At 68.9% G+C, this 94,198-nt stretch carries 87 protein-coding genes; 47 read left to right on the top strand and 40 right to left on the bottom strand.

Going from position 1 to position 94,198, the window contains the following annotated elements:
• Nucleotides 1-113: 113 nt before the first annotated feature.
• Nucleotides 114-1,130, bottom strand: a complete 1,017-nt coding sequence (locus B1991_RS00145) for a class 1 fructose-bisphosphatase (RefSeq protein WP_136256675.1) — start codon at nucleotides 1,128-1,130, stop codon at nucleotides 114-116.
• A gap of 131 nt (nucleotides 1,131-1,261) precedes the next feature.
• On the opposite strand from B1991_RS00145, the gene B1991_RS00150 reads away from it, so the two are divergent.
• From B1991_RS00150 to B1991_RS00190, 9 genes are all read left to right on the top strand, one after another.
• Nucleotides 1,262-1,870 (top strand): DJ-1/PfpI family protein, encoded by a 609-nt coding sequence (locus B1991_RS00150; RefSeq protein WP_136256676.1) that lies wholly within the window; start codon nucleotides 1,262-1,264, stop codon nucleotides 1,868-1,870.
• Nucleotides 1,871-1,878: 8 nt separating this feature from the next.
• Entirely contained in the window at nucleotides 1,879-2,064 is a 186-nt protein-coding gene (locus tag B1991_RS00155) for a hypothetical protein (protein WP_136256677.1), read from the top strand.
• Nucleotides 2,064-2,468, top strand: a complete 405-nt coding sequence (locus B1991_RS00160) for a GFA family protein (RefSeq protein WP_136256678.1) — start codon at nucleotides 2,064-2,066, stop codon at nucleotides 2,466-2,468. Before B1991_RS00155 ends, B1991_RS00160 begins: the two co-directional genes overlap by 1 nt.
• A 31-nt stretch (nucleotides 2,469-2,499) precedes the next feature.
• A complete protein-coding gene (locus tag B1991_RS00165; protein WP_210772062.1) occupies nucleotides 2,500-3,129 on the top strand; it encodes a glutathione S-transferase family protein in 630 nt (209 codons plus the stop codon).
• A 92-nt stretch (nucleotides 3,130-3,221) separates the two neighbouring features.
• On the top strand, nucleotides 3,222-3,926 hold the full coding sequence (locus tag B1991_RS00170; RefSeq protein WP_136256680.1) for a helix-turn-helix transcriptional regulator: 705 nt from the start codon (nucleotides 3,222-3,224) through the stop codon (nucleotides 3,924-3,926).
• A 108-nt stretch (nucleotides 3,927-4,034) separates the two neighbouring features.
• On the top strand, nucleotides 4,035-5,840 hold the full coding sequence (locus B1991_RS00175) for a DUF885 domain-containing protein (RefSeq protein ID WP_136256754.1): 1,806 nt from the start codon (nucleotides 4,035-4,037) through the stop codon (nucleotides 5,838-5,840).
• A 79-nt stretch (nucleotides 5,841-5,919) separates the two neighbouring features.
• Nucleotides 5,920-6,324: an MbcA/ParS/Xre antitoxin family protein gene (locus tag B1991_RS00180; protein WP_136256681.1), complete on the top strand. Its 405-nt coding sequence runs from the start codon at nucleotides 5,920-5,922 to the stop codon at nucleotides 6,322-6,324.
• 146 nt (nucleotides 6,325-6,470) lie between these two features.
• Nucleotides 6,471-7,205 carry an RES family NAD+ phosphorylase gene (locus tag B1991_RS00185; protein WP_136256682.1) on the top strand — a complete coding sequence of 245 codons (735 nt, stop codon included), beginning with the start codon at nucleotides 6,471-6,473 and terminating at the stop codon, nucleotides 7,203-7,205.
• Nucleotides 7,202-7,894 carry an SGNH/GDSL hydrolase family protein gene (locus tag B1991_RS00190; protein ID WP_136256683.1) on the top strand — a complete coding sequence of 231 codons (693 nt, stop codon included), beginning with the start codon at nucleotides 7,202-7,204 and terminating at the stop codon, nucleotides 7,892-7,894. The genes B1991_RS00185 and B1991_RS00190 overlap by 4 nt, the downstream gene beginning before the upstream one ends.
• A 9-nt stretch (nucleotides 7,895-7,903) precedes the next feature.
• On the opposite strand, the gene phhA is transcribed toward B1991_RS00190, so the two are convergent.
• Nucleotides 7,904-8,797 carry a phenylalanine 4-monooxygenase gene (gene phhA / locus B1991_RS00195; protein ID WP_136256684.1) on the bottom strand — a complete coding sequence of 298 codons (894 nt, stop codon included), beginning with the start codon at nucleotides 8,795-8,797 and terminating at the stop codon, nucleotides 7,904-7,906.
• A 137-nt stretch (nucleotides 8,798-8,934) separates the two neighbouring features.
• Here phhA and B1991_RS00200 point away from each other — a divergent pair, with 137 nt between their 5' ends.
• The 4 genes from B1991_RS00200 to B1991_RS00215 all read left to right on the top strand — a co-directional run bounded on the left by B1991_RS00200 (nucleotide 8,935) and on the right by B1991_RS00215 (nucleotide 14,694).
• Nucleotides 8,935-9,411 carry an Lrp/AsnC family transcriptional regulator gene (locus B1991_RS00200; protein ID WP_136256685.1) on the top strand — a complete coding sequence of 159 codons (477 nt, stop codon included), beginning with the start codon at nucleotides 8,935-8,937 and terminating at the stop codon, nucleotides 9,409-9,411.
• A 69-nt stretch (nucleotides 9,412-9,480) separates the two neighbouring features.
• Entirely contained in the window at nucleotides 9,481-10,281 is an 801-nt protein-coding gene (locus tag B1991_RS00205; protein WP_136256686.1) for a lysophospholipid acyltransferase family protein, read from the top strand.
• Nucleotides 10,278-11,297: a YheT family hydrolase gene (locus tag B1991_RS00210; protein ID WP_136256687.1), complete on the top strand. Its 1,020-nt coding sequence runs from the start codon at nucleotides 10,278-10,280 to the stop codon at nucleotides 11,295-11,297. The genes B1991_RS00205 and B1991_RS00210 overlap by 4 nt, the downstream gene beginning before the upstream one ends.
• A gap of 25 nt (nucleotides 11,298-11,322) precedes the next feature.
• The gene (locus B1991_RS00215) at nucleotides 11,323-14,694 is read left to right on the top strand and encodes a GH92 family glycosyl hydrolase (protein WP_136256688.1); all 3,372 of its coding nucleotides are present in this window, start codon (nucleotides 11,323-11,325) and stop codon (nucleotides 14,692-14,694) included.
• 185 nt (nucleotides 14,695-14,879) lie between these two features.
• Here B1991_RS00215 and B1991_RS00220 read toward each other — a convergent pair whose 3' ends face one another.
• From B1991_RS00220 to B1991_RS00230, 3 genes are all read right to left on the bottom strand, one after another.
• Nucleotides 14,880-15,497 (bottom strand): 2OG-Fe(II) oxygenase, encoded by a 618-nt coding sequence (locus B1991_RS00220; protein WP_136256689.1) that lies wholly within the window; start codon nucleotides 15,495-15,497, stop codon nucleotides 14,880-14,882.
• Between the two features lie 134 nt (nucleotides 15,498-15,631).
• Entirely contained in the window at nucleotides 15,632-15,796 is a 165-nt protein-coding gene (locus B1991_RS00225; protein WP_425466640.1) for a putative quorum-sensing-regulated virulence factor, read from the bottom strand.
• 70 nt (nucleotides 15,797-15,866) lie between these two features.
• Nucleotides 15,867-17,342, bottom strand: a complete 1,476-nt coding sequence (locus tag B1991_RS00230) for an AAA family ATPase (RefSeq protein ID WP_136256690.1) — start codon at nucleotides 17,340-17,342, stop codon at nucleotides 15,867-15,869.
• Nucleotides 17,343-17,444: 102 nt separating this feature from the next.
• On the opposite strand from B1991_RS00230, the gene B1991_RS00235 reads away from it, so the two are divergent.
• The 8 genes from B1991_RS00235 (at nucleotide 17,445) to B1991_RS00270 (ending at nucleotide 21,532) form a co-directional block, all read left to right on the top strand.
• Complete coding sequence (locus B1991_RS00235; RefSeq protein ID WP_136256691.1) at nucleotides 17,445-18,068, top strand: YbhB/YbcL family Raf kinase inhibitor-like protein; 624 nt, start codon at nucleotides 17,445-17,447, stop codon at nucleotides 18,066-18,068.
• A gap of 110 nt (nucleotides 18,069-18,178) precedes the next feature.
• A complete protein-coding gene (locus B1991_RS00240) occupies nucleotides 18,179-18,334 on the top strand; it encodes a DUF1328 domain-containing protein (RefSeq protein WP_136256692.1) in 156 nt (51 codons plus the stop codon).
• A gap of 25 nt (nucleotides 18,335-18,359) precedes the next feature.
• Entirely contained in the window at nucleotides 18,360-18,737 is a 378-nt protein-coding gene (locus B1991_RS00245; RefSeq protein WP_136256693.1) for an ElaB/YgaM/YqjD family protein, read from the top strand.
• A 7-nt stretch (nucleotides 18,738-18,744) separates the two neighbouring features.
• The gene (locus B1991_RS00250; RefSeq protein WP_136256694.1) at nucleotides 18,745-19,233 is read left to right on the top strand and encodes an ABC transporter ATP-binding protein; all 489 of its coding nucleotides are present in this window, start codon (nucleotides 18,745-18,747) and stop codon (nucleotides 19,231-19,233) included.
• Nucleotides 19,230-19,586 (top strand): hypothetical protein, encoded by a 357-nt coding sequence (locus B1991_RS00255; RefSeq protein WP_136256695.1) that lies wholly within the window; start codon nucleotides 19,230-19,232, stop codon nucleotides 19,584-19,586. Before B1991_RS00250 ends, B1991_RS00255 begins: the two co-directional genes overlap by 4 nt.
• Nucleotides 19,583-20,776 carry an AI-2E family transporter gene (locus tag B1991_RS00260; protein WP_425466641.1) on the top strand — a complete coding sequence of 398 codons (1,194 nt, stop codon included), beginning with the start codon at nucleotides 19,583-19,585 and terminating at the stop codon, nucleotides 20,774-20,776. Before B1991_RS00255 ends, B1991_RS00260 begins: the two co-directional genes overlap by 4 nt.
• A 76-nt stretch (nucleotides 20,777-20,852) precedes the next feature.
• Nucleotides 20,853-21,170 (top strand): putative quinol monooxygenase, encoded by a 318-nt coding sequence (locus B1991_RS00265; protein WP_136256696.1) that lies wholly within the window; start codon nucleotides 20,853-20,855, stop codon nucleotides 21,168-21,170.
• A complete protein-coding gene (locus B1991_RS00270; RefSeq protein ID WP_136256697.1) occupies nucleotides 21,167-21,532 on the top strand; it encodes a cupin domain-containing protein in 366 nt (121 codons plus the stop codon). The genes B1991_RS00265 and B1991_RS00270 overlap by 4 nt, the downstream gene beginning before the upstream one ends.
• Before the next feature lie 24 nt (nucleotides 21,533-21,556).
• On the opposite strand, the gene B1991_RS00275 is transcribed toward B1991_RS00270, so the two are convergent.
• The 7 genes from B1991_RS00275 to B1991_RS00305 all read right to left on the bottom strand — a co-directional run bounded on the left by B1991_RS00275 (nucleotide 21,557) and on the right by B1991_RS00305 (nucleotide 29,660).
• Nucleotides 21,557-22,564 carry a TolB-like translocation protein gene (locus B1991_RS00275; protein ID WP_136256698.1) on the bottom strand — a complete coding sequence of 336 codons (1,008 nt, stop codon included), beginning with the start codon at nucleotides 22,562-22,564 and terminating at the stop codon, nucleotides 21,557-21,559.
• 23 nt (nucleotides 22,565-22,587) lie between these two features.
• Nucleotides 22,588-23,538 carry a TolB family protein gene (locus tag B1991_RS00280; protein ID WP_136256699.1) on the bottom strand — a complete coding sequence of 317 codons (951 nt, stop codon included), beginning with the start codon at nucleotides 23,536-23,538 and terminating at the stop codon, nucleotides 22,588-22,590.
• A gap of 164 nt (nucleotides 23,539-23,702) precedes the next feature.
• Nucleotides 23,703-24,173, bottom strand: a complete 471-nt coding sequence (locus tag B1991_RS00285) for a hypothetical protein (RefSeq protein ID WP_136256700.1) — start codon at nucleotides 24,171-24,173, stop codon at nucleotides 23,703-23,705.
• A 459-nt stretch (nucleotides 24,174-24,632) separates the two neighbouring features.
• Nucleotides 24,633-25,388 (bottom strand): LytR/AlgR family response regulator transcription factor, encoded by a 756-nt coding sequence (locus B1991_RS00290; RefSeq protein WP_136256701.1) that lies wholly within the window; start codon nucleotides 25,386-25,388, stop codon nucleotides 24,633-24,635.
• Nucleotides 25,385-26,473, bottom strand: a complete 1,089-nt coding sequence (locus B1991_RS00295) for a sensor histidine kinase (protein WP_136256702.1) — start codon at nucleotides 26,471-26,473, stop codon at nucleotides 25,385-25,387. The genes B1991_RS00290 and B1991_RS00295 overlap by 4 nt, the downstream gene beginning before the upstream one ends.
• A 111-nt stretch (nucleotides 26,474-26,584) precedes the next feature.
• The gene (locus tag B1991_RS00300; protein WP_136256703.1) at nucleotides 26,585-28,330 is read right to left on the bottom strand and encodes a TolB-like translocation protein; all 1,746 of its coding nucleotides are present in this window, start codon (nucleotides 28,328-28,330) and stop codon (nucleotides 26,585-26,587) included.
• A 139-nt stretch (nucleotides 28,331-28,469) separates the two neighbouring features.
• A complete protein-coding gene (locus B1991_RS00305) occupies nucleotides 28,470-29,660 on the bottom strand; it encodes a M23 family metallopeptidase (protein WP_136256704.1) in 1,191 nt (396 codons plus the stop codon).
• Nucleotides 29,661-29,921: 261 nt separating this feature from the next.
• Here B1991_RS00305 and B1991_RS00310 point away from each other — a divergent pair, with 261 nt between their 5' ends.
• Nucleotides 29,922-30,419 carry a nuclear transport factor 2 family protein gene (locus tag B1991_RS00310; protein WP_246031004.1) on the top strand — a complete coding sequence of 166 codons (498 nt, stop codon included), beginning with the start codon at nucleotides 29,922-29,924 and terminating at the stop codon, nucleotides 30,417-30,419.
• Nucleotides 30,420-30,428: 9 nt separating this feature from the next.
• On the opposite strand, the gene B1991_RS00315 is transcribed toward B1991_RS00310, so the two are convergent.
• The 5 genes from B1991_RS00315 to B1991_RS00335 form a co-directional block, all read right to left on the bottom strand.
• Entirely contained in the window at nucleotides 30,429-31,463 is a 1,035-nt protein-coding gene (locus B1991_RS00315) for an NADP-dependent oxidoreductase (protein ID WP_136256705.1), read from the bottom strand.
• A 29-nt stretch (nucleotides 31,464-31,492) separates the two neighbouring features.
• Nucleotides 31,493-32,227, bottom strand: coding sequence for an SDR family NAD(P)-dependent oxidoreductase (locus B1991_RS00320; protein ID WP_136256706.1), 735 nt, complete (start codon nucleotides 32,225-32,227; stop codon nucleotides 31,493-31,495).
• The gene (locus tag B1991_RS00325) at nucleotides 32,224-33,666 is read right to left on the bottom strand and encodes an efflux transporter outer membrane subunit (RefSeq protein WP_136256707.1); all 1,443 of its coding nucleotides are present in this window, start codon (nucleotides 33,664-33,666) and stop codon (nucleotides 32,224-32,226) included. Before B1991_RS00325 ends, B1991_RS00320 begins: the two co-directional genes overlap by 4 nt.
• The gene (locus B1991_RS00330) at nucleotides 33,666-36,857 is read right to left on the bottom strand and encodes an efflux RND transporter permease subunit (RefSeq protein WP_136256708.1); all 3,192 of its coding nucleotides are present in this window, start codon (nucleotides 36,855-36,857) and stop codon (nucleotides 33,666-33,668) included. Before B1991_RS00330 ends, B1991_RS00325 begins: the two co-directional genes overlap by 1 nt.
• Nucleotides 36,858-37,053: 196 nt before the next feature.
• Nucleotides 37,054-38,304 (bottom strand): efflux RND transporter periplasmic adaptor subunit, encoded by a 1,251-nt coding sequence (locus B1991_RS00335; RefSeq protein WP_136256709.1) that lies wholly within the window; start codon nucleotides 38,302-38,304, stop codon nucleotides 37,054-37,056.
• 143 nt (nucleotides 38,305-38,447) lie between these two features.
• Between B1991_RS00335 and B1991_RS00340 the strand changes: the two genes are divergently transcribed.
• Complete coding sequence (locus tag B1991_RS00340; RefSeq protein ID WP_136256710.1) at nucleotides 38,448-39,410, top strand: LysR family transcriptional regulator; 963 nt, start codon at nucleotides 38,448-38,450, stop codon at nucleotides 39,408-39,410.
• A 6-nt stretch (nucleotides 39,411-39,416) separates the two neighbouring features.
• Here B1991_RS00340 and B1991_RS00345 read toward each other — a convergent pair whose 3' ends face one another.
• Both B1991_RS00345 and B1991_RS00350 read right to left on the bottom strand, forming a co-directional pair.
• Nucleotides 39,417-40,259 carry a class I SAM-dependent methyltransferase gene (locus B1991_RS00345; protein ID WP_136256711.1) on the bottom strand — a complete coding sequence of 281 codons (843 nt, stop codon included), beginning with the start codon at nucleotides 40,257-40,259 and terminating at the stop codon, nucleotides 39,417-39,419.
• Between the two features lie 11 nt (nucleotides 40,260-40,270).
• Nucleotides 40,271-41,068, bottom strand: coding sequence for an undecaprenyl-diphosphate phosphatase (locus tag B1991_RS00350; protein WP_136256712.1), 798 nt, complete (start codon nucleotides 41,066-41,068; stop codon nucleotides 40,271-40,273).
• Nucleotides 41,069-41,199: 131 nt separating this feature from the next.
• On the opposite strand from B1991_RS00350, the gene B1991_RS00355 reads away from it, so the two are divergent.
• From B1991_RS00355 to glnA, 5 genes are all read left to right on the top strand, one after another.
• Nucleotides 41,200-42,093 carry a pirin family protein gene (locus B1991_RS00355; protein ID WP_136256713.1) on the top strand — a complete coding sequence of 298 codons (894 nt, stop codon included), beginning with the start codon at nucleotides 41,200-41,202 and terminating at the stop codon, nucleotides 42,091-42,093.
• Between the two features lie 271 nt (nucleotides 42,094-42,364).
• Complete coding sequence (locus B1991_RS00360; protein WP_136256714.1) at nucleotides 42,365-43,120, top strand: TorF family putative porin; 756 nt, start codon at nucleotides 42,365-42,367, stop codon at nucleotides 43,118-43,120.
• 24 nt (nucleotides 43,121-43,144) lie between these two features.
• Entirely contained in the window at nucleotides 43,145-43,483 is a 339-nt protein-coding gene (locus B1991_RS00365; protein ID WP_136256715.1) for a P-II family nitrogen regulator, read from the top strand.
• A 22-nt stretch (nucleotides 43,484-43,505) separates the two neighbouring features.
• Nucleotides 43,506-44,828: an ammonium transporter gene (locus B1991_RS00370; RefSeq protein WP_136256716.1), complete on the top strand. Its 1,323-nt coding sequence runs from the start codon at nucleotides 43,506-43,508 to the stop codon at nucleotides 44,826-44,828.
• Between the two features lie 177 nt (nucleotides 44,829-45,005).
• Nucleotides 45,006-46,415: a type I glutamate--ammonia ligase gene (gene glnA / locus B1991_RS00375; protein WP_136256717.1), complete on the top strand. Its 1,410-nt coding sequence runs from the start codon at nucleotides 45,006-45,008 to the stop codon at nucleotides 46,413-46,415.
• Between the two features lie 58 nt (nucleotides 46,416-46,473).
• Here glnA and B1991_RS00380 read toward each other — a convergent pair whose 3' ends face one another.
• Entirely contained in the window at nucleotides 46,474-47,046 is a 573-nt protein-coding gene (locus B1991_RS00380) for an NADPH-dependent FMN reductase (RefSeq protein WP_136256718.1), read from the bottom strand.
• A gap of 79 nt (nucleotides 47,047-47,125) precedes the next feature.
• Nucleotides 47,126-47,737: an NAD(P)-dependent oxidoreductase gene (locus B1991_RS00385; RefSeq protein ID WP_136256719.1), complete on the bottom strand. Its 612-nt coding sequence runs from the start codon at nucleotides 47,735-47,737 to the stop codon at nucleotides 47,126-47,128.
• Nucleotides 47,738-47,858: 121 nt separating this feature from the next.
• Between B1991_RS00385 and ygiD the strand changes: the two genes are divergently transcribed.
• Nucleotides 47,859-48,653: a 4,5-DOPA-extradiol-dioxygenase gene (ygiD, locus tag B1991_RS00390; RefSeq protein ID WP_246031005.1), complete on the top strand. Its 795-nt coding sequence runs from the start codon at nucleotides 47,859-47,861 to the stop codon at nucleotides 48,651-48,653.
• A 50-nt stretch (nucleotides 48,654-48,703) separates the two neighbouring features.
• On the opposite strand, the gene B1991_RS00395 is transcribed toward ygiD, so the two are convergent.
• Together B1991_RS00395 and B1991_RS00400 are read right to left on the bottom strand one after the other, a co-directional pair.
• A complete protein-coding gene (locus B1991_RS00395; protein ID WP_136256720.1) occupies nucleotides 48,704-50,176 on the bottom strand; it encodes an MFS transporter in 1,473 nt (490 codons plus the stop codon).
• A gap of 37 nt (nucleotides 50,177-50,213) precedes the next feature.
• Nucleotides 50,214-51,485 carry a M20 family metallopeptidase gene (locus tag B1991_RS00400; protein WP_136256721.1) on the bottom strand — a complete coding sequence of 424 codons (1,272 nt, stop codon included), beginning with the start codon at nucleotides 51,483-51,485 and terminating at the stop codon, nucleotides 50,214-50,216.
• Between the two features lie 173 nt (nucleotides 51,486-51,658).
• Between B1991_RS00400 and B1991_RS00405 the strand changes: the two genes are divergently transcribed.
• The gene (locus B1991_RS00405; protein WP_136256722.1) at nucleotides 51,659-52,672 is read left to right on the top strand and encodes a two-component system sensor histidine kinase NtrB; all 1,014 of its coding nucleotides are present in this window, start codon (nucleotides 51,659-51,661) and stop codon (nucleotides 52,670-52,672) included.
• Nucleotides 52,662-54,044: a nitrogen regulation protein NR(I) gene (gene ntrC / locus B1991_RS00410; RefSeq protein WP_136256723.1), complete on the top strand. Its 1,383-nt coding sequence runs from the start codon at nucleotides 52,662-52,664 to the stop codon at nucleotides 54,042-54,044. Before B1991_RS00405 ends, ntrC begins: the two co-directional genes overlap by 11 nt.
• Before the next feature lie 287 nt (nucleotides 54,045-54,331).
• On the opposite strand, the gene B1991_RS00415 is transcribed toward ntrC, so the two are convergent.
• Nucleotides 54,332-58,171 carry a GH36-type glycosyl hydrolase domain-containing protein gene (locus B1991_RS00415; protein WP_136256724.1) on the bottom strand — a complete coding sequence of 1,280 codons (3,840 nt, stop codon included), beginning with the start codon at nucleotides 58,169-58,171 and terminating at the stop codon, nucleotides 54,332-54,334.
• A gap of 257 nt (nucleotides 58,172-58,428) precedes the next feature.
• Here B1991_RS00415 and B1991_RS00420 point away from each other — a divergent pair, with 257 nt between their 5' ends.
• The 6 genes from B1991_RS00420 to B1991_RS00445 all read left to right on the top strand — a co-directional run bounded on the left by B1991_RS00420 (nucleotide 58,429) and on the right by B1991_RS00445 (nucleotide 66,627).
• Nucleotides 58,429-59,745, top strand: coding sequence for a glucoamylase family protein (locus tag B1991_RS00420; RefSeq protein WP_136256725.1), 1,317 nt, complete (start codon nucleotides 58,429-58,431; stop codon nucleotides 59,743-59,745).
• Nucleotides 59,745-61,268, top strand: coding sequence for a mercuric reductase (locus tag B1991_RS00425; RefSeq protein ID WP_136256726.1), 1,524 nt, complete (start codon nucleotides 59,745-59,747; stop codon nucleotides 61,266-61,268). The genes B1991_RS00420 and B1991_RS00425 overlap by 1 nt, the downstream gene beginning before the upstream one ends.
• Nucleotides 61,269-61,349: 81 nt before the next feature.
• Nucleotides 61,350-62,255 carry a phosphogluconate dehydrogenase (NAD(+)-dependent, decarboxylating) gene (gene gnd, locus B1991_RS00430; protein ID WP_136256727.1) on the top strand — a complete coding sequence of 302 codons (906 nt, stop codon included), beginning with the start codon at nucleotides 61,350-61,352 and terminating at the stop codon, nucleotides 62,253-62,255.
• 735 nt (nucleotides 62,256-62,990) lie between these two features.
• Nucleotides 62,991-64,196: an ABC-three component system protein gene (locus B1991_RS00435; protein WP_136256728.1), complete on the top strand. Its 1,206-nt coding sequence runs from the start codon at nucleotides 62,991-62,993 to the stop codon at nucleotides 64,194-64,196.
• Nucleotides 64,193-64,702 (top strand): three component ABC system middle component, encoded by a 510-nt coding sequence (locus B1991_RS00440; RefSeq protein WP_136256729.1) that lies wholly within the window; start codon nucleotides 64,193-64,195, stop codon nucleotides 64,700-64,702. The genes B1991_RS00435 and B1991_RS00440 overlap by 4 nt, the downstream gene beginning before the upstream one ends.
• The gene (locus B1991_RS00445; RefSeq protein WP_246031006.1) at nucleotides 64,699-66,627 is read left to right on the top strand and encodes a DUF3732 domain-containing protein; all 1,929 of its coding nucleotides are present in this window, start codon (nucleotides 64,699-64,701) and stop codon (nucleotides 66,625-66,627) included. Before B1991_RS00440 ends, B1991_RS00445 begins: the two co-directional genes overlap by 4 nt.
• 491 nt (nucleotides 66,628-67,118) lie before the next feature.
• Here B1991_RS00445 and B1991_RS00450 read toward each other — a convergent pair whose 3' ends face one another.
• The 7 genes from B1991_RS00450 to B1991_RS00480 all read right to left on the bottom strand — a co-directional run bounded on the left by B1991_RS00450 (nucleotide 67,119) and on the right by B1991_RS00480 (nucleotide 73,000).
• Nucleotides 67,119-67,766: a nucleotidyltransferase domain-containing protein gene (locus tag B1991_RS00450; protein ID WP_246031007.1), complete on the bottom strand. Its 648-nt coding sequence runs from the start codon at nucleotides 67,764-67,766 to the stop codon at nucleotides 67,119-67,121.
• A 151-nt stretch (nucleotides 67,767-67,917) separates the two neighbouring features.
• Nucleotides 67,918-68,463, bottom strand: a complete 546-nt coding sequence (locus B1991_RS00455) for a DUF488 domain-containing protein (RefSeq protein ID WP_136256731.1) — start codon at nucleotides 68,461-68,463, stop codon at nucleotides 67,918-67,920.
• A gap of 4 nt (nucleotides 68,464-68,467) precedes the next feature.
• Entirely contained in the window at nucleotides 68,468-68,680 is a 213-nt protein-coding gene (locus B1991_RS00460; protein WP_136256732.1) for a hypervirulence associated TUDOR domain-containing protein, read from the bottom strand.
• Nucleotides 68,681-68,750: 70 nt separating this feature from the next.
• The gene (locus B1991_RS00465; protein ID WP_210772063.1) at nucleotides 68,751-70,625 is read right to left on the bottom strand and encodes a phospholipase D-like domain-containing protein; all 1,875 of its coding nucleotides are present in this window, start codon (nucleotides 70,623-70,625) and stop codon (nucleotides 68,751-68,753) included.
• Nucleotides 70,626-70,682: 57 nt separating this feature from the next.
• On the bottom strand, nucleotides 70,683-71,156 hold the full coding sequence (locus tag B1991_RS00470; RefSeq protein WP_136256733.1) for a SixA phosphatase family protein: 474 nt from the start codon (nucleotides 71,154-71,156) through the stop codon (nucleotides 70,683-70,685).
• 39 nt (nucleotides 71,157-71,195) lie between these two features.
• Nucleotides 71,196-71,828 (bottom strand): ParA family protein, encoded by a 633-nt coding sequence (locus tag B1991_RS00475; protein WP_136256734.1) that lies wholly within the window; start codon nucleotides 71,826-71,828, stop codon nucleotides 71,196-71,198.
• 152 nt (nucleotides 71,829-71,980) lie between these two features.
• A complete protein-coding gene (locus B1991_RS00480; protein WP_136256735.1) occupies nucleotides 71,981-73,000 on the bottom strand; it encodes a hypothetical protein in 1,020 nt (339 codons plus the stop codon).
• Between the two features lie 158 nt (nucleotides 73,001-73,158).
• Here B1991_RS00480 and B1991_RS00485 point away from each other — a divergent pair, with 158 nt between their 5' ends.
• A complete protein-coding gene (locus B1991_RS00485; RefSeq protein ID WP_136256736.1) occupies nucleotides 73,159-73,353 on the top strand; it encodes an antitermination protein NusB in 195 nt (64 codons plus the stop codon).
• A 52-nt stretch (nucleotides 73,354-73,405) separates the two neighbouring features.
• On the opposite strand, the gene speE is transcribed toward B1991_RS00485, so the two are convergent.
• Nucleotides 73,406-74,275, bottom strand: coding sequence for a polyamine aminopropyltransferase (gene speE / locus B1991_RS00490; RefSeq protein WP_136256737.1), 870 nt, complete (start codon nucleotides 74,273-74,275; stop codon nucleotides 73,406-73,408).
• A gap of 269 nt (nucleotides 74,276-74,544) precedes the next feature.
• Here speE and speA point away from each other — a divergent pair, with 269 nt between their 5' ends.
• Both speA and B1991_RS00500 read left to right on the top strand, forming a co-directional pair.
• Nucleotides 74,545-76,434 carry an arginine decarboxylase gene (speA, locus tag B1991_RS00495; RefSeq protein ID WP_136256738.1) on the top strand — a complete coding sequence of 630 codons (1,890 nt, stop codon included), beginning with the start codon at nucleotides 74,545-74,547 and terminating at the stop codon, nucleotides 76,432-76,434.
• 108 nt (nucleotides 76,435-76,542) lie between these two features.
• Entirely contained in the window at nucleotides 76,543-77,328 is a 786-nt protein-coding gene (locus B1991_RS00500; RefSeq protein WP_136256739.1) for a 3-hydroxybutyrate dehydrogenase, read from the top strand.
• Between the two features lie 223 nt (nucleotides 77,329-77,551).
• Here B1991_RS00500 and B1991_RS00510 read toward each other — a convergent pair whose 3' ends face one another.
• The 4 genes from B1991_RS00510 to radC form a co-directional block, all read right to left on the bottom strand.
• Nucleotides 77,552-78,307: an SDR family NAD(P)-dependent oxidoreductase gene (locus tag B1991_RS00510; RefSeq protein ID WP_136256740.1), complete on the bottom strand. Its 756-nt coding sequence runs from the start codon at nucleotides 78,305-78,307 to the stop codon at nucleotides 77,552-77,554.
• 4 nt (nucleotides 78,308-78,311) lie between these two features.
• The gene (locus tag B1991_RS00515) at nucleotides 78,312-78,989 is read right to left on the bottom strand and encodes an SPOR domain-containing protein (RefSeq protein WP_136256741.1); all 678 of its coding nucleotides are present in this window, start codon (nucleotides 78,987-78,989) and stop codon (nucleotides 78,312-78,314) included.
• Nucleotides 78,989-80,677: an arginine--tRNA ligase gene (gene argS / locus B1991_RS00520; protein ID WP_136256742.1), complete on the bottom strand. Its 1,689-nt coding sequence runs from the start codon at nucleotides 80,675-80,677 to the stop codon at nucleotides 78,989-78,991. Before argS ends, B1991_RS00515 begins: the two co-directional genes overlap by 1 nt.
• A gap of 431 nt (nucleotides 80,678-81,108) precedes the next feature.
• Complete coding sequence (radC, locus tag B1991_RS00525; protein ID WP_136256743.1) at nucleotides 81,109-81,780, bottom strand: RadC family protein; 672 nt, start codon at nucleotides 81,778-81,780, stop codon at nucleotides 81,109-81,111.
• Between the two features lie 97 nt (nucleotides 81,781-81,877).
• On the opposite strand from radC, the gene coaBC reads away from it, so the two are divergent.
• The 3 genes from coaBC (at nucleotide 81,878) to B1991_RS00540 (ending at nucleotide 85,955) form a co-directional block, all read left to right on the top strand.
• Nucleotides 81,878-83,083 carry a bifunctional phosphopantothenoylcysteine decarboxylase/phosphopantothenate--cysteine ligase CoaBC gene (gene coaBC / locus B1991_RS00530; protein ID WP_136256744.1) on the top strand — a complete coding sequence of 402 codons (1,206 nt, stop codon included), beginning with the start codon at nucleotides 81,878-81,880 and terminating at the stop codon, nucleotides 83,081-83,083.
• The gene (gene dut / locus B1991_RS00535) at nucleotides 83,080-83,538 is read left to right on the top strand and encodes a dUTP diphosphatase (RefSeq protein ID WP_136256745.1); all 459 of its coding nucleotides are present in this window, start codon (nucleotides 83,080-83,082) and stop codon (nucleotides 83,536-83,538) included. The genes coaBC and dut overlap by 4 nt, the downstream gene beginning before the upstream one ends.
• Nucleotides 83,539-83,609: 71 nt before the next feature.
• Nucleotides 83,610-85,955: a phosphomannomutase/phosphoglucomutase gene (locus B1991_RS00540; RefSeq protein ID WP_136256746.1), complete on the top strand. Its 2,346-nt coding sequence runs from the start codon at nucleotides 83,610-83,612 to the stop codon at nucleotides 85,953-85,955.
• Nucleotides 85,956-86,019: 64 nt separating this feature from the next.
• Here B1991_RS00540 and B1991_RS00545 read toward each other — a convergent pair whose 3' ends face one another.
• Together B1991_RS00545 and pyrE are read right to left on the bottom strand one after the other, a co-directional pair.
• Nucleotides 86,020-86,661, bottom strand: coding sequence for a DUF4124 domain-containing protein (locus tag B1991_RS00545; RefSeq protein WP_136256747.1), 642 nt, complete (start codon nucleotides 86,659-86,661; stop codon nucleotides 86,020-86,022).
• A 129-nt stretch (nucleotides 86,662-86,790) separates the two neighbouring features.
• Nucleotides 86,791-87,438 carry an orotate phosphoribosyltransferase gene (pyrE, locus tag B1991_RS00550; protein WP_136256748.1) on the bottom strand — a complete coding sequence of 216 codons (648 nt, stop codon included), beginning with the start codon at nucleotides 87,436-87,438 and terminating at the stop codon, nucleotides 86,791-86,793.
• A 101-nt stretch (nucleotides 87,439-87,539) separates the two neighbouring features.
• On the opposite strand from pyrE, the gene B1991_RS00555 reads away from it, so the two are divergent.
• The 3 genes from B1991_RS00555 (at nucleotide 87,540) to B1991_RS00565 (ending at nucleotide 90,054) form a co-directional block, all read left to right on the top strand.
• Nucleotides 87,540-88,310 (top strand): exodeoxyribonuclease III, encoded by a 771-nt coding sequence (locus B1991_RS00555; protein ID WP_136256749.1) that lies wholly within the window; start codon nucleotides 87,540-87,542, stop codon nucleotides 88,308-88,310.
• Nucleotides 88,300-89,616 (top strand): AmpG family muropeptide MFS transporter, encoded by a 1,317-nt coding sequence (locus tag B1991_RS00560; RefSeq protein ID WP_246031009.1) that lies wholly within the window; start codon nucleotides 88,300-88,302, stop codon nucleotides 89,614-89,616. Before B1991_RS00555 ends, B1991_RS00560 begins: the two co-directional genes overlap by 11 nt.
• A gap of 135 nt (nucleotides 89,617-89,751) precedes the next feature.
• Entirely contained in the window at nucleotides 89,752-90,054 is a 303-nt protein-coding gene (locus tag B1991_RS00565; RefSeq protein ID WP_246031010.1) for a hypothetical protein, read from the top strand.
• Here B1991_RS00565 and B1991_RS00570 read toward each other — a convergent pair.
• Together B1991_RS00570 and B1991_RS00575 are read right to left on the bottom strand one after the other, a co-directional pair.
• Nucleotides 90,024-91,157 carry an anhydro-N-acetylmuramic acid kinase gene (locus tag B1991_RS00570; protein ID WP_136256751.1) on the bottom strand — a complete coding sequence of 378 codons (1,134 nt, stop codon included), beginning with the start codon at nucleotides 91,155-91,157 and terminating at the stop codon, nucleotides 90,024-90,026. The two genes, B1991_RS00565 and B1991_RS00570, sit on opposite strands and share 31 nt — an antisense overlap.
• Nucleotides 91,158-91,170: 13 nt before the next feature.
• On the bottom strand, nucleotides 91,171-92,616 hold the full coding sequence (locus B1991_RS00575) for an OapA family protein (protein ID WP_136256752.1): 1,446 nt from the start codon (nucleotides 92,614-92,616) through the stop codon (nucleotides 91,171-91,173).
• A gap of 205 nt (nucleotides 92,617-92,821) precedes the next feature.
• On the opposite strand from B1991_RS00575, the gene tyrS reads away from it, so the two are divergent.
• Nucleotides 92,822-94,033, top strand: coding sequence for a tyrosine--tRNA ligase (tyrS, locus tag B1991_RS00580; protein ID WP_136256753.1), 1,212 nt, complete (start codon nucleotides 92,822-92,824; stop codon nucleotides 94,031-94,033).
• Nucleotides 94,034-94,198 lie beyond the last annotated feature (165 nt).

A 94,198-nucleotide genomic window follows, 5' to 3' on the forward strand; every position in this document is an offset into this window, starting at 1 on the left:
GCCTCCCCCTGCATGCAGGGGGGGGCTGGGAGGGGGTGAGGCTTTTGATCTTGAGGCAAAGAGCGACCCCACCCCAACCCTCCCCTGCGGAGCAGGGGAGGGTGCAGGAAGCGTCAGCCCACGACGCCGTCGGCGTCCAGGTGATAGCGCGTGGCCAGCTCCACTTCTTCCTTCGAGCCGAGGAACACCGGCACGCGCTGGTGCAGGCCGGTGGGCTGGATCTCCATGATGCGCTGGCGACCGGTGGTCGCCGCGCCGCCGGCCTGCTCGATGATGAAGGCCATCGGGTTGGCCTCGTACATGATGCGCAGCTTGCCGCCCTGCTTCTCGATCTTCGCGTCCAGCGGGTAATAGAACACGCCGCCGCGGGTCACGATGCGGTGCACGTCGGCGACCATCGAGGCGACCCAGCGCATGTTGAAATCCTTGCCGCGCGGGCCGGTCTTGCCGGCCAGCAGTTCGCCGATGTAGCGCTGCATCGGCGCCTGCCAGTGACGCTGGTTGGACATGTTGATGGCGAACTCGGTGGCCTGCTCGGGAATGCGGATACTGCGACGACTGAGCACGAAGCTGCCCACCTCGCGGTCCAGCGTGAACTCGTGGGTGCCGTGGCCGAAGGTCAGCACCAGCACGGTGGCCGGGCCGTACACCACGTAGCCGGCGGCGAGCTGGGTGGTGCCCGGCTGCAGGAAGTGTGCGGCCTTCGGCTCGGTCACGCCGTCCGGGCAGCGCAGCACCGAGAAGATCGTGCCGACGGAGATGTTCACGTCGATGTTGGAGCTGCCGTCCAGCGGATCGAACAGCAGCAGGTGCTGGCCCTTCGGATAGCCGTCCGGAATCTGCTGCGGGTCTTCCATCTCCTCCGAGGCGCAGGCGGCGAGGTGGCCGCCCCAGGCATTCGCCTCCAGCAGGATCTCGTTGGAGATCACGTCCAGCTTCTTCTGCGCCTCGCCCTGGATGTTGCCCGTGCCGGCCTCGCCCAGCACGCCGCCCAGCGCGCCCTTGCCGGTCGCCACCGCGATGCGCTTGCAGGCGCGCGCGACCACCTCGATCAGCAGCGAGAGTTCGGCATTGATGTGGCCGGCGCGGCGTTCCTCGATCAGGAACTGGATCAGCGAGACGGGTTTCATGTCGGGTCCGTGGCGTAGGAAACGCAGATTGTCGCATTTGTCGGCAAGCGGGGCGTGGGGCCAGCCCCTGCTGACAACACGTTGGCAGCAGGGGGTCGCCAAGCTGTACCTCCAAGACGGAGGGATACGACATGCGCGACACGGTCTATTTCGTGGTGTTCGACGGTTTTGCCGACTGGCAGGCCGCACTGGCACTGTGCGAGATCCGCCGCCCCGGCGACTGGGAGGTGCGCACCGCGGGTTTCTCGCGGGCCATGGTGACCTCGATGGGCGGCCTGGCGGTGAAGCCGGACCTCGCCCTGGAAGAGGTCGAGCTGGCGCGGGCGGCCTTGCTGATCGTGCCCGGCGGCCACTTGTGGTTGCGCGATGAGGGGCATGCGGCGGTGGAACTGATCGCCCGCGTGCACGCCGCCGGCGCGCCGGTGGCCGGCATCGACAGCGGCGTGCTGGCGCTGGCCCGCAGCGGATTGCTCGACCATCGCCGGCACACCGGCAACTGGGCCGGCCAGCTGGCGGCACAGGTGCCCGGCTACCGCGGCGCCGAGCAGTTCGACGCCGAGGTGCTGGCGGTCAGCGACGACGGCGTGATCAGCGCCAGCCACCTGGGCAGCATCGAGTTCGCGCGCGAGGTGATCCACACGCTGGATCTCTACGGCGATGCCGACCGCGAGGACTGGTACCGCCTGTTCAAGCACGCACAGCTGCCGCCCTGGTGCGTCGGCGAAGCGATGGCAGCCTGAGGGGCGCGATGAACAAGCTCCTGCAACGCACCGTGGCCGCCTATCGCCCGCTGTACCTGCACGGCCTGCTGCTCGACGGCCAGTACCGGCTGCCGAAGGCGGCTTCGCCGGGCGCCGCCGGCGTGGCCCGGGCCCGCCGACGCACCCTGCTGGCCGCGCTGACCCACATCGTCTTCCACCATCGGAGCAAGTGATGATCCGCACCTATCACGGCAGCTGCCATTGCGGCGCAGTGCGCTACGAGGCCGACCTCGACCTCGCCGCGGGCACCGGCCGCTGCAACTGCTCGATCTGTACCAAGACGCGCGACTGGGGCGCAGTGATCAAGCCCGATGCCTTCCGCCTGCTGACAGGCGAGGATGCGCTGTCCGACTACCAGTTCAACACCCGCAGTACACACCACCTGTTCTGCCGGCACTGCGGCGTGCGGTCGTTCGGCCGCGGTTACGTCGAGCAGATCGGCGGCGACTACGTGTCGATCAGCCTGGCCTGCCTCGACGACGTCGACCCTCGGGAACTGATCGACGCGCCGCTGCGCTTCTCCGACGGCCGCCACGACAACTGGATGTCGGCTCCAGCCGAGACGCGGCATCTCTGAAACTTTCCACCCGATCGTCAGGAGGGCCATGATGAGCAAGCCACGCGTCACCTTCTTCCACGCCCCGCAGAGCCGTTCCGCCGGCACCCGCGCCCTGCTCGAGGAGCTCGGCGCCGACTACGACCTGCATGCGCTCAACCTGAAGACCGGCGACACGCGCAAGCCGGAGTACCTGGCGATCAACCCGATGGGCAAGGTGCCGGCAATCCGCCACGGCGAGGCGCTGATCACCGAGCAGCCGGCGGTGTTCCTGTACCTGGCCGATCTCTACCCCGAAGCCGGGCTGGCGCCGCCGCTCGGCGATCCGCTGCGCGGGCCGTATCTGCGCTGGCTGGTCTACTACGGTTCGTGCTTCGAGCCGGCGGTGATCGACAAGTCGATGCAGCGCGAACCCGCGCCGCCGTCAACCTGTGCCTACGGCGATTACGACACCATGCTGAAGACGCTGACGGACCAGCTCGAGCGCGGGCCGTACCTGCTGGGCGAGACCTTCAGTGCCGCCGACGTGTTGTGGGGCACGGCGCTGAACTGGACGGTGATGTTCAAGCTGGTGCCCGAGCTGCCGGTGATCCGTGCCTACATCGACCGCGTGCTGGCGCGCCCGGCGATGCAGCGTGCGGCCGCGGCCGATGCCGCGCTGGTGGCGGCGCAGTCGGCGTGAGCCATGGGCAGGGTCGCGCATTGCGTCCGCGTTCGTCGCGGCCATGACCTTCGACGCTGGCAGGCGCGCGCCGCCTCGGTAATCATGCGCGGATGCGTCGCGCCGATCGCCTGTTCCTCATCATCCACGCGCTGCGCGGTCGGCGTACCGCGCTGCAGGCGCGTGCGCTGGCGCAGACCCTGGGCGTGTCGCTGCGCACGGTGTACCGGGACGTGGCCGACCTGCAATTGTCCGGCGTGCCGATCGAGGGCGAGGCCGGCGTCGGCTACATGCTGCGCAAGGGTTCGGACATCCCGCCGCTGATGTTCAACGCCGACGAGCTCGAGGCCCTGGTGGTCGGTTCGCGCTTCGTGCAGGCCTTCGCCGGCGTGCGCCTGGCCGAGAGCGCGCGGGCGGCGCTGTTGAAGATCGAGGCAGTATTGCCGCCGGACCTGCGCGAGCGCGCCGGCAGCACGCGCATCTTCGCCCCGGTCTGGCGCGACCAGTACCGCGAGGATTTCGCCGCGCTGATCGACCAGTTGCACGCGGCCATCGTCGGCAACCAGGTGCTGCGGCTGGACTATCGCGACGAGGCCGGGCAATCCAGCGTGCGCGAGGTCGAGCCGCTGTGCCTGTCGTTCTGGGGCGGCAAGTGGACGCTGGGCGCGTGGTGCCGGTTGCGCGGGGATTTCCGCAATTTCCGCCCCGACCGCATCGGCACCGGCACGCCCACCGGCGAAGTGTTCGCCGACGTCGCCGAGCGCGGCCTGGCCGCCTACCTGCGTGCGGTGGGCGTGGACCAGCTCGCGCTGCGCTGAACGCGGTTCGCCGTGTTCAAGCCGCGGCCAGCGCGTTAGGCTTGACGGGTTCGCCGGATCGCGCTGCGTTCCGCCCGCCGATTGCCCGCCAAGGAGCCCGTGTTGAAGATGACTTCCAGGATCACCCGCCTCGCCGCGCTGGCACTGGCGTTCGGCGTGTTCGCCGTGGCTTCGGCGACGGCGGTGCCGGCCGCCGCCGCGAGCAGTGCGGATGCGCAGTTCAAGCGCATCTACACCACCGAATGGGCGTGGCGCAGCGGCCACCCCGGCAGTACGGACGCCAGTGCCGACAGCGGCCGGCTCGATGACGTCGACGCGGCCAGCCAGCAGCGGCGGCTGGATTACTGGCAGCGCGTGATGAAGCAGCTCGACGCCATCGACGTGGCGCAGCTGTCGCCGGGCAATCGGGTCAACTTCGAGGTCTACCACGCGCAGATCGGCAATCTGCTGGCCGACCAGAAGTTCAAGACCTGGCAGATGCCGTTCAACAGCGACTCGGCGTTCTGGTCGGACATCGGCTACGAGCTCGGCGGCGGCCGCCTGCGCAGTGTCGACGACTACCACAAGTACCTCGACCGGCTGGACCAGATCCCGGCCTATTTCGACCAGCAGATCGCCAACATGCGGCTGGGCCTGAAACGCGGCTTCAGCGTGCCGCGCGAAGTGCTCAAGGGCCGCGACGTTTCCATCGCCGCGGTGGCGGATCTGAAAGACCCCACCCAGAGCAGCTTCTACAAGCCGTTCAAACAGCTGCCCGCCACGATCCCCGCCGACCAGGCGCAGGCGCTGCAGGGCCAGGCGCTGCAGCGCATCCGCGACGAGGTGATCCCGGCCTACGCCAAGCTGCTGGCGTTCTTCCGCGACGAATACGTGCCGCAGGCGCGCACCACGCTGGCGGCCGAGGCGCTGCCCGACGGCAAGGCGTTCTACCGCCAGCAGATCCGCGAGTACACCACGCTCGACCTCAGCCCCGATGCGATCCACAAGATCGGCCTGGAGCAGGTGGCGAAGATCCACGCGCAGATGCTGGAGGTGATGAAGGACACCGGCTTCAAGGGCGACTTCCCGGCCTTCCTGGCCTTCCTGCGCAGCGATCCGCAGTTCTACGCCAAAACCCCGCAGGAGCTGCTCGACAAGAGCGCGTGGGTGGCCAAGGAAGTGGACGGCCAGATGGCCAAATTCTTCGGCCACCTGCCGCGTTCGCGCTTCGCCATCGTGCCGGTACCGGCCGACATCGCGCCGTACTACACCTCCGGCCGCGGCGGCGCCAATGCCTACCTGGTCAACACCTACGATCTGCCCTCGCGGCCGCTGTACAACATGCCGGCGCTGACCCTGCACGAGTCGTATCCGGGCCACGCGCTGCAACTCGAGTTGGCCGAGGAACGGCATGACCAGCCGGCGTTCCGCCGCAACGGCTACATCTCCGCCTATGGCGAGGGCTGGGGCCTGTACTCGGAATACCTCGGCAACGAGATGGGCATCTACAAGACGCCCTACGAGAAGTTCGGCTTCCTCACCTACCAGATGTGGCGCGCGTGCCGGCTGGTGGTCGACACCGGCGTGCACCACCTGGGCTGGACCCGCCAGCAGGCGATCGACTACCTGACCGGCAACACCGCGCTGTCCGACCGCGAGATCGCCAACGAGGTCGACCGCTACATCAGCTGGCCCGGCCAGGCGCTGTCCTACGAGCTGGGCTACCTCAAGATCCGCGAGCTGCGCGAGAAGGCGGAGCAGGCGCTGGGCGCGAAGTTCGACATCCGCCACTTCCACGACACCGTGCTGTCCACCGGCTCGGTGCCGCTGCCGGTGCTGGAGAAGCGCATCGACCACTTCATCGCCGACGGCGGCCCGGAGCCGGATTTCGGCTGTGACTGCGCCAAGGCGCAAGGCACCGGCGACGGCGCCTGAGCGCCACCCGGGCGGGCTGGACAGGTGACTTCACGGATGTAGTAATATCAAGGCGTACTTCACAGGGAGAGTCGCCACCATGACCGCCCGCCTCGCCGAAGCCTCGCCGCGTCACGCGCCGCCCGCCGATACCCTCGGACCACCCGCCTTGCGCGGTTTCTTCCGCCTTGCCGAGGCATGGCAGTTGCGCACGGCCGAGCAGCGCCGCCTGCTCGGCGACCCGCCCGAATCCACCTTCTACAAGTGGAAGCGCGAGCAGGGCGGCAGCCCGGGCCGCGACACGCTCGAGCGCATCAGCTACCTGCTCGGCATCTGGAAGTCGCTGCAGATCCTGTTCCCCGACCCGGCCCAGGCCGACGCCTGGCTGCACAAGCCGAACGCGGCGTCGCTGTTCGGCGGCCACTCCGCGCTCGAGCGCATGCTGTCGGGCAACGTTGCCGACCTGTACGTGGTGCGCCAGTACCTGGACGCGCAGCGCGGCTGATCGCAGCCCGCGATACATCCATCCGCGACGCTGCGATACCCCCGTAGGAGCGCACTTGTGCGCGATGCTTTTGTTTCAGGCCCAACGCGAAGGGCATCGCGCACAAGTGCGCTCCCACGAGGCTGATGCCTGTCCACGGAAAACCGATGTCGCCCTCCTTGCCACCCGTCAAACGCATCCGCTGGAGCCATGCCTGGCGCATCGTGCCCAGCCGCTTTCCGCCGATCGGCGTGTACGACCGCATCGCCGCTCCGGCCGACATCGATGCGCTGTTCGCGGTCGAGGCGCTGACCAACCCGCGCCTGCGCGAGGAGGCCGACGCGCTGAAGCTGGTGCCGAAGGAGCACCGCATCAGCGGGCCCGGCTCCACCCCGGTGATGGCCGCGTTCACCCATCTCAACCCGGAAGGCAGCCGTTTCTCCGACGGCACCTGGGGCGTGTTCTACGCCGCGCACAGCGTGGCCACCGCGGTGGAGGAAACCGTGTACCACCGCGAGCGCTTCCTCGCCGCCACTGCCGAGCCGGCCTGCAGCATCCAGATGCGCTGCTACCGCACCAGCGTGGACAGCCGCCTGCACGACATCCGCGGCGGCTGGAAGGCCGAGCACGATCCGGACGTCTATACGGCCAGCGTGAAACTGGCGCGGGTGTTGCGCGAGGCGGGTTCCAACGGCATCGTCTACGACAGTGCCCGCCACCCGGGCGGCGAATGCCTGGCCGCGTTCCAGCCCGACGTGGTCGCGCCCTGCGTGCAGTCGCAGCACCTGGTCTATCGCTGGGACGGCTCGCGCATCGCGCAGGTGCTGGAAGTCTCGGAGCTGAGCCGGCCGCAGGCGGTCGGCACGGCAAGGTCGAACCCCACTGACGGCAGTGCACCATGAACAGGATCGCCGCGATATTGCTGTTGTGCCTGTGCGCCGCGCCCGCGCTGGCGCGCGACAACCACGCCAACGACCACGCGCATTGGCAGGCGGACATCGCCGCATTCCAGGCCGCGGACCGCGCCACGCCGCCGCCGCGCGGCGCCGTGCTGTTCATCGGCAGCTCGTCGATCCGCTTGTGGAAGACGCTGGCGGCGGACTTCCCCGGCGTGACGACGATCAACCGCGGCTTCGGCGGCTCGGAGATCGACGACGCCACCTTCTTCGCCGACCGCATCGTGGCGCCGTACCATCCGCGCGCGATCGTGCTGTATGCCGGCGACAACGACCTGGCCGACGGCGACAGCCCGGCGCAGGTGCGCGCCGACCTTGCCGCCTTCGTGCACCGCGTGCGCTCGTTCGATCCCGGCGTGCCGATCGCCTTCATCGCGATCAAGCCCAGCGTGGCGCGCCGTGCACTGCTGCCGCAGATTCGCGCGGCGAACGCGCTGGTGCGCGAATACGCGGCGGCGCAGACGGGCGTGGCCTATGTCGACGTGTTCACGCCGATGCTGGGCGAGAACGGCCAGCCGCAGTCGCGATGGTTCGGGCCGGATGGCCTGCACATGAACCGGCGCGGCTACGCGCTGTGGGTCGAGCGGCTCAAGCCGTGGATGGACGCGCACGGCAAGCCTGCCGCGCGCGATTGACGCGCGCGCTCAGGTATCCGCGTTGGTCGCCCAGCCCTGGCGGTCGCCGCGGGTGAACACGCGGTCCGTGTCCAGCACGTCGCCCGCCGCGTGCGCCGGCTGGTCGTGCAGGCGTGCGTAGATCGGCGTGAAGTCCGGCCGCGTCGCCTCGAACAGCTGCGCGAAGTCGTCGATCACGAAATAGGTCTGCTGGTAGGTGTCGATGCGGTAGCGCGTGCTCATCACGCGTTCCAGGCCGAAGCCGATGCGGTTGGGCGAGGGCGAATCGAGGCAGTAGATCGACTCGCCCTTGGAGCTGACGATGCCGGCACCGTAGATGCGCATGCCCTCGGGCGTGTTCATCAGGCCGAACTCCACCGTGTACCAGTACAGCCGGGTGAGGTTCATCAGTGCGTCGGGGCCGATCGCGAACGCCTTCATGCCGCCGCGGCCGTAGGCCTGCATGTAGTCGGCGAACACCGGGTTGAGCAGCAGCGGCACGTGGCCGAACAGGTCGTGGAACAGGTCCGGTTCGCTGAGGTAGTCGAGCTGGTCGGGCTTGCGAATCCACCAGCTGACCGGGAAGCGCCGGTTGGCCAGGTGGTCGAAGAACACCTCGTCCGGCAGCAGGCCTTCCACCGCCACCAGCTGCCAGCCGGTGGCGGCGCCGAGCACCTGGTTGACCTCGCTGAACTTCGGGATGCCGCCGTCGCCCAGGCCGAAGCGCTCCACGCCTTCCATGAACTCGCGGCAGGCGCGCCCGGGCAGCAGCTCGCGCTGCCGCTTGAACAAGGTGTCCCACACCTCGTGGTCGGTCTTGCTGTAGCTCGTCCACGGCTGCTCGACCACGCCGGTGGCGTAGACCGGCACGTAGCCGCGATCGGTCTGCTGGTGTTCGATCTTGCGCGGCGCGGGGGTTTCCATGGCGGTCTCCGGAGACAGCGGGTTCGAAGCGCCAGCTTAGGCCCAATCGCGGGCATGAAGCTTGTTTTGTTGCCGGATACCGGGCGCAGCTTGCACTATTCTTGCTCGCATCACGCCAAACACCGGAGAATCTTGCCATGGCCACGCTGGACCGCACCGACCTGCGCATCCTCGCCGTGCTGCAGGGCGAAGGCCGCATCAGCAATGCCGAGCTGGCCGAACGGGTCAACCTGTCGCCCTCGGCCTGCCTGCGCCGGCTGCAGCGGCTGGAATCGGCGCAGATCATCACCGGCTACGCCGCCCAGGTCGATCCGCAGGCGGTGGGCCTGGGCCTGCAGGCCTTCGTGCGGGTGCAGCTGGCCAAGCACGAGCACGCCGCGGTGGAGCGCTTCGTGGAACGGGTCAACGGCTGGCACGAGGTCGTCGCCTGCCACGCGCTGACCGGCGACATGGACTACCTGCTGCACGTCTACGTCGCCGACCTCAAGGACTTCTCGCGCTTCCTGCTCGATCATCTGCTGAATGCCAGCGGCGTGGCCGACGTCAATTCCAGCTTCGTGCTGCGCACGGTGAAGCGCTCGCCCTCGCTGCCGCTGCAGCATCTGCAGCGGTGAGGCATGGCCGGGTCCGTTCAGCGCCGGCATGGCCGCACGGCCGCCGACTAACGCTAAACTAACTCGTTGATGAGCCTCGACGCCGCCACTACTGCCGATCGCGACCTGCTGCGCCCGCTGCGTTACCTGTGGCGAGTGCCGCTGCTGCTGCTCCATGCCGTGCTGGCGATCCTGCTGGCCGGGCTGGTGATGAGCTGGAACCGCAATCGCGTGATGCGCGACGGCCACGAGCCGTTCCCGCACCGGCTGGTGCGCTGGTGGTCGCTCGGCCTGATGCGCATCTTCGGCTTGCGCGCGGTGCGCGTGGGCCAGCCGCTGGCCGATCCGGTGCTGTTCGTGGCCAACCACACCTCGTGGATCGACATCGAGCTGGTGCACAGCCAGCGCGCCGCGTGTTTCGTGGCCAAGGCGGAGATCGCCGGCTGGCCGCTGGTCGGCTGGCTGGCCGCCAACGGCGGCACCATCTTCCACCGCCGCGGCAGCAACCATTCGCTGGCCGCAGTGATGGCGGTGATGGTCGAGCGCCTGCGTGCGGGGCGCTCGGTGGCGGTGTTCCCCGAAGGCGGCAGCGGCTACAACGGCGTGCTCAAGGTGTTCCACGCGCGCATCTTCCAGGCTGCGCTCGAGGCCCAGGTGCCGGTGCAGCCGGTGGCGCTGCGCTTCGCCCGCGACGGCCGCCGCGTGATCGACGCCGGTTTCCGCGAACACGAGAGTTTCCTGGCCAACTTCGTGCGCCTGCTGGGCGAGCCGCCGATGGATGCCGAGGTGCATTTCCTGGCGGTCGTGCCGGCCAGCGCGGAGGGCCGCCGGCGCATGGCCGAGCAGTCGCGCGAACGCATCGCCGCCGCGCTGGCGGACCGCCCTGCATGACGTTGCCGCGGGGCAAGGATTTTCGCCCGCCCTGGCCCCTGCGCAGCGGCCATATCCAGACCATGCTGTCCTCCAGCGGCGTGCGCCGCCTGCTGCTGCCGCGTGCGGCGAAGACCGTGCTGCAGGGTGCCGAGCCGGTGGTGCTCGACGGCGGCGGCGGCGTGCGCCTGAGCGGCGCCTATACCGCGCAGAAGACCCGTCCGCAGTCGCGCGGCCTGGCCGTGCTGTTCCACGGCTGGGAAGGCAGCGTCGATTCCACCTACGTGCTGCAGACCGGCAGCCGCCTGCTCGCCGACGGCTGGGACATCTTCCGGCTCAACTTCCGCGACCACGGTGACAGCCACGGGCTCAACGAGGCGCTGTTCCACTCCTGCCGGCTCGACGAGGTGGTGCACGCGCTGGGCGAGATCGCCACGCGCTGGAGCGCGCGGCCGATGGCGGTGGCCGGCTTCTCGCTGGGCGGCAACTTCGCCCTGCGCGCGGCGATGCAGACCTCGCGCGTGGGCATTCCGCTCAGCTACGCCTTGGCGGTGTGCCCGATCATCGATCCGGCGGTGGGCCTGTTCTCGCTGGAGGAAACCGCGCCGTGGTTCTACCAGGCGTACTTCATGCGCAAGTGGCGCCATTCGCTGCTGCTCAAGCAGAAGGCGTTCCCGCAGCACCAGTATTTCGAGATGTCGGAGCTGAAGAAGCACCTGCGCGGGCTGACCGAAGCGCTGGTGCTGCGGCACACCGACTTCAAGTCGCTGCAGCAGTATCTGGACGGCTACTCGGTGGCCGGCGACGCGATGCTGGCGATGCAGATTCCCGCCACCATCCTCACCGCGAAAGACGACCCGGTGATCCCGGTCGGCAGCTTCGAGCAGCTGCGCCTGCCGCCCAACGTCGAGCTGGACATCGCCGAGTTCGGCGGCCATTGCGGCTTCATCCGCGGCGGCGACATGGTCAGCTACACTGACGATTACATCGCGGCGCGCTTCAACGCGCTGGCCGACGGCACGTCGCCGATCGGTTGAGAACCTGGCGGTGCAAGGGGGCGAGATGAGGCGAGCAAGCGACACGATCCGCCGGCATGCGACGCGCGGCCTGCGCCTCGCCCTGTGGCTGGCCTGCCTGCCGGGTGGACTGGCGCTGGCGGCGACGCCCGCGGCCACGACCTTCCTGCGCTCGTTCGAACCGGCCGAACCGGCACCCCTGGCGAGTGCGCCCGACCCGCGCTTCAACGTCGCCGTCGCCGGCGGCCCCGACGAGGCGGCGGCGCTCACTGCCAAGCCCGGCGTCGGTTTCAGCGGCCTGCATTCGCTGCGCTACCGCGGTGACGCCGGCGGCCGCCAGCAGGTCGCGCTGTACGTGGTGAACCTGCCGGTGCGCGCGGACACGCAGCTGTCGTACCTGATCTTTCCCGTCTCCAACGCGGGCGACCTGCGCAACCCGGCCAACTACGTGGCGGTGGACCTGCTGTTCGACGACGGCAGCCGGCTGTCCAGCCGCGGCGCGCGCGACCAGCACCGCATCGGCGCGTCGGCGCGTGCGCAGGGCGAAGGCCGCACCTTGTATCCGGATCAGTGGAACTACCTGTCGATCGACGTGGGTGCGGTGGCCGCCGGGCGCACGATCACGCGCATCGTGCTGAGCCACGACGGTCCGGCGGCCCGCTTCGAGGGCTACCTGGACGACCTGCGCATCGGCGCCGCGCCGGCCGACACGCGCCGGCGCCCCAGCGATTTCGTCGACACCCGCCGCGGCAGCAACTCCAACGGCCGCTTCTCGCGCGGCAACAACTTCCCCGCGGTGGCGGTGCCGCACGGCTTCAACTTCTGGACGCCGGTGACCGACGCCGGCTCGAACTGGATGTACCAGTACCAGCAGCGCAACGGCGCCGACAACCGCCCGCGGCTGGAGGCATTCGCGCTGTCGCACGAGCCCAGCCCGTGGATGGGCGACCGGCAGACCTTCCAGCTGATGCCGGCAGCCGTGGCCAGCGGCGCACCCAGCGCCAACCGCGCGGCGCGGGCGCTGAGCTTCAGTCACGCGAACGAGACCGCGCACGCGCACACCTACCGCGTCGCCTTCGACGACGGCATCGTCGCCGAGATCGCGCCGACCGACCATGCCGCGATGTTTCGCTTCACCTTTACCGGCGACCGTTCGCAGCTGCTGTTCGACAACCGCGACGACCATGGCGGCATCACCCTCGATCCGGACGGGCGCAGCTTCAGCGGCTGGTCCGAGGTGAGGAGCCGGCTCTCCGCCGGCGCCACGCGGCTGTTCTTCTACGGCACGGTCGACCAGCCGGTCCGCGAGAGCGGTCGATTGACCGGCGAGGGCCGCGACCACGTCGCCGCGTGGTTCGGCTTCGACACCTCGAAAACGAAAGTGGTGAATCTGCGCATCGCCACCTCGCTGATCGGCGTGGCGCAGGCGCGGCACAACCTGGCACTGGAGATCGCGCCGGGCGACCGTTTCGACGACGTGCGCGAGCGTGCGCAGCGGCAATGGGACCGGCAGCTCGGCATCATCCAGGTGAAAGGCGCCAGCGCCGACGAGCTGACCACGCTGTATTCCAACCTCTACCGCCTGTTCCTGTACCCGAACGCGGCGTACGAGAACACCGCCAGCGCCGCGCAGCCGCACTGGCAATACGCCAGCCCGTTCTCCGCGTCCACCGGCCAGGACACGGCCACGCACACCGGCGCGCGCATCGTCGACGGCAAGCCGTACGTCAACAATGGCTTCTGGGACACCTACCGCACCGCCTGGCCGGCCTACGTGCTGCTCGCGCCGACGAAGGCCGGCGAGATGATCGACGGCTTCGTGCAGCAGTACCGCGACGGCGGCTGGATCGCGCGCTGGTCGTCGCCCGGCTACGCCGACCTGATGGTGGGCACCAGCGCCGACGTGGCATTCGCCGATGCCTGGCTGAAGGGCGTGCGCCACTTCGACGTGCGCGCGTTCTACCAGTCCGCGCTGAAGGATGCGACCGTGGTCAGCCCGCTCGCGGGCACCGGCCGCAAGGGGCTGGAACGCTCGATCTTCAACGGCTACACCGACACCGCCGTCGACGAAGGGCTGTCGTGGTCGATGGACGGCTATATCAACGATTTCGCGATCGGCAATCTCGCCGCCGCGCTGGCCGTCGCGCCGGCCGCGAACGACCCGTACGCCGCGCACTACGCCGACGACGCGGCGTATTTCCACCAGCGGGCGCTGGGCTACGTCAACCTGTTCGATCCCGCCGTCGGCTTCTTCGTCGGCCGCGATGCGAACGGCAAGTGGCGCTACGACGCCAAGGATTTCGACCCGCTGCGCTGGGGCGGCGACTACACCGAAACCAATGCCTGGAACATGGCCTTCCACGCGCCGCAGGACGGCGCCGGCCTGGCCGCGCTGTACGGCGGCCGCGCCGGACTCGCGGCCAAGCTCGATGCGTTCTTCGCCACGCCGGGCAACTTCCACGTCGGCAGCTACGGCGAGCCGATCCACGAGATGCTGGAGGCGCGCGACGTACGCATGGGCCAGTACGGCCACAGCAACCAGCCCTCGCACCACATCATCTACATGTACGACCTCGCCGGCCAGCCGTGGAAGACCCAGGACAAGCTGCGCGACGTGCTCAGCCGCCTCTACGTCGGCAGCGAGATCGGCCAGGGCTATCCGGGCGACGAGGACAACGGCGAGATGTCCGCCTGGTACCTGTTCAGCGCCGCCGGCTTCTATCCGCTGCGCATGGGCACGCCGGCATACGTGATCGGCGCGCCGTACTTCCCGCACATGGACATCGCGCTGGAGAACGGCAAACACATCGTGATCGACGCGCCGGCGGTGAGCGACACCAATCGCTACGTGCAGGGCCTGCGCGTCAACGGCCAGCCGTGGAACCGCCTGACCCTGCCGCACGCGCTGCTGGCGCAGGGCGCCACGCTCGAATTCCTCATGGGGCCGACGCCCTCACGCTGGGCCAGCGACGAGGCCGCGCTGCCGCTGTCACTGACCACCCACGGCCGGCCGCAGCCGTTGCGCGATCCCGCTGCCGCCACCAGCAGCACGCCGGCCATCGCGGGCCTGCCCGCGTTGTTCGACAACGACTCCACCAGCGAAGCCGTGTTGCCCGCAACGTCGACCACGATCGCCTGGCACTATGCCGCGCCGCGCCGGGTCTCCATGCTCACCCTGACCTCGGCGACCGGGGTCGCCGCGCCGTCGGGTTGGCAGCTGCAGGCTTCCGTCGACGGCCACCACTGGCGCACGCTGGATACCCGCCAACAGCAACGCTTCGCCTGGCCCCGGCAGACCCGGGCATTCGCCGTGCCGGCGCCGGGCGAGTACGCGCACTACCGACTGCACTTCGACGCGGCACCGGACGCATCGCCTCGCGCCCTCGCCGAAATCGAACTGCTCGGACCCGCCCCGTAGGGCGGGCACTGCCCGCCAGCCTTTGCGTCCCACGTTCGCGACGAAAGGTGGCGGGCACTGCCCGCCCCACGGAACCGCACACCGCCCGCCCGTAGGAGCCCGCTCGCGGGCGATGCTCTTGCCAATCCCGGCTTCAACAGACGACGGTCTGGTCATCCCGAAGAGCATCGCCCGCGAGCGGGCTCCTACGGGTTGGTGGCGGCAAGGCTGCGCTGGCGCATCCAGCACGCAATGCTCATGCGGTCGCGGCGGGCCGGCAGCACCTCGTGCTCGAACCGCGCCGACAGGAACAGCAGCAGCTTGCCCGCCTGCGGAAGGATGTCGCGCGAGGAACCATCGGCCAGGTACAGCCGCAGTGCCCCGCCGTCGACCTCCCGCCAATCCTCGTTGAGATAGAACACCGCCGACACCACCCGCGCGTCGCTGTGGCGCAGGCGGTCGCGATGACGCGCATAGCGCGCGCCCGGCCGATATACCGCGTAGTGCGCTTCGTACTCGACCAGGCCCAGCATCAGCTCGCGGTTGAGCACGCCGCGCAACACGTCGATGCGATCGGCGAAGGCCTGCTGCGGCACGCTCATCGCGCCTTCGGCGAACCAGCGCGTGCGGTCGCCGCGCCGCGTCGCATCGAGCTGCCCGATGCCGGTGCCTGCAGGCTGCAGCTGTCCGGCGTCATGCAACGCCGCGCACTCGGCCGCCAGCGCGCGGATCTGCGCCGGCTCCAGCAGGTCGTGCACGACGCACCAGCCGTCGCTCGCCAGCGCGTCCGCCGCGGCGTGGAATGAGGAGTTGCCGGAATTCATCGAGCGCCTCGGGATGCACGACGTTGCCGATCCGGTGCAGGCCCGTCGTGGCCGGCGCGGAAAGGTTGCCGCGGAGATGCCGGTGGGTCGGTCCCGTCAGCCGTGCGGCGCCGGCAGCATAAGTCGAAACGTCCTCAGCGCGGCGGCCGTCGCAACGGATCGAGCGGACCCGCCAGGCCGTTGTGGTCGATCTCCAGCGCCAGCGCAAGCGACCGCCCCCATTGCCTCGGCGGAAACCCCTCGCGCGCGAACCAGGCCGGCAGGTCGGCGAGCAGCCGGCCCGCGCCCCGTGTCGTCACCCTCGACAGGGAGACAGCTGCCGTGGCCGGCTGTTGCGCGCTCTCTGCAAGGGCGATTTGCTGCCCGTGTTCAGTCCGCCGCCACGCAGCGCCCCTGCGCCCACGCGCGCAGCGTGTCCACCTGTTCGCGCATCAGCACCGACAGCGGGCGGGTCTGTTGCAGGGCGTGGAGCAGGGCGGCCTGGTCCGGGCCATTGCCTTGGCCGGCGGTGTCGTACAGCGCGCTGACGATGGACTGCTCGATCTCGGCGCCGGAGAAACCCTCGCTGGCGGCGGCCAGCGCGGGCAGCTCGAAGTTCGCCGGGTCGAGCTGGCGGCGCTTGAGGTGCAGGGCGAAGATTTCCGCGCGAACGGATTCGCTCGGCAGGTCGACGAAGAAGATCTCGTCGAAGCGGCCCTTGCGCAGCAGCTCGGCGGGCAACTCCTGCACCGCGTTGGCCGTGGCCACGGTGAACACCTTGGCCTTGCGTTCGGCCATCCAGGTCAGCAGGTAGCCGAGCACGCGGCGCGACACGCCGCCATCGTCGCCGCCGCTGGCCAGGCCCTTCTCGATCTCGTCGATCCACAGCACGCAGGGGCTCAGCAGCTCGGTGCTGGTCAGCGCCTCGCGCAGGTTCTTCTCGGTCTCGCCCTGGTACTTGTTGTACAGCGTGCCGAAATCCAGCCGCACCAGCGGCACGCCGAAGCCGCCGGCGATTGCCTTCGCCGCGAGGCTCTTGCCGCAACCCTGCACGCCCAGCAGCAGCACGCCCTTGGGCGGGTCCAGTCGCGGCACGGCTTCGGGCGAGAGGAACACCGGGCGGCGGCGCTGCACCCATTCGCGCACGCGCGCGACGCCGGCGATGTCGGCGAAGCTGGCGGTGGCGTATTCGTAATGCAGCAGGCCGGAGCGGTTGAGCAGGTTGAACTTGGACTGCATCAGCACCGGCAGGTCGTTCGGGCCGAGCGCGCCGTCGGCGTAGATCAGCTTGCGCACGATGCGCCGCGCGTCCGGCGCGGTCAGGCCGAGCAGGTTGCGCACGATGGTGCGCGCGGCGTCGTTGTCCACCTCGATCTTGCGGCCCTGTTCGCGCTGCCAGCCGGCAGCCTCGCCGCGCAGGATGCCGGCGAGCTCCTTGATGTCCGGCAGCGACAGCGGCACGCGCAGGGCCAGCGCCTCCAGCCCCGCGGGCAGCTCGATCTTCGCGCCCACCAGCACGATGGTGTGCGCCGCCGAGCGCTGGCGCTGCACGATCTCGCGCAGCTGGCGCAGGCTGCGCGCGTAGTCCAGCAGCGAATGGAAGTCGAACAGCAGGTAGATGCCCGCCTCGGTTTGCCCGCGGATCGCGTCCAGCGTGGCGGTGGCGTCCGGCGGCACCGAGCCCTCGCCTTGCGCGAAATCGAGGCGGTTCAGGCCGTCGGTCAGCGTCCAGCGCCACAGCGGGCGCAGCGCCTGTGCGATCACGTGGCGGAAGCAGTCGATCACCCGCTGCTCGTCCACGGTTTCGATGACCAGCAGCGGCGTTGCCGCGCGCACCAGCGTGGTGAGGTCGTCCAGTTCGCTCATGCAGTCCCCTCGTGAGTAGCGCCAGTTTAACGGGCGCCGCCGCCTCTGGCTTTACGCCGCGGTATACAGTGGCCGCCACCTGCAACCCGGCGGAGACATTCCATGCAACTGCGCAGCGACAACTTTGGCGATGGCCAGCGCATTCCCGCGCGCTTCGCGTTCGGCAAGCCGGGCGACCCGTTCGCGCTGTCGGACAACCACAGCCCGCACCTGGCCTGGCGCGACGCACCGCCGGCCACGCGCTCGTTCGTGCTCACCTGCATCGACACCGACGTGCCCAGTCGCGGCGACGACGTGAACCAGGCCGGCCGCACGGTGCCGGCTGACCTGCCGCGGGTGGAGTTCGTGCACTGGCTGATGGCGAACATCCCGGCCGAGTGCGGCGAACTGTCCGCCGGTGCGTGCAGCGACGAGATCACGCCGCGCGGCAAGCGCGAGCCGATCGGCCCGCCAGGCAGTGTGCAGGGCGTGAACGACTACACCGGCTGGTTCGCCGGCGACGCCGGGATGGGCGGCGAATACCTGGGCTACGACGGGCCGTGCCCGCCGTGGAACGACACGCTGCTGCACCACTACCACTTCACCATCCACGCGATCGACGTCGCCGCGTTGCCCCTGGTCAAGGGCTTTTCGCGCGAACAGCTGCGCGCGGCCATGGCCGGCCACGTGCTGGATCAGGTCACGCTGGTCGGCACCTACAGCATGAATCCCGCCGTGGCTGGCTGAACCCGGCACGGCCCGCAGGGGCGCCGCAGGCCGGCCGGCGGCGCCTCCTTCACGTCCGCGTGGCGCGTGCTGTGGGTGAATGACGACCACCCACCACGAGGGATCTCCCCATGTTGCACTACGCACTGGTTTTCCTGGTCATTGCGATCATCGCCGCGATTCTCGGCTTCGGCGGCATCGCGGGCGCAGCGGCAGGCATCGCGAAGATCCTGTTCGTCATCTTTCTGATCCTGGCGGTCATCGCGTTCTTCCGCCGCGCCAGATAGTCTGTCCTTCCCCCAGGAGACCGCCATGCCGGACAAAGCCGTGAACCCGCAAGACACCCCCCTCAAACCCTCCGTCGATGAACGCATCGACGAGCGCGCGGAGCGCGTCAAGCAAGCCACCTCGCAGGCGGTATCCAGCGCCAAGGAAAAGGTCGGGCATGCGGCCGACCGCGTGGAGCAGGGTTTGCACCACGCCACCGACAAGACGGCGTCGGCCGCCCATCGCACCGTCGACAAGGCGGCCGAGGTGGGCGAGCAGGGCCGCGTCGCCTACGAGCGCAGCCGCGATCGCGCCGACGAGCTCCTTGAACAGGCGCGCGAGTACGTGCGCGAGAAGCCGATGCAGTCGGTGGCCATCGCGCTCGGCGCCGGCTGGTTGCTTGGCCGCATCCTGCGACGTTGAAGTACTGATGCACGAGCAGGGTGACAGCACCCGCGAGACGGCGCCGGATCCGGCGCCGTCGTCGTCTGGCCTGTTCGACGAAATCGCCCGGCTGGGCGCGGCGCTGAAGCGTCTGTTCGGCGCGCAGATGGAGCTGCTCGCCGCCGAACTGGGGCTGGCGCGCAGCGCCGTGTCGTGGCTGTTGCTGGCCGGTCTGGCCGCCACCGTGGCCGGGGTCGGCTTCGGCCTCTCCGTGCTCGGCCTGCTCGGCGTGCTGCTGGCGAAGTGGCTGGACTCGTGGGTGTGGGCCCTGCTGGTGCTGGCCTTGTTGCAGTTGCTGTTCCTGTTCGGCGCGGTGCTGCTGTTCCGCCGCTGCATGCACTGGATGAGCCTGCCCGCCACGCGCGGCCAGTGGGGTGCGATGATGCGCGATAGTGCACGCAAGGTCGGGGCGGGACTCGCCGATGGCCAGGCCACGCCGCCGTCGCGTACCGCGACGGACGAGGAGGGTCGATGAAGATCGTCAGACAGATGGCCCGGGTGCGCGCCGCGCAGGAGCGCATGACGCAGGCGCGCCAGGAGGTGGGCGAGCCTGCCTCGGCCCTGCTGGCGCGCGGGCGCGAATATCCGCTGACCACCGTGGGCCTGGCCGCCGGCGCCGGCTTTGCGCTGGGCAGTTTCGACGTGCATCCGCTGCGGGTGCCGGGGCTGGCCTCGCTGGTCGGTGGCGGCCTGGCCGAGGTGCTGGCGCAAGGCACCCATCTGCTCGCCGGGATGGCCGCCGCGGGTCTGGCCGCGCACGCCGCCGATGATGCCGCCGGCGACGCCGCCACCACCGCGGCTTCGGACGGAGGCGCGCCGACCGCATGAGCGCCGAACCGGGGCAGCCACCACCGAACGCGGACGAAGCCGCGCACGAGGCGACCTCGGCGGCGATGCTCTCGCACATGCCGGCCGACCCGCTGCTGGTCGGCGACCTGCCTCGGCCACTGGCGCGGCGGCTGCACAGCGCGCGCGGCACGCGGCGCCACCTGCGCGCCATCCGCATCCTGCTCAACGCGATGCTGCTGCTGGCCTTGCTGTACACCGTCACCCTGACCCGCGCGCTGCTGATCCCGCTGGTGCTGGCCGCCTTCATCGGGCTGGCGCTCAACCCGGTGGTGGCCACCGGCGCACGCCTGCACCTGCCGCGCTGGCTCACCGCCCTGGTGCTGGTGACCGGGCTGGTGGCCGGCATCGGCAGCGGGGTCGGCCTGCTGGCGCAGCCGGCGCTGGGCTGGTTCCACGGCGCGCCCTCGGCGATCCGCAGCTTCGTGCCCAAGTTCCGCAGCCTGACCAAGCCGCTGGAGGCGGCCAATCGCGCCACCCAGACCCTGGTCACCGGCACCTCGCGCAGTGTCGCGCCGCCGCCGGCGCCGCTGTCGATCAGCGCCTGGGATGTCGTCTCCACCGCACCCAAGGTGCTTGCCGCGGTGCTCAGCGTGATGCTGCTGGTGTTCTTCTTCCTGGTCTACGGCGACACCATGCTGCGACGACTGGTGGAGCTGACGCCGAGCTTCTCCTACAAGCGCCACGCGGTCAGCATCGTGCGCAGTTTCCAGAGCGAGGTCTCGCGCTACCTGCTCACCGCGCTGTCGATCAACACCTGCCTGGGCGCGATCACCGCCGGCATGCTGTGGCTGTACGGCGTGCCCGACGCCCTGCTGTGGGGCGCGGTGGCGATGTTCGCCAACTTCATCCCGTACGTGGGGGCGATCTTCACCACCCTGGTGCTGGCCTTCGTGTCGATGCTGTACGCGAAGACCGCCGAGCTGGACGTGTTCCTGCCGGCGCTCACCTTCGCCGCCATCACCATCGTGGAGGGCAACCTGATCACCCCGCTGATCCAGGGCCGCAGCATGCGCCTGTCGCCGATCGCGATCCTGCTGTGGCTGCTGATCTGGGGCTGGCTGTGGGGCATCCCCGGCGCGCTGCTGGCGGTGCCGATGCTGACCTGCGCCAAGCTGATCTGCGAGCGCGTTCGCGGCTGGGAGTGGTTCGCGCTGATCGTGTCGCGCTGATGGCGGCGGTCACGATCGCCGTGGCCGGATCGTCCTGGGAGTGGCCGCAAACGGCGGCAGCCCCGAGGAAGCGACGATGAACAAGCAGGCAAGTCTGGTGACACTCAAGGCCAAGCCCGGCCAGCGCGACGAGGTCCGGCGGGTGTGGGAGAAATACGCCCGCGACTATGTCGCCGGCAGCACGCTCGGCTTCCACTACTGCTACGACGACGCCGATCCGGACCGGATCTTCGTGTTCGGGCTGGGCGACCCGGCCAGCATCCTGGAGTTTGCGCAGCAGCCGTGGTTCGTCGACTACCAGCACGACACGCACGCCCTGCTGGCCGAACCGGGCGAGGTCCGCCGCCTGACGCCGCAATACACGAAGAACGACACCACCCGGGATGCGCCATGACTGACCACGCGATCAACCTGCGCGACAAGCTGGCCCGGTTCACCGAGCACTGGTCTCCGCGCGTCATCGCCGAGATGAACGACTACCAGTTCAAGCTGGTCAAGCTGCAGGGCGAGTTCGTCTGGCACGCGCATGCGGATACCGACGAGGTGTTCATCGTGCTCGAGGGCGCGCTGACGCTGCAGTTCCGCGACAAGGCCGTGCCGCTGGCCGCCGGCGAGATGTACGTGGTGCCCAAAGGCGTGGAGCACCGCCCGGTGGCCGGGCAGGAATGCAGCGTGATGCTGGTCGAGCCGCGCGGCGTGGTGAACACGGGCGATGCCGGTGGGGCCTATACCGCGCAGAACGACGTGTGGGTGTAGCGCGCCGTCAGTCCGCGGCGTTCCTCAAGGTGATGTCGCGCCGGCCGCCGCCGGTGCGACGCCGTGCGCGCGCAGCACGGCGGAGATGTCGAAGCGCCAGAGGTTGCGCGAGCCGTTCAACGGCGACTGCAGGCGTCGTTGCAGGGTGGCGGCGTCGTCGCGCGGTTTGGGAAAGCTCACCTCGTCGCGGCGGTTGCTCGACACGAACAGCTCGCCGAACGCCGGCCCCAGCGAGGGCGCGTTCTCCAGTGCGCGGCTGTTGACCTCGCCGCCCAGGTGCTCGGGCCTGCCCCAGCTGCCGTCGGGCCGGCGGAACACGATGTAGATGTCGGCGCGGCCCAGCGCATCGCCCTCGTCGCCGGCGTAGAGCAGGAAGCGCCCGGCGGGATCGATGGCCGGATCCATGCGGTTGTGCGCCAGCTCGCCCAACGGCAGACGTTCGGGCGCGGCGTGGCCGTGATCGCGTGCCACGTAGATCTGGTACGCCTTGCCCGAATCCGCGCGATGCGCGGAAAAGTAGATGTCGCCGTTGGCCGCCACCGACGGGTTGTAGATCATCGCGCCATCGTTGAGCGCCCCGTCGACGTGCACCGGTGCGCCCCATCCGCCGTGCGCCTGCCGCTCGACGTACCAGAGGTTGGTGCCGGCAAAGGAGCGCCCGTTCATCGTCGCGCTCACCGCCGCGGCGCCCGGTCGCGGCGGCCGGTTGGAGACGAAGTACAGGCGCCGGCCATCGGGCGACAGTGTCGGCTCGGAGTCGTGCCACTGACCGGAGAACGCGGCCACGCGTGGCCGCGACCAGCGACCGTCCGCGCGATGCGAGACCATGATGGTGTCGTCGGCCTCGGCGACATCCGAGCGCATGAAGTACAGCGTGTTCCCGTCCCGCGTCAGCGCGACCGAGGTTTCCTGCACGCCGGTGGAGATGGTGCCGGGCCCGAGCAGTTCGCCGCTGCCCGCCGCGCGGGCGGCAGGCAGTGCGACGAGCGCGGCCGCGAGGCAGGCGGCCAGGGTGAGTTTGCCTGCGGACATGGTGGTTCCTGCGATGAATGGACTTAGCGGTCGCGATGCGCGTCGAGCCACGGCGCCAGCGACAGCTTCCAGATGTGGTTGTTGCCGTTGTCCCATGCACGCATGCGCGCCAGGTCCGCCCGCGCCTGCGCGCTCGTGCGCGGGTAGCTCACCTTCGCGGTGTAGTTGCTAGTGAAGTACAGCGTGCGGCCGTCCGGCCCCAGGTGCGAACCCCAGGGCTCGTAGCGGTTCACCGCGTCGCCGAGGTCGATCGGCTTGCTCCAGCCGTCGCCGTCGCGGAAGGCGAGGTACAGCCGGTCGGGCTGGTCCTTGCCGGCGTAGTTGGCGTCGAACACGATGAACGACTGGTCCGGCGCGATCGCCGGGTCGAGTTCGTGCCCCGCCGGATCGCCCAGCGCGAGGCGTTGCGGCGGCTGGTAGCGGCCGTCATGCCAGGCGGCGCGGTAGAGGTGGAACTCGTGCGTGGCGTCGTCGCGGCGCTGGTAGTACACGTCGCCGTTGGCCGCCACGCTGGGCGCATAGACGCTGGTGCCCACGTTCACCGCATCGGGCAGCCGCACCGGCTCGCCCCAGCCGTCGCCATGGCGATCGACGCGCCACAACTGGCCGCCGTGCAGCGCCGGACCACCGGCGGTGGCGGCGCGGTTGCTCGTGTACACCAGGAACGACCCGTCCGGCGCCATCGCCGGATCATGGTCCTGCCACTGCCCGGAGAACGACGCGATCCGCGGCGCCGACCAGCCGTCGCCGACGCGATGCGCTTCCATGATGAAACCGTTCCAGTGCGCCTGCTGATCGAAGTAGACGGTGTTGCCGTCCGGCGCGAAGGTCAGGCAATCCACCCCGGCCGGCCCGGAGATCGCGCCCGGTGCGAAGACTTCCGGCGTGGGGGATGCGTCCGCCGCGTGGAGGCGGACGCACAGGCCCAGCGCGGCAAGGGTGCAGGCGAACACGGTGAGTGGGCGACGGCTCATGCAGGTTCCTCGGCAAGGCGGTGCGCCCAGCCTGCCGTCTCGCCGCCGCGCCGTGCGACCGTTTTGTGACAAGCGGAAATCCGCGGTGACCAGTGGTTGCCCACACGGGACGATCGGCGCGACCGGGCCGCGCCAGCCGGGGCCATGTCGGGTTTGTCGCCTGGCTAGAAGCGATACGACCAGCCCAGCTCCAGCACCGGATAGACCGTCCGGTCCCGTACATGGCGAGGCCCCTCGTCCACGCCGGTCGCGGCCGCCGCGACGCCGGCTTGCGCGTAAAAGCCGGTGTCCGTCGCGCGGTAGCCGATACCCAGGTAGGCAGCCAGCTGGCGGCGCGACGGCATGCGCGCCTGATCCCACGCCTCGTCGAACGTCGCCGCGCCGCGCGTGTGCGGGCGGGCCATGGCGGCCACGCGGATATCGTCGATCACCGCCCCGACCGACAGCAGCAAGCCGTCATGCCGCTGATGCCAGTCGAACTTGGCGATGGCCGCATCGAACACGCCGGCAGTCGCCGCTCGCGCGCCGTCCTGACCGGCCGCGCGCATCGTGCCCGACCCCTCCGCCGCACGTGCCGTGCCGCACGGCAACGCAAGCGCGGCGAGTGTCAGTGCGACCAGGGCGATCTTGTTCATGGCGGCCCCCAACGAGCAGACGCGGCCGCCCCCGCGGCCGCCGTCCGAACCCTTATCGCGCGATTCGCGCCGCCGTGCAGCCCGCGATGCCCGAACTGCTAGCGCCGTCAAGCCGCGAATGCGAACGGTTTGGCAAACGGCCGGCGGATTCAGGCAAGCGCGCCGCTTTGCGAAACGGAAACCTGCCGTAACCGGCAGTCGCCAACGCGAGGCGATCGTTTCCCTCGTCGGCAAATCGGCCCACCGGAGGCCCACTCAACCATTAGGAGCGTGCTTGCGCGCGATGAAAGAGCATCGCGCGCAAGCGCGCTCCTACAAGTGCGGGCGATCGACTGCTTTTCGCTCTGAATGCAACAGGAGCAAGAGCATCGCGCACAGGGTGCGCTCCTACCTGGCTGGATGCCTGTCTGGCGAGGCCGCGTCGATTAATGCGCGGCCCTCCGCAAATCCGCCCGCGGCTCAGCGCAACCCCAACACCGCCCGCGCCCCCGCCCGAAACCGCCGACTCAGATCCAGCCGCGTGCCGTCATGCAGCACCACTTCCGCACCCCCCTTGAACATCGGATGCACCTCGCGCACCCGCGCCAGGTTGACCACGGTGCCGCGGTGGATGCGCAGGAACTGCGCGGGATCGAGTTGGGCCAGCAGGTGGCGCAAGGTGTCGCGGTGCAGGTAGCGCACCGGACCGACGTGGATGTGCAGGTAGTTGCCGTCGGCGCGGATCCAGTCGATGTCGTCGACGGCGAGCACGCGGATGTGTTCGCCGTGGCGCACGCTGAGGCGTTGGGCGTAGCCGCCGGCGGCCGCACTTTCGAGCGCCGGGCCGGCGGTGGCGTGCAGGCCTTGCCAGTGCTGGTTCACCCGCGCCATCGCCTGGTCGAAACGGGATTGCTCGATCGGCTTGAGCACGTAATCCAGCGCCATCGCGTCGAATGCGCGCAGCGCGTGTTCGGCGAAGGCGGTGGCGAAGACCACCAGCGGCAGGCGGTCGGGGGCCAGTTCGTCGAGCAGTTCGAAGCCGTCCATGCCCGGCATCTGGATGTCGAGGAACAGCAGGTCGGGGCGCAGCACGCGCACGGCCTGCATCGCCTCGGCGGCGTTGCCGCATTCGCCGACGATGTCCACCTCGTCGTGCGTGGCCAGTGCCTGGCGCAGGGCGAGGCGGGCCAGCACCTCGTCGTCGATCAGCACGGTGCGCAGGCGCGGCACGCTCATGCGGCGTGCTCGATGTAGGGCAGGCGGACTTCGGCGCGGGTGCCGCCGCCGGGGATGGCGCTGAGCACGAGTTGCGCCGCGTCGCCGAACAGCATGTGCAGGCGCGAGCGCGTGTTGCCCAGGCCGATGCCTTCGGCGGTGCCGGCCGGCGGCAGGCCGAGGCCGTCGTCGTCGACGCGCAATTGCAGCTGGTCGCCGTCGCGCTGGGTGGAAATGCGCAGGGTGCCGGCGCCGGGCTTGTCCTGCAGGCCGTGGCGCAGCGCGTTTTCCACCAGCGGCTGCAGGATCAGGTTCGGCACTGCGGCGGCCAGCGTGTCGTCGGCCACGTCGAGCTCGGTGCTCAGTCGATCCTGGAAGCGCACCTGCTGGATGCCCAGGTAGCAGGCGAGGAATTCCAGCTCGCGCGACAGCGGCACCTGCGGCGCGTGGCGCTCCTCCAGGGTGAGCCGCAGGAAGTCGCTGAGCCGCGCGATCATCAGCCGCGCCTGCAGCGGGTCGGCCAGCGCCAGCGCAGAGATCGCGTTGAGCGTGTTGAACAGGAAGTGCGGCTGCAATTGCATGCGCAGCGCCTGCAGTTGCGCCTGCGCCAATTGCGTCTCCAGTTGCGTGCGGCGCAGCCGCTCGTCGCGCAGGTGGCGGCGCGATTCCATTCCGCGCAGCACCACCAGGATCACCCAGCAGGTGAGCACGGCCAGGTGGAAGCTGTAGGCGAACTCCATGCGGATGTATGCGCCCAGCGTGTGCACCTCCATCCGCCCCGGGCCGCTCACGTTCCAGAACAGCACCAGGTGGGCGAGCAGTTGCAGCAGTGCCACGCCCAGGCTGGCCGGCACCTGCACGGCGAGGAAGCGGCGCCAGCCGTGCCCGGCGGTGTGCCGGCCCAGCCAGCCGACCAGCGGCACCAGCGCCATCCACAACCAGAAGTTGGAAAGGTTCCAGCTCAGCGCGCGCAGCCAGTTCGGCGGATAGCCCTCGCTGATCGAGGACAGTCCGCTGCTCAGCGCATAGGAGAGCGCCAGCAGCGTCCAGAAGGCGAACGCCAGGCCCCACTTCCGCAGGCGATTCGGTTCGACAGGTTCAGACACGGTAGGTTTGCCGAGCACGCTTGCCGCTCTCAACTTGGGCCTGGCCGAGTGTGCCTTCAGCGGCGTCGGGCCGAACGTGCCGGAAGGCGCATTCCTGCCGGCAATTTGCACTCATTCGGACCACTTCGGGTGTCGCGCCAGCCACGGCCCAAGCGCAAATGACTGGATGTGATTGTCCGCCCCGCTGAAGTAGAGCGTCGAGAGATCCGGGTCGAGCCGGGATTCGGTGCCGGCCACGCCCAGGGCAACCGGCTTGCTCCAGCCGCCGGGCCTGGCGAAGGCGATGAAGATGTCGCTCGCGGTCGACGACGACGGTGGACGATCCGAAGTGAACACGACGAACGACTGGTCTGGCGCCACTGCGGGATCGTAGTCGTCCGTGACGCCGTCGCTGAACGACAACGGCGTCGCCGGCTGCAGCTGTCCATCGGCAAGATGGCTGACGTAGAGCCGGAAATGGCTGGTCTTCGGATCAGCCTGCATGAAGTAGACGCTGCCATCGGCCGCCAGCGCCGGCGCATAGACCGAGCTGCTGCGGTTGACGGTTTCGGGCAGGCGCACCGGCGTGCTCCAGCCGCCGGCACGGCGGTCCGTCCGCCACAGGTTGCCGCCACGGCGTGGCTGCGGCTTGCCGTCGTAGTAGCCGTCGAGCGCTGCACCGCCGGCGATTGCCGGCCGGTTCGAGGCGAACACCAGGTAGGAGCCGTCCGGCGCCATCGCCGGCTCCATGTCCATCCACGCGCCGGCGAACGGCGCCGGCCGGGGCGGGGACCACGTGTCGCCATCCCGATCGGCGAGCAGGATGCGGCGCGACTCGCCGTGGCCGCGGGCGAAGAACACGGTGTCGCCATCGGGCGCGAAGGCCGGCGAGGCATCGTGCTCCGCCTGCCAGGGCAGCTGCGCAGTCGCCGTGGCGCCGGCGGTTTGCGCCGCATCCAGCCATGGCGCCAGCGAGACCTGCCAGATGTGGTCGTTGCCGTTGTTCCACGCGGCGCCACGGTCCGGGTCGGTCGGCGGCAGGCGGCGATCGCTGTAGAAATACAGCGTGCGATGGTCGGGCCCAAGCTGGGCGCCCATGCTGTGCTTGCCGCCGTTGACGGTGTCGCCGAGATCCTGCAATGCGCTCCAACCCTCGCGCGTGTGGAAGGCGATGGCGAGGCGATACGGCTGCTGCGCCGTGCGCTTCGTCGCCACCACGATGAACGAGCGATCGGGGGCGATCGCCGGATCGCGGATCAGAGCATCCGCCGTGCCGAGCTTCACCACGTACGGCGCCTGGTAGTGGCCATCGCGCCAGATCGAGCGCAGCAGATGCAGGCCCTCATCCGCGCCGACGCAGCCGATGAAGTAGATGCTGCTGTCGGCGGCGACGCTGGGCGCGAAGCTCATCGAACAGGTGTTGACGACATCGGGCAGGCGCACCGGCTTGCCCCAGCCGTTGCCGCGGCGATCGACCCGCCACAGGTTCATGCCCTGGCCGGCGCGGCGCTGGCCCGCATGCACCGCATCGAGCGGCGCCGTGCCCGAGACCGGGCGGTTGGAAACAAACAGCAGGTAGGAGCCGTCCGGCGCCATCGCCGGGTCGAGGTCGCGCCAGCGCCCGGAGAACGGCGCGACGCGCGGCGTCGACCAGCGCCCGTCGACACGATGCGATTCCATCAAGGTGAAGCTGTCGGTGCCGCGCATGAAGTACACCGTGTTGCCGTCCGTGGTGAATGCGGCGGCGCCATCGTCGGCGGCGCCGGCAATGCCATCTGGCGCGAACACGGTGACGTCGCCACCTTTGCCTGCCTGGCCCCCCTGGGCCACGCCTGCACAAGCCAGCAGCACAGCCAGCCATGCGGTCGAAAGTTTCATGCGTCGGCTCTCCGGTCGGGTGGTGAGTGGTCGAGGCTGGTCGCATGCCGCGCAGCCCGCCACAACGGGGTGACCTGCGGCGCCATGGTGAGGATCCGCGGCGCTTCGGCGGGGACGAGCGGTCGGCTGGCCGGGTTGTTCATCGTCCGCCTTGCACCGCCGCGGACCGATCCGGAAACCTCACCACCGCGTTGCTGTCCGGCCATTCGTCGCGGCGGGTGGCGCCGTCGCCGATGGCACGCCACGGCTTCCCCAGCCGGGCGATGTCGTCGTAACCGCCCAGCCGGACGAACGCGCGGATTTCGAACGGCAGGCCTTCGCCACCTAGCGGAGAGCTTGCGTCGGCGACGTGAAAGTGCAGGTGCGGGCCGGTGGATTCGCCGGAGAAGCCCAGCGATGCGATGACCTGGCCTGTACGCACGCGCTCGCCCACGGCGACGCGGATGCTGCCCTTGCGCAGGTGCTCGTAGAACGCGTAGCGGCCGTCGGCAAGCTGCAGCACCACGTAGTTGCCGGCATCGTCTTCGGGAACGTGATGCGTGCGCTGCGAGATCCGCGCCGGTTCGTCCATGCCGTCACGCACCGCCGCCACGCGTGCATCCGCCACCGCCAGCACGTCGGCGCCGTGGCCGTACCACGTGCGCGCCAGATCGGTATCGCCGTCGGCGTAGCGACCGTGCGCGTCCAGCTTCACCCAGTCGATCGCGAAGCGGCCGGGCAGGCGGGTCTGGCCGTCGACGCGATAGAACACGCGCCGATGGCCGCGCGGCCAGTCCGCATCGTGGATCGCCAGCCACGGACCGCCGCGCAGTGGTGGTGCGAGCAGCGAGGGCCGGGTCCGTGGCAGCACCTGCGGCGCGCTGGTGACCTGCATGGCGGCGCGCGCGCCGTCCACGCGATAGCCGATGCGGTGACGAATCGTCTCGATGCGGGCGCGCGCCGGCAGCGCGACATCGATGAATACCACCGCCCGCTGGCCCGGTTCGAGCGGCGCCAGGGGCGCGGTCGACGGCGTGGACGCCCCTTCGCCCGACGGCACCGGCGCGGCATCGAGGATGACCGCATGCTGTTCCAGCGTCTTGCCGGAGAGCCGCGCGATTGGCCGCCCGTCGCGTCCGTCGAGCACGACGAATTCCTCCAGCGCCAGGCGACGGCCGGAGCGGTTGGTCAGCTGCACTTCGTAGTCGAGTTGCTGGTGGCCTTCCACGCGCACCGGCGTGGGCGGCACCGCAATCGTCATGTCCAGCTCGGCGCCGTGCGCGCGGGTGATGCTGGCCGCGATCAGCATCAGGCCCAGCCAGCAGGTTCGCATCACGGGAAGAAATGACATGGCGCGGCTCGCGGGGATGGTCCGTGCACGATGGCAGCGGCGCTCGCCGGTGTCGCCGGTGCCGTGACGACCGGTGCCGTGGCGGTGACCAGCGGCACGCGGGCCGGTACGGGCGGAACGCGTGCCTGCCGTCGCCGCCGAAGCTCGTATTGCGGCCGCTCGTCACCCGCGCTCTCGCGTTCGTCACCCATCCGATGCGCGGTGCACGCCGGCCGCGCAGCCTTGCCGGGCGGCATTTCGTCCGCGCAGGAGGAACGCAGCATGCGCAAGCAACGCAGATTCTCCCTCGGCATGGCGTGCGTCGCCGCGCTGGTGCTGGGGATGCAATGGACCGCCGCGGTCACCGTCGCCAACGCCACCGGCGTACACGACGAAAGCGCGCGCACCGAGGCCGCGGTGATCGCGGTCGACCAGCACTGGATGGATGCCGAACTCGACGGCGACAGCGCCTGGCTCGACACCATGCTGCTGCCCGAGTACCGCTCGATCAGCGCCGACGGCGCGGTGCACACGAAAGCCGCAATCCTCGCCCACGCGGCGAAGAACCGGGGCAACGACGCCGAGCGACGCAAGGTCGAGACATGGTTGAAGGCGCACCCGTCAGCCCAGTCGGTGGTGATCCGCGGCGACACCGCGATCCTCACCTTCTATGACCCGAAGCTGGGAGCGCGCAACGGCGTGCGCTCCTCCGACATCTTCGTCTACGAAAACGGCCGCTGGCATGCGCTCTACTCGCAGCACATCAAGGTGGGCGGGTAGTTCGCGCGATCAGTCCGCGGCCACGCGCACCACCAGCTTGCCGAGGTTGCGGCCCTGCAACAGTCCGATGAAGGCGGCTGGCGCGTTTTCCAGGCCCTCGACGCGATCCTCGCGCAGGATGATCCGGCCGGCGTCGAGCCAGGCCTGCATGTCCTCGCGGAACGCCGCGAAGCGGTCGGCGTAGTGGTCGAGGATGACGAAGCCCTGCATGCGGATGCGCTTCTGCAGCACGGCGGCCATCAGCTGCGGGCGGCGATCCGGCCCGGGCGGCGGCGCGTCGTCGTTGTAGTGCGCGACCAGGCCGCACACCGGCACCCGCGCATGATGGTTGAGCGACGGCAGCACGGCGTCGAGCACCGCGCCGCCCACGTTCTCGAAGTACACGTCGATGCCGTCCGGGCAGGCCGCGGCGAGCCGCCCGGCGAGATCCGGCGCGCGGTGGTCGAGGCAGGCATCGAAGCCCAGTTCCTCCACCGCGTGCCGGCACTTGTCGGGGCCGCCGGCGATGCCGACCACCCGCGCGCCCTTGAGCCGTGCGATCTGCCCGACCACGGCACCGACCGCGCCGGTCGCGGCGGCCACCACCACGGTCTCGCCCGGCTGCGGCTGGCCGATGTCGAGCAGGCCGACGTAGGCGGTGAAGCCGGTCATGCCCAGGCCGCCCAGTGCCAGCGAGGGTTGCGCCAGGTCGCCCAGCGTCGTCAGCGTGTCGCCGGCGGCCACGGCGTAGTCCTGCCAGCCGGCGCTGCCCAGCACCAGCTCGCCGGGCTGGAAGCCGGCATGCCGCGAGCTGACCACGCGGCTCACCGTGCCGCCCATCATCGGCTGGCCCAGCTCCAGGCCCGGCGCGTACTCGGTGCCGGCCTCGTCCATCAGGTTGCGCATGTACGGATCGAGCGAGAGATACAGCGTGCGCAGCAACACCTCACCCTCGCCGGGCGAGGGAAGCGGTGCATGGTCCAGGCGGAAATCCTGCGTGGTCGGCAACCCGTGCGGACGGGCGGCGAGCACGATGCGGCGATGGGTCGAGGTGTCTTGCGGCATGCGGAAAGCTCCAGCAGGGGAAGGGACGATCACCAGGCGATCTGCTTGCCATCGCGGAAGAAGCGACCGGTCGGCGCCGGGGCCGGCAGGCTGGCAGCCCACACCACGCCGGCGGCGCCGACACTGACCGGTCGACCGCCGGCACCGCCCAGGTCGGTGGCGACCCAGCCCGGGCACACCGCGTTGACCGTGATGCCGCTGCCTTCCAGCTCGGCCGCCAGCGTGCGCGTGTAGGCGTTGAGCGCGGACTTGGAGGTGCGATAGGCCACGCAGTGCCTGTCGTTCGACGCGCTGGCGGCGCAACCGCTGGACACGTTCACGATGCGGCCGTAGCCGTGCCGGCGCATCAGCGGCAGCATCGCGCTGGTCAGTCGCCAGCTGCCGTACAGGTGGGTCTGCATCGCGCCCAGTGCGCGGGTGAGGTCGCCGTCGCTGGCCAGCGCGTCGTGGTCATAGTAGCCGCCGGCGTTGTTGACCAGCACGTCGAGCCGGCCGTAGGTAACTTCGATCCAGCGCGCCAGCGTGTCGACCTGTTCCTGTCGGGTGACGTCGAGCTGTACCGCGATCACCTCGCCGGGCGCACTGGCCAGCTTGCGCGCCGCGTGCAGGCCCTTGTCCAGATCGCGTGCGCCCAGCAGCACGGTCATGCCGCGTTCGCTGAGCTGGCTCGCCACCTCGAAGCCGAGGCCGCGGTTGGCGCCGCTGACCAGGGCCACGCGATAGACCGGCGTGCTCGCCGGCACGCGGCGGGCGGGCCGGCTCATGGTGCGGCGCCGGTCTGCGCCACCGCGCTGCACTGCTCGTCACCGCAAGCCTGCCAGCCGCCGCCGAGCGACTTGTACAGGGCGACGGCGCGGGTGTTGATCGCCGCCTCGGCCTGGGCCAGATCGTCTTCGGCGGCGAGCTGGGTACGCTCGGCGTCGAGCAGTTCGAGGAAGCCGGTGGCGCCTTCCTGGTAGCGCACGCGGGCCAGGTCGGCGGCGCGCTTGCTCTGCGTGGCCTGCTCGATCAGGTGGTCGACGCGGATGCGTTGCTGGTTGAAGCCGGTGACCGCGTTGTCGATGTCCTCGATCGCCTCCAGCACGCTGCGCTGGTAATTCGCCTGCGCCGCATCGGCGCGCGCCTCGCTGGCGTGCAGGTTCGCGCGCACGCGCTGCACGTTGAGGCCGGCCCAGTGGATGCTCGGCATCAACGACCAGGCGCGCGTCGACGGACTGCCGAAGTCATTGCTGCGCCCGGACAGGAAGCCGAGGAAACCACCCAGCGTGATGTGCGGGAAGAAGTCCGCCTTGGCCACGCCGATCCGTGCGGTGGCGGCGGCGTATTCGCGTTCGGCCATCTGGACGTCCGGGCGGCGCGACAGCACGTCGCCCGCGTCGCCGATCGGCAAGGTGGTGGCGATCGGGGTGAAACTCTTCGGCGACACGTCGATGTCGAGCTCGCCCGGACGCTCGCCCAGCAGCACGGCGAGGCGGTATTCGCTGGCGCTGGCCTGGGTCTGCAATAGCGGCAGTTGCGCCTGCACCGCGCTGAGGCGGGCCTTGGCGCTGGCCACGTCCTGCTCCGAACCGGTGCCGACCTGCTGGCGCACTTCGGTGAGGTGCACGGTCTGGCGCTGGTTGTCGATGTCGCGGCGGGCGATGTCCAGCCGCAGCTGGCTGCCGCGCAGTTCGAAGTAGTTGCGCGCGACCTCGGCCAGCAGGCTGACCTGCACGTCATGCAAGGCGGCCTCGCGCGCGCCGAGATCGGCGCCGGCCGCTTCCACCGAGCGGCGCACGCCGCCGAACAGGTCCAGTTCCCATGACGCATCGAAGCCGGCCTGATAGGTCGTGGTGGTGCTGCGCTGGTCGCTGAAGCCCGGCTGCTGGCCGCGGCTGCGCGTGTAGCTCGCGCCGGTGTCGATGGTCGGAAAGCGGTCGGACTTCGCGCCACTGAGCAGCGCCCGCGCTTCGTGCAACCGCGCCACCGCGATGCGCAGGTCGAGGTTGTTCGCCGCCGCGCGCTGGATCAGGGCGTCCAGGGTCGGATCGTTGAACTGCCTCCACCACGCAGACTGGAACGACGCGTTGCTTTCCTGCACGGCGTCGAGGCCCTGCAGTTGCGGCGCGGCGATCTTCTCGGCGTGATAGTTCGGTCCCACGCTGGCACAGCCGGCCAGTGCCAGGGCCGCGCTGAGCGCGGCGATCTTCAGCATCTTCTTCATCAGTGGTTCTCCAGCGCCGGCTGCGCGTGCGCGGCGGCGCGTTCGGCCGCGCGCGCCTCGCGGCGCTCGACCAGGGCGCGAATGACGACGTAGAACAGCGGGGTGTAGATCAGCCCGAAGATGGTCACGCCGAGCATGCCGGCGAACACCGCCACGCCCATCGCGTGGCGCATCTCGGCGCCGGCGCCGCTGGAGGTGACCAGCGGCACCACGCCCATGATGAACGCGATCGAGGTCATCAGGATCGGGCGCAGCCGCAGCCTGGCGGCTTCCAGCACGGCCTCGTGGCGTGGCACGCCTTCCAGCTGCAGTTCGCGGGCGAACTCCACGATCAGGATCGCGTTCTTGCACGCCAGCCCCACCAGCACGATCAGGCCGATCTGGGTGAAGATGTTGTTGTCGCCGCCGCTGAGCCAGACACCGGCAATCGCGGACAGCAGCACCATCGGCACGATCAGGATCACCGCCAGCGGCAGCGACCAGCTCTCGTACAACGACGACAGCACCAGGAACACCAGCAGCACGCACAACGGGAACACCAGGATCGCGGTATTGCCGGCCAGGATCTGCTGGTAGGTCAGCTCGGTCCACTCGAAGCTGAAGCCGTTGGGCAGGTTGTCCCTGGCCAGTTTCTCCATCGCCGCTTGGGCCTGGCCGGAACTGAAGCCGGGCGCGGGGCCGCCGTTGATCTCGGCGGTGGCGTAGCCGTTGTAATGCTGCACGCGGTCCGGGCCGGCGCCCTGCTGCACGGTGACGAACGAACCCAGCGGCACCATCTGGCCCTGTGCGTTGCGCGTCTTCAGCTGCAGGATGTCCTCGGGCGTGTGGCGGAACGCGGGGTCGGCCGACACGTTCACCTGGTAGGTGCGGCCGAAACGGTTGAAGTCGTTGACGTAGAGCGAGCCCATGTAGGCCTGCATGGTCTGGTACACGTCGCCCAGGTTCACGCCTTCAGCCTTGGCCTTTTCGCGGTTCACGTCGGCGTCCACCTGGGGCACGCTGACCTGGAAGCTGGAGAACAGCCCGGCGAGTGCCGGATCTTTCCGGCTGGCCGCGATCAGGTTCTGCGTCTGCGCGTACAGCTCGTTGAAGCCGCGGTCGCCGCGGTCCTCGATCTGCATGCGGAAGCCGCCGATCGTGCCCAGGCCCATCACCGGCGGCGGCGGGAACACCGCGATGTACGCGTCCTGGATCGAGGCGAACTTCTGGTTCAGCGCGCCGGCGATCGCGCCGGCGGAAAGATCCGCGCTGCGGCGTTCCTCGAACGGCTTCAGCGTGACGAACACGATGCCGGAGTTGGTCGAGTTGGTGAAGCCATTGATCGACAGGCCGGGGAAGGCCACGGCGTGCTCCACGCCCGGCTGCTTCAGCGCGATCGCGCCCATGCGCTGGATCACGTCCTCGGAACGGTCGAGCGAGGCCGCGTCGGGCAGCTGCGCGAATGCCACCAGGTACTGCTTGTCCTGGCCGGGCACGAAGCCGGTCGGCACGTGCGAGAAGCCGAACCAGGTCAGCGCGATCAGGCCGGCATACACCACCAGCGCCAGCTTGCCCTTGCCGACGATGCGCTTGACGCCGCCCACGTAGCGCTCCGAACCGCGATGGAAGACGCGGTTGAACGGACGGAACAGCCAGCCGAACGCGCGGTCGATGCCGCGGGTGAGGCGGTCCTTCGGCGCGTCGTGCGGCTTCAGCAGCACGGCGGCCAGCGCCGGGCTCAGGGTCAGCGAATTGAACGCGGAGATCACCGTGGAGATCGCGATGGTCAACGCGAACTGGCGATAGAACTGGCCGGTGAGGCCGCTGACGAAGGCGGTCGGGATGAACACCGCGCACAGCACCAGCGCGGTGGCCACGATCGGGCCGGTGACCTCGCGCATCGCCTGGCGCGTGGCCTCCTTCGGCGACTGGCCCAGCTCGATGTGCCGCTCGACGTTTTCCACCACCACGATCGCGTCATCGACCACGATGCCGATCGCCAGCACCAGGCCGAACAGCGACAGCGCGTTGAGCGAGAACCCGGCCAGGTACATGATCGCGAACGTGCCGATCAGCGACACCGGCACCGCCACCAGCGGGATGATCGAGGCGCGCCAGGTCTGCAGGAACAGGATCACCACCAGCACCACCAGCAGGATCGCTTCCAGCAGCGTGTGCGCCACCGCCTCGATCGAGCCGCGCACGAACACGGTCGGGTCGTAGACGATGGAGTAATCCACCCCTTGCGGGAAATCCTGCTTCAGCTGCGCCATGGTGGCGCGCACTTCGTCGGAGATCTGGATCGCGTTGGACCCCGGCCGCGCGAAGATCGGCAAGGCCACCGCCGGCTTGTTGTCCAGCAGGCTGCGCAGCGCGTAGTTGTTCGAGCCCAGGTCGACCTTGGCCACGTCACTCAGGTGGGTGACGCCACCGTTGGCGTCGGTGCGCACGATGATGTGGCGGAAGTCGTCCTCGCTGACCAGCCGGCCGCGCGTGTTGATGTTGAGCTGGAACGCGGAGTTGGACGGGCCGGGCGGCGCGTTCAGCGCACCGGCGGCGACCTGCACGTTCTGCTCGCGGATCGCGGCGATCACGTCGCCGGTGGTGAGCGAGCGCTGCGCCAGCTTCTGCGGGTCCAGCCACACGCGCATCGAGTATTCGCCGGCGCCGAAGATCTGCACGTCGCCGACGCCGTCGAGCCGGCCCAGCACGTCCTTCACGTGCAGCCGCGCGTAGTTCGACAGGTACAGCATGTCGTAGCGCTGGTCGGGCGAGGTGAGGTGCACCACCATGGTCAGGTCGGGCGAGCTCTTCTGCGTGGTCACGCCGAGCCGCTGCACTTCCTCGGGCAGCTTCGGCAGGGCTTGCGCCACGCGGTTCTGCACGTCGACCTGGGCGTTGTCGAGATCGGTGCCCAGCGCGAACGTCACGGTCAGGGTGAGCGCGCCATCGCTGGTCGCCTGCGAGGAGGTGTACAGCATGCCTTCGGCGCCGTTGATCTGTTCCTCCAGCGGCGTGGCGACGGTCTGCGCGATCACCTTGGGGTTGGCGCCGGGATAGCTGGCACGCACCACCACGGTGGGCGGCACCACTTCGGGGTACTCGCTGATCGGCAGCTGGAACACCGCGATGGCGCCGGTGATCACGAACAGCAGCGACAGCACGGCGGCCATGATCGGCCGGTCGACGAAGAATTGGGCAATGTTTTTCATGCAAAAGATCCTCGACGAAGCTGGTTGACGGCTTCGGTCTTTCTTTGCTCCTCCCCCTGCGCAGCAGGGGGAGGTTGGGAGGGGGTAACGCTCTTGCCGGTGGCTTCTTGGCTGACTGGAGGGACTTCACCCCTCCCCAACCCTCCCCTGCTGCACGTCCCGCAAGGGGACTTCCTTCGGTCGCAGGGGAGGGAGCTCAACCTTGCGGGCGACCCGATGCTGCGGTTGTCCTGGTCTGTGCAGTGCGAGAGTCATTGGTCGATGGCGCCTCGCCACGCTCCACCAGCGCCTTGTCCGCCGCATCCAGCCGGTAGCTCATCGCCACCTTCTGCGGATTCACCTCGACGCCGGGGCGCACGCGCTGCAGGCCGTTGACCACCACCAGGTCACTCGGCTGCACGCCGCGGTCGATCACGCGCAGGCCGTGGAACAGCGCACCGGTGTCGACCTTGCGGTATTGCACCTTGTGATCCTTGTCGACCACGTAGACGAACTGGTTGCCGAGGTCGGTGCCGATCGCGCGGTCGTCCACCAGCACGCGCGACTTCGCCTGCCCGCTCTGCAGTTGCACGCGGGCATACAGGCCGGGCGTGTACAGGCCGTCGGCGTTGTCGAATACCGCGCGCAGGCGCATGGTGCCGGAGCCGGTGTGCAACTGGTTGTCGACGAAGTCCAGGCGGCCTTCATGCGGGTAACCGGCTTCGTCGGCCAGGCCCATCGCCGCCTCGATCCGCGCGCTGCGGCCGGCCCGCTTCGCGCCGGCACGCAGGTGGTCGAGCTTGAGCCAGGTCTGCTCGTCCACGTCGAAGTAGACGTAGACCGGGTTCACCGATACCACGCTGGTCAGCACGTCGCTGCTGGTGACCAGGTTGCCGGCGGTGACGCGGGCGTTGCTGACGCGGCCGTCGATCGGCGCGCGCACCGTGGTGAAGTCCAGCTTCAGCCGCGCGGCGGCCAGCGCCGCGGTGGCGGCGCCGAGCTGGGCCCGGGCACTCTGCGCGGTGGTCTCCAGGCGATCGGCTTCCTGCTGCGCGATCGCGTGCTGGGCCAGCAGCATCTCGCCGCGGCGCTGGTTGGTCTGGGCCAGGTTCAGCTCGGCCTTCGCCTGCGCCTGGTTGGCGACCAGCCGGTCGACCTCGGCCCGGTACGGACGGGCGTCGAGCTGAAACAGCACGTCGCCCTTGTGCACCAGCGCGCCTTCGCGAAAATGCACCGACTCGACGAAACCGTCGACGCGCGGCTGCACCTGCACGGTGTTGACCGCTTCCAGCCGGCCGGTGAACTGGGCGCTGTCGCTGACCTGGCGGGTCAGCGCCTGCGCCACCGTCACTTCCGGCGGCGCGCCGGCGGCGGGTCCCTGGGCACGGCTGTCATCGCCGTGCAGCAGCAGCCAGCTGCCCAGCGCACCGGCGGCGACCAGGGGTATCAGCATCCATTGTTTCTTCATGACGCACTCCCGATATCTCGTGGGCCGGGCGGGGGAAGCCTGGCGAGGGCCGAGAGAATAGGTGTACTCTCCGGTATAGAAAACCCGGTTCTTGCGCATTACACTCGTGCGCCACAGTCACGAATCGACGAGGAACTGAAGCAATGGAAGACTTTTCCGCCATATCAACCTTCGTCCGCGTGGTCGAGGCCAAGAGTTTCGCCGCCGCTGCCGGCCAGTTGGGCATGACCCCGTCCGGGGTCAGTCGGGCCGTGACCCGGCTGGAGACCCAGCTCGGTGCGCGGCTCCTGTTCCGCTCCACGCGGTCACTGCGTTTGACCGACGATGGGGCCGCATTCCACGCCCGTTGCAAGGAGATCCTCGCCGATCTGGCCGAGGCCACCGAGGCGCTCAACTACGCCAACAGCAAGCCCACCGGCAAGTTGCGGGTGGGCATTTCGCTGTCGGTGGGGCGCGCCGCGGTGATCCCGCGGCTGACCGAATTCGAGCAGCGCTACCCGGACATCCGGCTGGAGCTGTCGATGAGCGATTCGCCGAAGGACCTCAACGGCGAGGGCCTGGATTGCGCGATCCTGGTGGGCCAGCTGGAGGATTCCAGCCTGATCGCACGCAAGATCGGCTACCTGCGCAACGTCGTGTGCGCCTCGCCCGAGTACCTGCGCAAGTACGGCGCACCGCGCAGCATCGAAGACCTGAAGGATCACCGCTGCATCAACTACGTGTACCCGAATGGCCGGCCGCGGCAGTGGCAGTTCGACACGCCCGGCGGTCCGCTGGAGGTCGACATCGACGCGCACATGCTGATCAACGACGGCGAATCGGTGCTGCAGGCGGTGGCCGCCGGGCTGGGCATCACCCAGGTGCCGCGCATGCTGGCCGCGTGCATGCTGGACAAGGGCATGCTCGAACTGGTGATGACCGACACTGCCTCCACCGGCAAGCCGGTGTGGATCGTCTACCCGCAGAAGAAGCACCTGTCCGCCCGCGTGCAGGCCTTCATCGAGTGGGTGCGCGAGCTGTTCGACCGCACCAACCAGTGCACGGTGGACACGCCCCGCGCGTCCAGGGCCCCGATGGCACAGCACGCCGAGGAACTCGCGGCCTGAGCCGGCTCAGCCGCGCGGACGGAACAGCGTGACGCGGTCGGCCCGTGGCGGCGTGTCGGCCGCCAGCCAGGGCTGCGTGGCCAGCGCTCCCACGCAGGGGCCGTGGGCGGCAATGCGCAGCGCGCGTCGCTCCGCCTCGCGGCGCAGGGCGCCCAGCACCGTGTCGAGCACCGCGCCGCGGAACGGGGTGTACAGGTAGAACAGCGTGCCTTCGGCGAAATCCGCGGCGCGCGCATCCATGCACAGGAAGCGCGCCCGCGACAGCCGCAACGCGGCGGCCCCGGCTTGCGCGCACGCCACGTAGGAGGGCTCGCGTTCGATGCCGACCGAGGCGGCCCGGCTGCAGATCGCGGCCAGCAGCGGCACGTGGCCCAGGCCGGCACCGAGGTCGACCAGCACGTCGTGTGCACCCAGTCGCGCCTGCGCCAGCAGGTCGAAGATGTGCCGCGCCGGCGTGGGCTGGTAGGCCACCATGTCCGCCGGCAGCGGGGACGCGGCCGCCGATGGCGGGCGCAGTTGCAGCACGCCTTCGACCAGTTCGTCGCGCCAGTCGTAGCCGTCGCCGTCGGCATGGCACGGCTCGTCGAGGCATTGCTGCAGCAGCGCCGGCACGGCGCCGCGCCGGATCGCCTCGCGCGCGTGCGCGAAGCTGGCGGCATTCATGGCCTCGAAATCCTCGCGCAGCGCGGCGATGCGCAGCGCGGACGCACCCGGCCCGGGCGCGCCGCCAAGTTGCAGCAGCTCGATCCGGTCCAGCGCATCGAGTCGCTCGCGCAAGGCGTCGGCTTTGCGCAGCGCCGCGTCGTGCTCCAGCGCATCGAGCAGGGTGTGCAGCGACGGGGCATGCATCGGCAGAACGATCAGCCGCCGGCCGGCACCAGCAGCAACAGCGCCACGCCGAACGCGATGCGGTAGATCGCGAACGGCGTGAACGCGTGCGCGCGGATGTAGCCGAGCAGCCACTTCACCGCCACGAACGCCATGATCGCCGAGACCACGAAGCCGACCGCCAGCGCGGTCCAGTCCTCATGCGCCGCGCCGCCGCCCTTGACCACCTTCAGCAGCTCGTAACCGGTCGCCGCATACATGGTGGGAATGCCGACCAGGAAGGCGAACTCGGTGGCCGCGGCGCGGTTGCTGGTGCCGAACAGCATCGCCGCGAAGATGGTCGCGGCCGAACGCGACGTGCCGGGGAAGATGCCGGCGATCATCTGCGCGATGCCGACCAGGATCGCCACCCGCCAGGTGACTTCGCTGCGTTCGGGCTGGCGCGCGGCCAGTCGTTCGGCGGCGATCATCCACAGGCCGCCGATCACCAGCGCCCACGCCACCGGCGTCACCGTCTCCGGCAGCTTGAAGCCGAGCTTCACCGCGACCAAACCGAGCACGGCGGTGATCAGGAAGGCCACGGTCAGCTTCAGCAGGTAATCGCGGTTGCCCGGCTCGCGCCACTGCGTCAGCAGCAGCCAGATGCGCCGGCGGTAGATCAGCGTCACCGCCAGGATCGCGCCGGCCTGGATGCCGATGTTGAACAGGTCCGAGCGCGCGCCCAGCCCGAATTTCTCGGCGATCAGCAGGTGCCCGGTCGAGGAGATCGGCAGGAATTCGGTGATGCCTTCGATGATGCCGAGCAGGATGACGTGGAACAGATCGATCACGGGGAGGTCCGGTGCGGTAGGCAGCGGCATAGCTTACGGGGTTGGCCCGACGCTGGCACGGCGAGGTGAAAGCACGCCCGTGGTGCGATAGTGGCCGTCCGTCGACCCGCCCGCCTGCCCGGAGGTACGCCATGATCGAGCTCGTCATTCCCCAGCGCCGCCGCGACCTCGGCAGTTTCGAGGTTGGCCGCGTGCTGCCGTTCGCCCAGCGCCGCATGGTCGGGCCGTACATCTTTTTCGACCGCATGGGCCCGAAGCAGCTGGCGCCGGGCCTGCCGCGCGAGGCGGACGTGCGCCCGCACCCGCACATCGGCCTGTCGACCATCACCTATTTGTTCGACGGCGAGATCACGCACCGCGACAGCCTCGGTTCGGAGCAGGCGATCCGCCCGGGCGAGGTCAACTGGATGACCGCCGGCCGCGGCATCACCCACTCCGAACGCTTCGAGCGCCTGCGCCGCGAAGGCGGGCCGCTCGACGGCGTGCAGCTATGGGCGGCGCTGCCCGACGAACGCGAGGAAATGGAACCGGGCTTCTGGCACTACGCCAGCGAGGCGCTGCCGCTGTTCGGCGAGGGTGGCGTCAGCGGGCGGATGATCGCCGGGCGGCTGGCCGGCGTGGCATCGCCGGTAAAGGTGGATTCGCCGCAGTTCTACGTGCACTGGACGTTGCGCGCCGGTTCGCGCGTCTCGCTGCCGGCGGAATACAGCGAGCGCGCGGTCTATGTCGCCAGCGGCGACGTCGAGGTGGAGGGTCAGCGCGTGGAGGTCGGCAGCATGGCCGTGCTGACGCCCGGCAAGTCCGCCACCATCGCCGCGCCGGGCGACGCGGTGGTGATGGCGCTGGGCGGCGAGCCGGTGGGACCGCGCTACATCGACTGGAATTTCGTCTCCTCCTCGCCGGAGCGGCTCGACCAGGCCCGCGCCGACTGGGCCGCCGGGCGGATGAAGCTGCCGGACCTGGACCACGACGAGTTCATCCCGCTGCCGCCGAAGCTGGGAGCGAAGCCGGAGCCGATGTCCTGAGGCGGATCGGCTTGAACCGCTCGCCGGCATGATGCCGCGCACTGGAACAGTGCAAAGCGGTCGCTTCGACGGGTGCGGATGGTGCGAATGCCGGGGCATCCGCCGCGCGGCGGTGATGTCGATGCCGTCGCGGCAACGGTTTCCACTCATGGCATGGGGCTTGCTGAGGGGCAGGTGAGGCCGCGCGGTCGCGCGGCCATGCTGTCGGTGCATGGACGTCTGGACGTCTGGACGGCCATCGCCACGGCGCCACCTGTTCGAGGGCGGGCTCATGAGGCGAAGCGGGATATCTGTGGCCGTGGTCGTGCTGTGCGGTGCCATTACCCTGCCGCTGCGGGCGGGCGAGGCACCGGCCAGTCAGTGGATCGGCAGTGCCGGCGCGGTCAGCGACTACCTGTTCCGCGGCATCTCGCAGACCGACCGCAAGCCTGCCGTGCAGGCCGGCATCGAGTTCGATCATGCCGGCGGCTGGTACGTCGGCGGCTGGGGCAGCAACGTGAGCTGGCTGTCCGATGCATCGACTCCAGCCGCGCCGGTTTCCAGCAGCGTGGAGCTGGACATCTACGGCGGCTGGCGCGGCAGCTTCGGTGGCGACTGGAGCGTCGACCTCGGCGCGTATCGCTACCAGTACCCGGGCCGCTACCCGGCAGGCACCACCTTGCCGAACACCAGCGAGATCTACGCCGCGCTGGGCTGGAAGAGCCTGTCGCTGAAGTACGCGTACGCACTCTCCACCTTGTTCGGCTATGCCGGCAGCGAGCACAGCGGCTACCTGGATCTGTCCTGGAACCAGCCGCTGGCGCCGGGCTGGCAGCTCAACGCGCACGTCGGCCACCAGCAGGTGGCGAAGGTGTCCGGTGCGTCGTACAGCGACTGGAAGCTGGGCGTGACGCGCAGCTTCGCCGGCAACTGGTCGCTGGCGCTGGGCTACTGCGACACCAATGCGCGCCGTGCCGTCTACAGCAATGCGCGCGGCCATTACCTGGGCCGCGCCACGGCCGTGCTGAGCCTGGCCCGCTCGTTCTGACCGATCTTCCACCGGAGCCGTCCCATGAAAATGATCACCAGCGTGATCCGTCCGCACAAGCTCGACGAGGTCCGCGAGGCGCTGGAAGGCGTCGGCGTGTCGGGGATGACCGTGACCGAAGTGCGCGGCTTCGGCCGCCAGAAGGGTCACACCGAGCTGTATCGCGGCGCCGAGTACGTGGTCGACTTCCTGCCCAAGCTCAAGGTCGAGGCGGTGGTGCCCGACGCGCTGCTCGACACGGTGCTGGACGAGCTCCAGCGCGCCGCGCGCACCGGCAACGTCGGCGACGGCAAGGTCTTCGTCACCGACGTCGAGCAGGTAATCCGCATCCGCACCGGCGAGCTCGACGCCGATGCGCTCTGACCCGCCTACCGTGAGGTGCTCCATGAAATCGATCAAGTTCCATCGCGGCATCGGTGCGGGCCTGCTGCTGCTCCTCGCCGCGCCGCTGCTGCACGCCGCCACGCCCGCACCGGTGGTCGACAAGGGCGACGTGGCGTGGATGCTCACCTCCACCCTGCTGGTGCTGCTGATGACGGTGCCGGGGCTGGCGCTGTTCTACGGCGGCCTGGTGCGGGCGAAGAACGTGCTGTCGGTACTGATGCAGGTGCTGACGGTGTTCTCGCTGCTGCTGCTGCTGTGGGTGGCCTACGGCTACAGCCTCGCCTTCGGCGGCGACGGCGCGGTGATCGGCGGCTTCGGCAAGCTGTTCCTGCGCGGTGTCACCAAGGACACGCTGTCCGCCACCTTCAGCGCCGGCGTGGCGTTGCCGGAGTATGTGTTCGTGGCGTTCCAGGCCACCTTCGCCGGCATCACCGGCGCGCTGATCGTGGGCGCGCTGGCCGAGCGCATGCGCTTCCGCGCCGTGCTGCTGTTCGCCGCGCTGTGGTTCAGCTTCGCCTATCTGCCGATCGCGCACATGGTCTGGTACGGACCGGACGGCTATCTGTTTGCGAAGGGCGCGCTGGATTTTGCCGGCGGCACCGTGGTGCACATCAACGCCGGCGTGGCCGGCCTGGTCGGCGCCTGGCTGGTCGGGCCGCGGCTGGGTTTCGGGCGCGAACCGATGAAGCCGCACAACGTGACCTTCACCATGATCGGCGCGGCGCTGCTGTGGGTGGGCTGGTTCGGCTTCAATGCCGGCTCCAACCTGGAGGCGAACGCCGGCGCGGCGCTGGCCTTCCTCAACACCTTGCTGGCCACCGCGGCGGCGGTGCTGGCGTGGCTGGCGGTCGAGGCGGCCCTGCGCGGCCACGCCTCGATGGTTGGCGGCGCCTCCGGCGCGGTGGCCGGCTTGGTCGGCATCACCCCGGCCTGCGGCACGGTGGGTCCGCTGGGCGCGATCGTGATCGGCGCGGTGGCCAGCCTGTGCTGCGTGTGGGGCGTGACCGGGCTGAAGAAGCTGCTGCGCGCGGATGATGCGCTGGACGTGTTCGGCGTGCACGGCATCGGCGGCATCGTCGGCGCGCTGCTGACCGGCGTGTTCACCGCGCCCGCGCTGGGCGGCACCGGCGCGGCGGGTTTCTCGATCCTCCGTCAGCTCGGCGTGCAGGCGCTGGGCGTGGGCATCACCGTGTTGTGGAGTGGCGTGGTTTCCGTGCTGGCCTTGCTGCTCGTCAAGCTGGCGTTCGGCCTGCGCGTGCCGCATGAAGCGGAGCGCGAGGGGCTGGACATTACCTCGCACGGGGAAAGCGCTTACGATGGGTGAAGCGGCTGGCCCGGTCCTCACGGATTGACCCTGGTTGGTGCAATTGCATGAGCGATTGCACCAGCCTGAAACGCTCCGGCCCGCCCCGGAAACGCGCAAGCCGTTGCCGCGCAACGCTTCCACCCGCTGGCACACGACTTGCTCAACCCGTTCATCCATCCCCATCGAGGCTGCTCCATGACCGCCCAGAAAGTGCTCGACCTGATCCAGGAACACGAGGTCGAATTCGTCGACCTGCGTTTCGCCGACATGCTCGGCGTGCACCACCACGTCACCTTCCCGGCGCACGCGATCGACGAGTCGACGTTCGAGGACGGCAAGATGTTCGACGGCTCCTCGATCACCGGCTGGAAGGGCATCAACGAGTCGGACATGATCCTGCTGCCCGACCCGGACACCGCCCACCTCGACCCGTTCAGCGCGCACGTGCAGCTGATCCTGCACTGCGACGTGCTGGAGCCGTCGACCATGCAGGCCTACGGCCGCGACCCGCGCTCGATCGCCAAGCGCGGCGAGGCGTACCTCAAATCCACCGGCATCGCCGACACCGCGTTCTTCGGCCCGGAGCCGGAGTTCTTCATCTTCGACTCGGTGCGCTGGCAGAACGACCCGGGCCGCGTGTTCTACGAAATCGGTTCGGAGGAAGCGGCGTGGTCGTCGCGTTACAAGTACGACGGCGAGAACCACGGCCACCGCCCGGGCGTGAAGGGCGGCTATTTCCCGGTCAGTCCGGTCGACTCGCTCGGCGACCTGCGCGCGGACATGTGCAAGGTGCTGGAGTCGCTGGGCCAGAAGGTCGAGGTGCACCACCACGAGGTGGCCAACGCCGGCCAGTGCGAGATCGGCGTGAAGTTCAACACGCTGGTGAAGAAGGCCGACGAGCTGCTGACGATGAAGTACGTCATCAAGAACGTGGCGCACCAGAACGGCAAGACCGTCACCTTCATGCCCAAGCCGCTGGTCGGCGACAATGGCAGCGGCATGCACGTGCACCAGTCGCTGGCCAAGAACGGCGAGAACCTGTTCGCCGGCGACCTCTACGGCGGCCTGAGCCAGACCGCGCTGTGGTACATCGGCGGCATCTTCAAGCACGCCCGCGCGATCAACGCGTTCGCCAACTCCACCACCAACAGCTACAAGCGCCTGGTGCCGGGCTTCGAGGCGCCGGTGATGCTGGCCTACTCGGCGCGCAACCGCTCGGCGAGCTGCCGCATCCCGTACGTGGCCAGCCCGAAGGGCCGCCGCATCGAGGTGCGCTTCCCCGACCCGATGAACTCCGGCTACCTGGTGTTCACCGCGCTGATGATGGCCGGCCTGGACGGCATCCTGAACAAGATCGACCCGGGCGCGCCGGCCGACAAGGACCTGTACGACCTGCCGCCGGAAGAGGAGAAGAACATCCCGCAGGTGTGCTCCAGCCTCGACGCCGCGCTGGAAGCGCTGGACAAGGACCGCGAGTTCCTGAAAGCCGGCGGCGTGTTCACCGACGACTTCATCGATGCCTACATCGAGGTGAAGATGAAGGAAGTGACCAAGTACCGCGCCAGCACGCACCCGCTGGAATTCCAGATGTACTACTCGCTCTGAGCGAGGCGGCCAGGCGGTGAAAGCAACGGGCGCCGCGGCGCCCGTTGTCGTGTCGGCGTCAGTTTGCGCGCGGATGCACGGTCAACACGCGCTCGATGTGCAGGTGCAGTTCCTTCATGTAGTTGCCCAGGAACTCGGCGGTGGATTCGTTGGTGACCGTGCCATCCTCGGCGATCAATCCCGGCTTGAACTGGATATAAGCCTCCAGCGTGTTCATCAGCGGCGAGTTGCAGAAGCACAGCATGCCGCGCAACTGCGCCTGCACCACGGCGGTGCCGATCGCGCCGGGCGAGGTGCCGATGATGCCCGACGGCTTGCGCGCGAAGGAGTTCTTGCCCCACGGCCGACTGGCCCAGTCGATCGCGTTCTTCAGCGCGCCGGGGATCGAGCGGTTGTACTCCGGAGTGACGAACAGCACTCCGTCGACCCCGGCGATCGCCTGCTTGAACGCGCGTGCCACCGCCGGGTAGTCGGCGTCGTAGTCGTAGCTGTACAGCGGCAAATCCTTGATCGGGATCTCCACCAGTTCCAGTTGCGGCGGCGCCAGCCTGGCCAGCGCATGGGCCAGCTGGCGGTTGATCGAGCCCTTGGCGAGGCTGCCGACGATGTAGCCGACGTTGAACGTGGTCATGTGAATTTCCTCGAAGGTGAGGTGGCGTGGTGGCCGCAGGAACCGCCGCGGCGGTAGTGGCTCGGGCAACGGGCGCCGCTCAGTAACCCACCGTGAAGCGTTGCCGCGAATGCTTCGGCGCTTCCAGTTCGTCGACGAAGGCGATCGCGTAGTCCTCCATCGAAATCCGGCTCTTGCCGTTCGCATCGACGAGCAACTGGTCGGTGCCGAGGCGGAAGGTGCCGGTGCGCTCGCCTGGTTCGAACTCGGCGGGCGGCGACAGGAAGGTCCAGTCCAGCTCGCGCTCGCCGCGCAGGAGGTCGAGGAAGCGGCGGCCGCCCTCGGCTTCGGGTCGATACGCCGCGGGAAAGCCCGGTGCGTCGAGTAGGATCCGGCCCGGCGCCACTTCCAGCGTGGCGGCGCCACCGACCACCAGCAGCCGCCTGACCCCGGCCTGTTTCACCGCGGCGATCAGCGCGGCGGCGTCGGTGCTGGCGAACTTCAGCGCGCTGAGCACCGCGTCGTGGCCGGTCAGCAGCGGAGCCAGTTGCGCAGGCCGGTCGGCGTCGGCGTTCTTCAGCACCAGGCCCGGCTGGCCGGCCAGCTTGCCGGTGTCGCGGGCGATGCCGGTGACGTGGTGGCCACGCCGCCGCAGTTCGGCCAGCAGGCGGGAGCCGACGCGGCCGGTGACGCCGATCAAGGCGATCTTCATGGTTGTCTTCCTGCGCCGCATCGCGCGGGCTGCCGATGGTGCCGCGTCGACGATCACGCCAGACTAACGCCGCAAATGTAAGCAATGCGTGGATACCAATCGTCACGGCGGGAGTACCCCGATGCCTGAGCGAAACACCTCGACGCGCATGCCGACGATCTTCTTCGGCCATGGCAATCCGATGAATGCTCTGCAGGACAACGACTGGAGTCGCGGCTGGGCCGCGATCGGCCAGCGCCTGCCGCGCCCGCGCGCAGTGCTGGCGGTGTCGGCGCACTGGTACCTGCCAACCACGGCGGTCACCGCGATGGCGAAGCCGCGCACGATCCACGACTTCGGCGGCTTTCCCCGCGAACTGTTCGAGGTGCAGTACCCGGCCCCGGGCGATCCCGACCTGGTCCGCCGCGTGCGCGACCTGCTGCAGCCGCTGGACGTGGGCGAGGACCGTTCGTGGGGGCTGGACCACGGCACCTGGTCGGTGCTGCGCCATGTCTATCCCGAGGCCGACGTGCCGGTGGTGCAGTTGTCCATAGACGAGTCGCAGCCGCCGGGGTTCCACCATGGCCTGGGCCGGCTGCTGCGGCCGTTGCGCGACGAGGGCGTGCTGCTGCTCGGCAGCGGCGACGTGGTGCACAACCTGCACGCCTACGCCTGGGGCCGGCATCCGGCCGAACCGTTCGACTGGGCGCTGCGCTTCGAGGCGAAGGCGCGCGAGCTGATGCTGCGCGGCGATCACCAGGCGCTGGTGGATTACGAGGCGCTGGGCCGCGACGCGGAACTGTCGATCCCCACGCCCGACCACTACCTCCCGCTGCTGTACGTGCTCGGCGCCAGCGACGAAAGCGATGCGGTGACGTTCCCGGTCGAAGGCATGGACGGCGGCTCGATCTCGATGCTGAGCGTGCAGTTCGGCTGAGCAGGGGTCGCTTTCGGTGGCCTGTCCGTGCGCAGCGAGACGCGACGCCCTCACTGCCTCGAGAGCTTCCCCTTCGGCACGGTCAGCACGATGGAAATGATCGCTGCCACCACCACCAGGAGATTCACGCCGAGCGCGAACCACGCTGCTTCGCGCACGGCAAGATTGTCCTGTCGCCCGAGAAAGGTGATGACGCCTTCGATCCAGCCTGGCGCTGCGCCAGCGGCACTCAGCGTCGTGAAGACCGCCGCCGAGACCGCCACGCCAAAGGAGGCGCCAAGCGACGAGGCCATCTTGTAGATGCCCGCGCCGGAGCCGGTCTGGTCGGCAGGCAGGCTGGCAAGCGCGGCATCCGTCGAGGGCGTGGCGTAGAAGGCGAGCCCGAGGCCGAACAAGGTGTACGCCACGACGGCGAGGATCTCGTAGGTGCCGAGCATGACCTGGGTCTGCATCAACAGCAGGATCGACATGCCAACGATCAGCGAGCCCCAGATCATCGGCTTGCGCGGCCCGAAATGCTGCAACAGCTTCTCGCCGACCCGGATGAAAACGACGATGGAGATGGCGTATCCCAGCGTCAGCATGCCGGCCTGTTGTGCGGTCATGTTTCCGCCACGTTGCACCAGCGTCATCGACACGATGAGGATGCCGGCGACTCCGTTCAGCAGCAGGTTGGAGAGCGTGGCTCCGGTGTAGACCATGTTCCCGAAAAGCTTGAAGTCGACAAAGGCATCGGGGTTGCCCGATTCCGCACGCAGGAACACCACCCCGAAAACGACGGTGATCGCCAAGAGACCCAGCGTGGCGGGACTGCTCCAGCCAAAGGTCGAGCCCTGCGTCGCGAGGACCTGAAGCGCCACCATCGCGACCATGAAGGTCAGGATGCCTTTGGTGTCGAAGTGGTAGTGGCCCTTGCCCCTGGCTCGGCTCTCCGGGGTGCCCCGCACCATCAGCATCCCGATCAGTGACAAGCCCGCGGACCCGAAGAATATCCAGCGCCAGCCCACGTTCTGCGCCATCAGTCCACCGAACAGCGCCGCGAAACCCGACCCGCCCCATGAGCCGATGGACCACAGGCTGATCGCGCGCTGGCGTCCGGCGCCATCCCAATAGGCGGTCACCAGCGCCAGGCTCGCCGGCATGATGAAGGCTCCCGACAAGCCCTGGCAGATGCGTCCCGGCATCAGGAACGTCGACGCCAGCGCACCTGTCGGCGCCAGGCCGACCAGCAGCGAGCCTGCGATATTCAGGGCGAAGCCCCACTGCACGACCTTCACCCGGCCCACGCGATCGGCGAGGCCACCGATGACGACGATGAAAATGCCCGAGAACAGTGCCGTGATCGATATGGCAATGTTCATCACGCTGGTTTCGATCTTCAGATCCGACGCCATGGTCGGCCCGATGTTCAGCGTCGTCTGGGCGAACAGCCAGAACGCGAGCACGCCGAGAATGATTCCGTAGAGGAGCCGATCCGTTCCCCGGTAACCGGCCGCCGTTTGTGTCTCGAGCGTCATGGTCATGTCCCGCAAGGCTGCGTGGCTTCATCCACCCACGACGTCAGCTGGCACGCAGCCACGCCCGCGCGGCCACCATCAGCGTCTCCACGCCGGTTTCCAGGGTCGGGTGCAGCACCGGCAGGAAGCGCGGGTTGTGGTTGGTCGGGATCTCGTTGAGCCGGTTTTCGGCCTTGGCTTTCGCGTAGGTGTCCGGGTCGGTGCCGCCGACGAACCAGAACACCGAGGGCACGCCCCACTCGGCGCCGAACGAGCCGAAGTCCTCGCTGGCCGAGGTCGGCCCGGTCTGCCGGATGCGCTCGGCCGGAAAGTGCTGGCGGAAGGCCTCGACCACCCGGGTGGTTGCCGCCTCGTCGTTGGTGACCAGCGAGTAGTTGTCCAGCGGCGTGATCTCCGGTGGCTTCGGCGCACCCGAGGCCGCCGCCTCGGCGTTGACGATGCGGGTGATCGCGGCGAGCACGCGCGCACGCACGCCTTCGTCGAAGGTGCGCACGTTGAGCTTGATCACCGCCTCGTCGGGGATCACGTTTTCCTTGGTACCGGCCTGCAGCGAGCCGATCGTGAGCACCGCCGCCTCGGTGGGCGCCAGCTCGCGCGCGACGATGGTCTGCAGCCGCAGCACCGTCGCGGCGGCCATCACCACCGGGTCGATGCTGGCCTGCGGCATCGAGCCGTGCGCGCCGCGCCCGAACAGGCGGATCTGCAGGCTGTCGGCCGCCGAGGTGATCACGCCCTTGCGCCCGCCGATGGCACCGGCTGGGCCGACCATCACGTGCTGGCCGAGCACCACGTCGGGTTTGGGGAAACGCTGGAACAGGCCGTCGTCGATCATCGCCTGCGCGCCTTGGGCCGTTTCCTCCGCCGGCTGGAACACCGTCATCAGCGTGCCCTTCCAGCTGTCGCGGTTCTGCGCCATCAAGGTGGCGGCACCGACCAGCCAGGTGACGTGCATGTCGTGGCCGCAGGCGTGCATCACCGGCACGGTGTTGCCCTCGTGGTCTACCGCGGTGAGCTTGCTCGCATAAGCCACGCCGGTGGCTTCCGCGACGGGGAGCGCGTCCATGTCGGCGCGCAGCATCACGGTGGGGCCGTCGCCGTTGCGCAGCAGGCCGACGACGCCGGTCTTGCCCACGCCGGTGGTCACTTCGTAGCCCGCCGCGCGCAGGTGTTCGGCGGCCAGGCCGGCGGTGCGGGTTTCCTGCATGGAGAGTTCCGGGTGCGCGTGGATGTCGGTGTACAGCGCTTCGAGTGACGGCAGCAGTTCCTGCAGGCCGTGGGGCAACGCACCGGAGCTTGGCGTCGAGTGATCGGTCATGGTCGTGGTGATCCCTGTGTCGAATGATGCAGGCGCATAGGTCGGTGCGGGTCGCGGGAGGCGGCGTCCGCGCCGCCCATGATGTGCCCGCCGACTGTTCCGAATCGGTGAAAAGGTGCAGCGGGCCGTTGCCGGCATTTGCACCAAATGCAGACATTGCCCATGATGGTGCAATGAGCGATCCGGCGTGGCAGGCATGGGCACAGCAGCTGGCGACCGGCATCGTGCTGGTCGACGCCCGGCTGCGTCTGCGCTGGCTCAATCCGGCATTGGTGGAAGAGCTGGAACTGGGCGTGCGCCACCCGCTGGGGCAGCCGCTGACCTTGCTGTTTGCCGACGGCGACGAGGCTGCGGCGCGGGCGGCGCGGGTACTGGCCGCGCAGCGGCCGGCGCAGTGGCGGGCGGTGTCGCTGGCCGCGGCGAGCGGCCGCGAGATCCGCGCGGACATCGCGCTGCAGCCGTTCGACGGCGGCCTGTTGCTGGAGGTGCACGTGCTGGCCGAGCCGCTGGCGGCCAGCTCGCCGCTGTCGGCCACCCTGCGCGGTTTCGCGCACGAGGTGAAGAACCCGCTGGCCGGCCTGCGCGGCGCCGCGCAACTGCTGCAGCGACGGGTCGACAACGACGACCTGCAGGCGCTGGCCGGCATGATCATCGACGAAGCCGACCGGCTCGGCGCGCTGGCCAACCGCCTGCTGCACCACGACGGCGCCGCGCGACTCGGTCCGGTCAACATCCATCAATTGCTGGAGCGCCTCGCCGACCTGTTGCAGGCCGAATCCGCGCCGCCGCAATGGCGCCACGACTACGACCCCAGCGTGCCGGACCTGCGCGGCGATGCCGACCGCCTGCACCAGCTGCTGCTCAACCTGGCGCGCAACGCGCTGGAAGCCGGCGCGCGCACGCTCACCCTGCGCACCCGCGTCGAGCACGGCGTGCGTCTGGGCGAGCGGATGTTGCGCACGGCGCTGCGGCTGGAGCTGATCGACGACGGCGCCGGCATTCCGGCCGGCCTGCGCGACAGCTTGTTCGAACCGCTGGTCTCCGGTCGCGCCGACGGCACCGGCCTGGGCCTGGCGCTGTCGCGCGAAATCGCCCGCGAACACGGCGGCGAACTGCGCGGCGCCAGCCGCCCCGGCGAAACCGTGTTCACCCTGTACCTGCCGCTCGAGCGCATGCATGAGCATTGAAGAAATCTGGATCGTCGACGACGACCGCGGCGTGCGCTTCGTGCTGGCCGAGGCGCTGCGCGACGCGGGCCTGGCGGTGCGCGAATTCGGCGACAGCGAGGCGGTGCGCGCGGCGCTGCACGACGCCCGCCCCGCGCTGCTGCTGGCCGACGTGCGCATGCCCGGCGAGGACGGGCTCAGCCTGCTGCGCGACCTGCAGCAACGCGCGATCGGTCCGGTGATCGTGATGAGCGCCTACACCGACGTCGCCACCACCGCGGCGGCCTATCGCGCGGGCGCGGTGGATTACCTGGCCAAGCCGTTCGACCTCGATCATGCCGTGGCCGTGGTGCAGCGCGTGCTGGCCGGCGCGGCGAACGTGGCCGCCCCGGCTGCCGCCGCGCCGGTCGCCCGCCATGCCCTGCTCGGCGACAGCGCGCCGATGCGCGAGGTGTTCCGGCTGATCGGTCGCGTCGCCGCCAGCGACCTCAACGTGCTGGTCACCGGCGAAACCGGCACCGGCAAGGAGCTGGTGGCGCGCGCGCTGCACGAGGAGAGCGCCCGCCGCGAGCGACCCTTCATCGCGCTGAACACCGCCGCGATCCCCAGCGAGCTGCTGGAGAGCGAGCTGTTCGGCCACGAGGCCGGCGCGTTCACCGGCGCCACCCGTCGCGTCGCCGGCCGCTTCGAGCAGGCCGAGGGCGGCACGCTGTTCCTCGACGAGATCGGCGACATGCCGCTGATCCTGCAGACGCGGTTGCTGCGCGTGCTGGCCGGCGGCGAGTTCTACCGCGTGGGCGGGCGCGAGCTGATCCGCTGCAACGTGCGCATCGTCGCCGCCACCCACCAGGACCTCGCCGCCCGCGTGGCCGCCGGCGCGTTCCGCGCCGACCTGATGCACCGGCTCGACGTGGTGCGCATCGAGCTGCCGCCGCTGCGCGCGCGGCGCGGCGACATCCCGGCGCTGGCGCAGCACTTCCTCGCCGCCACCGCGCAGGAACTCAAGCTGCCGCCGAAACGCTTCTCCAAGGCCGCGCTGAAACAGGTCGCGCAGCGCGACTACCCCGGCAACGTGCGCGAGCTGGAAAACCTGTGCCGGCGGCTGGCGGTGATCGCGCCGGGCCGCGAGATCCTGCCCGGCGACCTGGGTGGCGGCGCGGATGCGGCGCGTGGCGGCGAATGGACCGACGCGCTGCGCGACTGGGCCACCCAGGCGCTGGCCGACGGCGAGGCGGACATCCACGCCCGCGCCCGCGAAGCACTCGACCGGACCCTGCTGCAAGCCGCGCTGCAGGCGCACGAAGGGCATCGGCAGAACGCCGCGCAGGCGCTCGGCGTGGGCCGCAACACGCTGACCCGCAAGCTGGGCGCCTCGCGCACGCGACGACGTTGAGTTGGCCGAGAGCCGGCGGGTGCCGCCCTGCGCGCGGAGCGCTCCCGCAACCCCCAACGTTCACCCTGAGCGTAGCCGCGCAGCGGCGAAGTCGAAGGGCGGGTCAGCGCGTGGCTTCGACTTCCTCGCTCCCCAGAACCGCGATCATCCTTGGTCGCTCCCCGCGTGCGTGCCGGCGGCGTTACGCTCAGCCCGAACGGCTTCGGGGAGCGGCGTAGGGCGGGCACCGCCCGCCGTGATCGCTTGCCCCGAATCCCGCACAGAAGGCATCGCCCGCAGGCAGGCTCCTAGGGCGAATGGCCCAGGGTGATGCGCAGGCGGTGCGTCGCCCCATCGGTGGCGAGGGTGACGGGTTCGGCGGGGTCCAGCGTCTGGCCGTCCATTTCCACGCGCAACACGCCGCGACAGACGTGGTCGGGGTTCTGCACGCCGATCTCGTGAAGTGTGCCGTGGTGGCGGTAGCTGATGCGAAAGCCGGGCCATGCCTTCGGAATGCACGGCTCCACGCGCAGCCGCTCGCCTTGCAGGTGGAAGCCGAGCAACGCCTCCAGTCCGGCGCGGTACAGCCAGGCGGCGGAGCCGGTGTACCAGGTCCAGCCGCCGCGGCCGAGGTACGGTGCCACCGAATACACGTCCGCGCAGACCACGTACGGCTCGACCTTGTAGCGCGCCACCGCCTCGGCGCTGTCGCTGTGATGGATCGGGTTGAGCAGCTGGAACAGGCCGCCGGCACGATCGCCGTCGCCGAGCCCGGCCCAGGCGAAGATCGACCAGATCGCGCCGTGGGTGTACTGGCCGCCGTTCTCGCGCACGCCGGGCGGGTAGCCCTTGATGTAGCCCGGGTCCTTCCTGCCGTCCTGGTCGAACGGCGGGGTGAACAGCCGCGCGATCTGGTGCTCGTCGTCGATCAGCAAACGGTCGACCGAGTCCATCGCCTGCACCGTGTGTTCGCGGTCGGTCGCCGCGCCCAGCACGCTCCACGATTGCGCGATGGTGTCGATGCGGCACTGCTCGCTGTCCTTCGAACCCAGCGGGGTGCCGTCGTCGTAGTAGCCGCGGCGGTACCACGCGCCGTCCCAGGCTTCTTCCAGCGCCGCGCGCAGCGCCTTGGCGTGGTCGCGCCACGTCGCCGCACGGGTATCGCCGCGCGCATCCGCTTCCGGCGCCAGCGCGTCGATGGTGGCGAGCAGGAACCAGCCCAGCCAGCTGCTCTCGCCACGGCCCTCGGCACCCACCGCGTTCATGCCGTCGTTCCAGTCGCCGGTGCCGATCAGCGGCAGGCCGTGCGCGCCGCGGGTGAGGCTGGTGTCGATCGCCAGCGCGCAATGCTCGTACAGCGTCGCCTGCCGGTCGGACACCTCGGGCTGGAATAACGCATCGGTGGCGCCGTCGGGGATCGCCTGGCCCTGCAGGAATGGCAGCTTCTCGTCCAGCACCGCGCGGTCGCCGCTGACCTCGACGTAATGCATCGCCACGTAGGCCAGCCACACGCGATCGTCGCGGATCTTCGTGCGCACCCCCTGGCCGCGCGGCGGCAGCCACCAGTGCTGCACGTCGCCTTCGGCGAACTGGCGTCCGCCGGCGCGCAGCAGGTGTTCGCGCGCCAGCTCGGGGCGGCTCACGCACAGCGCCATCACGTCCTGCAACTGGTCGCGGAAGCCGTACGCGCCGCTGGCCTGGTAGTACGCGGTGCGCGCCCACAGCCGGCAGGCGGTGACCTGGTACAGCAGCCAGTCGTTGAGCAGGATGTCGAGCGCGCGGTCCGGCGTGCCGACCTGCACGGTGTCGAGCAGGTCGTTCCATTGCGCCGCGATGCGGGCGAGCAGCTCGTCGACATCGGCGTGGCGGTACTTCGTCACCAGCGCGCGGGCGGCGTCTTCGTCGTCGCCTTCGCCAAGCAGGAAGATCAGGTCGAGTTGCGTGCCCGGCGGCAGTTCCACCCGCGTCTGCAGCGCGCCGCAGGGGTCGAGTCCGGCGCCGAGGCGGCCGTCCAGCGGCTGGTCGTGATGCAGGGCCGCCGGCTGCGCGGTGCTGCCCAGGGCGCCGAGGAAACTCGCGCGGTCGCCGCTGAGCGACTGCTGTGCACCGGCCAGGTCGAAGAACGCCACGCGCTCGCCGAAATCGGCGCGCCAGCGGTTGCGCGCGAACAGCGCGCCGCTGGCCGCGTCGTGCGCGGTGACCACGAACGGCGCCGGCGTGCTGCCGTTGGCGCCCAGCGCCCATGCCACGTAACCGGTGACCGACAGCCGCCGCGTGCGGTGCGAGCGGTTGACCAGGCGCAGCCGCGACAGCTTGACCGGATCGTCCGGCGCCACGCACACGGTCAGCGCCAGCGCGATGCCGTGGGCGTCGTTGCACAGTTGCGTCCAGCCCTTGCCGTGGGTGGCGACGCAGTGTGCGCCGGGTACGCGGATCGGCAGCGCGCCGGCGCTCCACAGCTCGCCGTTGTCGGCATCGCGCAGGTAGATGATGTCGTGCGGCGGGTCGCTGACCGGGTCGTTCGGCCACGGCGTCAGCGCGTTCTGCTGGCTGTTGGTCGACCAGCTGTAGCCGCCGCCCTCGGCGGTGACGATGCAGCCGAAATGCGGGTTGGCCAGCACGTTGGTCCATGGCGCCGGCGTGGCTGCGGCGTCCAGCGCGATGCGGTAGCTGCGGCCGTGTTCGATGAAGCCGCCGTGGCCGTTGGGAAACTCCTGCGTCGGCTCGTCCGGCATGGCCGCCGCCGGCGTTGTGGCGCGGATCGGCGCGGCATCGGCCGGTGCCACGGCGGCGGACGCGACGGTAGCCCCGGCATCGGCGTCGACCAGCACGCGCACGGCGGTGAGCAGGGCGTCGCGCTGGTCGGCGCCGATGGCGTCCTCGCGCGGGCAGAACAGCTGCGCCTTCGGCAAGCCTTCGCAATCCTTCAGTTGCGCCTGCTGCGCGTCGATGCGCTGCGCCAGCGCGTCGCGCGTGCCGTCGTCGTCGCCGAGCCGGTCCAGCACCACCACGTCCACTGCCAGTTGCTGCGCGCGCCACCAGCGCTGCGCCAGCAGCAACGCATCCAGGCGCTCGAGCGCCGCGGCACCGTCCACTCGCAGCAGCGCGATCGGTCGATCACCGGAGATGCTCAGCCCCCACAGCGCGGGCGCGCCGCCGTGGCCGCGGGCGCGATCTTCCGGCGCGGCGCGCTGGCGTGGATCGCTGACCAGCAGCGCATCCTGCCAGCGGGCGAAGCGCGCGGCCTGCGCGTCGTCGATGCCGAACTGCTGGTGCTGTCCGCGCGCCCGCGCGGCGGCGTCGGCGAACAGGCGCTCGGCGGCCTGCGCGTCCTGGATGCGCGCGTGCAGGGCCAGCGCGCCCTCGCGCGAATCGGCCACTTGCGTCCACAACAGCAGCACGACGCGCGCGCGAGGCGCCAGGCTGAAGCCGCGGCGCAGCGCCCACACCGGATCGAGCACGCAGCCGGTACTTCCCGACAGCGCCGCTCCGGGTCGCATCGCCAGCGCGTCGCGCAACGTGCGGCCGCGGCCGAGGAAGCGCGCGCGGTCGGTTTCGCGTTCGGGCGCGCCATCGACCACGCCGACCAGTTGCAGGGCCTGCGCCGCCCACACCGTGGCCTGGCTGTCGCTGCGCTTGCGCCGGGTGGCCAGCAGCAACTGGCGGGCCTCGTCCCAGTCGGTCTGCACGAACATCTTGGCGTAGGCCGGATGGCTGTCATCGTCGCCGCGCGGGCCCAGCACCAGTTCCGCGTAGCTGGTCAGCGACACGTGGCGATGGCGATCGCCGTGGTTGCTCAGCACCAGTCGGCGCAATTCGATGTCGGCATCGGCTGCCACCGCCACGTCGAGTTCGTGGTGCAGCGACTGGTGGCGGCCGGCGTAATGCGCCAGCCCGGGCGAGAAGCGCGCGGCATCGTCCGGCCGCGACACGCCCAGCGGCTGCGTGGTGACCGACCACACCTCGCCGTCATCCTCGTCGCGCAACAGCAGGAAGCTGCCCCAGGGATCGGTGACCGGGTCCTCGCGCCAGCGCGTCACCGCCAGCTCGCGCCAGCGCAGGAAGCCGGCGCCGTTGGCGCCCAGCATGGTGCTGAGCCGACCATTGCCGAGCAGGTGGCGGGGCGGCGGGGTTGCATCGGGGGACATGCGGACGGCTCCTGCGGCTGCGGCGCAGTCGGATCGGACGAGGTGGCGAATGGCATGCACGCGAGCGCAAGACCCTGCGCTGTCGTCGCTCCCGCAGCAAGCGGGAGCGAGCCCGGGCCATTCGGCGAAACCGTTCCAGCCTGCGGCGTGCGCCGGCAATGCAACGTGAAAGTGTCGTCCTACACGCCGCGCACGCACTTGCCGCTGCACACTGGCGGCAATGTGTCGTTCCATCCATCGCTGCCGGGATGCTGTCGATGTCCACGCTGTGCCTGCTCTCCGATGACGCCATGCTCGACCGCCTGCAACGCGCGGCGTTCGGCTATTTCATGGAGACGATGAACCCGCGCAACGGGCTGATCCCGGATACCTCGCGCGCCAACTCGCCGGTGAGCATCGCGGTGGTGGGCTTCGCGCTGTCGTGCTATCCGGCGGCGGTCGCGCGCGGCTGGATCGAGCGCGCGGAGGCGGTGCGCCGCAGCCTGCTGGCGCTGCGCTTCTTCCGCGACAGCGACCAGAGCGGCAGCCCCGCGGCTACCGGCTACAAGGGCTTCTACTACCACTTCCTCGACATCGACAGCGGCACGCGGGTGTGGCAATCGGAGTTGTCGATGATCGACAGCGCGCTGCTGATCGCCGGGATGCTCACCGTGGCCACCGCGTTCGACGGCGCCGATGCCGAGGAAACCGAGTTGCGCGAGTTGGCGCAAGCGCTGTACCGGCGCGTCGACTGGCGCTGGTCGCAGGACGACGCGCGCACCATCTACCAGGGCTGGAAACCGGAGAGCGGCTACCTGCATTACGGCTGGGAGGGCTACAGCGAGGCGATCGTCCTGTACGCGCTGGCGCTGGGTTCGCCCACCCACCCGATCTCGGCCGACTGCTATGCCGGCTGGACCTCCACCTATCAGTGGGAGAACCTCTACGACCAGGATTTCCTCTACGCCGGCCCGCTGTTCGTGCACCACTACTCGCAGGCGTGGCTGGACCTGCGCGACGTGCGCGACCCGTTCATGCGCGAGAAGCAATCGGACTATTTCGAGAACAGCCGCCGCGCGGTGCGGGTGCAGCGCCGCTACGCGGAACTCAACCCGCACCAGTTCGTCGGCTACGACCGCAACTGCTGGGGCCTGTCCGCCTGCGACGGCCCTACCGACGAGGTGCAGGGGGTGGCCAACGAGCAGCGCCATCTGTTCGGTTACGCCGCGCGTGGCGTGCCGTATGGGCCGGATGACGGCACGCTGTCGCCGCCGGCCGTGCTGGCCTCGCTGCCGTTCGCGCCGCAGCCGGCGCTGGCCGCACTGCGCACCATGCTGCTGCGCCATCCGCAGATCCTCAGCCAGGATCGCCTGGCCACCAGCTTCAACGCCAGCGTCGATGGCGGCGCTGGCCGGCCGTGGATCTCGGCGGGACACTACGGGCTGGACCAGGGCATCGTCTTCATGATGATCGAGAACCACCGCAGCGAGTCGATCTGGCGCCTGATGCGTGGCTGCCATCCGCTCGCCAGCGGGTTGCGCAAGGCCGGCTTCAGCGGTGGCTGGCTCGATGCGCCGGCCGGAGGAGTCCGCTGATGGCCACCCGCTACGACGCCAGCATCAGCACCCCGCAGGACGACGACGAGCGCGAGCGCCTCGCCGCGGTGGGCCCCGTCTCGTGGAGCAACCCGGTGCCCGAGGCGCCGTACCAGCTGGTGATCCTCGGTGGCGGTTCGGCGGGGCTGGCGGCGGCCGACGCGGCGGCGGCGCTGGGCGCACGCGTGGCGCTGGTCGAACGCCATCTGCTCGGCGGCACCTGCTTCAACACCGGCTGCGTACCGTCCAAGAGCCTGCTGCGCAGCGCCGCGGTGTACGCGCAGATGCGCGATGCCGCGCGCTACGGTGCGCAGCCGCCGGTCGCGGTCACGGTGGATTTCGCCGCCGCGATGGCGCGCCTGCGGCACATCCGCAGCCACTTGGCCGGCACCGTGTCGGTGCGCCAGCTGGCCGAGCGCGGCGTCGACGTGTACTTCGGCAACGCGCAGTTCACGGGTCCGGACAGCCTGGCCGTCAACGGCCAGCCGCTGCCGTTCCACCGCGCGCTGATCGCCACCGGCGCGCGGCCGCAGATCCCCGACCTCCCCGGCCTCAAGCAGGCCGGCTTCCTCACCAACGCCACCGTGTTCGATCTGACCGAACTGCCGCCGCGGCTGCTGGTGATCGGCGGCGGCCCGCTGGGCTGCGAGCTGGCGCAGGCGTTCGAGCGCTTCGGCGCCAAGGTCACCATCGTGCAGAACATGCCGCTGTTCCTGCCGCATGAGGAGCGCGACGCGGCGCAGACCCTGTCCGAGGCCTTCGCCCGCGATGGTATCGAGGTGCGCCTCAACACCGAAGTGGTCGCGATCCGCACCGAGGGCGCGGAGAAGGTGATCGACCTGGTTACCGACGACTACCACAGCACGATCCGCGTCGACGCCATCCTGGCCGGCGTCGGGCGCCGGCCGAACGTGCACGGGCTGGCGCTGGAGGCGGCCGGCGTCGATTACGACGAGGCCACCGGCATCACCGTCGACGACCACCTGCGCACCAGCAACCGACGCATCTTCGCCGCCGGCGACGTCTGCCTGGAGGCCAGGTTCACCGACATCGCCGAGGAATCGGCGCGCATCGGCGTGCGCAACGCGCTGCTGCGCGGGCGCGAGCGGCTCAGCGAGCGGGTGGTGCCGTGGTGCACCTACACCGATCCGGAGATCGCCCACGTCGGCCTGTACGTGCGCGAGGCGAACGCGCGCGGCATCCCGATCAAGACCTACACCATCCCGATGCACCAGGTCGATCGCGCGATCACCGACAGCGAGCAGGACGGCTTCGTCAAGCTGCACGTCGGCGAGGGTAGCGACCGCATCCTGGGCGCCACCATCGTCTCGCGCGACGCCGGCGACATGATCAGCCAGGTCACCCTGGCGATGGTTGCCGGCGTGGGCCTGCGCACGCTGGCGAAAGTGATCCACGCCTACCCGACCAAGACCGAGGCCATCCGCCTCGCCGCGATGGCGTACAACCGCCGCCGGCTGAGCGGCCGCCTGCTGGCGCGCCTGCGCCGCTGCCTGCCGCACTGAGCGTGCATCTCACGCGCTCTTGCCGCCGGGGCGCCTAGAATTACCCCTTTCGACTTTCCACCTCACACCCAAGGAACTCCCATGCAACTTGGCATGATCGGTCTCGGCAAGATGGGCGCCAACATGGCGCAGCGGTTGCTCAACGGCGGCCACCAGGTCACCGGCTTCGATCCGAACGCGGAGGCGCGCAAGCAGCTGGAAGGCAAGGGCGGCGGCTCGGCCGCTTCACTGGATGCGCTGGTGCAGGCCTTGCCCGCGCCGCGCGTGCTGTGGCTGATGGTGCCCTCGGGCAAGATCACCGACGACACCGTCACCGCCTTGCTGGCCCTGCTGGACAAGGGCGACACGATCATCGACGGCGGCAATTCCAACTACAAGGATTCGCTCGGCCACGCCGCCAGGTGCGAGGACAAGGGCGTCAACTACGTCGACTGCGGCACCAGCGGCGGCGTGTGGGGACTGGCCGAGGGCTACAGCATGATGGTCGGCGGCGACGAAAAAGTCGTCGACACGCTGCGGCCGATCTTCGAGACGCTGGCGCCCGGCAAGGATCAGGGCTGGGGCCGCGTCGGCCCGGCCGGTTCCGGCCACTTCACCAAGATGGTCCACAACGGCATCGAGTACGGCCTGATGCAGGCCTACGCCGAAGGCTTCTCGATCCTCAAGCACAAGCAGGAGTTCGGCCTGGATCTGGCGCAGGTCGCCGAGATCTGGCGCTACGGCAGCGTGGTGCGATCCTGGCTGCTGGACCTGGCCGCCGACGCGCTCAAGAAGAACCCGCAGATGGACGGCGTCGCCCCCTACGTGGTCGACTCCGGCGAAGGCCGCTGGACCGTCGACGCCGCGATGGAGCTGAGCGTATCGGCCCCGGTCATCACCCTCTCGCTGATGGAACGCTATCGCTCCCGCGACGACGACTCCTTCGCCGACAAGCTGCTGTCGTCGCTGCGCAACGAGTTCGGCGGACACGCGATCAAGAAGGAGTGAGGCGGGCGCGTGGCGCCCTCTGCGGGCAGCCGCCCGCCCGTCATGCCTGCGAAAGCAGGCATCCAGCGACCTTGGGGGTACGGTCCGCTCCTGCAGGAGCGCACCCTGTGCGCGATGCTCTCGCTGCATCCAGAACGAAACGCGGTCGATCCCCGCACTTAATGTAGGAGCGCGCTTGCGCGCGATGCTCTAGTTCCTGTTGCATCAGAGGCAACAGCTTTCGTCTGCCTGCGGCAGCCGAGTTACTTTCTCTTTGCGTGGCCAAAGAGAAAGTAACCAAAGAGAAAGGCCACCCCGCTTGGCGCTTGTTGGGCATCCTGCCCAACAAGTCCGTGAGCCGGGGCCGGGCTTTTCGACAGCACATCCATGTGCTGGCGAAAAGGCATCGGCATCCCTGCCGATGCCCGCTGCGCGGCCTGTCGTCCCCGACTCACCGCCGCACAGGGGCCCCGGAAGAGCAGGCGCGCATCCTGCGCGCCAGAAGCATCACCCGGGTTGGCATACCTTCAGCGCTACACCATGCGCGGCTATTGTCCTTAGTACCTCTTTCATTGGCACCCTTTCCATTTCGACGTCGCGTGCGGCGACCTATTTAATGCATCGCGGTTTAGGACGCTTGCATGGCCAAGAGATTCTGTCGGATGCTTATCGGATACGGACACGGCCGTGCCGCGACCGGCTTCCATCGCGAAGGAAGCAGTCACGGCACCGCTATATCGGTGGAGGGGATAGGGGATGACCACGGGGGGACAAAGCGGCTCGCTTTTTGGCGCGGGGGATTCCGCGCTGGGTTATCTCTACCAGATTCGTCTCGCCTTACTGGCCTCCTTGCGCCGACTTGCCCGGGGACAGATCTTCTTCCTCTATCTCGAGACGCTCGACGATGTGACATTCGAGCCGTCGGGTAGCCCGCTCGAGTTGTTCCAGCTCAAGCACCACATTCGATCCACGGCCAATCTGACGGATGCCAGCCCGGACATCTGGAAGACGTTGCGCGTCTGGATCACCGGCCGCTCCGACGGAACGATCCCTCGGGACGCGCGCCTGTGTCTGGTCACCACCAGCCCGGTCACCGACCATGCCGTTGCGGCCAAACTCGGCCTGAAGGATCGCGACGAAACCGGCGCCGTTCGCGTGCTCAGCGAGGTGGCATCCACCTCCGCCAGCGCGGACAATGCTATCGCATATGGCTTGTTTCTTGGCCTCAGTGCAACGGAGAAGCTCGACCTCGTCAGCTCCATCACGATTGCGTCCAAAGCTGACAACATCGGCGAGATCGAGCAAGGCCTGAGTGAATACGCGCGCACCGCCGTCAGGCGCGATGTCGCCTCTTCATTTCTCACCCGCCTGGAAGGCTGGTGGATGGTGCAGTGCCAGAAGCATCTCATCGCCCAGTCGATGACACCGATCTCGAGCACAGCCCTGGAATCCGAGATCGATGAACTCCGCGACCAGTTCCTTATCGATGCACTTCCTGTCGACGATGACATTCTGGAGGCGGACGTCGGACTGGCCGCCTACGAGGATGCCATCTTCGTCCACCAGGCCAAGCTCGCGGCGATTGGCCCTCGACGTGTCTTGGCGGCTATTCGCGACTACTACCGCGCGTTCGAGCATCGATCGCGCTGGATGCGCGAGAACCTCCTGCTTGTCGGCGAACTCGACAAGTACGAACGCACACTCAAGGAGGAGTGGATGCTCGTCTTCGATCGCGCCGTGGACGAATTGGGCCAACCCGCCGCCGAAGCGGAGCTAACCAAGGCCGCACGCGCCATCTATCAATGGGTGGAGACCTCATGCTTCCCTATTCGGCCGCGCGTCGGCAACCCCAGCCTCTCGCGCGGCTCCCTGCATATGCTGGCGGACAAGGGCGCCGTGGGCTGGCACCCACAATTTCGTGAACGCCTTGAGGCGCTCTTGGCATCGAGGCCAACGGCATGACCAGCTCCCCTTGGCGCGAGCAGCCGTCTGAGCAAGCGCGGCTTTTCAATCCTGCCTTTCTTGGCGCGCTGGTGCTCTGTGCTGCCGCTGGCTATGAGCGCACCTCTCGGGAAAGACAACGCCTCCCCTATCTCTTGGCGTTTCTCGTACCCCCCATTGTGCTGCACAAGCTGACCCGGGAGGCGTTACCCGGGACAACGAGAACCTCCTTACCCGCATGGATCAGCGCCAATGCGCACACCCAAGTGGGCTTTCCGGAACGCGCGTCATCGCTGGTTTCATCGACAAAGGATTCCATTGCTGTCGCATGCCACGGCGGTCTCCTCGCAATCGAGGGATCTCGGCTTTGCGCCCGCACAAAGATGAGCACCATCGCCCGTTTCGCCAATGCGGTGAAGTCGCCAGAAGTCAGCGACTGCCTGAAGAAGGCGCAATTCGTCGGAAAGTGGTTTGCCGGCTCGGGCGATTACCAAACCATCATGGCACTGTGGGGAGTGCGCCCTTGAGTATTCAGATTCTCGATATCGTCCTCTACGCCAAAGACCGACATCCGCGCGTGCTGTCGCTTCAACCCGGACGGCTCAACATCATCACGGGCGATTCCAAGACGGGTAAATCGGCCCTTATCTCCATCGTCGACTACTGCCTCGGCAGCGGCTCCTACCAAGTGCCGCACGGCGTCATACGTGGCCACGTGGTCTGGTACGGTTTGCGTCTGACCGATGGCCAAACGCAGCACTTTGTCGCGCGCCGCGCTCCGGACGCGAACCGTCAGAGCACGACGGATGCCTACTATGCCACGGGCTCGAGCTTGGCCATCCCTTCGCTCGAGCAGCTGGACATCACTACCAACATCGACACCGTGGTGGAGCGCTTGGGCGTAGCGACCGGGATCGCACTTAACCGACACGATCCGCCGGAGCATCAGACGCGCGCCCCGCTGACCGCCACCTTGCGGCATGCACTGGCGTACGTGTTTCAGCCTCAGACGGAGATATCCCAACCCGGGTTCCTCTTCCATGGGCAGAACGACACCTGGTTCGCCCAGGCGATCAAGGACACGTTCCCGTACTTTCTGGGTGCCGTGGAAGAGGATTATGTCGCCAAGGCAGCGCAACTGAAGGAACTGCGTCGTGAGCTGCGCGCGCAAGAGCAAGCGCTGACCCGTATCGAGACGTTGACGAGCGACAACAGCATCGCCTCCCTGGTATCCGAGGCGAGGGATGTCGGCCTCCTCGCAGCGGACTATGTGTCCGAGCTGCCTTCCGAAGACATGGCCACGCTCCAGACGATCATGGCGCGTCCGCTCGCCGAACAAGTCGACGATACCTCGACGGCGATCGATCAGGCCGAGTTGACGCGTTTGAATGACCGGCGCACGGAGCTGCGCAGGGATCTGCATCGCTTGGACGATGAACTCAAGGCGATGATCGAGCTGCGCAACGAGGAGAACGCTTATACACATGAAACCAGCGAGCAAGTCTCACGCCTGGAAAGCATTGGTTTGCTGAAACCTTCGGACGAAAATCACTGCCCGCTCTGCCAACAACCCAGCGACCGTTTTCCGCTCTATGCCGAACTAGGTGCGGAGCTTCGAGCTGCTTCCGCGCAGCTTGCTGCGGTACGGCGAAGCACACCGGGGCTGGATGCCTTGGTCGTCGAGAAGACGCGCGAGCTGGAGCAGGTTCGCGTGGCCCTGCAGGAGAACTGGGATACGCTTGAGGCCGTTCGCCGCTCGGATCAGCGCCTGTCGGCGCTGCGCGACTCCGCGACGCGGCGCGCGATGGTGTTTGGGCGCATCAGCGCGACACTCGATTCGTATCCTTCCCGTCAGGATTCCTCGGATCTGCGTGCCTACGTCGCGGATCTCGCCCAGCGGATAAAGCTGCTTGAAACCGAACTCAGCGACGAGACTGTCCGGGAGCGTGTTGACTCCTGCTTGTCACGCCTGAGCGAGCGTATGACGCGGTGGGCCACCTTCTTGGAGCTTGAGCACAGCGGCGTCCCGTTTCGCCTGGATCGCAGGAAACTCGAGGTGATCGCCGACGCAGAGAGCGGCCCCATCCCCATGAGTGCAATGGGAAGCGGCGCTAATTGGTTAGGATGCCATCTGATTGCGCACCTCGCGCTTCACGAGTGGTTCGTCCGCAGAGAACGTCCAGTCCCTCGCTTCCTGTTTCTCGATCAGCCGTCTCAGGTCTACTTCCCTGCGGAGACCCATGCCGGAACGGATGGCGAGCTGCCGCAGGATGAGGACCGCCTAGCCGTCGTCAGGATCTTCGAGTTGATCGACAACCTGGTCAAGGATCTCGCGCCGCATATGCAGATCATCATGACGGAGCATGCGGATCTCAACGAAACCTGGTTCCAGGATGCCGTGACGGAACGCTGGCGGAACGGCGCAGCGCTGATACCGTTGGATTGGCAGTAACCGAGCCGGACACCATGGGAGTCGGTCCCCGAAAGAAGGGGGTCAGGGACAAACAGCCACTAGCATCGCGACGCTTGGCTTCTGGCGCGCAGGATGCGCGCCTGCTCTTCCGGGGCCCCTGTGCGGCGGTGAATCGGGGACGACAGGCCGCATAGCGGGAGTCGACATGGATGTCGACTCCTTTTCGCCAGGGCAGGATGCCCTGTCGAAAAGCCCGGCCCCGACTCACGGACTTGCCGGGCAGGCGAGGGCATGGATGCCCGAGTTGAGGCAACGCAGGAGCAGTTGCCCGATGCCCGGCAAGCGCCAAGCGGGGTGGCCTTCTCTTTTGGTTACTTTTCTCTTGGCCACGCAAGAGAAAAGTGACTCGGTCGCCGAAGGCGATCGAACGCTCTTGCCTTTGAATGCAACCAGGGCAAGGGCGTCGCGCACAGGGGTGCGTTCCTACAGGATGTGCGCCCGACCTTGATGCTCACTGACCGGTCAGGTTCTCAAGCGGTGAGGTCATGCTCACTCCCGATCACCCGCAGCCGCGGTTGTGCCAGTACGCGGGTCACGAAGCTGTTGCCCGCGCCGAGGCGCTTGCGCAGCTCGGCGCGGGTGTAGAGCGTGGGATGGATCTCGCGGCCCAGGCGCTCGATCAGCGGGTGCAACGCTGCCATGAGGTCCGCATAAGCCAGCGTATCGGACACCAGCATCAGGTCGATGTCGCTGGCCGCGGTGTCGGTACCCTTGGCCACCGAGCCGTACACGAAGGCGGTCGAGATGTGGGGAGACAGCTTCGCCAGTGCTTCGCGCAAGGGGGCGACCAGGCCGAAGGTCTTGCGCACGATGGACACCAGTTCGGCATGGATCGGCGCGGCGGGATCGGCGCGATAGCGCTTCTGATTGCCGACCGGTTCCACCGTGAGCAGACCGCTGCCGGCCAGCCGGGCGACCTCGCGTTGCACCGCGCCGCTGCCGGCGCCGGTGGTCTGGATCAGTTCGCTGACGGTGAAGCTGCGATCGGGCTGGCCGAACAGGCAGCCGAGGACGCGTTGTTGGGTGGTGGTGAACAAGGCATCGGACAGGCTGGTGCTGGCGTAAAGCGCCGCGGCCTCGCTGATTCTGCTGTTTGCCTTGCTGCCCATATTGGGCATGGTAATGCCCGTATTGGGCACGCGCAAGGTGAACGGGCTTCATCGCAACTCGACAGGCACTGGATGCCTGCTTTCGCAGGCATGACGATGCCGGGAGCGCAGGGCTTGCGGGATGCGTGGTACGGAGCCCGACGAAGGAGTCCGACCTTCGCTACAACAACTCCCCCTGCGCCGCGGCGTAACTCAACCGCCCATCCACCACGCGCGCCGCCGACGTGTACGGATGCTCCGTCGTGTGGGTGGCGTCGAGGATGTGGATGACTTCGATGCCGCGCAGCTTGAGCACGTCGGAGACGATCGAGCGGTGGCAGCGCCACCAGACCACTTCGGCGCACATCATCGCGGTGCGCTGGCGGGCGGCGAGGTGAAGCAGTTCGGCGAGGCCTTCGGCGAAGTCCGCGGTGGCGGTGTAGTCGGCATAACCCTGGAAGGAGGTATTGCGCCAGGCGGTGTTGGGCGAGCCCGGTTGCACCTTGCGGCGGCCGCCGAGTTTGGGGATCCACTGGTAGGCGACGCCGTGCTCGGGCAGGGACTTCGCCAGCGCCTCGCTGGCGAAGTGCGGGTGGCGGCGCGAGCCGGGGAAGCGGCGCACGTCGGCGATGGCCTGGATGCGGTAGCCGTCGAGCAGGCCGAGGAACTCCTCCAGCGGCCGGGTGGAGTGGCCGATGGTCCAGATCGTGGCGGGGTCGGCGGGCATCGGCTCAGTCGATCTTGTGCAGTGCCGCGCCCTTGTGCATGGCGACGTGGTCGGTCTTGTCGCTCTTGATCTCGTACTGCGGGTCGTCCTCGCTGCAGCGGCGGGTGTGGCCCTTGTACTCGGTGTCGCGGGTGTGCACCTTGGTGATCCTGCCGCTGACGTGGCCGGCCTCGGAGTTCCAGCGCACGTGGTCGCCGACCTTGAATGCATGGCTCATGGTTGATGTGTCTCCTGACGTGACTCGAATCCCATTGGACGACGCCGCACGTGCAGGCGGAGTCAGCGCGCTACAGGATGCCCTTGGCGCTGCTGCCGAAGGCGGTGATCAGGCGGGTGATGATCCACTTCGGCGACAGGTTGACGTCGGGGAAGTCGCCGACCGGTTGGTAGCAGTCGTAGAAACGCGGATCGCTGGCGCGCAGCGGCGGGCAGCCGGGCTTGAGGTCGAAGCTGGTGGCGTAGCGGAACGGCCACAGGTCGAAGAACGGCAGGCTTTCGGAGACCGTGCCGATGGCCTGGTTGATGTCGGTGAGCACCGGCACCACCGGGCGGCGCGGCGCGATGACCCAGGCGTTCTGCGGCTCGGTGTCGCGCAGGATGGATTGGCGCAGTTCGTCGGCGAAGGCGTGGTCGTAGACGATCACGCCCGATTCGGTGTTGTAGTGGTCCGAGCGCGGATCGAAATTGTGCGAGCCGACCATGCTGAAGTCGTCGTCGATCACGATCGACTTGGCATGCAGGCCGGAGCGCCGGCCTTCGCTGCGCAACGGCGCGGGCCGGTTGCCGCTGCCGCTGCCGAGCAGATGGAAGCGCGTGCGCGAGGCACTGGCGGGGGTGGCGGTCGCCGCGGGCACCTGCGCGGTGTCGGCGTCCAGGTTGGCCAGTTCATAGTCCACCGCGGGGCCGGGGGCGTGCGGTTTCAATTCGTGGATCTCGAAGCCGAACTTCTTCAGGTAGCGCTTGCGGTGTTTGTACGACATCGCGTAGACGGCGAAGGCATCGGTGGAGGCCAGCGAGTTGGTCGACACGATCACCCGCGGCGGGTCGGCGCGCCGGTGCAGGCGGCGGAAGATGCCCTGCGCGCGGCGGCTCATCACCAGGTACGGCGTCTGCAGCAGCACTTCGTGGCGGGCCTCGCCGATCAGCTGCATGATGTGGCGGGTGAACGCCGCGGTGCGCTTGCCGCCGGGGTCGTCGACTTTCGCCGGCAAGTCGCTGAAGTATTCGACCTTGCCCACCTCCAGTGATGGATCCACCAGCCACGCCTGCAGCCAGGCCGGGTCCTCGGCGGCCTGCAGCAGCTGCGCGACCCGCTGCGGCTTTCGGTAGTGCGGCTCGGGCCAGGGCGGTGCGGCGCGGTCGGAGACGATGCGCTGGTTGACGTCGCGCAGGTGGGTCAGCGGCACCGCGCGCTTGTGCCGCCAGAACAGCTCGAAACTGTCGGCCATCGTGGCGGCGGCGGGGCCGCCGACCATCACGTCGCGGTCGACGTAGTTGAAGGTGTCGTCCCAGTTGAAGTAGCGATCCTGGTAGTTGCGTCCGCCGGCGATGCCGATGGCGTCGTCCACCAGCAGCAGCTTGTTGTGCATGCGCTGGTTGAACTGCATGAAGCAGCACAGGATGCCGGCGGCGAAATCCAGCGGCGGCGTGCGCGCCTTGTGGAAGGTGGGGTTGTACAGCCGCACCTCGAGGTTGGGGCTGGCCCGCGCCAGCGCATCGAGCAGGTCGAGGTCGTTGAAGGAGAACAACTGGTCGGCCAGGATGCGCACCTGCACGCCGCGGCGCGCGGCGCGCACCAGTTCGTCCAGCACCAACTGGCCGACGTCGTCCTGGCTCCAGATGTAGGTCTGCACGTCGATCGAACGCCGTGCGGCACGGATCAGGTTGACCCGCGCGGCCAGTGCCGGCTCGCTGTCGCCCAGCAGGGTGACCACGTGCATCGGATGCCCGGGGGTGGAGTCGGCCAGCGCCTGGTCGGCGGCCCGCAGCAGCGGCGAGGGCTGCGCGCAGTGGTCGGCCTGGTGGCAGCTTTGCTGGCGGTCGACGGTGGCCGCCACCACCGCGTCGGCGCGGCGGATCTGCGCCTTGGACAGGGTGCAGCCCTGCAGTACGGTGGCCAGCAGGAGCAGCGGCAGGAGAAGGCGGCGAAGGTCATGCAACATCGCCGCATGATAACGGTTGCGTGCCACCGCCCCGTGACGACGGGCGGCGTGTGAAGGTCAGGGTGACCAGAAGGCGTCCAGTCGCGCCTGGCCCGGCTCCAGCGGGCCGTCGAGATGCAGCACCGCCAGTGCGCCGGGCGGCATGCCGCGGAATTCGTCGGAGCGGCCTTCCACCAGCAGGGCGACCAGCCGTTCGACGCCGGGGTTGTGGCCGACCAGCATCACGGTATCGGCTTCGGCGTGCTGGTCGAGCAGCAGCAGCAGCTCGCCGGGCGTGGCTTCGTGGATCTCCTCGGCGATCTGCGGCGCCGGTGCGGCATCGATCGCGGCCAGCGCCAGCCGCGTGGTTTCGCTGGTGCGCCGGGTGGGCGAGCACAGCACGCGCTGCGGACGCAGGCGATGCGCGGCGAGCCACAGGCCGGCGGCCTGCGCCTCCTGTTCGCCACGCGTGCTCAGCGCACGTTCGCGGTCGTCGCCGCCGTCGGCTATGGGCACCGCTTCGGCATGGCGCAGCAGGATCAGTTCGTGCATGGGAGGCTCCGGCGGAAAAGAAAGAGGTGTGGGCTGCGGTCAGGACTGGCGCTTGATCCAGCGCAGCAGGGGCTTCCAGTCTTCCTGGTGACTGCGTACCTGCTCGCTGTTGTAGTCGAAGATGCCCTTGCCCAGCGCGGCCAGCAGCACGTAGGCCTGGCTGTCGCGCAGCTGCGCCACGATCGGGAACGGCGATTGCTCGGCGAGCTGGGTCAGCGCGTCCTGGCTGGCGTGGGTCCACGGCTTGAGCCGGTTGGCCACCAACCCCACCGGCAGCTTGCCGCGGTGGATGCGGTTGATCGCGCGCAGCTCGTCGGTGAAGGCCAGCGTGGCGTCGAGGTCGAACGAAGAGGGCAGCACCGGCACCAGCAGCACGCTGGCCTGGTCGAGATAGGGTTCCAGCTCGCGCTCGCGGGCGCCGGCGGGGGTGTCGATCAGCAGTTGCGCGGTGTCCGGTGGCAGTTTGGCCAGCGAGCGGCGGCCGCCTTCGAAGGCCAGCACGCCGGGGACGTTCTCCGGCCGACGCGCGGCCCAGCGGAAGCTGGAACCCTGCCGGTCGGCGTCGATGATGGCGCTGTGATGCCCTGCCTGGGCCCAGTGCGACGCCAGTTGCGTCACCAGCGTGCTCTTGCCGCACCCACCCTTGCTGCTCGCCACCAGCGTCATAAGCATCGGATCGCCCCTGCCACGGAAGGTGGGTCCAGCCTAGCGGGCATGGGGGGAAAGGGGAACAGGGCGAGGAGCGAAGAGTTGAGTGGAGAGGAGTGAGAAACGAGAAAGAGTCACGGCGGAGCACGCTTCTGTCTTCTCTCACTCCCCTCCACTCATTTCCCGCTTTCTCCTGCCGGAGCCTCAACGACCCCCGCATCACGCAGGGCGGCCGCCTGCAGGCTCATCTCGGTGCCGCCGTTGCGGGCCAGCGACAGCAGGTGGCGGGCCAGCGGGGCATCGTCCTGCACCTTGGCCAGCAGCTGGTTGAAGCTGCGCACCTGCCAGACCAGGCTGCGGCGGGCATCTTTCGCCGCCTGCGCCTGGGCCGGGTCGTCGGCGAGCACTTCGGCCAGGTGCAGGCCGAGCGAGCGGGCCAACGGGCTGGAGCCCCACTGCAGCAGCTTGGCCAGATTGAGACAGTCGGTCTTGATCGAGGCATCCTCGCCGGCGTTCTCGCACAGCTTGGCCACCAGCTGCAGGCTCGGCTGCGGCTGCGCGCTGGCGAGGCCGAAGATCAGCACGGTCTGCATGCCGACCGCGCCGGCGGCGTGGTTCGGGTCCAGCGTGGCGGCCGGCGGCGGCAACACGCCGACCGAATCGGCCAGTGCCTGCAGGCTGACCCCGGCGTAGTCGTCGTACTGCTTGGCGGCGGCGGCGCGACGCAGGTCCTCGCGGGCATCGTCCTGCTTGTGGTCGCGCGCGTCGGCGCCCAGCTTGACCAGCCACACGGCGGCGTTGTCCGGCGCCTGCGTGAGCAAGATATCCAGCGCGGTAGCATTGGGGCAGTTGCCGGCCTTGGCCTCGCAGTCGGCCAGCCGCACCCAGTTCACCGCCGGGCCCGCGCCTTCGGCAGCGGCCGCGCGCTCGATCAGGGCATGGAAGCTGTTGTCCGGTGGCTGGTTGAACAGCGGCCGCGCCAGCAGCGCCGCACCGAGCAGCGGCATCGCGTCGGCGCGCGGCGCCAGCACGCTGACCAGGTCGCGCTGGAAGGTCAGCTGCGCCCGGTCGCGCGCCTGCGCTGCCCTGGACGTGGTCGCGGCGGCTTTCGCGGCGACCGGCGCCTTGGTCGCCAGCACCGGCGCGGCGAACAGCAGCCACAGGCAACTCACGGCAACACGGCGCATTCCAGGCATTGCGAACTTCCCTTGGCGGCAAAGGCGCCAGCATAGCGAGTGCAGATTAAGCTCGCCTGATCGACGCGCCGCCCGCCGGCCGTCGGCGCCGCCGGGCTTGTTAGGATGCCTGTTCGGGTGCAGGACGGCGCCACTCATCCATCGCTCGGGAGAGGGTCGTGAATCATTTTTCGTTGTGGGCCGATGGCGCCCCTTGGTTTGCCGGCTGGGGCACGCTGGCCTTGATCAACGCGGCGCTGGCTCAGGGCAAGAACCGCAGCGGCCTGCTCTGGTTCCTGCTCTCGCTGCTGCTCGGCCCGCTCGCCACCTTGCTGCTGGTGCTGCTGCCGAAGGTGCGCTCGAAGATATTTTGAGTGGCGGGAAACGGCGGTGCCGGTCCGCGATGCCTGGTTCCCCGTATCCGGCTTATTCGCCCAGCGCTTCGCGCATGAATTCCGGCTGGGCCAGGGCGGCCTTGTGGATCTCGGCGTTGTAGTAGCGGGTGGGGAATTTCTTGCTCAGCGCGCCGCGCTCGCGGAAGCCGGAGAGGTCGCCGCCCTTGCGCGCCATGGTGCAGCTCCACCAGCCGGTGGGGTAGCACGGCTGCGGGAACGGCAGCGTCTTCACCGCGGCGAAGCCGGTGGTGCGCATGGCCGAGCGCATCGAGCGGATCAGGTCCAGGTGGGCCAGCGGCGATTCGCTCTGCTGCACCAGCAGGCCGCCGTGGCGCAGCGCCTTGTAGCAGCTGGCGTAGAACGCGGCGTTGAACAGGCCCTCGGCCGGGCCGACCGGGTCGGTCGAGTCGACGATCACCAGATCCAGCGATTCCGGCTCGCACTCGGCCATGTACTTGATGCCGTCGATGAACAGCAGCTCGGCGCGCGGATCGCTGTTGGCCTCGCACAGTTCGGGGAAATACTGCTCGGCCAGGCGGGTCACGCGCTCGTCGATCTCCACCTGCACCGCGTGCTCGACTTCCTCGTGGCGCAGCACCTCGCGCAGCGTGCCGCAATCGCCGCCGCCGATGATCACCACGCGCTTGGCGCGCGCGTGGGTGAACAGCGCCGGGTGGGTCATCATCTCGTGGTAGAGGAAGTTGTCGCGGCTGGTCAGCATCACGCAGCCGTCGATCACCATCAGGTTGCCCCAGTCGGTGGTCTTGTGGATCTCGATGGACTGGAACGGGGTCTTCTCCGCGTGCAGCAGTTGCTCGGTGCGAAAGCCGATGGACGAACCGGACGCCTGGTGCGCCTCGGTGAACCACTGGGCTTCGGTGAGGGGGGCGGGCTGCGACATGGGGATGTTTCCGCGGAGCGTGGGCAAAGAAGGTCAATTGTACCGGCAACCGCCGCCGACGTCCCGGCCGCCGCCGCCGTGCAGCGCGTCGCGCGGCCATTACAATGGTGACCCGGCCAGCCGTCGCGAAGGCGTGACGAAGGCCGGGCAAGCCCATCCGGCCCCGCGGCGTGCGAGGCTTCCGGCCGGCCGGCTTTCCGCTCCATCGAGCAACCTCGTCAAGGCTCGCCGCTGCGACATCCCCTGCTACGTTCCCCTAGGGAGGCCCCATGTCGAAGCCCTGGACCATTGCCACTGCCTGCCACACCTATGCCGTGCCCTACTGGAGTGACGGCTACGCCGACATCGATGCCGCCGGCGATCTGCTGATGCGCCCGCGCGGCGCCGGGGGCCCGGCGCTGCCGCTGCCGGCGATCGTCGATCGCGCCTGCGCCGAGGGCCTGCGCCTGCCGCTGCTGGTGCGCTTTCCGGACATCCTCGCCGATCGCCTCGCGCATCTGCAGGGTGCGTTCGCCCGCGCCATCGCCGAGTACGACTACGCCGGCGGCTACACCGCGATCTACCCGATCAAGGTCAACCAGCAGCGCAGCGTGGCCGGCGAACTGGTCGCCGCCGGCGTGCAGGGGTTCGGCCTGGAGGCGGGTTCCAAGCCCGAGCTGATGGCGGTGCTGGCGATGGCGCGGCCCGGTTCCATCGTGATCTGCAACGGCTACAAGGACCGCGAATACATCCGCCTGGCGCTGATCGGCAAGAAGCTCGGTCTGCGCGTGCACATCGTGATCGAGAAGCTGTCCGAACTCGACCACGTGTTCGCCGAGTCGAAGGCGCTGGGCGTGGAGCCGCTGCTCGGCGTACGCGTGCGGCTGGCCTCGATCGGTGCCGGCAAGTGGCAGAACACCGGCGGCGACAAGGGCAAGTTCGGGCTGTCGCCGCAGCAGGTGCTGCGGCTGGTCGAACGGCTGGACGCGGCGGGCCTGAAGCACACGCTGAAGCTGCAGCACTTCCACATGGGCTCGCAGATCTCCAACGTGCGCGACATCGCCAACGGCATGCGCGAGGCCACCCGCTACTTCGTCGAACTCTCGCGCATGGGCGTGCCGCTGGAGATCGTCGACGTCGGCGGCGGCCTGGGCGTGGACTACGAAGGCACCCGCTCGCGCAGCCACAACTCGATCAACTATTCGCTGGAGCAGTACGCCAGCACCATCGTGCAGTCGCTGGCCGAGGCGGTGAGCGCCGAAGGCCTGGCCGCGCCGCATGTGCTTACCGAAGCCGGCCGGGCAATGACCGCGCACCATGCGGTGATGGTGGTCAACGTGACCGAGGTGGAACAGGTGCCGGCCGGCAGCCTGCCGCCGCCGCGCGAGGACGAGCCGGCGGTGTTGCGCCACCTGCGCGAAGCCCACGCGGCGCTGGACGAGCGCCCGCCGCTGGAACTGTTCCATGAGGCCCAGCACCACCTGGCCGAAGGGCAATCGCTGTACGCGCTGGGCCAGTTGTCGCTGGCCGACCGCGCGCGCCTGGACGAGATGTTCTACGCCATCGCCAATGCGGTGCGCGCGCGCCTGCTGCCGGCCGAGCGCGCGCACCGGCAGGTGCTGGACGAGCTGGACGAGAAGCTGGTCGACAAGTACTTCACCAATTTCTCCGTGTTCGAATCGATCCCCGACGTGTGGGCGATCGACCAGGTGTTTCCGATCGTGCCGATCGCCCGGCTCCACGAGGAGCCGACCCGCCGCGGCGTGATCGTCGACCTCACCTGCGATTCGGACGGCCGCATCGACCACTACGTGGAGGCCGACGGCGTCGACGTCAGCCTGCCGCTGCACGCGCTGAAGGACGGCGAGAGCTACCGGCTCGGCATCTTCATGGTCGGCGCCTACCAGGAGACACTGGGCGACATCCACAACCTGTTCGGCGACACCGACGCGGTCAACGTGCGCGTGGACGGCGACGGCTACGTGTTCGCGCACAAGCGCCGCGGCGACACCACCGACCTGATGCTCGACTACGTCGGTTACGACCTGGAGGCCTTGCGGCAGAGCTATCGGGCGCGCATTGCCGACGCGGGCGTGAGCGGCGAGGAGGCGGCGCGCCTGTACGACGCGCTGGATGGCGGGCTCACCGCCTACACCTATCTGGCCGAAGACGGCGCTTGAGCGCCTGCCCCAAGGTCCGATGGCGCTGCCCGCGGTGGCGCCTACAATCCGGTTGATGGGCGCGCCCGGGTCGGCGCGCCCGCCCGGACCCTTCTCAAGGAGCAGCGCATGAACAGTCTCGACGGCAAGGTCGCCCTCATCACCGGTGCGGCCAGCGGCCTCGGCAAGGCGATTGCCGAGTTGTACGCGAAACACGGCGCCAGCGTGGCGATCGCCGACATCAACCAGCAGGCCGCCGATGCGGTGGCGGCGCAGATCAACGCCGCCGGCGGCAAGGCGATCGGCGTGGCGATGGACGTCACCAGCGAGGACGCGGTCAACGCCGGTACCGACCAGGTGGTCGCCGCGTTTGGCCATCTGGACGTCCTGATCTCCAACGCCGGCGTGCAGATCATCAACCCGATCGACCAGTTCGCCTTCGCCGACTGGAAGAAGATGCTGGCCATCCATCTGGACGGCGGCTTCCTCACCACCAAGGCGGCGCTCAAGCACATGTACAAGGACGACCGCGGCGGCATCGTGATCTACATGGGCTCGGTGCATTCGCACGAGGCCTCGAAGCTCAAGGCGCCCTACGTCACCGCCAAGCACGGCCTGCTCGGCCTGGCCCGCACGCTGGCGAAAGAGGGCGCGCCGCACAACGTGCGCTCGCACGTGATCTGCCCCGGCTTCGTGCGCACGCCGCTGGTGGAGAAGCAGATCCCCGAGCAGGCGAAGGAGTTGGGCATCAGCGAGGACGAGGTGATCCGCAACGTGATGCTCAAGGACACCGTCGATGCCACCTTCACCACGGTCGAAGACATCGCGCAGACCGCGCTGTACCTGGCGACTTTCCCTTCCGCGGCGCTGACCGGCCAATCGATCGTGGTCAGCCACGGCTGGTTCATGCAGTGATCACCCGTCGCTGGCCGAGACGATAGCCCGCGACTACCGCACCGTCGCCCTGGTGTTGCAGGGCGGTGGCGCACCCGGTGCCTGCCAGGCCGGCGTGTTCGAGGCGCTGGACGGGGCCAGTCTGCAGTAGAACCGGCTGGTCGCGCCCAACCCTGAACATCCGTTCGTGCCCCGCGACGTGCATCGCGGCGAAGAGGGATAGGCACCCGGCGCAGCGGGCGCCTCAGCTGTCGCGCGCGACCTGCAGCCCGGCCGCCGACTGGCTGACCGGCATCACTTCGATGCGGTTGACGTTGAGGTGCGGCGGCAGGTTGGCGATCCACCAGATGGTGTCGGCGATGTCGGTCGCGGTGATCGGGTGGGCGCCGGCGTAGAGCTGGTCGGAGGCGGCCTGGTTGCCGCCGGTGCGCACCAGGGTGAATTCGGTTTCGGCCATGCCCGGCTCGATCGAGGTCACCCGCACGCCGGTGCCGTGCAGGTCGGTGCGCAGGTTCTGCGAGAACTGGGTGACGAAGGCCTTGCTGGCGCCGTACACGTTGCCGCCGCGGTAGGCGTAGCTGCCGGAGATCGAGCTGATGTTGATGATCGCGCCGCGGCGTTCGACCAGCCGCGGCAGCAGCAGGTGGGTGATCGTGGCCAGCGCGGTGACGTTGGTATCGATCATCTGCTTCCACTGCGCCAGGTCGGCCTGCTGCGCCGGCGCGGTGCCCAGCGCCAGACCGGCGTTGTTGACCAGCAGGTTGATGGCGGCGAAGGGCGCGGGCAAGGCGGCGTGGGCGGCGCGCATGGCGGCCTCGTCGCGCATGTCGAAGGCGGCCGCATGCACGCGCTCGGCACCGTGGCGGTCCACCAGCTGCTGCAGGCGATCGGCCCGCCGGCCGCTGGCGATCACCCGCCAGCCGCCGGCGACGAAGCGCTCCACGGTGGCGGCACCGAAACCGGCGGTGGCGCCGGTGATCCACGCGATCTTGCCGTTCATGCGCTTACTTGCCTTCTTTCAGGGCGATCGCCGGGATGCCGGCGGCGGCGAGTTTCTGCTTGGTCGCTTCCAGCTCGGTAGCCGAACGGAACGGCCCCAGCCGCACGCGATGGTAGGTCTGCCCGCCGACGTCCACGGTCTGCACGTTGGCGACGAAACCCTGCAAGGCCAGCTTGGCCTTCTGCGCTTCGGCGGCCGCGGGGTCGGGGAATGCGCCTACCTGCAGCAGGTAGCCGCTGCCGCCGGTGGCAGGCTTCACCGCCTCGGCCGGCGCGGCGGTGACGCTCTGCACGGCGACACCCGGCGTGCTCGCGGGCGCCGTCGCAGGCACCGGCGTGGTGGTCTGCTGCTGCTCAGCCTTGGCCTGGGCGCTGATCTCGGCATCGGGAATGCGCACTTCCTTCTCCGACAGCACCGAGTAGAAGTCGTACTGCGGCTTCTTCGGCGCGCTGTCGCCGGCGGCCGGTTCCAGCACGCCCGGCTCGCTGCCGCGCTGGGCGGTGGCCTGCGGGTTGGCTTGCGGCCCGGTCGGCGTGCGCAGGCTGGTGAACAGGCTGCCGCGCATCACGATCGCCATCAGGATCGCGCCGACGAGGATGCCGATCACCGCGTAACCCCAGCCGGGGAATCCGTTGCCGCCGTTGCGTACCGCCTGCCGGCCCTTGCCCTTGCGTGCTGCCATTACATCTTCTCCGGGGCACTGAGGCCCAGCAAATCCAGTCCGTTCTTCAGTACCTGGCGCGTGGCCACCACCAGCGCCAGCCGCGCGTTGCGCAGGCCGGCATCCTCCACCAGGAACTGGTACGAGTTGTAGTAGGTATGAAACGCGTTGGCCAGTTCGCGCAGCCAGGTGGCGATCAGGTGCGGCTCGAGGTTCGCCGTGGCCGCCTCGACCTGCTCGGGGTACTTCGACAACTCGGTCAGCAGGATCTGCTCGTGCTCGTTGTCCAGCCGGTCGAGGTGGGCGAGGCCGTCGGCGAGATCCACCGTGAAACCCTTCTCCGGTGCCTGGCGCAGCACGCTGCAGACGCGGGCGTGCGCGTACTGGATGTAGTACACCGGGTTGTCGTTCGACTGCGAGCGGGCCAGGTCCACATCGAACACCAGCTGCGAGTCGCTCTTGCGCGAGATCAGGAAGTAGCGCGTGGCGTCGCGGCCGACCTCGTCGATCAGGTCCCGCAAGGTGACGTAGCTGCCGGCGCGCTTGGAGATCTTCACCTCCTCGCCGCCCTTCATCACCGTCACCATCTGGTACAGCATGTAGTCGGGGTAGCCCTTGGGGATGCCGCAGTCGAGCGCCTGCAGGCCGGCCTTCACCCGCGCCAGCGAGCCGTGGTGGTCCGAGCCCAGCACGGTGATGGCCTTGCCGTAGCCGCGTTGCCATTTCGACAGGTGGTAGGCCACGTCGGGCACGAAGTAGGTGTAGGTGCCGTCGGACTTGCGCATCACGCGGTCCTTGTCGTCACCGAACGCGGTGGTGCGCAGCCACAGCGCGCCGCCCTCCTCGTAGGTGTGGCCGTGGGCGATCAGCTCGCGCACGGTCTCCTCGACCTTGCCGTCGCTGTACAGCGACGATTCGAGGAAATAGGTGTCGAAGCTCACGCCGAACGCCTGCAGGTCCAGGTCCTGCTCGTGGCGCAGGCTGGCCACGGCGAAACGGCGGATCGCGTCGAGGTCGTCCACGTCGCCCGCACCAACCACGGTTTCGCCGTCGGCCACCACCGATTCGCGGTCGAGATAGGCGCGCGCCACCTCGGCGATGTAGTCGCCGCGATAGCCGTTCTCGGGCCAGTTGCTGTCTTCCGGCATGATGCCGCGCGCGCGTGCCTGCACCGAGATCGCCAGGTTGGCGATCTGCACGCCGGCATCGTTGTAGTAGAACTCGCGCTTCACGTCCCAGCCATTGGCATCGAGCAGGCGGGCCACGCAATCGCCGATCGCCGCGTTGCGACCGTGGCCCACGTGCAGCGGGCCGGTCGGATTGGCCGAGACGAATTCCACGCCGACGGTCTTGCCGCCTCCGCTGGCATTGCGGCCGTAGGCGTCGCCCTCGGCCATGATCCGGCGCACTTCGGCGTGATAGGCGCCGGCGGCCAGGAAGAAGTTGATGAAGCCCGGGCCGGCGATCTCGACTTTTTCCACCAGCGTGTTCGCCGGCAGCGCGGCAACCAGCTTTTCGGCCAGCTCGCGCGGCTTGGCGCGCGCCGGCTTGGCCAGCAGCATCGCCGCGTTGCAGGCGAAATCGCCGTGTTCACGGCTGCGCGCACGCTCGATCACGAAGGCGGGAATGGCCAGCTCGGCCGGCAGGGTCGCGTCGTTCCGCAAGGTGTGGATGGCCTGCAACACCAGGTCGCGCAGCTGTGCTTTCACGGGTGGGATCGGTTTCGTGATGGAACCGGTAATCCTAACAGACCGGGACGCCCGCACCGGACCCGTGAAAGGCTCCGGCCGCGGGGCAAGCTTCGTGCTGCACCGCGTCGTGCCTTCCTGTGGATAACTCTGTGGGGAAATTTCCGGGCCCCGGCCTGGCCGGTGTCGCCACACCATGGGTTTCAATCGTTCGCAAGAAATTGCCTAGATAAATCATCAGGTTGGAACGACAACTTGGCGTATGACTGGCGATCCGAGCGGCAATCGGCTATCGCTGCGTTTTGTGCATAAGTTTCGGCTACTTGGCGACCGATTCTGCGCGCGAAAACACGAAGCCGGGCGGCGTGTCGCATCGCGGCAAGGTCGCGGCTGCCGCGCGGTTGGCCGGAGGTTTGCAGTCGCAAGAGCGGCCGCGGACCGCGGCCCGGTGCTCAGAGCAGGCCGCGCGAGGCCATCGACACCGGCTCGCCGGTGCCGATCACCAAGTGGTCGAGTACGCGCACGCCGACCAGCTGCAGGGCATCACGCAGTTCGTGAGTGATCGCGCGATCGGCGGCGCTGGGCTCGGCCACGCCGGAGGGGTGGTTGTGGGCGAAGATCACCGCGCAGGCGTTGTGGTGCAGACAGGCGCGCACCACTTCGCGCGGGTGCACGCTGGCGCCGTCGACGGTGCCGCGGAACAGCTCCTCGAAGGCCAGCACGCGATGGCGATTGTCCAGGTACAGGCAGCCGAACACCTCGTAGGGCAGGTGACGCAGGCGGGCGCGCAGGTAGTCGCCGCTGTCGCGCGGGTTGCCCAGGCTGGGCCGTTCCTGCAACTGTTCGGCGAGGCTGCGCCGGGCCAGCTCCAGCGCCGCGGCGATCCGCGCGCGCTTGGCCGGGCCCAGTCCGCCGGCGCGGATCTGCTGCTCGGGCCGGCCCAGCAAGGCGGCTACGCCGCCGGCGTTGGCGAGCAGCTCGCGACCCAGTGCGATGGCGTCCTTGCCGCGGCTGCCGCTGCCCAGCAGCACGGCCAGCAGTTCCGCGTCGGACAGCGCGGCGCTGCCGCGCGTCAGCAGTTTTTCGCGGGGTCGTTCCCCCTCGGGCCAGTCACGAATGCTCATGCAGGTCAGCCTGGCGAGAGTTGCTGCCGCGGGGCAGCAGTGGCGCGGAATGAATCCGGTAAGCTAAGCGTCTGCCCGACTGTCAGGCCCGCCTTACATGAGCCTCGCCCAACGCCGCATCCTGCTGGGAGTGTCCGGCGGCATCGCCGCCTACAAGTCCTGTGAACTGGTCCGCCGCCTGCGCGAGCAGGGTGCGGAGGTGCGCGTGGTGATGACCGCGGGAGCGGAACATTTCGTCGGTGCGGCCACCTTCCAGGCGCTCTCCGGCCAGCCGGTGCGCAGCAGCCTGTGGGATGCGCACGCCGAGGCGGCGATGGGCCACATCGAGCTGGCGCGTTGGGGCGAGCGCATCCTGGTGGCGCCGGCCAGCGCCGACGTGATCGCCCGGCTGGCCCACGGCCACGCCGATGACCTGCTCAGCACGCTGTGTCTGGCCAGCGCTGCGCCGCTGTACCTGGCGCCGGCGATGAACCAGCAGATGTGGGCGCATCCGGCGGTGCAGGCGAACCTGGCGCTGCTGCGCCAGCGCGGCGTGCAGGTGCTGGGGCCGGCCTCCGGCGACCAGGCCTGCGGCGACGTCGGTTCCGGCCGCATGCTGGAGCCGCACGAATTGCGCGATGCGCTGGCCGCCTCGTTCGGCCATGGCGCGCTGGCCGGACTGCGGGTGGTGGTCAGCGCCGGTCCGACTTACGAGGACATCGATCCGGTGCGTTTCATCGGCAACCGCAGTTCCGGCCGGATGGGTTTCGCGGTGGCCGCGGCGGCGGCGCAAGCCGGCGCCTCGGTGAGCCTGGTGGCCGGGCCGGTGAGCCTGGCCACGCCGGCGGGAGTCGCCAGGCGCATCGACGTACGCAGCGCCGCGCAGATGCAGGTGGCGGTGCGCGAAGCCTGCCAGGCGGCCGACATCTACATCGGCGCGTCGGCGGTGGGCGACTATCGGCCGGCCAACGTCTCGGCGCTGAAGCTGAAGAAGAGCGCCGGTGCGCCGCTGTCGCTGCAGCTGGAGGAAAACCCGGACATCCTGGCCGGCCTGGCTGCGCAAAGCGGGCACCCGTTCCTGGTCGGCTTCGCCGCGGAGACGCATGATGTGGCCAGTTATGCGCGCGGCAAGCTGCGCAGCAAGGGGTTGGACATGATCGCGGCAAACCAGGTGGGCGACGGACTCGGTTTCGAGGTCGCCGAAAACGCGTTGACGCTGTACTGGGCCGACGGCGAGCTGGCCTTGCCGCGCGCGACCAAGGACGAGCTGGCGCGCCAGCTGATCGCGCAAGTGGCTGAGCGCTACCGGGCGGCGCGCGGATGACCATCGACGTCGAGCTGAAGATCCTCGATCCACGCCTGGGCGACAGCATTCCGCTGCCGCAGGCAGCCACCGCCGGCAGCGCCGGCATGGACCTGCGTGCGGCGCTGGAACAGCCGCTGACCCTGGCACCTGGCGCGAGCGCGCTGGTGCCCAGCGGCATCGCCATCCACATCGGCGATCCGCAATGGTGCGCACTGATCGTTCCGCGCTCGGGGCTGGGCCACAAGCACGGCCTGGTGATGGGCAACCTGGTCGGCGTGATCGATGCCGACTACCAGGGCCCGCTGATGATTTCGTGCTGGAACCGCGGCGACGCGCCGTACACCATCGCAGTCGGCGACCGCATCGCGCAGTTGCTGCTGGTGCCGGTGGCGCAGGCGCGGCTGCAGATCGTCAATGAATTCACGCCCAGCGAACGCGGTGCCGGGGGCTTCGGCTCCACCGGTATCCGATAGCATGGGCACGGACTTGCGGTGCGACCCGGAGCGGTCGTGCCACCACGCAGTTTCAGTCGCGGGGGCGGAGCATGGCACCAAAAATCGCGAAGCGACGACTGCCCAGGCCTGAGATCGACTGGTCGGCCATGCTGCCGCTGGCCGGTGGCACCCTGCTGCTGTTGCTGGGGCTGTTCTGTGCCTGGCAGACCTGGCTGATCGCCGACGAGCACCACGCCGACGAGCGGGTCCACGCCGCGCAGGCGCAAGCGGTCAAGGTGGTGGCCGATGAGGTTGCGCGTCAGCGCGGGGCGGTGCAGAAGGCGCTGGCGCTGGTCGACCCGGCCACGGTGATGAGCGACCCGGCGCAGTCGATCGCCACCCTCCGCCTGCGCCTGCCGCAGGCCAGGCAACTCGAACTCTACAGCGGCGACCTCAAGGAAGTGCTGCGCGCGAACTATCGCGAGTTCGGCTATGCCAAGGCGGCGCAGTTGATGGCGGCGCAGACGGCCGAGGGCGCGCCACCCGCGCAGAGCGTCTACTACGGCAACGGCGACCGCCGGCTGAGCATGGTCATTCCGCTGGGTGCGCCGGATCAGACCCAGGCGTGGGTCTGGGTGGAACTGCCGTTTGCTGGTGTCCAGCAGGCTTTCGACGCCGTCCCGCCGGCCGGCGGCCGGCTCGATCTGCGCCAGGGTGACGAGCCGGGCAGCGTGCAGTTGTTCTCCAATGGCAGTGCCTCGGCGCAGACCGGCGACAACAGCGTGGCCGTTCCCGGCACCGCGTTCCGCGTGGGTGCGGGATTGCCCGATGCGTTCATCGTGCTGCCGCATTCGTGGTGGTTGAGCGGCCTCTTGAGCCTGCTCGGCCTGGCCGGCGCGGGCTATCTGCTGTGGCTGCGCGGCCGCCGTCGGGCGCCGCCGGAGGAACCGGCCGCGGAGGAACCAGTGGTAGCCGAAGTCGCGCCGCCCCGCACCCGCCAACGCCCGCCGGTGGCCGCCAGCGCGGTCCCGGCCCGTCCCGCAGCGGCCCCGGCCCCGGCGGAAGCCGCCGCGGTGCAGGTGGACCCGAGCATCTTCCGCGCCTACGACGTGCGCGGTGTGGTCGGCAAGACGCTGGACCGCAACGTGGCCCGGCTGCTCGGCCGGGCGATCGGCGCGGTGATGGCCGAGCGCGGCCTGCGCGAGATCGTGATTGGCCGCGACGGTCGCGTCTCCGGTCCCGAGCTGGCCGGCGCGCTGGCCGATGGCCTGCGCGAGGCCGGTGTCGACGTGATCGACCTGGGCGCCGTGCCCACGCCGGTGGTGTATTTCGCCGCGTACCGGTTCAACACTGGCTGCGGCGTGGCGGTCACCGGCAGCCACAATCCGCCGGACTACAACGGCTTCAAGATCGTGATCGGCGGCGAGACCCTGGCCGAGAGCGCGATCCAGGACCTGTACCAGCGCATCGCCAGTGGCGCGTTGAGCCAGGACGGCCACGGCGGCCTGCGCCAGGTCGACGTGGCGCCGGATTACATCGAGAAGATCGTTTCCGACGTGCTCGCCGAGCGCCCGCTCAAGGTGGTGGTCGACTGCGGCAACGGCATTCCCGGCGCGATCGCGCCGCAGGTGCTCGAAGGCGTGGGTTGCGAGATCGTGCCGCTGTACTGCGACGTCGACGGCAACTTCCCGAACCACCATCCCGACCCGTCCGACCCGGCCAACCTGCAGGACCTCATCCACGCCGTGCGCCAGACCGGGGCGGACCTGGGCCTGGCCTTCGACGGCGACGGCGATCGCCTGGGCGTGGTTTCCCGCGCCGGCGAGATCATCTATCCGGATCGCCTGTTGATGCTGTTCGCGCGCGACGTGCTGTCGCGCCAGCCCGGCGGCACGGTCATCTACGACGTCAAATGCACCAGCCACCTGAAGGCGCAGATCCTCGACGCTGGCGGCAGTCCGCTGATGTGGCGCACGGGGCATTCGCTGATCAAGGCCAAGATGCGCGAGACCGGCGCCGAACTGGCCGGAGAGATGAGCGGGCACTTCTTCTTCAAGGAGCGTTGGTACGGCTTCGACGACGGCATCTACGCCGCCGCGCGATTGCTGGAGATCCTTGCCGGCGACCTGCACGGGCGCAGCCCGGAGGAGATCTTCGCCACCCTGCCCAAGAGCATCTCCACGCCCGAGCTGAAAGTAGCCCTGGCCGAAGGCGAGCATTACCGCTTCATGGATCGACTGCGCGAACGCGCCAGCTTCGAGGACGCCTCGGTGATCAGCATCGACGGCCTGCGCGTGGACTGGCCGGACGGCTGGGGCCTGGTGCGAGCGTCCAACACCACGCCGGTGCTGGTGCTGCGTTTCGAGGCCGACAACGAGGAGGCACTCAAGCGCATCCAGCAGGTATTCCGGCGGCAGATGTTGGCGGTCGACCCTGCGTTGAAACTGCCGTTCTAGGTATCGGCCCGCGAAGGGCCTTGCGCTCGAAACGGGGGCCGGCGGACACGGCCCGCCGCTTTCGCTACTGCGAAGCCTTGTCCTGCTCGGCTTTCAGCTCGCGGTAGCGGGCCAGCTGCTTGACCTGATCCTGCACGGTCTGCGCACGCAGTGCCTGCTGGCGCTGCAGGGTGGCGCGCAAGCCGGTGACCACGTTGCGCTGCGCCGCGACGCTGTCGGTGAGGAACTTCGGCACCGGCTTCTTGGCGTTCTCGATCTCGGCGGCGCGGGCCAGCAGGTCGGCCAGCGCCTTTTCCTGGCTGCGCAGATTGATCCGGGTGGTGTGGATCTGCTGGTCGAAGGTGTCCAAGGTCTGCTGCAGCGAGATCTTGTATGCCTCCTCGTCCGGGTAGGCGTCGAGCATCTGCGCTTCGGCGGTGGCCAGTTCCCGCGCGGCACGCTGTTTGGCTGCCTCCGCCTCGGCCACCTTGGCCGCGGCGGCACGTTCCTCAGCATTGAGCTGGCGCGGCACGCGGCGCACCACCAGGCCACGGTCGTTGACCAGGTCGTAGCCGTACTTCATCGCCTCGGCAGTGAGGCTGTCGCTGTAGTGCACCAGGCCCTCGCCGTCGTACCACTTGTAGCGCACGCTGCTGGTGTTCTGGGCGAACGCGGCAAAGCTCGCGGCCATCGCGACGGCAGCCAGAATGAGCAGTGGTTTGCGCATGGGTTCTCCTGTTGGCCCGAGTATAGCCGCGTCCGCCATGCTGTCTGGTTACCCATGGCGCTGCTGTGACCGGGTTCGCTGGAGTCTATCCGCCGCCGCATGAACCGACGAGGATGCCGCCAGCGGCGCTCAGCGGCGAACCCCGTAACGGGCGCGATAGTCCAGCAGGCGGGCGTGCTCGGCAGCCAGTTGCGGCTGTTCGCCGGCGTACTCCAATACGTCATCCAGGCTGGTGATCGCGATGACCGGGATGCCGTAGTCGGCGGCCACTTCCTGCGCGGCGGAGCGCTCGCCCTGGCCGCGCTCCTGGCGGTCCAGCGCAATCAGCACGCCGGCCGGCGTGGCGCCGTGGGCGCGGATCAGCGCCAGCGATTCGCGCACGGCGGTGCCGGCGGTCATCACGTCGTCGACGATCAGCACGCGCCCGGCCAGCGGCGCGCCGACCAGGCTGCCGCCCTCGCCGTGATCCTTGGCTTCCTTGCGGTTGTACGCCCACGGCAGGTCGCGTCCGTGCTGTTCGGCCAGCGCGATGGCGGTGGCCGCAGCCAGCGCGATGCCCTTGTAGGCCGGGCCGAACAGCATGTCGACCTCGATCCCGGCCTCGACCAGCGCGGCGGCGTACGCGCGACCGAGTCGGGCCAGCGCGGCGCCCGAATCGATCCGGCCCATGTTGAAGAAGTACGGACTCTGCCGGCCGGACTTGAGCGTGAACTCGCCGAAGCGCAGCACCTGCCGGTGCAGGGTCAGTTCGATGAAGTCGCGTTGGTAGTCGTGCACGGGGCGTCTCGCTGGCATGGCGGCGGTGCGCGCATGGTACACGCGCTGGTGCCGCCGGCCGGGGTTGTTATGATCGCCCGATCCGTCGACCGGGAGTACCCATGCGCATCATCAGCCTCAACGCCAACGGCATCCGCTCGGCCGGCAGCAAGGGCGTGTTCGAGTGGCTGCGCGCGCAGAACGCGGACGTGGTCTGCCTGCAGGAAACCAAGGCGCAGGAGGGTCAGCTGACCGACGCGATGTTCCGCCCCGACGGCCATCACTGCTTCTATCGCGACGCCAGCAGCAAGAAGGGCTACAGCGGCGTGGCGATCTATGCCCGGCGCGAGCCGGACCAGGTGCTGACCGAGCTGGGCTGGGACGAGTTCGACAACGAAGGGCGCTACCTCGAAGCGCGCTTCGGCAACCTCTCGGTGGTGTCGCTGTATTTCCCGTCCGGTTCGTCCGGCGACGAGCGCCAGCAGTTCAAGTTCAAGGCGATGGAATGGATCACGCCGATCTTCGATGCGTGGCTGAAGAGCGGCCGCGACTACGTGATCTGCGGCGACTGGAACATCGTGCACACGAAGAACGACATCAAGAACTGGAGCTCCAACCAGAAGAATTCCGGCTGCCTGCCGGAGGAGCGTGCGTGGCTCGACCTGCTGTTCCACCAGCGCGGCTGGGTCGACAGCTTCCGTGCGATCAAGCCCGACGCGGTCGAATACACCTGGTGGTCGAACCGCGGCCAGGCGCGGGCCAACAACGTGGGGTGGCGGATCGACTACCAGGTGGTCACCCCGTCGCTGCGCGAGCGCCTGCGCGCGTGCTCGATCTATCGCGACCAGCGCTTCTCCGACCATGCGCCGTATACGGTCGACTATGCCGACTGATACGACGGCGCGACGGCCGGCGAAGCCGTCGGTGTGGCATGCCTTCACCCAGCCGGCGGCGTGGACGATGTGTCTGTTCGGCTTCTCTTCCGGCCTGCCGTTCCTGCTGGTGGCCGGCACGCTGGCGTACTGGCTGAAGGAGAACGGCATCGAGCTGGCCGACATCACCATGATCGCCAGCGCCGGCCTGACCTATGCGTTCAAGTTCCTCTGGGCACCGCTGCTCGATCACGGGCACATCCCGGGTTTCGCGCAGCTGGGCCGGCGACGGGGCTGGCTGCTGTTCGCCCAGTTGGGTGTGGTGGCCGGCTTGCTCGCGATGGCGGCGCTGACACCGCAGCATCTGGTGGCGTTCGTGGTGGCCACGCTGGCGGTAGCGTTCTTCGGCGCCACGCAGGACATCGCGGTGGACGCGTACCGCATCGAGATCGCCCCGGTCGAGGACCAGGGCGCGCTGGTGGCGACCTATTCGCTGGGCTACCGCATCGGACTGCTGGTGGCCGGCGCGGTGGCGCTGATTCTGGCCGACCATATCGCCTGGCGCGTGGTCTATCTGATGATGGCGCTGGTGATGCTGTTGCCGATCGTCACCACCCTGGCGGCGCGCGAACCGACGGTGTTGCGCGTGCGCGCCGCGCGCTGGCGCGATGCGATGCGCGAGAGCGTGATCGATCCGTTCGCCGACTTCTTCCGCCGCTACGGCTGGGCGCTCGCCGGCGTGACGCTGCTGTTCCTGCTGCTGTTCAAGATGCCCGAGCAGGCCACCATCGGCGGCATCATGAGCCCGTTCTACCGCGACATGGGCTTCTCCAAGACCGAGATCGGCACGATCACCAAGATCTACGGCATCTGGATCGGCATCGTGGGCGTGTTCATCGGCGGCGCGGCGGTGGCGCGCTGGGGCGCGTGGCGACCGCTGGGCGTCACCATCGTGCTGTGCGGCTGCAGCAACCTCATGTACCTGCTGCTGATCGCGCACCCCGGCAATCTGGCCATGCTGACTCTGGTGATCTCGGTGGAGAACCTCACCCTGGGCATGCTGGGGCCGCCGACGGTGGCGTTCCTGTCCTCGCTGGTCAACCAGCAGCACACTGCAACCCAGTACGCCTTGCTGAGTTCGCTGGTCAACCTGCCGGGCAAGCTGCTCGGCTTCTTTGCCGGCGGCATCGCCATGACGGCGGGGTATGGCGGCTACTTCGTGCTCACGGTGCTGGCGGTGATCCCGGCCATGCTGCTGTTTGCCGGACTGTGGCGGCGCTTTCGCGGTTTCGAGCTTGCCCGGGCAGCATCTTCCGCCGACGCCTGAACGCGCAGTGGCGCGGGTCACAGCGCAATTGCCAAGTCAGCCACGGAATCCCGACGCCACCACACCGGTTCACCCGGGATGTGCAAACATCGGCGGCACAGGGCAGGTGTAGTCGGAGTCACGCTTGTGCCGGACATGATCGTTCATCATATCGATGGCCTGATTGCCGAACGTATCGCGGCGCTGGCCAAATTGCGCCAGTGCTCGGTCAACGACGTGATGCTGGATGCCCTGCGCAGCGGCCTGGGCATGTCGGTGGCGCAGCAATACAGCGAAAGCCTGCGCGATCCGCACGCCGTGGCCGTGCTCGATGGCCACTGGGAAGCTGCCGAACGCGGCGCATTCCAGGAGGCATTGCTGGCGCTGGCCCGCACGCGGCCGACCCAGCTGGCGCCGGAAAGCATTCGTTACGACGTACCGGGCGCTGGCGCAGAATAGATCGCCCCGAGCACGCGCGGTCCGCGCGCACCGGTCACGGCCGGCAGGTTGCCGGGCAGGTGCAGCAGGCGCTGGCGTGCCAGCCAGGCAAATGCCGTTGCTTCGAGAAAGTCCGGGTCGATACCGCAGCTGGCGGTGCTGTCCAGCCGGCGCGGCGCCAACGCCTCACCCAAGCGCTGCATCAGCCGCTCGTTGTGCACGCCGCCGCCACAGGCCAGCACCTCCATCGCCTTCGGCGCGTGCTGCGCCACGGCTGCCGCGACGCTGCGCACGGTGAGTTCCAGTAGCGTCGCCTGCACGTCGGCGGGCTCCAGCGTGGCAAGCGACGCATGCGCGGCCAGCCAGTCCAGATGGAAGTATTCGCGGCCTGTGCTTTTGGGCGGCGGCAGCGCGAAGTAGGGGTCGGCCAGCAGGGCGTCGAGCAATCCGGGCAGCACCTGGCCGTTGGCGGCAAAGGCGCCGTCACGATCGAACGCTTCACCCCGATGGCGCAGGCACCATGCGTCGAGCAGGCCGTTGGCCGGGCCGGTGTCGAAACCGCGCACGCTGCCGTCGGCATCCAGCACGGTAAGGTTGGCGATGCCGCCGAGGTTGAGCACAGCGCGCGGACGCGCGGGCGTGGCCAGCAGCATGGCGTGCACCGCCGGCAGCAGCGGTGCGCCCTGGCCGCCCGCAGCGACGTCGGCACGGCGGAAGTCGGCGACCACGTCGATGCGGCAACGTTCGGCGATCACGCTGGGGTCGCCCAGTTGCAGGGTGAACGGATGCTCGCCGCCGGGTCGGTGGCGCAGGGTTTGTCCATGCGAGCCGATGGCGCGCACCGCCGCGGCCGGCGTGCCGGCGTGTTCGAGCAAGCGCAGGGCGGCCTCGGCAAACTGCTCCCCGATCTCGACGTCGAGCCGGCCCCAGGCGTCCAGATCCAGTGCCGCCTCGCCTTGCGCCACCGCCAGCATGTGCTCGCGCAGCATCCGGGGCCACGGGTGGGCATGGCTGGCGAGGGTGTGCGGCTTGCCTTCGCGGAAACGCACCAGCACCGTATCGATGCTGTCGGCGCTGGTGCCGGAGATCAATCCGATATAGAGCGCCGAATCGTCTTCAGCCACGCGCGAGGGCAGCTCAGTTGTCGTGATTGGCGGGAGCGTTGGCGCGGGCCAGCTTGATCCGGTTGTCCAGCTCGGTCAGGCGGGCCAGCTGCGGCTTGACCACCTGCGACTCGAAGCGGGCCAGCTGGGCGGCGGGCAGCGGTTCGGGCTTGGGCAGGGTCACCGTCTGCGGGTTGCGCTGCACGCCGTTGACGCGGAATTCGTAGTGCAGGTGCGGGCCGGTGGCCAGTCCGGTCATGCCGACGTAGCCGATCACTTCGCCCTGGCGCACCCGCTCGCCCACGTGCTGGCCCTTCACGAAGCTCGACATGTGGCCGTAGGCGGTGCTGATGGTCTTGTTGTGCTGGATCACCACGAAGTTGCCGTAGCCGCGCTCCCAGCCGTGGTACTTGATCACGCCGTCGCCGGCGGCGTGGATCGGCGTGCCCTTGGGGGCGGCGTAATCCACGCCCTTGTGCGCCCGCATGCGGCCGAGGATCGGATGCATGCGCGCGGAGGAGAACTTGGACGAGATGCGGGTGAAATCGACCGGGATGCGCAGGAAGGATTTCTGGATCGGACGTCCATCTTCGCTGAACCAGCCGTAGTTGCCGTCAGCCTTCTTGAACCGGTAGGCGGTGTAGCGCTTGCCCTGGTTGACGAACTCGGCCGCCACGATGTCGCCCTGGCCGTAGCGCACACCATCGCGGTAGATGTCGTCGTAGATCATGGTGAAGCTGTCGCCCACGCGCAGGTCCTGCACGAAGTCGATGTCGTACTTGAACAGGTCGGCCAGTTTGCCGATCATCGCCGCGTTCACCCCGGCCTGGTCGCCGGCGGCGTACAGGCTGCTGCGGATCACGCCGTGCGCCACCTGTTCGCGCCGGTCGATGTCGCGCGGCTGCACGGCCAGCGTGGGTTGCGCGCCGTCAAAGCGGACAACGGCGCGGTTGGCGGCATCCGGATCGAAACGGAAGCCCTTCAGGCTGCCGTCGCTGCCGAGCAGGAAATCGAACTCCTCGCCCGGGCGGATGCTGTGCAAGGCATCCTTGTGGTCGCCGGCAGCGTCCATCACCTTCTGCAGGTCGCTCATGCCCAGACCGTGGGCATTGAAGATGTCGGAGAGGGTCTGCCCCGGCTGCACCCGCACCACCTGCCAGTCATCGACGGTGGACACCGGTGCCTGGACCAGGTCGGCCTTGGGCAGGGCCAGCGGCAACAGCGTGTGCGCCACAGGTGCGGGCGCCGGACGCATCGCATTGGCCCACGAAGGCATGATGAAGCCGGACAACAAGGTAATCAGCAGCGCCGTGCCGGCAAGCATCCAGTGTTCGCGGTGCCAGCGGATCGGCTCGACATCGCTTGACCGGTTGAACGACCAGTGCGCGCAACGTTCGTAGAAGCGGCAGTGAAGACGCTGTGCCTTGCGGCATATGGCCTGCTTGCGCGCCTGCAGCGCGCCCATGTTCTCTTCGGCCATGCCGTGTTCACCCCGTACCGCCCAACCCGAAACTCGACGTACCATAACGGCGATGTGTAGAGAGCGTCAATGCCTTTGCCATCAATGGTTTGCGATCCATTCCTGATTAACGCACAATTAACTTCCGCCGCACGCAGCGAATGGCTACCGCCTCTCCGTTTCGCGTTGCCCGGTTCACTTCCATGCCTCATCCAGCGAGAAACCCATGAGCGAGCTCGAGCACGCCCTGTCCACGATTGCGCGTGGCGCCGACGAAATCATCAAGCGCGAGGAACTGGTCGAGCGCCTGAAATCGGGGCGCCCGCTGCGGGTCAAGGCCGGCTTCGATCCGACCGCGCCGGACCTGCACCTGGGCCACACGGTGCTGCTCAACAAGATGCGCCAGTTCCAGGATCTGGGTCATCAGGTGATCTTCCTGATCGGCGACTTCACCGGCATGATCGGCGACCCGACCGGCAAGAACGTCACGCGCAAGCCGCTCACCCGCGAGGATGTGCTGGCCAACGCCCGGACCTACGCCGAACAGGTCTACAAGGTGCTGGACCGCGAAAAGACCGAGTTGCGCTTCAACTCCGAATGGTTCGACAAGATGTCGGCCGCCGACATGATCCGGCTGGCCGCGCAGTACACCGTGGCGCGCATGCTCGAACGCGACGATTTCACCAAGCGCTATGCCGCGCAGCAGCCGATCGCCATCCACGAGTTCGTGTATCCGCTGACCCAAGGCTACGACTCGGTGGCCCTGAAGGCCGATGTCGAGCTCGGCGGCACCGATCAGAAGTTCAACCTGCTGATGGGCCGCGGGCTGCAGGAACACTACGGCCAGCCGCCGCAAATCGTGCTGACCATGCCGTTGCTGGAGGGGCTGGACGGTGTCAACAAGATGTCGAAGTCGCTCGGCAACTACATCGGCATCAACGAACCGGCCATCGACATCGTCACCAAGACGATGAAGATCGGCGACGAGTTGATGTGGCGCTGGTTCGAACTGCTCAGCTTCAAGGTGTCACTGGACGAGCTGGCGCGGATGAAGCGCGAGGTCGAGGGCGGCCAGCTCAACCCGCGTGACGCCAAGTTGCGCCTGGCGCGCGAGCTGGCGGCGCGCTTCCACGACGCTGCCGCTGCCGAACAGGCGATTGCCGGCTGGCATGCCGTCGTGCGCGGCGAAGGCGACACCGCGCTGCTGCCTCAAACCGACATTGTCGTGCCGGCCGAGGGTTTGCGCCTGGCTGCGTTGCTCACCGCCGCCGGCCTGACCGCCAGCAACTCCGAAGCAAACCGGAAGCTGAAAGAGCGCGCCGTGCGGATCGACGCGGCCGTGGCGGAAGACGCGCAGCGCGTTTTCCATGCCGGTTTCGAGGGCGTGCTGCAGGTCGGCAAGCGCAATTTCGCGCGGGTGCGGCTGGTCGCAGCCTGAACCGGGAGCTGCGTTCGCGCGGAAAGAATTCGCCGTCGACGCAGAAAATGCTTGCCAAAAAAAGCGCAGGCCGTATGATTCGCGGCCCACGCCGGCACAACGCCGCGGGGCGCGACATGCAACACCTCGACGAACTTCGCTGAAGGTGTTGACGGCCTCGGAAAG

This window comes from Rhodanobacter lindaniclasticus (assembly GCF_004799035.1).
GTDB lineage: Bacteria > Pseudomonadota > Gammaproteobacteria > Xanthomonadales > Rhodanobacteraceae > Rhodanobacter > Rhodanobacter lindaniclasticus.

Excerpts from the sequence above, each read along its gene's own strand:
- B1991_RS00255 (WP_136256695.1), top strand. The coding sequence starts at position 19,230 with ATGAAGATCGTCAGACAGATGGCCCGGGTGCGCGCCGCGCAGGAGCGC.
- B1991_RS00290 (WP_136256701.1), bottom strand. The coding sequence starts at position 25,388 with ATGAGCGTGCCGCGCCTGCGCACCGTGCTGATCGACGACGAGGTGCTG.
- B1991_RS00315 (WP_136256705.1), bottom strand. The coding sequence starts at position 31,463 with ATGCCGCAAGACACCTCGACCCATCGCCGCATCGTGCTCGCCGCCCGT.
- B1991_RS00190 (WP_136256683.1), top strand. The coding sequence starts at position 7,202 with ATGAACAGGATCGCCGCGATATTGCTGTTGTGCCTGTGCGCCGCGCCC.
- B1991_RS00235 (WP_136256691.1), top strand. The coding sequence starts at position 17,445 with ATGCAACTGCGCAGCGACAACTTTGGCGATGGCCAGCGCATTCCCGCG.
- B1991_RS00435 (WP_136256728.1), top strand. The coding sequence starts at position 62,991 with ATGACCACGGGGGGACAAAGCGGCTCGCTTTTTGGCGCGGGGGATTCC.
- B1991_RS00165 (WP_210772062.1), top strand. The coding sequence starts at position 2,500 with ATGAGCAAGCCACGCGTCACCTTCTTCCACGCCCCGCAGAGCCGTTCC.
- B1991_RS00515 (WP_136256741.1), bottom strand. The coding sequence starts at position 78,989 with ATGGCAGCACGCAAGGGCAAGGGCCGGCAGGCGGTACGCAACGGCGGC.
- glnA (WP_136256717.1), top strand. The coding sequence starts at position 45,006 with ATGACCGCCCAGAAAGTGCTCGACCTGATCCAGGAACACGAGGTCGAA.
- B1991_RS00205 (WP_136256686.1), top strand. The coding sequence starts at position 9,481 with ATGAGCCTCGACGCCGCCACTACTGCCGATCGCGACCTGCTGCGCCCG.
- speA (WP_136256738.1), top strand. The coding sequence starts at position 74,545 with ATGTCGAAGCCCTGGACCATTGCCACTGCCTGCCACACCTATGCCGTG.
- B1991_RS00230 (WP_136256690.1), bottom strand. The coding sequence starts at position 17,342 with ATGAGCGAACTGGACGACCTCACCACGCTGGTGCGCGCGGCAACGCCG.
- B1991_RS00555 (WP_136256749.1), top strand. The coding sequence starts at position 87,540 with ATGCGCATCATCAGCCTCAACGCCAACGGCATCCGCTCGGCCGGCAGC.
- B1991_RS00305 (WP_136256704.1), bottom strand. The coding sequence starts at position 29,660 with ATGTCATTTCTTCCCGTGATGCGAACCTGCTGGCTGGGCCTGATGCTG.
- B1991_RS00575 (WP_136256752.1), bottom strand. The coding sequence starts at position 92,616 with ATGGCCGAAGAGAACATGGGCGCGCTGCAGGCGCGCAAGCAGGCCATA.
- B1991_RS00365 (WP_136256715.1), top strand. The coding sequence starts at position 43,145 with ATGAAAATGATCACCAGCGTGATCCGTCCGCACAAGCTCGACGAGGTC.
- B1991_RS00480 (WP_136256735.1), bottom strand. The coding sequence starts at position 73,000 with ATGCCTGGAATGCGCCGTGTTGCCGTGAGTTGCCTGTGGCTGCTGTTC.
- B1991_RS00210 (WP_136256687.1), top strand. The coding sequence starts at position 10,278 with ATGACGTTGCCGCGGGGCAAGGATTTTCGCCCGCCCTGGCCCCTGCGC.
- B1991_RS00185 (WP_136256682.1), top strand. The coding sequence starts at position 6,471 with ATGTCGCCCTCCTTGCCACCCGTCAAACGCATCCGCTGGAGCCATGCC.
- B1991_RS00175 (WP_136256754.1), top strand. The coding sequence starts at position 4,035 with ATGACTTCCAGGATCACCCGCCTCGCCGCGCTGGCACTGGCGTTCGGC.
- B1991_RS00540 (WP_136256746.1), top strand. The coding sequence starts at position 83,610 with ATGGCACCAAAAATCGCGAAGCGACGACTGCCCAGGCCTGAGATCGAC.
- B1991_RS00420 (WP_136256725.1), top strand. The coding sequence starts at position 58,429 with ATGTCCACGCTGTGCCTGCTCTCCGATGACGCCATGCTCGACCGCCTG.
- B1991_RS00145 (WP_136256675.1), bottom strand. The coding sequence starts at position 1,130 with ATGAAACCCGTCTCGCTGATCCAGTTCCTGATCGAGGAACGCCGCGCC.
- B1991_RS00170 (WP_136256680.1), top strand. The coding sequence starts at position 3,222 with ATGCGTCGCGCCGATCGCCTGTTCCTCATCATCCACGCGCTGCGCGGT.
- radC (WP_136256743.1), bottom strand. The coding sequence starts at position 81,780 with ATGAGCATTCGTGACTGGCCCGAGGGGGAACGACCCCGCGAAAAACTG.
- B1991_RS00275 (WP_136256698.1), bottom strand. The coding sequence starts at position 22,564 with ATGTCCGCAGGCAAACTCACCCTGGCCGCCTGCCTCGCGGCCGCGCTC.
- B1991_RS00160 (WP_136256678.1), top strand. The coding sequence starts at position 2,064 with ATGATCCGCACCTATCACGGCAGCTGCCATTGCGGCGCAGTGCGCTAC.
- B1991_RS00465 (WP_210772063.1), bottom strand. The coding sequence starts at position 70,625 with ATGTTGCATGACCTTCGCCGCCTTCTCCTGCCGCTGCTCCTGCTGGCC.
- B1991_RS00215 (WP_136256688.1), top strand. The coding sequence starts at position 11,323 with ATGAGGCGAGCAAGCGACACGATCCGCCGGCATGCGACGCGCGGCCTG.
- B1991_RS00155 (WP_136256677.1), top strand. The coding sequence starts at position 1,879 with ATGAACAAGCTCCTGCAACGCACCGTGGCCGCCTATCGCCCGCTGTAC.
- B1991_RS00440 (WP_136256729.1), top strand. The coding sequence starts at position 64,193 with ATGACCAGCTCCCCTTGGCGCGAGCAGCCGTCTGAGCAAGCGCGGCTT.
- B1991_RS00245 (WP_136256693.1), top strand. The coding sequence starts at position 18,360 with ATGCCGGACAAAGCCGTGAACCCGCAAGACACCCCCCTCAAACCCTCC.
- B1991_RS00330 (WP_136256708.1), bottom strand. The coding sequence starts at position 36,857 with ATGAAAAACATTGCCCAATTCTTCGTCGACCGGCCGATCATGGCCGCC.
- ntrC (WP_136256723.1), top strand. The coding sequence starts at position 52,662 with ATGAGCATTGAAGAAATCTGGATCGTCGACGACGACCGCGGCGTGCGC.
- B1991_RS00200 (WP_136256685.1), top strand. The coding sequence starts at position 8,935 with ATGGCCACGCTGGACCGCACCGACCTGCGCATCCTCGCCGTGCTGCAG.
- B1991_RS00400 (WP_136256721.1), bottom strand. The coding sequence starts at position 51,485 with ATGACCGATCACTCGACGCCAAGCTCCGGTGCGTTGCCCCACGGCCTG.
- B1991_RS00475 (WP_136256734.1), bottom strand. The coding sequence starts at position 71,828 with ATGCTTATGACGCTGGTGGCGAGCAGCAAGGGTGGGTGCGGCAAGAGC.
- B1991_RS00280 (WP_136256699.1), bottom strand. The coding sequence starts at position 23,538 with ATGAGCCGTCGCCCACTCACCGTGTTCGCCTGCACCCTTGCCGCGCTG.
- B1991_RS00220 (WP_136256689.1), bottom strand. The coding sequence starts at position 15,497 with ATGAATTCCGGCAACTCCTCATTCCACGCCGCGGCGGACGCGCTGGCG.
- speE (WP_136256737.1), bottom strand. The coding sequence starts at position 74,275 with ATGTCGCAGCCCGCCCCCCTCACCGAAGCCCAGTGGTTCACCGAGGCG.
- B1991_RS00300 (WP_136256703.1), bottom strand. The coding sequence starts at position 28,330 with ATGAAACTTTCGACCGCATGGCTGGCTGTGCTGCTGGCTTGTGCAGGC.
- B1991_RS00395 (WP_136256720.1), bottom strand. The coding sequence starts at position 50,176 with ATGACCATGACGCTCGAGACACAAACGGCGGCCGGTTACCGGGGAACG.
- B1991_RS00360 (WP_136256714.1), top strand. The coding sequence starts at position 42,365 with ATGAGGCGAAGCGGGATATCTGTGGCCGTGGTCGTGCTGTGCGGTGCC.
- B1991_RS00335 (WP_136256709.1), bottom strand. The coding sequence starts at position 38,304 with ATGAAGAAACAATGGATGCTGATACCCCTGGTCGCCGCCGGTGCGCTG.
- B1991_RS00415 (WP_136256724.1), bottom strand. The coding sequence starts at position 58,171 with ATGTCCCCCGATGCAACCCCGCCGCCCCGCCACCTGCTCGGCAATGGT.
- B1991_RS00270 (WP_136256697.1), top strand. The coding sequence starts at position 21,167 with ATGACTGACCACGCGATCAACCTGCGCGACAAGCTGGCCCGGTTCACC.
- B1991_RS00260 (WP_425466641.1), top strand. The coding sequence starts at position 19,583 with ATGAGCGCCGAACCGGGGCAGCCACCACCGAACGCGGACGAAGCCGCG.
- B1991_RS00470 (WP_136256733.1), bottom strand. The coding sequence starts at position 71,156 with ATGCACGAACTGATCCTGCTGCGCCATGCCGAAGCGGTGCCCATAGCC.
- B1991_RS00500 (WP_136256739.1), top strand. The coding sequence starts at position 76,543 with ATGAACAGTCTCGACGGCAAGGTCGCCCTCATCACCGGTGCGGCCAGC.
- B1991_RS00510 (WP_136256740.1), bottom strand. The coding sequence starts at position 78,307 with ATGAACGGCAAGATCGCGTGGATCACCGGCGCCACCGCCGGTTTCGGT.
- B1991_RS00320 (WP_136256706.1), bottom strand. The coding sequence starts at position 32,227 with ATGAGCCGGCCCGCCCGCCGCGTGCCGGCGAGCACGCCGGTCTATCGC.
- ygiD (WP_246031005.1), top strand. The coding sequence starts at position 47,859 with ATGCCTGAGCGAAACACCTCGACGCGCATGCCGACGATCTTCTTCGGC.
- B1991_RS00150 (WP_136256676.1), top strand. The coding sequence starts at position 1,262 with ATGCGCGACACGGTCTATTTCGTGGTGTTCGACGGTTTTGCCGACTGG.
- B1991_RS00425 (WP_136256726.1), top strand. The coding sequence starts at position 59,745 with ATGGCCACCCGCTACGACGCCAGCATCAGCACCCCGCAGGACGACGAC.
- dut (WP_136256745.1), top strand. The coding sequence starts at position 83,080 with ATGACCATCGACGTCGAGCTGAAGATCCTCGATCCACGCCTGGGCGAC.
- B1991_RS00380 (WP_136256718.1), bottom strand. The coding sequence starts at position 47,046 with ATGACCACGTTCAACGTCGGCTACATCGTCGGCAGCCTCGCCAAGGGC.
- B1991_RS00370 (WP_136256716.1), top strand. The coding sequence starts at position 43,506 with ATGAAATCGATCAAGTTCCATCGCGGCATCGGTGCGGGCCTGCTGCTG.
- gnd (WP_136256727.1), top strand. The coding sequence starts at position 61,350 with ATGCAACTTGGCATGATCGGTCTCGGCAAGATGGGCGCCAACATGGCG.
- B1991_RS00340 (WP_136256710.1), top strand. The coding sequence starts at position 38,448 with ATGGAAGACTTTTCCGCCATATCAACCTTCGTCCGCGTGGTCGAGGCC.
- B1991_RS00180 (WP_136256681.1), top strand. The coding sequence starts at position 5,920 with ATGACCGCCCGCCTCGCCGAAGCCTCGCCGCGTCACGCGCCGCCCGCC.
- B1991_RS00265 (WP_136256696.1), top strand. The coding sequence starts at position 20,853 with ATGAACAAGCAGGCAAGTCTGGTGACACTCAAGGCCAAGCCCGGCCAG.
- B1991_RS00240 (WP_136256692.1), top strand. The coding sequence starts at position 18,179 with ATGTTGCACTACGCACTGGTTTTCCTGGTCATTGCGATCATCGCCGCG.
- B1991_RS00405 (WP_136256722.1), top strand. The coding sequence starts at position 51,659 with ATGAGCGATCCGGCGTGGCAGGCATGGGCACAGCAGCTGGCGACCGGC.
- B1991_RS00545 (WP_136256747.1), bottom strand. The coding sequence starts at position 86,661 with ATGCGCAAACCACTGCTCATTCTGGCTGCCGTCGCGATGGCCGCGAGC.
- B1991_RS00285 (WP_136256700.1), bottom strand. The coding sequence starts at position 24,173 with ATGAACAAGATCGCCCTGGTCGCACTGACACTCGCCGCGCTTGCGTTG.
- B1991_RS00385 (WP_136256719.1), bottom strand. The coding sequence starts at position 47,737 with ATGAAGATCGCCTTGATCGGCGTCACCGGCCGCGTCGGCTCCCGCCTG.
- B1991_RS00310 (WP_246031004.1), top strand. The coding sequence starts at position 29,922 with ATGCGCAAGCAACGCAGATTCTCCCTCGGCATGGCGTGCGTCGCCGCG.
- B1991_RS00345 (WP_136256711.1), bottom strand. The coding sequence starts at position 40,259 with ATGCATGCCCCGTCGCTGCACACCCTGCTCGATGCGCTGGAGCACGAC.
- B1991_RS00450 (WP_246031007.1), bottom strand. The coding sequence starts at position 67,766 with ATGCCCAATATGGGCAGCAAGGCAAACAGCAGAATCAGCGAGGCCGCG.
- coaBC (WP_136256744.1), top strand. The coding sequence starts at position 81,878 with ATGAGCCTCGCCCAACGCCGCATCCTGCTGGGAGTGTCCGGCGGCATC.
- tyrS (WP_136256753.1), top strand. The coding sequence starts at position 92,822 with ATGAGCGAGCTCGAGCACGCCCTGTCCACGATTGCGCGTGGCGCCGAC.
- B1991_RS00460 (WP_136256732.1), bottom strand. The coding sequence starts at position 68,680 with ATGAGCCATGCATTCAAGGTCGGCGACCACGTGCGCTGGAACTCCGAG.
- B1991_RS00565 (WP_246031010.1), top strand. The coding sequence starts at position 89,752 with ATGATCGTTCATCATATCGATGGCCTGATTGCCGAACGTATCGCGGCG.
- B1991_RS00560 (WP_246031009.1), top strand. The coding sequence starts at position 88,300 with ATGCCGACTGATACGACGGCGCGACGGCCGGCGAAGCCGTCGGTGTGG.
- B1991_RS00455 (WP_136256731.1), bottom strand. The coding sequence starts at position 68,463 with ATGCCCGCCGACCCCGCCACGATCTGGACCATCGGCCACTCCACCCGG.
- B1991_RS00325 (WP_136256707.1), bottom strand. The coding sequence starts at position 33,666 with ATGAAGAAGATGCTGAAGATCGCCGCGCTCAGCGCGGCCCTGGCACTG.
- B1991_RS00250 (WP_136256694.1), top strand. The coding sequence starts at position 18,745 with ATGCACGAGCAGGGTGACAGCACCCGCGAGACGGCGCCGGATCCGGCG.
- phhA (WP_136256684.1), bottom strand. The coding sequence starts at position 8,797 with ATGGAAACCCCCGCGCCGCGCAAGATCGAACACCAGCAGACCGATCGC.
- B1991_RS00355 (WP_136256713.1), top strand. The coding sequence starts at position 41,200 with ATGATCGAGCTCGTCATTCCCCAGCGCCGCCGCGACCTCGGCAGTTTC.